Here is a 115,343-nt window from a genome sequence, read left to right as displayed (position 1 = left end):
TCCCTATTGGACAAGGCAAAGTATAAGGTTTTTGATGCAAATTTAAGATCGCCTTACTATACAGCAGAGGTGTTAAATGAGCTGATGCAAAAAGCTGATTTTATTAAGTTGAATGATGAAGAGTTACGTGAAATAAGTAGAGAGTTGGGTTCTCCATATAACTCATTTGAACAAAACATAAAATTCATTGCTGAGAAAACAAATTCAAAACAAGTTTGTGTAACTAAGGGGGAATTTGGAGCGGTTTTATATTATAATGATAAATTTTATTATAATAGCGGTTATTTTGTAAAAGTAGTAGATACCGTTGGTGCGGGGGATTCTTTTTTAGCGTCTCTTCTTATACGATTACTTAGAGGGAAATCGCCACAAAAAGCATTAAATTATGCCTGCGCAGTGGGAGCATTAGTGGCAGGACAAGAGGGCGCTAATCCTAAGATTAGTGAAAAGGATATTAAAAAATTCATGATGATTTAATACAATACTACTCATGAAAGTTAAATAAAAAAGTCCCAATTAAGGGACTTTTTTGATTTTATAGAGTGGTCAATTTCTTTAAATCGGCAATAGTTGCTGTTGGGTTTTCTGCTTTAAAAACATAGCTTCCTGCAACAAGAACATCAGCTCCTGCTTCGACTAGTTGTTTAGCATTTTTATTGGTAACTCCACCGTCAATTTCAATAATGGTGTTGGCTCCTTTTCTCGTGATTAATTCTTTTAATTTTTTAACTTTAGTGTAGGTGTTTTCTATAAAAGATTGTCCGCCAAAACCTGGGTTTACACTCATGATGCAAACTAAATCAATATCATTGATTACGTCTTCCAATAAATCAACGTTAGTATGAGGATTTATGGCAACACCAGCTTTCATTCCTTCTGCTTTGATTGCCTGAAGCGTTCTGTGCAGGTGAGTACAAGCCTCGTAATGTACACTAAGGATATTTGCTCCTAAGTCTGCAAAGGTTTTAATGTAGCGATCAGGATCAACAATCATCAAGTGTACGTCGATTGTTTTCTTAGCATGTTTGTTGATTGCTTCTAAAACGGGCATTCCGTAAGAGATGTTGGGTACAAAAACTCCATCCATAATATCAATATGAAACCAATCTGCTTCACTGTTGTTAATCATTTCAATGTCACGTTGCAGGTTAGCAAAGTCGGCAGCTAATACTGATGGAGCAATAAGTGTATTTTTCATTGTTTTGTTGTTTAATCTGAATTTATTTCAGATTCTTAAGTTGTTGTTTGTGCAAAATTAGTTTATTTAAAACAAACGGGAAAGTTTTTTTATAAAAGGTACAACTCGCGAGTTACCCATGTTTTGCGTAAGGGATTGAAGTGGAAATCCTTTTTATTTTTTTTTAATAAAAAGATTGAAACATAAAGCCCGACCCGAAGTTTTTACGAAGGGTTACGCCAGAAAAGAGAAAAAAGAGGAAAGAAAAAAGAGGAACGAGGATCTGGAATTAAGATAGAAGAGAATCTGAAATGAATTCAGATTAAAAAAATAAAACTCCGGTAATCAGCCGGAGTTTCAATCATCAATCAAAAAACGAACAGTCAATCAAACTGTTGTTCATTTTGAATTAAAAAATTTAAGTTTTAAAGATTTTAATTGGGGAATATTGTGAATTAACCTAAGTAGGTTTTTAATATTTTACTTCTTGAAGTGTGTTTCAATCTTCGGATTGCTTTTTCCTTGATTTGACGAACACGCTCACGAGTTAGGTCAAAAGTTTCACCTATTTCCTCAAGAGTCATTGGGTGTTGATCACCAAGACCAAAGTACAAACGAACCACATCAGCCTCTCTAGGAGTCAATGTTTCTAATGAACGCTCGATTTCGGTACGCAATGATTCGTGGATTAATTCTCTGTCTGGATTAGGAGATTCACCAGAACGTAAAACGTCATAAAGGTTAGAATCTTCTCCTTCTACAAGCGGCGCATCCATTGATAAGTGACGTCCAGAGTTTTTCATTGACTCTTTTACGTCATTTACGGTCATGTCCAATTCTTTTGCAATTTCCTCAGCAGATGGTGGACGCTCGTTAGATTGCTCTAATAAAGCGTACATTTTGTTGATTTTATTGATAGAACCAATTTTATTTAATGGTAAACGAACGATACGGGATTGTTCAGCCAATGCTTGAAGTATCGATTGACGAATCCACCATACGGCATACGAAATGAATTTGAAACCACGTGTTTCATCAAAACGTTGTGCTGCTTTTATAAGACCAAGATTTCCTTCGTTAATTAAATCGGGAAGCGTTAATCCTTGGTTTTGATATTGTTTTGCTACCGAAACTACGAAACGTAAGTTGGCTTTTGTTAATTTCTCTAGTGCTTTTTGATCACCAGCTTTAATCTTTTGAGCTAATTCTACTTCTTCGTCAGCGGTAATAAGATCAACTTTTCCAATTTCTTGTAAATATTTGTCTAATGATGCAGTTTCACGATTCGTTACCTGCTTGGTAATTTTTAGTTGTCTCATGTTTTTGTCTCCTCAAGTTTTAAGTGTACAAGTTATTATACGTACGAAGTTGTGAAAAAGTTACAAAAGGGATGAAATAAATATTTATTTTATTTTTTAAACCATTTAATTTGGGCATTCCCTTCGGTCGGGCTGTCCGCACTCGCTTTTTTATTCCATTTCATTGCATAAAAAGAGCTCAAACAAACGCTGCCATCCCTAATGCAAAACAAAAATCCCGTTTCAAATTCATGAAACGGGATTTCCTATAAATAAACCTTTAGTAAACTAAGATCTGATTACTCTTTTCTTTCCTCACGTGGAGGTCTTGGTAAAAGTGCTTTTCTTGACACTTTTTCTTTTCTAGTTTTTGGATCCATACCTAAGTATTTCACTTCAAAAACATCACCCATGTTCACTACATCAGAAACATTTTCTGTGCGTTCCCAAGCCAACTCAGATACATGTAATAAAACTTCGTTTCCTGGAGCTGATGTATACTCTACAACTGCACCAAAATCTAGCATTTTGATTACTTTTACCTCGTAAGACTCATTCATTTGAGGCTTGAAAGTGATTGATTTAATTTTAGCCAATACTGCTTCAATTCCAGCAGGATCAGTTCCTAAAATTTCAATAACTCCTTCTTCAGTAGTTGGATCTTCATTGATAACAATTGTAGTTCCTGTAGTTTTTTGTAATTCTTGAATCACTTTTCCACCAGGTCCGATCAATGCTCCAATGAAAGCATTAGGGATTCTTCTTGTAATGATTTTTGGAGCATATGCTTTAACATCTGCTTTTGGCTCAGCTAAAGTTTCAATTAATTTACCAAGAATATGTAAACGTCCATCACGAGCTTGAGCTAGTGCTGCTTCCATAATCTCGTATTTCAATCCGTCAATCTTGATGTCCATTTGACAAGCAGTAATACCTACAGAAGTTCCTGTTACTTTAAAGTCCATATCTCCTAAGTGATCTTCATCACCAAGAATATCAGACAATACAGCATAACGATCTCCGTCAGTAATCAATCCCATTGCAATTCCAGAAACGGGACGAATCATTTGAATACCAGCATCCATTAATGATAATGTTCCAGCACAAACAGTTGCCATAGAAGAAGAACCATTCGATTCTAATACTTCAGATACAACACGGATTGTATAAGGACAATCAGCAGGAATCATGTTTTTTAATGCTCTTTGAGCCAAGTTTCCGTGACCTACTTCTCTTCTTGAAGTTCCTCTTAAAGGACGAGCTTCACCAGTTGAGAAAGGAGGGAAGTTATAATGTAGGTAGAATTTCTCTTCACCTTGTTCTGATGGAGAATCAATTTGGTTTGCTTCTCTAGATGTTCCTAAAGTTGCTGTTGCCAAAGCTTGCGTTTCTCCACGAGTAAACAATGCAGATCCGTGTACAGATGGTAAGTAATCTACTTCACACCAGATTGGTCTGATTTCTGTAGTTTTTCTTCCGTCTAAACGGGTTCCTAAATCTAAAGTTACGTTACGAACTGCTTCTTTGTTTGTTTTCTTGAAGTATTTAGAAACTAAATCTCCATCAGCCGCCAATTCTTCTTCAGTAAATAATGCTTTAACTTCTTCTTTTACTTCGTCAAATGCAGCTGTACGTTCTTGTTTAGAAGAACCTTTGCTTGCAATAGCGTAAATTTTATCGTAAGATGCCGCTTTTACTTTAGCGTAAATTGCTTCATCTTCTCTTTCTCCTTCATACGTTCTAGTCTCTTTTTTTCCAAAAGCAGCTTGTAAACGCAATTGAGCAGAGATTTGATTTTTAATATGTTCGTGAGCAAATTTAATTGCTTCAAGCATTTCTGCTTCTGAAATTTCTTTCATTTCACCTTCTACCATTGCGATAGAATCCATAGAAGCTCCAATCATCATGTCAATATCTGATAATGCTAATTGTGCGCGAGATGGGTTGATGATGAATTTTCCGTCGATACGACCAACTCTAGCTTCAGAAATTAATGTTTCAAAAGGAATATCAGACAAAGCTAATGCTGCTGATGCTGCTAAACCTGCTAGTGCATCTGGCATTACATCTTCGTCATAAGACATTAATTGAATCATTACTTGCACTTCTGCATGATAGTCATCTGGGAAAAGTGGACGTAAAACACGGTCTACTAAACGCATGGTTAACACTTCGCTATCACTTGGTCTTGCTTCTCTTTTGAAGAAACCTCCAGGGAAACGTCCTGCTGCAGCAAATTTTTCACGATAATCTACCGTAAGTGGTAAAAAGTCGATGCCTGGACTTGCTTTTCTTGAAGATACTACTGTTCCTAAAATAACAGTTTTACCTATTCTTACTACTACAGATCCGTCAGCTTGTTTAGCTAAACGACCTGTCTCGATTGTGATGTTTCTGCCATCACCTAAATCGATACTTTCTACAAATAATTGTGGAATCATAAATTTAATTTATTAGTTAAACATGGGTTCTAGTTGTGTTGTAGTTGTTGTTTGCGTAGTTAATGCCTAAAACCCAATGAAAAACCAAACTTTTTTATTCTTGTGTAAAAACAAAAAGAGGCACTTACGCACCTCTTTTTTATATTGATTATTTTCTGATACCCAATACTTTGATAATCTCACGATATCTGTTGATTTCTTTCTTTTTCAAGTAATCTAACAATGATCTTCTTTTACCTACTAGCAATACTAATGAACGCTCTGTGTTATAATCATGACGATTTTTTTTCAAGTGCTCAGTTAAGTGGCTAATTCTGAAAGTGAATAAAGCGATTTGTGCTTCAGCTTTTCCAGTGTTTGTTTTTTCTCCGTGTTGTGCGAAGATTTCTTCTTTAATCTCTTTAGTTAAATACATTCCAATATTTGTTTAATGATTTTTATGTATGTCATACAGCTATTGTAAGACGGGTGCAAAAGTAATTAATAATTATCAATTAATAATTATGAATTGTAAATTATTTTAAATCTTAATACAATTTTGCAACCTCCTCATTTACAAACTCCAAAAATCGTTCGTCCGCTTCTGTAAAAGGGTCAATCACATGACTGTCAATGTCTATTTGCCCAATGTTTTGCCCATTTGCAAATAAAGGAACAACAATTTCTGATTTTACAGTAAAGCTACAAGCAATATAGTTGTCTTGAGCGGCAACATCTGGCACAACAAAATTATCGTTTGAAACTGCTACTTGCCCACAAATTCCTTTTCCAAATGGGATAACGGTATGATCCGTTTCTGCTCCTACATAAGGACCTAGATGTAATGTTTTTGTATCGTGGTTTGCAAAATAAAAGCCTACCCAATTATAGTATTCTATGCTGGAATTTAAAAGTTGGCAAATGGTCAATAATTTTTCGTCTCTTGTAAGTGAATTGTTTGATGTTATTGCTGTTACTTTTGGTTTCAATTCTTGAAATGTCATTTTGTTCAATTTTTATACAAAAGTATTTAAAGTCCTTAATCTTATTTATATTAAATTTGTTAAAAATTGCATTTTGAGAAAATATATTGTTTTGTATAAGCCTTTTTTGCTTTTTTTGGCAAAGTTTTTTTTAACCTACATAATATTAGCTTTTGTTTATCAAATGTTCTTAAATGGTTTTGAGAGCAATCAAACAGATTCAATTACAAAATTAGTCGCCCAAAACACAGAACAATTATTGAAACTGTTTCATGCGGATGTGGTACTTGAAGAAAATAAAACAGATGATTACATTAAATTGATTTACAATCAAAAATATGTTGCCAGATTGATTGAGGGGTGCAATGCGATTAGTGTTATTATTTTATTTATTTCGTTTGTAGTTTCTTTTTCAGGAAAATTAAAACCTACAGTTTTATATATTATCGGAGGAAGTTTAGGTATTTATTTTTTAAATGTGATGCGAATTGCATTGTTGTGTATTCTGATTTATTTTTTTCCTACACAAGAATCTATTTTACACGGTGTGTTTTTTCCGTTGTTTATTTATGGAGTCGTTTTTATTTTATGGGTAATTTGGGTTAATAAATTTTCATTATATGCTAAAAATTATACTAACACATAAACTTAGATTTGTTGCGGCAGCACTGTTAGTGCTATTACTTATTTTAGTTCGCGCCTTTGAAGACCGTTTATTCTATGATCCTTTCTTAAATTATTTTAAAAGTGATTTTAATAATTTACCGCTACCTATTTATAGTCCATATCGTTTGTTTATAGGTTATTTATTTCGATATGGACTTAATACTATCATTTCGTTAGGGTTGCTTTATGTATTATTTAAAGATGTTGAGATAATTAAATTCGCTGCTATTTTGTATCTGCTTTTTTTTATGATTTTAATCGCTTCTTTTTATATGGTGATTAATTTTTATGGAGTGAATAATAATCTTTTTCTTTTTTATATTAGGAGGTTTTTAATTCAGCCTATTTTTGTCCTATTGTTTATTCCTGCTTTTTATTTCCAAAAGGTTAATAAATGATTTATTTTCATTATCTTTAATTGAATATTAAATCATTAATAATCAATAATTTAGAGTCATGAAAATAGTAAAACACTCTGGAGATATTGTTGATTTTGAGCCAGAAAAACTAAAGGTTTCATTGTTGAAATCTGGTGCTAGTCCTGTTATTGTTGAAGATATTTTGAATAAAATTAAAAATGAACTTTACGAAGGAATTTCAACCAAACATATTTATAAAAGAGCTTTTCTTTTATTAAAAAAAGAGGCTAATTCACATGCAGCCAGATACAATCTAAGAGCAGCACTTCAGTTGTTAGGTCCTGCTGGTTTTTTCTTCGAGAAATATATAGCTCGACTTTTTGATGCCGAAAAATATACAACTACCACAAATCTGGTTTTGCAAGGAAAGTGTGTTTCACATGAAATAGATGTTTTAGTAAAGAAAGATAATGCTATTGCAATGATAGAATGTAAGTTTCATTCTAGTAGAGAAGCTGCCTCAGATGTTAAAGTACCATTATATGTGCTTTCAAGATTTAATGATTTGAAAGATAGAAACCATATGATTTTTTCCAAAAAAGATACGGTATCAAAATGTTGGATTTCAACGAACAACCGATTCACCTCAGATGCAATAGCTTTTGCTAAATGTTCTGGAATGAATTTATTGAGTTGGGATTATCCTAAAAATAATAGTTTGAAAACAAAAAACGATAATGACTGTCTTTATCCAGTCACTTGTTTAACCACTTTGTCACTTGCTGAAAAAGATAAATTATTATTTCTGGATGTGATTTTAGCCAAGGAATTGATAAATAATTCAGATGCTTTAGAAAAAATTAGTTTGAGTTCCAATAGGATTAAAAATGTTTTGAAAGAAGTTAGGGAATTGTGTAAATGTGTATAAAATAACTATTTGATTAATTGTTCATTATAAACACGGAATCATGAAAATAAAATTTATTGGAGGAGCTGGAACAGTTACAGGTTCAAAAACATTAGTAGAAAGTAATGGTGTGCGGATTTTGATAGATTGCGGCCTTTTTCAAGGTATAAAGCCTTTGAGAGAACTCAATTGGAATCCCTTGCCTGTTTTGGCTTCAACTATTGATTTTGTTCTATTGACCCATGGACACTTAGATCATTGTGGTTGGTTGCCAGTTTTAGTTGAACAGGGATTTAAAGGAAAAATTTATTGTTCAAGTCCAACTAAAGAAATTGCTAAATTAATTCTTTTGGATAGTGGTAAAATTCAAGAAGAAGAAGCGTACAAAGCAAATAAGGAAAAATATTCTAAACATGAAGTCGCTAAACCTTTATATACTGCTGCGCAAGCCGAGAAAGTATTTCCTTTTTTTAGAGTTGTTAATGTAAAGGAAACAGTTCCACTGGATGCTGAAATTTCAGCAGTTTTTACAAATGCAGGACATATCATTGGGGCTTGTAGTGTAGAATTGAGTTTAGAAGGTAAAGTTTTGGTTTTTTCTGGAGATGTAGGTAGGGATAATGATGTTTTAATGTTTCCATCCACAAGGCCAACAAAAGGGGATTATATATTTCTGGAAAGCACTTATGGTAATCGTCTTCATCCTGAAACGGATGCGAAATTAGAATTGGAAACGTATATCAATTCTACTTTTAAAAATGGTGGGACAGTAATAATTCCCTCTTTTGCTGTAGAGCGGGCACAGAGTATAATGTATTTGTTATGGAAGTTAAAAACGGAGAAAAAAATCCCAGACATTGAATATATTATTGATTCCCCGATGGGAGTAAGTGCATTTGATGTTTTTTTTAACAATTTAAAATGGCATAAGCTTTCCATAGACGATTGCGTGGCTATGAGTAAAATGTTCACGATGATTACGGATTATAAAGATACAATAGAGGCTATTTATAATAAAAAACCAAAAGTAGTAATTGCTGCTAGTGGAATGGTGACTGGAGGACGTGTTTTAAGTTATTTAACAAATTACATTGGATTACCAGAGACTACTATTATTATTGTGGGGTACCAAGCGGAAGGAACTAGAGGACGCAAATTACTTGAAGGTGCCAAAGAAGTTAAAATTTACGGAAAATATTATCCTGTTTTAGCTAAAATTCTTGACATTGAAGGGCTGTCAGCACATGGTGATCAAAAGGATTTACTTAATTGGCTTTCGGCCTTAGAAAATAAACCTAAAAAAGTATTTTTAGTCCATGGGGAAAATATTCCTGCTGATGAGTTGCGTATAAAAATTAATGAACATTATGGATTTGATTGTGTCATTCCACTAATGGGACAAGAATTTGACCTTTAATCCTTCATATTGTAATTCAGTTGAATATACTATTAGGCGTAAAAAAACTAGATTGTTAAATCTGTACTAGAAGCATGTAGGGTTGTCATGGTATTTTAATTTTAGATTAATCGTTAATTAATCTTTAAAAAGATTCAATAAATTGTGGTTCATGTAAATTATACTTACTTTCACGCACAAAACATTTTTGAATAAAACCCCACAGAATGAATAGCTTTGATTGGAAGAATTTGATAGACCCACTTTTTTATATTCATTTTGATGTGAATGGAATAAAATTAGGGATATACATCGTATTGTTTATTGTTTTTGCCGAGACAGGATTGTTTGCTGGTTTCTTTTTACCTGGAGATAGTTTGCTATTTCTTGCTGGAATTTACAATCGTGAATTGATTGAAAATATATTGTTTATAGATAGTGATTTTATAAATGTTGTTCTCTTGTCGACAATGGTTGGGTTTGCAGGTATTTTAGGTAATATTGTCGGCTATTGGTTTGGATCAAAAAGCGGATACTATCTCTATAATAAAAAAGATACTTTTTGGTTTAAGAAAAAATACCTTGTTCAATCTAAAGATTTTTTTGAAAGGCATGGAGGTAGAGCGATTATTTTCGCTAGGTTTTTGCCAATATTTAGAACTTTCGCTCCTATTGTTGCTGGAATTGTGACTATGGATAAAAAGAAATTTATGTTTTATAATGTGGTTAGTTCTTTTCTATGGTCATTTATATTGATTTTCGCAGGACATTATTTATATGGATTTTTACTAGATAATTATCAAATAAATTTGAAAGAACATATTGAGTTAATCGTTATTGGTTTGGTAGTAATTACTTTATCGCCAGTACTAATCAAGTTAGCTAGAAAGCATCCAGTTTCAGAGGAATAAAACTAAAAAAGTAGTGCTTATTTGACGAAATATTATTTTCAAAAAAAAGTATAAATAAAAAATCCGTTCAACATTGTTGAACGGATTTTTTTATATCTAGAAGGGTTTGATATTACATCATTCCTGGCATTCCGCCTCCCATTGGCATTCCGCCTCCGTTATCTTCTTTAATGTCAATTAATGCACACTCAGTAGTAAGAATCATTCCAGCAACTGATGCTGCATTTTCTAATGCTACACGTGTTACTTTTTTAGGGTCGATAATTCCTGCTTTTAGCATATCTACATATTCATCAGTTTTGGCGTTATAACCAAAATCACCTTTTCCTTCAGCTACTTTTGCTACAACTACAGAACCTTCAAGACCTGCATTTTCAACAATAGTTCTTAATGGAGATTCTACTGCACGAGATACAATTTGAATTCCTGTTGCTTCGTCAGCATTGTCTGCTTTTACAGTAGTTAATGCATTTTTAGCTCTTAATAGTGCAACACCACCACCAGCAACAATACCTTCTTCAACAGCAGCACGAGTTGCATGTAATGCATCATCTACTCTGTCTTTTTTCTCTTTCATTTCTACTTCAGAAGCAGCTCCAACATAAAGAACCGCAACACCGCCAGCTAATTTAGCTAAACGCTCTTGCAATTTTTCTTTGTCATAATCAGAAGTTGTAGCCTCCATTTGACCTTTAATTTGGTTCACACGATTTTTGATCATGTCAGCTTCACCAGCTCCGCTTACAACAGTAGTATTGTCTTTATCGATAGTCACTTTTTTAGCAGTTCCTAACATTTCAATTGTTGTGTTTTCTAAAGTATAACCTCTTTCTTCAGAAATTACAGTTCCACCAGTTAAAATTGCAATATCTTCAAGCATTGCTTTTCTTCTGTCTCCAAAACCGGGTGCTTTTACAGCCGCAATTTTTAATGCTCCTCTTAATTTATTTACTACCAATGTAGATAACGCTTCACCATCAACATCTTCAGCAATAATTAATAAAGGTTTTCCAGATTGTGCTACTGGCTCTAATACAGGAAGTAATTCTTTTAGTGAAGAAACTTTTTTATCATATAATAAAATGTAAGGGTTTTCTAATTCCACTTCCATTTTTTCAGGATTTGTAACAAAATATGGAGAAAGATATCCTCGGTCAAATTGCATTCCTTCAACAACGTCAACATAAGTATCAGTTCCTTTAGCTTCTTCAACTGTGATAACACCTTCTTTTCCTACTTTTGCAAAAGCAGTAGCAATCAATTCACCAATTACTTCGTCATTATTAGCAGAAATAGAAGCGATTTGTTTGATTTTTTCAGAATCAGTACCTACTACTTTTGATTGTTTTGCTAAGTCAGCAACAATGGCCTCAACAGCTTTGTCAATACCGCGTTTCAAATCCATTGGATTTGCACCTGCAGCAACGTTTTTTAAGCCTTCTTTTACAATAGCTTGTGCTAAAACTGTTGCAGTTGTAGTACCGTCTCCAGCTAAATCATTAGTTTTAGAAGCGACTTCTTTAACCATTTGAGCTCCCATGTTTTCTAATGGGTCTTTCAATTCAATTTCTTTTGCTACAGTAACACCATCTTTAGTTACATTTGGTCCACCAAAAGATTTTCCGATGATTACATTACGACCTTTTGGTCCTAGAGTCACTTTTACTGCATTAGCCAATGCATCTACACCACGTTTTAGTCCGTCACGTGCTTCAATATCAAATTTTATATCTTTTGCCATCTTAATTTTTTTTGTTTAATGTTTGAAATTTTTTTGTTTAAAGTTTCATTTTAGGATTCGAAAATTGAAACCTGACCCGAACGATAGTGAACAGGCGAAGCAAACTTGAAACAAAATTTAAATTATTGCAAGAATATCATCTTCTCTCATTATCAAGTAATCTTTACCTTCCAATTTTAATTCAGTACCTGCATATTTACCGTAAAGAACAGAATCACCAATTTTAACAGTCATGGAGTGATCTTTTGTTCCGCTTCCTACAGCAACAACAGTTCCTTTTTGTGGTTTCTCTTTTGCAGTATCTGGAATGAAAATTCCTGAAGCAGTTTTTGTTTCAGCAGCAACTGGTTCAATAAGAACACGGTCTGAAAGTGGTTTAATGTTTAAAGCCATAATTATATGTTTTTATTGTTTTATATAGATTGTTAATACGATTTCAGAAATTGTGCCATCTTGCTATAACTGACACATTTTCTTATAAAAAATGCCAGCTTTGACAGGCTGGCACTTAGTAATATTTATATAATGTAAATTATTTTGCAGGTGTTGTTGGTGCAGGTGTGTTTTGTACTGGCGAAGCAGGAGCTGCAGTTTGTGTATTGTCAATGATTTTAGAATCAGTATCGCTTAATGTTCCAGTAAAACTCAAACTAGAAAGTAATATTAATGCAATTAAAATTGTAGCTAATGTCCAAGTACTCTTGTCCAAAAAGTCTGTTGTTTTTTGTACACCACCCATTTGAGTCGATCCTCCTAATGTAGAAGAAAGTCCACCACCTTTAGGGTTTTGAACCATTATTACTACGATCAATAGAAAACAAACTATTGTGATTAAAACTAAAAAAATTGAAAATGTGCTCATTGTTTAATTATTATTGTTTTGTTGTAAAATCTTAATATCCGATATACGGTCTGCAAAGAAACTACTTTTTTCTGGATATTTCAAAATTAATATATCATAAGCTTGAATCGCTTTTTGATATTTTTTTTGTTCCAAATAGACTCTTGCCAAAGTTTCGGTCATTAATGACGAATTATCGTCTTTATTAATGTCAATATGAATAGTGGAAGGTACTCCATGTTTTACAGGTGAAATCTTAGGACTTGATTCGATAAAGCGGTCAATTAGTTTTGCTTTTTTCTTTTTTGTCTCATCCAGAACAGTGTTTTCTGGAGTTTTATTGACTTCGGGTTCTCTTATTATAGGTTGTGTTCTAGAAAGCTGAAGCCATTCCTGAAAAGAGTGTGTCTCATTTTTAGAAAAATCCAAAGGCTTGCCTATGGCCAATTTTTCTTCAACTATTTTTGTGCTGTCAATAGTTTCATTTGAAGCTTCCTTAATAGAAGTGAGAATAGATTGTTCTATAGGTGTTTTCTCTATCTTTAAATTTTCTTTTGAAATAACGACTTCACTATCGATTACAGTTATGTCAAGGAGTTCAAGTGATTTCTTGTCATAAAATTCTTTTTGAATCGCAATAAAACTATCCGAAGTGATAAAATCAAATAAAACGGTTCTGTCTGTTGTATGGGCTGCCGTAACTTTTAATGCAAAATTATACTTAAAACTATTTTGATTATACAGTCCTTTTAATCGCAAAGCTCTTGCACTTTGAAAAAAAGGAAACTCATCCAGCACTTTTGTTAAAGCTTCTGTTTGATTTTCTGTAATCGTATTTGGTTTATTAATTAAGTAAGTATAATCGGTTACGTTCATAAATAGTTATTCAGTTGTATGTATTGTTTTGTAAATTATTTGAAATTATAATTTCATCTACCACTTAGCTAGTGACTCGTTAAAGATATCTTGTGTTATTCTGTCAAAAATTTCTTTTAAAGCATTACTCAAGGTTGCTCCGCCTAATTGTTGTGTTGCAGGATAATCGTAATAGAATTCAAATGTTTTTTCAAAATTATCTACTTCTTTATTTTTGTTTGTAAATCGAACATTTACTCTAATCTTTAAACGGTTTTGAGACGCTTTTTGATCCGCTGTTGCAGTCATTGGGCTTATTCTGTAATCTACAATTTCTCCTTCGTATGTCAAATCACCTCCTGTTTTTACTAAATTTAGGTTGGTTTGATTCTGTATAATATCTTGAAGCGCCAGTGTGAATGTACGGTCAATTCCTGGTTCAATCAGGTCAGCATTATTTTGAAAAAAGTTGACTTGAAATGTTTTGGCGTCAATTTTTCCAGTTCCTGTAAAGTTATATACGGAGCAACTGTTAAGTGCAAATAACAAAGCGATTAAGAGGGTATAGTGTAGTTTTTTCATTTTCATTTAAAAATTGCTACGTTAGTTGGCTAACGCTCGGTTCAAAGGTATTCAAAAAATAGTTTGTAAATATCTATTACTATTTGCTAATTTTTTAAAGGTCGAATTGCTTAATTTTTCGGTATAATGTCCTTTCAGAAATCCCAAGTTCATCTGCAGCTGCTTTACGTTTTCCTTTGTTTTTTTCTAATGATTTCTTAATCATTTCGATTTCTTTTTGTTCCAATCTTAAAACTTCTTCTTCTTCAATAGTCTCCGCAAACAAATAATTCTCGTCATTTTCTTCGTAACGTTCTTCTTTATTTGGTGTAGAAATTAAAGCAGTTCTTGGTTCTTCTTCAAAGTCTATTTCACTGTCATTTTCTTTCGAACCATATATTTTCTGAATTAAAGAAGGATTGATGTCCTGTGCTTTTGATGCACCACTTTTCATTAATTCTAGAGTTAGTTTTTTCAAATCATGTAAATCACTTTTCATGTCAAAAAGCACTTTGTATAAAATATCTCTTTCGGTACTAAAGTCGCTTTCTGCTTTTTTATCTTTAATAACCGATGGTAAGTTACTCCCTTCTGAAGGTAAGTAAGATAGTAAAGTCTGAGCTGAAATATCTCTATTTGTTTCTAATACTGAAATTTGTTCGGCTACATTTCGTAATTGACGGATGTTTCCACTCCAACGAAATTTTTGCAATACTTGAACTGCATTTTCATCTAGTTTTAATGGAGGCATTTTATATTTATGAGCAAAATCTGCTGCGAATTTTCTAAATAACAAATGAATATCATCTTTTCGGTCTCTTAAAGGAGGAAGAAGAATGTCTACTGTACTTAAACGGTAATACAAATCTTCACGAAATTTTCCTTTTTCGATGGCATCAAATAAGTTGACGTTGGTTGCAGCTACAATACGAACATCTGTTTTTTGAACTTGAGAAGAACCTACTTTAATAAATTCGCCATTTTCTAAAACACGAAGTAATCTCACTTGGGTAGTTAATGGTAATTCACCTACTTCATCTAGGAAAATAGTTCCCCCATCAGCCACTTCAAAATACCCTTCACGGGTACTTGTTGCTCCCGTAAAAGCTCCTTTTTCATGACCAAAAAGTTCACTATCAATTGTTCCTTCAGGAATGGCACCACAGTTAACGGCAATATATTTACCGTGTTTTCTATGGGATAGCGAATGTATTATTTTAGGTATACTTTCTTTACCTACACCACTTTCACCTACAACCAGTACTGAAATATCGGTTGGGGCAACTTGAATGGCTTTTTCTATGGCACGATTTAATTTTGGATCATTTCCAATAATTTCAAATCGTTGTTTTATGGCTTGAACTGTATCCATTATTTTGTATTTAAAGTTTTGAGGTTTAAGTTTTTAAGTTCATAAACGAACTTTATTTAATTAAACGATTCACTTTTGTAATTTATTTTTTTGTCAGAGTATCTTTAATAGTACTTGTTTTTTCGACTTTGTGTTTAGGGAAATACGTTCTAATGATATAAAACGTTCCCCCAAATCCTATGATGAAAGTAAGTATTGCTATGATTATTTGTTTTTTTGTCATGTTTTTATTTGTCTTTTTTACTACAAATTACACAAATTTTCACAAATTTATTTATATAACTAATCGTTTGTTTGTTAGTGATTTATTCTGAAAATTCACGATAATTCCAATTTGTGAATCTGCAAGTTTAATGTAATTTAATGTTTGGGCTATGTGTTCGTTATTAATTTCTTTAACTGTTTTTACTTCTAGGATAATTTCATCATAAACAATAAAATCAGCATAAAATTTGTGAGCAAGAATATTTCCTTTGTATTGAATTGAAAATTTTTTTTCTCTTTCAAATGGAATATTATTGTTTTTAAATTCAATTTCCAAGGCATCTTTATATACTATTTCTAGTAGACCTGGACCTAAAATTCTATGAACTTCCATACAAATACCAACTATCTTATAATTCTCTTCTTGTTTGTAATATTCCATTTATAAATAATCAGGTTAGGGGATTAATAAACAACATTGAAAATTATAATTTGTGAAAATTTGTGTAATTTGTGGTGTAATTTTTTAAACTTCCTTAATTCATCTCACTTAGACCCACTGCCTCTCCTTTCAAAGTTCCGCTAGTACAGGAGTTGATTTTTACATTTACAAAATCACCAATTTTATAATTCTCTTTCGGAAAAACTACAGTAATACTCTGTGAATTTCTACCTGAAAACTCTTCAGTCGATTTTTTCGAAACTTTTTCAACTAAGACTTCTACCGTTTGTCCAATAAATTCTTCTGATCGCAACCAAGCGTGTTTTTGTTGTAAGTCTACAATTTCCTGCAATCTTCGGGCTTTAGTTTCTTCGGTTACATCGTCATCCATTTTTCTTCCAGCCAAAGTTCCAGGGCGTTCAGAATACGAATACATATAACCAAAATTATATTTCACATATTCCATTAAACTCAATGTGTCTTGATGATCTTCTTCAGTCTCAGTTGGGAAACCAGCAATCATATCTTGTGAAATAGAACTGTTTGGAATTATGGTTCTTATTTTATCAATCAAAGTCATGTATTCTTCACGAGTGTGCAAGCGGTTCATTTCTTTTAGAATTCTATTGCTTCCTGATTGAACAGGCAGGTGAATGTGTTTACATATATTATTGTGTTTTGCAATCACATGTAAAACACTCTCATGCATATCCTGAGGATTGGATGTTGAAAATCGAATTCTCATTTTAGGAAAACCTTCAGCGACCATTTCTAGTAATTGATCAAAATCTACTGCTGTTGCTTTTTGCATTTCAGAGGCATTTTCAAAATCTTTTTTCAAACCACCACCGTACCAAAGGTAACTGTCAACATTTTGTCCTAAAAGAGTAATTTCTTTAAACCCTTTATCCCATAAATCCTGAATTTCTTTCATGATACTTTGTGGCTCACGACTCCTTTCACGACCGCGGGTAAATGGAACTACGCAAAAAGTACACATGTTATCACAGCCACGAGTTATAGAAACTAATGCGGTTATTCCATTACTCATCAATCGAACAGGAGAAATATCACCATACGTTTCATCTTTCGATAAAATTACATTTATGGCATCACGACCTTCTTCAACTTCTGCTAATAGATTAGGTAAATCTTTATAGGCATCAGGACCTACTACAAGATCTACAATTTTTTCCTCTTCTAAAAATTGACTTTTAAGGCGTTCCGCCATACAGCCTAAAACACCCACTTTCATTTTAGGGTTAATGCGTTTTACTGCATTGTATTTTTCTAAACGTTTACGAACAGTTTGTTCTGCTTTATCTCTAATGGAACAAGTATTTACTAAAACCAAATCGGCTTCTTCCAGAACTTGCGTTGTATTGTATCCATTTACGGATAATATGGAAGCAACGATCTCACTGTCCGAAAAGTTCATCGCACAACCATAGCTTTCTATAAATAATTTTTTTGTATTCTCAGGTTTGTTTTCCAGAACAAGACTTTCGCCTTGTTTACTTTCTTCAATAATCTTTTCCATTGTATATTTTAAAAACGCAAAGATAAGGCAATTTCAATCAATATGACAAGATGTCAGACGAAGAATTAACATTGTTTTAAGTCATTTTGGGAATACTATTTTAACAGCTGTTTCTTACTTTTTGTTTCGAGGTTTTATAAAAAAATAAGGATTACAAGTATTATAAAGCGCTACTTTCGGTCGCTTTTAAGGCACCAAAATCGGAAGTTTTTTTGTAGGTTTTTCCCAGCTATCTAGACTGAGGATAGGGCGTTATTTTATTGTAAGGATTCCACATTGATCTTGTGGAAATAATTAGTTTGTAATTGAAAAATTAAATATTTTTATGTCTTTTATACCCATATATACGAAATCAAAATTACTTTCAATTTTTTGACAAATAGATGTTTATCTCATTAATAGGAAAAGCAGTACTGTCTGTGTATTTAAATTTATTTTTCAATCCTTAAAAGCGGGTAAAGGCGATAACTCAATTCTAAAAAGATGGAGTTTCTACTACTATGATCATTGCAGTTGTTATTTGTGATTATTTAAGCCGCTTTAAAGTAGTGTGTAAAGTTAAATTCGTTTAAGGGAATTTTATCAGAAACGATAGTGTGTTTTTTTACAAGTCAAGTTGCCTCTGTAAGTGAAATTACAGAGGTTATTATTATTATTTAAGTTAGGGTTATATGAGCAATAAATATAATAATGCAGCCAAGCTTGAACCTACGATTGGGCCTATAATAGGAACCCAGGCATAACTCCAGTCGCTGTTTCCTTTTAGAAGTATTGAATGTACAATTCTAGGGCCTAGGTCTCGAGCTGGGTTAATAGCGTATCCCGTTGTGCCACCTAGGCTTAATCCAATTGCCCATACAAGAATTGCTACAGGTAGAGCACCTATTGAACCTAATCCAATTTTAGCATCAGCGGCTACTGCAATACTTACATTAGGACCTGCGAGATAAAAAATCACAAAAATAAGTACAAAGGTTCCTATGATTTCGCTTATTAAGTTAGATGAATAGTTTCGTATAGCTGGACCTGTACTAAAACAAGCTAATTTTGCGGCTTCATCTTCAGTAGCGGCGAAATGATCTTTATGTGATAGCCAAACTAAGAAAGCGCCTAGCATAGCTCCAATCATTTGAGCGATAATATAGGTCGCTACTTGACTCCAGGCAAATTTACCAATAATTGCTAGTCCAAGTGTTACAACAGGATTTAGATGCGCTCCACTTACTGGGCCAGCCACAGCGACACCTACAAAAACAGCAAAAGCCCATGCTGTAGTAATTACAATCCAACCTGAATTGTTTCCTTTTGTTCCTTTAAGAACTACGTTTGCAACTACTCCGTTGCCTAATAAAATCATTAGCATAGTGCCAATAATTTCTGCTATAAATGGTGTCATCTTTTGGTGTTTTTTTTTGGTTACAATTAATCTTCGATCCAGTTTGAAGCTCGTCCAACAGCTCTGTCCCACTTATGTACTAATATCTCGACTTCATTTCTTGGCATTTCCGGGGTAAATTCACGGTCAATTGACCATTGTTGTTGTAAATCGTCCACACTTTTCCAATATCCAATTGCTAGTCCAGCTAAGTATGCTGCTCCTAAAGCAGTTGTTTCTAGTGTTTTTGGTCTAATTACTTTAAAATTAAATAAATCAGATTGGAATTGCATCATTAAATTATTTGCTGCAGCTCCTCCGTCCACCCTTAATTCGGTTCCTTTTTTACCAAAATCAGCTTCCATAGCTTTGACTAAATCGTATACTTGGTAGGCGATTCCTTCAAGAGTAGCGCGGGCAATATGTGCATTTGTTGTTCCTCTTGTTATTCCTACAATTGCGCCTCTTGCATACTGATCCCAATATGGAGCGCCAAGACCTGTTAATGCTGGCACGAAATAAACGCCACCATTATCTGGAACTTGTGATGCTAAAGCTTCGATTTCTTCTGCTGATTCAATTATTTTAGCTCCATCTCGCAGCCATTGTACGGCTGCACCTCCTACAAAAACACTTCCTTCTAATGCGTACGTTGTTTTTCCGTTGATTTTCCAAGCGATGGTAGTTAGTAAATTATTTTTGGAATAAACAGGTTTTTCTCCAGTATTCATTAACATGAAACAACCCGTTCCGTATGTGTTTTTAACCATACCAGGCTTTGTGCATAATTGACCAAAAAGTGCTGCTTGTTGGTCTCCAGCAACCCCTGCAATAGGGATTTTTGTTGCGAATAATGTGGTGCAAGTTTCTCCGTATATTTCGCTACTTTCTTTTACTTCGGGAAGCATTGCTCTTGGAATGTCAAATAACTCAAGTAGTTCAGTGTCCCATTCTAGTGTGTGGATGTTTAATAATAAAGTTCGACTGGCATTAGAAACATCTGTCATGAACATGGCTCCACGAGTAAGTTTCCAGATTAGCCATGTGTCTACAGTTCCAAAACATAGTTTTCCTTGTTCCGCTTTTTCACGCGCTCCAGGAACATTGTCTAAAATCCATTTTACCTTTGTCCCAGAAAAATAAGCATCTAAAACTAAACCGGTCTTTTTCTGGATCATTTCTGCGTGTCCTTTTGCTTTTAACTCATCACAATACTTTGCGGTTCTTCGATCTTGCCAAACAATTGCGTTGTAAATAGGCTCGCTAGTTTCTCTGTCCCAGACAATTGTAGTTTCTCTTTGATTTGTAATGCCAATTGCAGCAATTTGTTTTCCGTTTATTCCTGTTTTTGCAATGACTTCGGCAGCAACACTAATTTGGGAAGACCAAATTTCGTTTGGATCGTGTTCAACCCATCCTGGTTTAGGGAATATTTGCTCAAATGACTTTTGAGATATGTTTACTATTTCTCCACTATGGTTAAAGATGATTGCTCTTGATGATGTTGTCCCTTGGTCGAGGGCAAGGATTAATTTATTTTGCATGGTTGGCATTTATAGTTAAAGATTAATTTATTTTAAATTCCGATAAAAGGAATCCGTTGGCTAAAGTCTTAAATTCGGTTATTTGTTTTTCTGTCCAATCTTCATCGTGTCCAAGTTCTTTAGCGATCAATTGAGCTACTTTTTTTGAAACGGCAATAGCTGCACGAGCATCTAAAAATAAGAGGCGTACTCTTCTTGAAAGCACATCGTCAACTGTTCTTGCCATTTCATAGCGAATTGCCCATGCAACTTCTGCCATGGTATAATCATAATTTGGATGGAGTTTTTGTTTTAATTCGGGTTCTTCATTTTGTAATTCTAGTATTTTAGGAGCATCAGTTCCGTATATGTATAGGTGGTTTTCGCGATCAACAGTGTTTGTTTTAATATTTCCATGAATGGATATGTGTTCTGTTTGACATTCTTTTTTAGGTAGATGTCTTACAGTTATCGCTTTGTCAATAATATCCTCAGCAATTTTTCTATAAGTGGTCCATTTTCCGCCTGTGATAGTGATTAATCCAGTTTCAGAAACAATTATTTTGTGACTTCGTGAAACTTCTTTCGTGCTTTTTCCTTCTTTTTCTGGAGCTGCAAGTGGTCTTAATCCAGCAAAAACGGACAGTACATCTGCGCGTGTGGGCTTTTTTGCTAAGAATCGCTGTGCTGTCTCTAATACGAATTCAATTTCTTTTTCTAATGCTATAGGTTCTAAACTGTGACTCTTGATTAGTGTATCAGTTGTTCCAACTACAATTTTATCATGCCAGGGCACTGCAAATAAAACACGTCCATCACTTGTTTTAGGAATCATCAATGCGTAGTCACTAGGTAGGAACGATATGTCAAAGACAAGATGGATGCCTTGACTTGGAACAATGTATTTTCTATAAACAGTATCGTTTAGTTTCATTATTGCATTAGTAAAAACTCCAGTTGCGTTTATGATCGCTTTTCCTTTTAACTCAAATACCTCTCCAGTTTCTTGGTTTTTTACTTGCACACCAGTAACTTGGTTTTTACTGTCCTTTAATAAGTTAACTACTTTGGTGTAGTTTAAAAGGCAGGCTCCTTTTTCCACGGCGGTCTGACCAATATTGATGGCTAAACGTGAATCGTCAAATTGACCGTCTTGATAGATAACACCACTAACTAATCCTTTTTGTTCAACTGTGGGAAGTAACTCAATTGTTCTTTTCTTTGAAATATATTTAGATTTGCCTAAGCTTAATTTACCAGCTAACATGTCGTAAATGGTAAGTCCTATAGTGTAAAAATAACCGCCCCACCAATTATAGTTGGGTATAACGAAAGATTGGTTTTTAACAAGATGACCAGCATTTTGGGCCATTAAACCTCTTTCTTTAAGAGCTTCTCTTACAAGAGAGATATCACCTTGCTCAAGATAACGTACACCACCGTGAACTAGTTTAGTACTTCTACTTGAGGTGCCTTTTGCGAAATCTACTGCTTCAACTAAAATCGTTTTGTACCCTCTGCTAGCAGCATCAAGTGCAGTTCCTAGTCCGCTGGCCCCTCCACCAATGATGATTACATCCCATTCTGGTGTTTGTTTTAGTTTTGTTAATTGTTCGGATAGTTTCATTGTGTGTTATATTTGTTGTTTTGTAGCTTCGATTACTTTCGAATAACAAACATAATGAAATTAAATGAAGGTAAAATTATTTAAATGAAATTTATTTATATATTTTATTTTTGTACCTTTAAAAATAACCAAAATTAAGCAACAGGAGAGATATTATGACTATAATCAATAGAAGGCAAGAAGATATACTTAAAGAATTAGATCAAAAAGGATATGTGAATGTGGTTGATTTATGTGAAACACATAATGTTTCAACCGTAACCATACGAAAGGATTTAAATTTTTTGGAAAACGAAAAACTTTTGCATCGTACGCATGGAGGAGCTAGTAAACAGCCTATTTATGCTTTTGAAAGGGATGTAAGTGATAAGGAAACGTTGCAGGTAGAGCAAAAAAAACAAATTGCAGAAGAAGCCTTGAAGTATATTAGTAATAATGATTATATTATATTAGGGTCGGGTTCCAATATTCATTATTTATCACGTATTATTAAAGGTTTTCATAAATTAACAGTCCTTACGCCATCGTTAAAGGTTTCGTTAGAGCTTTGTAAAGATACAAGTATTGATACAATTCAATTAGGTGGAGATATTCGAAATAGTTCGACTTCGGCAGTTGGGCCTATTGCAGAAGCCACTTTAGGTCAGTTTTCTTGTAATAAGTTGTTTCTAGGAACGGATGGTCTTCATTTAGAATTTGGTTTGAGTACGTCAAATGCTCTTGAGGCACATCTTAATAAAGCGATGATTGACGTGGCTGAGAAGGTTATCGTGTTAGCAGATTCTACAAAAATGAATATTAGGGGGTTTGGTAAAATTTGTAATTTAAATAAAATTGACGTTTTGATTACGGATAGTGGTATTGATAACGAAACAAAAGTAAAACTAGAAGAATTTGGTATTGATGTTGTCGTTGCTGGAAAAGGATGATTCTTATTCATTAATGTATACGTATTAGTTGTAAAAGAATTGATTTTATTGGTTTTAATGATTGTTATTAGTTACCGTTTTAGGGATTAGTTTTTGGATGAAAAATATTTTAAAAATTTTCAAAAGCCCAATATTTAAAAAAAACTTCTACTTTTGTCCTAGAAAAATAGAGCAATGGCAAAGAATTTAGTAATAGTTGAGTCACCTGCAAAGGCAAAAACAATCGAGAAATTTTTAGGAAGTGATTTCCAAGTAGAGTCAAGTTATGGGCATATTGCCGACTTGCCTTCAAAGGAAATTGGTGTAGATGTAGAGAATGGTTTTAAACCTAAATATGAAGTTTCGGCTGATAAAAAAGCATTAGTAACCAAGCTAAAAGGATTGGCTAAAAAAGCCGAAATGGTTTGGTTAGCAAGTGATGAGGATCGAGAGGGGGAAGCTATTTCTTGGCATTTATCGGAAGAATTAAAATTAGATGCAAAAAAAACAAAGCGTATTGTTTTTCATGAGATTACTAAAAATGCCATTTTAAAAGCAATTGATAATCCTCGCGAGATTGATTATAATTTAGTGAATGCGCAGCAAGCACGTCGCGTTTTAGATCGATTGGTAGGTTATGAATTATCTCCTGTTCTTTGGAGAAAAATAAAAGGCGGACTTTCAGCAGGTCGTGTACAATCAGTATCCGTTCGTTTAATTGTGGAGCGTGAAAGAGAAATTCAAAATTACAATTCAATTGCAACTTATTCTGTTGTTGCAGAATTTACTAACGAAGCAGGAAAGTCATTCAAAGCAAAGCTGCCTAAGAATTTCAATACTAAAAAAGAAGCCGAAGATTTTTTAAATAAAAATGTAGGTTCTACTTATAAGGTTTCAGATTTAGAAACGAAACCGACAAAAAAATCACCAACAGGTCCGTTTACAACTTCAACTTTACAACAAGAAGCGGCGCGCAAGTTGTACTTGCCAGTTGGAATTACTATGCAATTAGCACAACGTTTATACGAAGCTGGACTTATCACTTATATGAGAACCGATAGTGTTAACTTGTCAAAGGATGCTATGGATGCGGCTCAAGCTGAAATTATTAAATCTTATGGTAAGGAGTTTTCTAAGCCTCGTACTTTTGTCAATAAAAGTAAAGGAGCTCAAGAAGCGCATGAGGCGATTCGTCCTACGGATATGTCAAGACACACTGTAAATATTGACAGAGACCAAGCTCGATTGTATGACTTAATTTGGAAAAGAACATTGGCTTCCCAAATGAGTGATGCGCAACTGGAAAGAACAAACGTAAAAATTGAAGCTAATAATCACGGAGAGTTGTTTACAGCTTCTGGTGAAGTATTGCTATTTGAAGGGTTTTTAAAAGTATATCTTGAAGGTCATGATGACGATGAAGAGGAGCAAGAAGGAATGCTTCCTGCAATGAAAGTCAATGAAAAGTTATTAAATAACTACATCACTGCTACAGAAAGATATTCAAGACCACCAGCTCGTTATACTGAAGCTTCTTTAGTAAAAAAATTAGAAGAACTAGGGATTGGGCGCCCATCTACTTATGCTCCAACTATTTCTACAATTATAAATAGAAACTATGTAGAGAAAGGAAATCTTGACGGTCAGGAGCGTAATTATACTCAACTTACTTTGCAATCAAATAAAGTAGGAGAGAAGTTACTTAAAGAAAATACCGGTTCAGATAAGGGAAAATTAGTGCCAACAGATATTGGAACTATTGTTACTGATTTCTTGGTTAAGAATTTTGGAAACATATTAGATTACAACTTTACCGCCAAAGTAGAGCAAGATTTTGATGAAATTGCGGAGGGAAATGTGGATTGGGCGGTAATGATGAAAGAATTCTACGATCAATTTCATCCAATAGTTAAAGATGTAGAGGCAAATGCTGAAAGAGAAAGTGGAGAGCGAATTTTAGGAACAGATCCAAAAAGTGGAAAACCAGTTTCTGTTCGTTTAGGAAAGTTTGGACCTATGGCTCAAATTGGAGCTGCAGATGATGAAGAGAAAAAGTTTGCTAGTTTGATGGCAGACCAAAATATAGGAAATATAAATTTGGAAGAAGCACTGAATTTATTTTTGCTTCCTAAAAATTTAGGAGAATACAAAGGAGAAGAGGTCGAAGTGAGTAATGGTCGTTTTGGTCCCTATATTCGTCATGGTGCTGCATTTGTATCTTTGCCAAAAGGAGAGAATCCACTTGACGTTGATTTTAAAAGAGCGCAAGAGTTAATTGACGAAAAAGCAATTGCTGACGCTCCAATAGCTGTTTATAAAGGAGAAGGAGTTCAAAAAGGAACTGGCCGTTTTGGTCCTTTTATAAAATGGAATGGCTTATTTATTAATGTAAGTAAAAAATATAATTTTGATAATTTATCGCAATCGGACATAGAAGCATTGATTGAAGATAAATTACAGAAAAATATCGACAAGGTATTGCACAACTGGGTTGAAGAAGGGATTTTAGTTGAAAAAGCACGTTGGGGTCGTTCCGTTATTACTAAAGGAAAAATTAAAATTGAACTGAGTAAGGACGTAGATGCTACTAAATTAACTTTGGAAGAAGTTCAAGAGATGATTGCTAAGAAAACACCAGCGAAAAAGGTAGCAGCTAAAAAAGCTCCAGCTAAAAAGGCAGTAGCGAAAAAAGTTACCGTTAAGAAACCTGTAGTAAAAAAGAAATAAAATGGAATTTGATTTTTTAAAACCCATTGATAGTGATTTTTTGGAAAAGTTATCTTCTCAGCAATTGGGAAGTAAAATTGTTTTTCATACTAAAGATCAATTTCCAGATTTAAATAAAATTAATATCGCCGTGATTGGAGTTTTGGAAAATCGCGGAAGCGATACTGCATTTTCGGAAGTGGATATAATGGCTATTCGAAAAGAATTGTACAGTATGTTTCCGGGAAATTGGGACGCTTCAATTGCGGATTTAGGAGATATTCTTGCCGGAGATACGATTACCGATACTTATTTTGCTTTACGTAAAGTAGTTTCTAATTTGATTAAAAATAAAATTATTCCAATCATTATCGGAGGTTCTCAAGATTTGACCTATGCCTTATATAGAGCATATGACGAATTAGAACAAATGGTTAACCTAGTTTCTATAGATAGTAAATTTGATTTTGGAAAAGAAAATGAAGAAACATCTTCAAATTCTTATTTGACCAAGATAATAATTGACGAACCTAATAATCTCTTTAATTATTGTAATATAGGATATCAAACCTATTATAATTCTCAAGAAGAGATAGATTTAGTTGAAAAGCTATTTTTTGATGGATATCGCTTGGGTGAAATTTCTAATAATATAGCTTTGGCTGAACCCGTTTTTAGGGATGCTGACATCGTTAGTCTTGATTTGAATTCTGTAAAGTCCTCAGATTCAGGAAATTTCAGTATATTTACGCCTAATGGTTTTAATGGAAAAGAGATTTGTTCCTTGTCAAGGTATGCTGGTATAAGTGATAAAGTATCCATGTTTGGGATATTTAATCATAATAATTCTGTACAGGAATCAGTATTAGTTGCACAAATTATTTGGTATTTTATTGAAGGGTTTCATTATCGTTCTAATGAATATCCTTTTGGAAGTAGAGAAAATTATATAAAATATATAGTTCCATCTGAAGAAGAAGTTTTAGTTTTTTATAAAAGTGATAAGACGGATAGATGGTGGATTGAAATTCCATTTATTTCAAATGGGAATAATAAATTGAAAAGAAATACGTTATTACCATGTTCTTATGATGAATATATAGGGGCATGTAATCAGGAATTACCTGAAAGATGGTGGAAGGCACAGCGTAAAAACAGTATTTAAAAATTGTTTTTAAGCTTACTGAATTTTTATTGTAAAAAATAATGTTGTTTAGTGTAAAATAATTGTTTTTTAAAAAAATAATAAATAGGTTTACACACTTAAATAATAATGAATAATTAACCCGAATTTATATGAAGAAGTTCATTGCATTTATGGCAATTTTGGCGCTATTAATAAGCTGTGGTAAATCAGGCGACAAAGGTGAATTGGTAGGGATTAATGGAGGGAAATGGCATCCAGAAAAACCTTATGGAATGACTTTGGTTCCTGGAGGTGCATTTATAATGGGTAAATCTGATGATGATGTAGCTGCAATTCAAGATGCTCCAACAAAAACGGTTACTGTTCGTTCCTTTTATATGGATGAAACTGAAATTACCAATAGCGAATACCGTCAGTTTGTAGAATGGGTAAAAGATTCTACAATGAGAGTAAGATTAGCTATTCTTGCAGATGAAAGTGGTATTAAAGCAGGTGATGGAAAAGGAAAAGGTAAAAATGCTGGAAGTATAGGTGATTTTGCTTTTAATGATTCTGATCCGGAAAAAATGACTGCGTATGATAAGTATATGTACGATAACTATTACAGTATAGGTACGGACGACGATCCTTATGCTGGTAGAAGATTAAATAGAAAAGTAAAATTAATTAAAGATACTAAGTTATATCCTGACGAATATTACGTTGAAGTAATGGACTCGATGTATTTGCCCTTAGCGGCTTCTTATAATGGTTTAAGGACTATTGATGTAGATAAGCTTAAATTCCGTTACTCTTGGATGGATATTCAGGCCGCAGCTAAAGCTAAAGTTGGAAAAAGAAAAGATTTTATTAAAACAGAAGAAGTAAAAGTATATCCAGATACAACAGTTTGGATTAAAGATTTTTCGTATTCTTACAATGAACCAATGCATAATGATTATTTCTGGCATAAAGCATATGGAGATTATCCTGTTGTAGGTGTGAAATGGACACAAGCAAAAGCTTTTTGTGCTTGGAGAACACTTAATAAAAATACATATATCAAATCAAAGAAAAAAGGACACGACTTAATCAATTCATTCAGATTGCCTACGGAAGCAGAATGGGAATATTCAGCTAGAGGTGGTTTAGAGTCAGGTACTTACCCTTGGGGAGGTCCTTACACTAAAAATGATAGAGGTTGTTTTCTTGCTAATTTTAAACCAAATAGAGGGGATTATGCAGCTGACCAGGCATTGTATACTGTAGAAGCTAAATCTTACGAGCCAAATGGTTATAATTTGTATAACATGGCTGGAAACGTTTCGGAATGGACTGATTCATCATATGACCCAAATGCTTATGAATATGTTTCTTCAATGAACCCAAATGTTCAGGATGGCTCAAACAAACGTAAAGTAGTTCGTGGAGGATCATGGAAAGACGTTGCTTATTTCCTACAAGTAAGTACTAGAGATTTTGAATATGCTGATTCTGCAAGAAGTTTTATTGGATTCAGAACTGTTCAAGATTACATGGGATTAGAAACAACCGGAAACGGTAAGAAAATTAAAAGATAAATAAAAACAAAAACCAAATCTACTAACTACCTAAAAAAAAATTAAATTATGGCAATATTAAGCAAAAAAGCAATGAATTTCTGTTATGGAATGGGTGCTGCAGTTGTAATCGTAGGAGCATTATTCAAAATAACACACATAGAATTTGGTCCTATAACTGGTAATTTAATGTTAACGATTGGATTGTTGGTTGAAGCTGGGATTTTTGCTCTTTCGGCTTTTGAACCTGTTGATAATGAATTAGACTGGACTTTAGTATATCCAGAATTGGCAAATGGTGAGGCAAAAAAGAAAGCACCTAAAGTAGAGGCTCCAGTTGCTGAAGCTCAAGGTTTACTTTCTCAAAAATTAGATGCCATGTTGAAAGATGCAAAAATTGACGGGGAATTGATGTCAAGTTTAGGAAATAGCATTAAAAATTTCGAATCAGCTGCAAAAAGTATTGCTCCAACTGCTGAATCAATGGCATCAACTAAGAAATACAGTGAAGAATTGACTCTTGCTGCTGCTCAAATGGAATCTTTAAATAGTTTATATAAAATACAATTGCAAAGTGCGTCAAGAAATGCCCAAATTAATGAAGAAGTTGTCGAAAATAACTTGAAATTAAAAGAGCAAATGCAGTCATTGACTACAAATTTGTCGTCATTGAACAATGTTTATGGTGGAATGCTTTCTGCAATGAATAACAAGGGATAATTAGTTTCGAACTATAAAAAAACAACTAACTAATTAGTAGAAAATATGGCAGGAGGAAAACTTACCCCTAGACAGAAGATGATAAATCTGATGTACTTAATTTTTATTGCAATGCTGGCTTTAAATATGTCAAAAGAAGTTTTATCTGCTTTTGGGATTTTAAATGTTAAAATTGTAGAATCAAATGCAATTACAGATCAAAGAAATGAAGGCTCATTTGCACAATTGGCGCAAAAAGCGGTTGATCAGCCGGGTCAATTTGGAGATAAAAAGATCAAAGTTGAAAAAATAAGAGCTTTGTCTAAAGAATTTAATGATTATTTAGAAAACATAAAGGCATCTGTTACTAAAAATTTTGAAAGAGACGCTAAAGGTAATTTGCCTTATGAGCAAATGGATAAAGGAGATTTAATAGATCGCATGTTTTTTACTGGAGATAAAGTCTCTAAACAAGGTAAAGAATTTTTAGATAAAATTAATAATTATCCAGCTCAGATTAAGCAAATTGGAGGTAGTTCTATTGCAGAGTCTGAAATGACAAAAATAGAAGCTAGATTTGCTACAAAACCAGTGTATTCAGAAAAAGCTGGTGCTAATTTAGATTGGATTGATTATAACTACAAAGGTTTTCCTTTGATTGCTACAATTACTAAAATATCTCAATTGCAAGCTGACATTAAGGCTACAGAAAGTGATATTATGAGTGGAATGTTTCAATCTGATTTGGTTGCTGCTGCATCACTTACAGCTTATCAACCAATTGTAGTTCTTGATAAATCAGTATTCTTTCAAGGTGAAGCAGTTTCAGGTAAAATTATATTAGGAAAATTTGATCCATCATTACAGGCCAAATCAGTGATATTGAATGGTTCAAATATTCAAGCGATGGCTGGTCAAGCTAAATTTTCTTTTGGAGCAGGTAATATTGGTGAACATCCTATAAATGGTTCGTTTAATTTTGATGAGGGAGGGAAGACAGTAAGTTTAGCAATTAAAGACAAATATGTGGTTGTTGCAAGACCTAAATCGGCTACCATTTCAGCGGATAAAATGAATGTAGTGTACAGAGGTGTTGTTAATCCAATGACTATTTCATTTGCTGGAATCTCTGCTGATAAAATTTCAGCTTCAGCTCCAGGATTAAGCTCTGCAGGTGGTGGTAAATTTAGCATGAGTCCTACATCTGGGAATGAAGTAGTGATTAATGTTACAGGTACGTTACCTGATGGTTCTAAAGTTTCAGATAAAAAGACATTTAGAATTAAAGGAATTCCAGGACCAACAGGAACAATTAGAGGAGAAACGGGTGTTGTAAAAGGGCCTAAATCTAATCTTGAGATTGCAACGATAGGTGCTAAATTAGAAGATTTTGATTTTGAAGTGGGATTAAATGTTGTAGGGTTCAATTTAAAAGTTACTGGACAGCCAACAGTAGTTGTACAAGGAGATAAGTTAAATTCTCAATGTAAAGCTGTACTTTCTAAAGCGGGAAGAGGAGATCAAGTTACCATTTCTGAAATTAAAACAAAATTAGTAGGTGCTGGTAGTTATTTATTACCTAGAACTGCTCCGGTTATTTTTGAAATACAATAATAAGTAGGTTGCCTTATTGGCATCTTCAATATCTTATAATGAAAACATGATGAATGTGAGAAAATTTTTATTAGTTATTATTTCCGTTACTGGAAGTGTTTCATCTTTTGCGCAATCTAATTTGCTAAATGCAAAAACACCTTCTGAAATAGGTCTTAAAACTGCTGCACAACTTATTTCTGATAATGATAAGCCTTTAGCTTATGGTTATGTTCATGATAGAGATGTGTTGATGGGTAAGACTACTTGGGAAATTATTGATTTAAGTGAAAAAATTAATTTCGCTTTATACTTTCCTATTGATACTGCTAACATTGGTTCTGATAGACGTTCTTTATATGATGTTTTGACAAAAGCAATTAGAAGCGGTGCAATTAGTGACGTCTATTCTGATAGTTATTTTAATACTAAGAAATCTTTTAAAGACATTCAATCTTCTTTAACAAGAGTTGATACTACGGATGCTGGTAGGGAGCAAATAAATGCTGGATCACAGGTTTCTCCTGAGTATATTTTGAGATCTGATTTAACAGCTCAAGATGTAACACAATACAAGATTAAAGGATATTGGTATTTTGATAAACGTCAAAGTGAATTAAAATATCGTCTTTTAGGTATTTGTCCTGTGACTCCTGATGTTTACACTATGAATAATGATGAAAAAGATTATATTGAATTATTTTGGATCTTTTTTCCGTCGGCTAGAGAGGTTTTGCATGAAGCAAAAGCATTTAACGACGTGAATTCTGCCATGCCTATTTCTTTTGATCAAATTTTAAATTCAAGGCGTTTTAATAGTGTTATCTATAAAGAAGAAAATGTATATGGTGATAGATCTATTGCTGAATACATGAAAGATAACGCTCAAAATCAATTGTTGGAATCGGAAAGAGTTAAAGAAAAGATACGTGATTTCGAATCTGATATGTGGAATTACTAATTTCATTTATTAGTTAATATTAGAACTCTTGCTGTAAAGCAAGAGTTTTTTATTTATAGCTGACTTAGTTTTATTTTTTAATACACGTACTTTGTATTTTATTCTAAAATTCATTTTTTAATATGATTGATTATTTAATTGTTGGTTCTGGATTAGCAGGAATATCATTTTCCGAAATGGCTCTAAAGCATCATAAGTCAATTTTGGTTCTGGATAATTATTCTCAAAATTCATCTAGAATTGCTGGGGGATTATACAATCCTGTTATTTTAAAACGATTTAGTGAAGTTTGGTGTGCTCAGGAACAATTAGTATTGATGGAAAGCTTTTATTCTGTTATTGAAAAGAAACTTAAAATACAATTCGATTTTAAAAAGCCAATTCTAAGAAAGTTTTTTTCTATAGAAGAACAAAATAATTGGTTTACAGCTTCGGATAAAGAAGCTTTATCTCCTTTCTTGTCTCCAAATATAATTACAACCCAATTTTCTGGAATTCACTCACCTTATAATTATGGCGAAGTACTTCATACTGGATATATTGATACAGCTTTGTTATTAGAAAAATATAGAGCTTATCTAATGGAGCATAATTTATTTTTGTGCGAATCCTTTGATTATGATTCTTTAGTCATCCATAATGAAGGTGTTAGTTATAAAGATATCCAAGCTAAGAATATAATCTTTGCTGAGGGATTTGGTATGCATGCAAATCCTTTCTTTAACCACTTGCCGTTAGATGGTACAAAAGGGGAGTTGTTTATCATCAAAGCGCCACAATTAAACTTAGATGTAATAATTAATACTAGTGTTTTTATTTTACCACTAGGCGGAGACTTGTTTAAAGTAGGTGCCACTTATAATTGGAAAGACAAAACAGATTTGCCTACAGAAGAAGGCAAGCAGGAGTTAATAGACAGAATAAAAGAAATTATTACCTGTGATTTTGAAATTGTGGAACACTTTGCTGGTGTACGACCTACAGTAAAAGATAGAAGACCTTTGGTAGGAACACATTCAGAGCACAATTCAATGCATATTCTTAATGGACTAGGGACTCGTGGCGTAATGCTAGGACCTGCAATGGCAAAAGCTTTATTTGAAAATATTGAAGAAGGAATACCTTTAGATACAGTTATTAATATAAATCGGTTTAAACCTAAAAAACAATAAGTATTAAGCTTTAAAATTTGGATCGTAAGAAACAAACATATTAATATAGATATTTCTTGACCATCTTAATATAAATGGAAATAATATAATAATAGATGCTATTATAGCTATAAAAGCCACTTTTAAAGAGGAGCCAAAAATTAAATAGGAAACTATAAAGGCAGCAATTCCTGTAGCTACATTTAGTCCATAACTAACGTACATAGCTCCATAAAAGAAGGAGGGTTCAATTTGATATTTTAGACCACAATGACTGCATTTTTCATTCATTTTTAAAATATTGCCCAAATGCAGCACGTTTTGATCTAAATACATGCTCTCTTTCTGACATTTAGGACAAGTTCCTGTTAAAATGCTATATAATTTGGATCCTTTTTTTAACATTTGCAAAAAATTTAATTTTTCCTTTTCTGGAAGTTGTAAATTTACAAATTCAAAAAGGAATAAACTCATAATACATGCTTAATATACACAATTTATCCGTTTCATTCGGAGGTACTTATTTATTTGAAGAAGTAACATTTCGTCTTGGAGCTGGAGATCGAGTAGGTCTTGTTGGAAAGAATGGTGCAGGTAAATCGACCATGCTAAAAATGTTAGCAGGAGATTTTCTTCCTGACACAGGTGTGATTTCTCAAGAAAAAGATGTTAGAATGGGTTTTTTGCGTCAAGACATTGATTTTGAGCAAGGACGTACAGTTCTAGAAGAAGCATATGAAGCTTTTATAGATATTAAAATTGTAGAAAAAAAATTAGAAGAAATTAATCACTTATTGGTCACTCGTACTGATTATGAAAGTGAAGAATATTCAAAAATAATTGAAGATTTATCGGATTATACGCATCGCTTTGAATTGTTGGGTGGTTATAATTACGTGGGAGATACGGAGAAAATTCTTCTTGGTCTTGGTTTTAAAAGAGAAGTTTTTAATAATCAAACAGAAACTTTTTCTGGAGGTTGGAGAATGCGTATCGAATTAGCCAAATTATTATTACAAGCTAATGATGTATTGTTACTCGATGAGCCTACCAATCACTTGGATATCGAAAGTATCATTTGGTTAGAGAGTTTCTTACGTAATTACCCTGGAGTTGTTGTTATTGTTTCGCACGATAAAATGTTTTTGGATAATGTAACCAACAGAACGATCGAAATTTCGTTAGGAAAAGCGTATGATTTTAACAAGCCTTATTCTCAATATTTAGAATTGCGTCATGAAATTCGCGAGAAACAATTGGCCACACAAAAGAATCAAGCGAAAAAAATTGAAGAAACAGAAAAATTAATTGAGAAATTCCGTGCCAAAGCTTCTAAAGCTTCTATGGCGCAGTCTATGATCAAGAAATTAGATAAGATTGAACGTATTGAAGTAGATGAAGATGATAATTCGGTGATGAACATCACTTTTCCAGTTTCCAAAGAGCCAGGTAGAGTAGTAGTTGAAGCTGAAAACGTAACCAAAAGTTATGGTGATAAAACCATCTTAAAAGATATTAATTTATTAGTTGAAAGAGGAAGTAAAATTGCTTTTGTTGGTCAAAACGGACAAGGAAAATCAACTTTTATCAAAGCGATAGTTGACGAATTTGAGTACGATGGTACTATTAAATTAGGACACAATGTACAATTGGGTTATTTTGCCCAAAACCAAGCAGAATACTTAGACGGAGAAATTACGTTACTTCAAACTATGGAAGATGCCGCTGCCGATACGAACCGAATGAAGGTCCGTGACATGTTAGGCTCGTTCTTATTTCGTGGTGATGATGTAGAGAAAAAGGTAAAGGTGCTTTCAGGAGGGGAAAGAAACCGTTTGGCACTATGTAAATTGTTATTACAGCCCATCAATGTTTTGCTGATGGATGAGCCTACGAATCACCTGGATATTAAATCTAAGAATGTGCTAAAGGCTGCCTTACAAAAATTTGGAGGGACCTTACTTTTGGTTTCTCACGATAGAGATTTCTTACAGGGAATGTCAAATCTTGTTTATGAGTTCAAAGATCAAAAGATAAAGGAATATTTGGGTGATATAAACTATTTCTTGGAGCAACGCAATTTAGAGAATATGCGTGAAGTCGAGAAAAAAGATGCTCAAAAAGCTGCAGCACCTAAAGAAAGTAATAAAGCATCATACGAAGATCAAAAGAAAGGGAAATCGTTACAGAATCGCTTGAGTAAAGTCGAAAGCCAAATCAAGCAATTGGAAAAAGACATTCAAAATGATGATAAAATGCTTGCTTCTAATTATGACAAACACATAGAAGATGCTAAGTTTTTTACAGCCTACAATAAAAAGAAAGCCGAGTTAGATAAATTATTAGCTGACTGGGAAAACGTACAAGAAGAAATAGATAATTTGTAGCCAATCCAGCTATTCATTACAATCTTTCCACAAAAAATCTTTTTTTACAAAGCTGTAGCAGGAGCTTCCTTTGGTCGCTCTGCCTCAGTTGTAAAAAAGGATTTTTTTTATGGAAAGGATTTTCATTCCTATCTGGGCTATAAGTGTATGAATTTGAATACTATTTTTTAATCAATTAACCCTATTTTTTTTGAATGAGCAATTGCTTCAGTACTAGTTTTAAAATAGCAAACGGAAATATTTAAGGTTTCTAGATTAGTTAAGGCTTTAATCACCTTAGTTTTCTTATGTTTGCCCGTTTGCCGAATGTAAATAACCTTAACGGTTAAAGGGAAAATTTTACTAATAGCTTCGTAAAGAAATGGATCATGTTGAGAATCATCACCAATTAAGACATATTTTAGATTTGGATAGAATTCTAAAACATGTTTTATTTTGTCAAATTTATGATTATGACCTCCACGTCCAGTCCAAAAAAAGTTAGTCAAACTTGTTTTAATGTCTTTTAATAATAAAACAGCTTTTGGTAATTTGTGGATGTCTGTAAATTTCACTAGGAAACGATATAAGTTCCATTCACTACTAGAAACATAAAAAAAAGCATTTAGTTCTTCATTGTTTTTTCTTCCAGCAGTGCTTAAGGCTTGATAATGCTGGGCTACATCTGCGAAAATTTTTCTGGTATTTACATTTCTAAATAAAAGGTGATATAGTTTTTTGAGTGGATTAATCGTGTAAGAAACTAAAAAAGTATCATCAATATCTGAAATAATTCCAAGATTTCCTTTGAATGGTCGAATGAAGCTCTCCTTACTTGTAATGGTATGCGTTTCGTGAATAATACTCACTTCATAATCAATCCAACCATAATGAATGTTTTGATCTAATGGAATACAAAATTTAAAATAGCCGTCTATTAATGTTTTTGTGTGAATTTTGGTATTGTTATGGGTCAAATAAACATCGGCATTTGCCATTGTTTTTATTCTGAACATACTGATTACCGAGCTTGCGTTTTTGAAGTTTTTTGAAAGAAAGTCATAATCTTTCTTTTTTGTAGGCTTGAAAACATGCCCCATCACAATTAACTCTTGCTCATTTGCATAACCACGATATAATTTTAAAACAGGTCTCATTTTGTAGTACTTTTGAAGTAAGTTGAAAATTAATTATTTTTAAGCAATAAAAGCAATAAAACTTTGAAAAAGAATATCGTAATGATTACTAATCCTGTGTCAGGAGGAATTGACAAATCAGAATTTATAGAGGCAACTGCACTTTATGCCGCTAAGGAAAACCTTAACTTTGTATTATATGAAACAACAGGGGATGCTGATAGCAAAAAGATTAAAGAAATTTATAATATATTCAAACCAGAAAGAATAATTGTAGCTGGAGGAGATGGTACTATAAAGTTAGCAGTGGAAGCATTAGAAAATGCTGAAGTTATTTTTGGAATTTTACCTGCAGGATCAGCAAATGGATTAGCAACCGATTTAAATTTACCAAAGACTCTTGAGGAGAATTTAACGATATGTTTTCATAATGATTATGTAGAAATAGATATAGTTGTAATAAACGGTAAAAAAAGTTTGCATTTAAGTGACTTAGGGTTGAATGCTTCACTTATTAAAAACTATGAAAATAATGCGCTGCATGGTAAATGGGGCTATGCTTTGCAAGCATTTAATACTTTGATTGATAGAGAAGATCCTTTTAATGCAACAATAGAGGCAAATGGAAAAAAGTTTGACTGTTTAGCACAAATGATTGTTGTTGCTAATTCTCAAAAATATGGAACAGGAGTGACTATAAATCCAAACGGACTGATGAATGATGGTAAATTTGAATTGGTAATTATAAAAAATTTAGATTTGCTTGTTTTTGGCAAAATTATTACAGGGAATTTACCATTAGATACCGAAGACATTGAGATTATTTCAACGGACAAAGCCATAATCAAAACGGATAGGCCAGTAAGTTTTCAAATTGACGGAGAATATTATGGGTTAGAAACGGAACTTAATATTTCAATTTCTGCTCAAAAAATGAGGGTAGCTATTCCATAATATTTCTATTATTTAAATGGGTTTCTTTCTTTCCATTCCATTACAGGTTCAAAATAACTAAACGTTTTTGAAACAAATAAATTAATAAAAGGATTGCTATGTTTCATTAAACCATACATTTTAATTGGTTTTGCGCCTACCGAACTTTTTATTTCTAAAGCTGTTCTTGCAAAAATGATTCGTTTGTATCCTTTATTGATTGAATAACCAATCATATCATACAACATATTGAGATATAACATTTTTTCACGTTGGTGCTTCTCATCATATCCCAAGAAATAGGTGTCAATGTCTTTGCCATTTTTTATTAAGGTATTAAATCCGATTAATTCATTATCAATAAAATAACCGTAAAAAAGAAACTGGTCTTTTAGTGCTTTTTTAAATTCTTCAAAATGATTTTCAGGCAAATAAAAAGTATTAAAAGGTGCGTTCTTTGCTACATTCATATATAACTCATGTATTCTTATATTGTATTCTTTTATTTCTTCTAGAGATAATTTTTTCTTAGTAATAGTTGTTGCTTTTTTTCTTGCTCTCTTGTATTGATCTCTATATTTTTTGGATAAATCATTGATATAATCATCAAATATATTCCATGATTCTTGAATAGAAAAAACCATATTTGGTTGTGTGGAAAAGTTGAAAAAAGAATTGTACTCAGGAATTTTAAAATTTTGAATTTCTTGATTTGCAAAATCTTTAAAAATGGTGAGATGTATTTTTAATCCCTTTTTTTTGAAGATTTTCTTTAATTCCTCGGATGCTTTTTCTAATAAAATTAAGCCTTCAGTTACAGGTAATTTTTCATTAAAGCAGTAACTGTTTTGACCAGTAAGCATATTGTTTCCAATCACCAATACTTTCGAACTAAGATTTTTAAAAACTAAATTCCGAATCACCGTTTTTAAACAATGATCTCTTTCTCCAAAAGAACTTACCTCACTTAAATTAATAAATTGTGACAAAGCCGCGCCAACTAATTCTTGGTCTTGAAACAAACCAATAAAATGGCAATCCATATTTGTAGGGGCGGATGATTCTAGAACAGATAAATAATCACTTGAAAGAAAGATGTTGTCAACAACTAATGAATCCCAGCCAACAGGTAGATTTTTTGAGGAAGAATAGATTTGAAATGAAAAGTTAGAGCCCAATAGATAGTTAATTAGTATTTGTCTAAATTAATATATAAAGTTAAATGAGAAAGAGATTATATAAATTTTAACTAATTTTAATAAAAACATATTGTTATGGAAAAGTACAATGAAGAAACAGCTCAACCTAAATTGAGAGAAATAAAAGGTTGGTTTTTTAAAAATGAAGCAATTGAGAAAAATTTTATTTTTAAAAATTTTAGTGAAGCGCTAGGGTTTATTGTTCAAGTTGGATTGCTGGCTGAGAAACAAAATCATCATCCAGAGTGGTTTAATGTGTATAATAAAGTAGATATTAGATTATCAACACATAGTGCCAACGGACTTACTGATAAAGATTTTGAATTAGCTAATTCAATCGAACAGCTTTTTTAAAAAAAAATCTCATTTCATTTTTTTATGAAATGAGATTTTAATAGAGAGTAGAATATTTAGTTTTTATTTCCAAGCACAAATAATTCCGCCCATTAGCATAAAACATACTATCCAAAAACCACCACTTACTAACGTGTACTTGTAGCTTTTTCTTTCAAAAAGTGCATTTGTTCCAATAATGGGTAACGCAAGAAAAAGTCCCGAAATGAAACCATGTAACGCTCCATGTTTAAAAGTTCTAAATGCTGTTCCGTAATCTGCCATAAATGCTGTGTAAGATGGTTTTGCAATTGTAGCGTCACCGCCAACCATACTTAAGGCTCCAAATTGATGAATGGTTAGGGTTTGAAGGACCATAGCAATTAAAAAAGCATAAAAAACGGCCATGCCAAAAATCAAGGCCATATTGCCGCCTTTCATTTTGTCTTCGGTCATTCCTGACTCTTTCATCCATATTGTTCCAAAAACTTTTGGATGATACCATACAAAACCGGCTAGTAATGTTGAAATTGCAGCAACAACAAGTGCTAAAAAGTTAATTTCCATAAAGTTATATTTAAAGTTGATATTTCAAATGTAATATTTTTTTTATTAATAATAATTCATTTTTTTTGTAGGAATATTATACCATTATAATTACAATTGATGTATTTCATCGATTTTATTTGTTGATAAACTCCTTTGTATGTACTTTTATTCTATCAAATAAGTAATACCCCAATTATTATGAAAAATATTTTAACTCTACTTTTAACTGTTTTAACATCATTTTCGATGATGGCAGATGTTTCTTTTTCTGATAAGGCAGTGCTGTTGAAATTGTATAAAGCAACTAATGGAGACAATTGGACTACAAAATGGGATTTAAATACCCCAATTTCTACTTGGTATGGTGTCAAATTGGATGGAGACAAAGTAATTGCAATCAATTTATCTGATAATAACTTAGTTGGTGAAATTCCTAGTGAAATTTCAAGCTTAGTCAATTTGCAAGAATTAAATTTACATAAAAATAATATTTCTGGAAGTATACCTTATGCTTTGGAAAATTTAAAAGAACTTAAAGTACTTGATCTTTCGTTTAATAAATTGACTGGAATTATACCAGCTACTATTTGTGAAATGAATAATTTAAAAGATCTTGAACTTTACATGAATAGAATTTCTGGTGAATTGCCTTCTCAAATTGGGAATTTAAAATCTTTAGAAACTTTAGCCGTTTTTAATAATGAAATTGAAGGTCAAATACCTAACTCTCTTTATGAAGTAAAAACATTAAAAGTTTTGCTTTTAAATAGTAATAAAATAGTTGGGAAATTAAGTGTTAATGTTGCGAATTTAGAAAATTTAGAAAACCTTAGCTTATTTGAAAATAATATGGATGGACAAGTTCCTTTCGATTTAGAGAAATTAAATAATCTAAAAGAAATGAATATTTCATACAATATGTTTAGTGGTTTAACATCAAGAAAATTGGCAGTATTAGATACTTTAAATATGACAATGGTTAATGATAAAGGTGTTGCAGTACTATTAGATGTAAAAATGGATGTTGAAAGACCATTAGTATCTGAAGATTAAAAATATATTATAAAATTTGGTTGTTTTAAAATAAGTTTTTGTGATAAATTTAGTTAGTTTAACCTGTGATGTAAAACATCACAGGTTTTTTTTTTGAAAGAAACTTTTTCTAATCAACATATTTGTGTTCTTTTAGCCAATTTTGACAGTCAGTCGTCCAATATTTACTGCTGTGTTCTTTACCCAATCCAAAACCATGGCCACCTTTCTCATATAAATGGAGCTCCGCTGGAACTTTATGTTTAATTAAAGCTTCATAATAAACAATGCTATTTTTTGCTGATACCACTGTGTCATCCGATGCGTGGACAAGAAAAGCCTCTGGAGTTTCGGACGTTACTTGTAACTCATTGGAGAACTTCTCTATTGATGATGCTGAAGCTTGATTTCCTAATAAATTAGTTTGTGAGCCTAGATGAGTAATCTCACTATTCATAGAAATTACTGGGTAAATTAAGAGGGAAAAGTTTGGACGAGCATTTGTAGTGTCTGTTGATTGATAAACCTTTTCATTATAATGTGTAGCTAGTGTTGAGGCTAAATGTCCTCCAGCAGAAAATCCAATAATTCCAATTTTATTTTTATTTATATTCTATTTAGCAGCATTTCGTCTCACGTACCGTATTGCTTCTTGTGCATCTTGCAATGGTCCAGTAGTTTTATCTTTCATTATTTGATCAGTTGGTAACCTATATTTTAATACATAGGCTGTTATCCCCATTGTATTTAACCATTCTGCAACTTTATTCCCTTCTTTATTTATTGCTAAATGTGAATAACCTCCTCCTGGGAATACTATTACAGCAGTTCCAATTTTGTTTTCATCAATTGCAAGGAGGAATTTTAATGAGAATGGGGTTTTAGTTGGGACGTATGGTGATTATCCATTAGAAACTCGTCTGGTAGCACAAGAATATAAAGTACCTTTTGTAGATTTAGAATATTATTCCGAATTATTAGAAGCTTCATATGGTTCCGAAAAATCAAAAGGGTTGCATTTACATTTCAAACCAGGAGAGATTCCATATTACCCAGAAGGAAAATCAGATGATACCCATTTAAGTAAAAAAGGCGCTTTGGCAATTGCGGGTTTAGCAATAGATCAAATCAAGTTATGGAATGATGATTCTTTAGATAAGCTTAAAAAAGCGATTAAATAATAAAAGTTACTGAGGGGATTGACTAGGATGTTCAGGCTATTGTCGTCTTAAATAGAAAAAAGCCTCCTATTTCTAGGAAGCTTTCTTAGTAGCGGGAACTGGACTCGAACCAGTGACCTTCGGGTTATGAGCCCGACGAGCTGCCTACTGCTCTATCCCGCGATGTGCGTTTGTAATCTCAATAAAATTAACTTAGTAGCGGGAACAGGACTCGAACCTGTGACCTTCGGGTTATGAGCCCGACGAGCTGCCTACTGCTCTATCCCGCGTTGTTTCGGGTGCAAAGGTACAACGAAATTTGGTATTTGCAAGATAAATTTAAAAAAATGTTTTATTTCATCTATTGACTTGATATAACTACCTTTGCAAAATAAATACATATTAAATGTCACATAAAGCAGGTTTTGTAAATATCATTGGAAATCCAAATGTTGGTAAATCAACTTTGATGAATGCCTTTGTTGGAGAAAGGTTATCAATCATTACTTCCAAAGCACAAACAACACGTCACAGAATTTTAGGGATTGTAAACGGAGAAGATTTTCAAATGATTTTATCGGATACTCCTGGAATCATTAAGCCAGCATACGAAATGCAGGAATCGATGATGAACTTCGTAAAGTCAGCATTTGAAGATGCTGATATTTTGATTTACATGGTCGAAATAGGAGAGCAAGATTTGAAAGATGAAGCTTTTTTCAATAAAATCATCCACGCCAAAATTCCAGTACTATTATTATTGAATAAAATAGATACTTCTAATCAAGAAAAATTAGAAGAACAAGTAGCTTTCTGGGCTGAAAAAGTACCTAATGCCGAAATTTTTCCAATATCAGCATTGCAAAACTTTAATGTTCCTGAAGTTTTCCAAAGAATAATTACTCTTTTACCAGAATCACCAGCTTATTATCCAAAAGATCAATTAACGGATAAACCGGAACGTTTTTTCGTTAACGAGACTATTCGTGAAAAAATCTTATTGAATTACAGCAAAGAAATTCCTTATGCGGTAGAAATTGTAACCGAAGAGTTTTTTGAGGATGAGAACATCATTAGAATCCGTTCTTTGATTATGGTGGAGCGCGAAACTCAAAAAGGAATTGTAATAGGTCACAAAGGAGCCGCTTTAAAGAAAGTGGGGATGGATTCTCGTGCTGATTTAGAGAAGTTTTTTGGAAAACAAATACATATTGAACTATATGTGAAGGTAAATAAAAACTGGAGAAGCAATGCCAATATGTTAAAACGTTTTGGTTACAATCAATAGTTTTATTGAAGTTATATTAAAAGCCCCGATACGATCTTTAGTGATTGTATCGGGGCTTTTTTATTTTTATTACGATTCTAAAATGGTATTAAAATAATTTTCCAATTCGTTCATTTGCGGATGTCCTTTTTTCCGAATGGATTTAGCTAGATAATATAGGAAAAACCAAAAGAAAGTCATCAACGTAATGATAATCAAATCTAAAGTAATGGAATTTTTTAAAATATAGTCCGAATAAGCAATCGCACAAAAAATTAGAAATATACCTGCAATTATAAAATGGAGAAACATGAAGAAGGTCCAAAGTGTAGGGTCTGGTCCATATAATCCTCTAATATGAGTTTCGGAATCACTTTTAGGTTCTAATTCCAAATGCAAATGTGGAGTCCAATATTTTCTTTTTGCTGGGACTATGGCTAACCAAATGTGATTATCACTTGTCTTTATGGTGAAATCCTCCGATTTTATTTTAGAATAGTTTTCGAATTTTAAAAGTAGAGAAGCGCTGTTTTCTTTAATATCTTTATGAAAACGCAAACGAAGTGTAATCTCATTTTCAGTATCCATCTAATCGATTTTAAAGGGTTAAAATGTTGATTATAGCTAATATAGTAAAATAATTGATATTCACGCTTTTTACACTACCTTTGCAAAATATTTGAATTTATATTATGAACAATATTGTTGCGATAGTAGGAAGACCTAATGTAGGGAAATCAACCCTTTTTAATAGGCTGATACAAAGAAGAGAAGCTATAGTAGATTCAGTTTCGGGAGTTACCCGTGACAGAAACTATGGTAAAAGTGAATGGAATGGAAAGGAATTTTCTGTAATTGATACAGGAGGTTATGTACGTGGTTCTGATGATGTTTTTGAAGGCGAAATCCGTAAACAAGTAGAATTGGCTATCGATGAGGCTGATGTTATCATATTTGTAGTTGATGTTGAAGAAGGGATCACACCAATGGATGATGCCGTTGCGAGATTATTGCGTAAAGTGACTAAGCCTGTTTTGCTAGCTGTAAATAAGGTAGATAACGCAATGCGTGAAAAAGATGCTATTGAGTTTTACAACCTAGGATTAGGGGAATATTACACTTTTGCAAGTATTTCAGGAAGTGGAACTGGGGATTTATTAGATGCTTTAATTGAAGCATTCCCAATAAAACCAGAACCAACACAAGAGGAAATTGCATTACCTCGTTTTGCAGTTGTAGGTCGTCCAAATGCTGGAAAGTCAAGTTTTATCAATGCATTGATTGGAAAAGATCGTTATATAGTTACTGATATTGCGGGGACAACTCGTGATTCTATTGATACAAAATTTGACCGTTTTGGTTTCGAATTCAATTTAGTGGATACAGCGGGAATCCGTCGTAAGGCTAAAGTAAAGGAAGATTTAGAATTTTATTCTGTAATGCGTTCTGTTCGTGCCATTGAACATGCTGATATTTGTATTTTAATTATTGACGCTACTCGTGGATTTGAAGGTCAAGACCAAAGTATTTTTTGGTTGGCTGAAAAAAATAGAAAAGGGGTTGTGATCTTAGTAAACAAATGGGATTTAGTTGAAAAAGAAACCATGTCTACTAGAGATTATGAAGATAAAATTAGAGAAGAATTAATGCCATTTACGGATGTGCCTATTCTTTTTGTATCTGCATTAACAAAACAACGTTTATTGAAAGCACTAGAAGCTACGGTAAAAGTGTACGAAAGCAGACAACAACGTATTGCTACTTCAAAATTCAACGAATACATGTTGAAAGTGATTGAAGCGTACCCGCCACCAGCAACAAAAGGGAAATATGTAAAAATTAAATATTGTATGCAATTACCAACACCAACGCCTCAGTTTGTGTTTTTTGCCAATATGCCACAATACGTAAAAGAACCGTACAAACGTTATCTTGAAAATAAAATTCGTGACAACTGGGACTTTTCAGGAGTGCCAATAGATATCTATATTAGAGAGAAATAGTTTGTTAAAATTTTCTTAACAAAAATTGTCACTGTGTTACAAAAGACTTAATTAGCTATTGTTGTTAAATCAATAATAGCTAATTTTTTTTTATGCAAAAATACTTTCTACGAATATTACTGTTCATTTGTTGCGCTTCATTTGCTCAAAGCAGCATTAAATTATCTGGTAAAATTATAGATGCTGATACGCGTATTCCTTTAGAATCAGTTACTGTGTATTTATCGTCCGCCAAAGATTCAACCGTTATTGATTATACAATTACAGATAAAAACGGTTTGTTTATGATCTCTACTAAGCCAATCATAAAACCATTTTTCTTAAAAGTTTCCTACATTGGATACAAAGTGTACAAACAAGAATTTAAAGAAATTCTTAAAGAAAAGGATTTTGGTACTTTGCATTTGATTGAAAACGCATATACTTTAGGGGAAGTTGTAATAAAAAGTGAAGCCCCACCAATTAGAATAAAGAAAGACACTCTAGAATTTAATGCCTCTTCTTTTAAAGTCCGTCCAGATTCTAATGTTGAAACATTATTGAAACAATTACCAGGAGTGGTAATTGATACCGATGGAAAAATTACGGTTAACGGAAAAGAAGTGAACCAAATTTTAGTAAACGGAAAACCCTTTTTCGATAAAGACGGTAAGATTGCACTACAGAGCTTACCTTCTGATATCATTAATAAAGTCCAAATATCTGACACAAAAACCAAAAAAGAAGAATTAACAGGGCAAGCATCTAGTTCAAATAATGCAAGTATCAATTTAACAATTGATGAAGATAAAAATAAAGGCTTCTTTGGTAAATTCATGGGAGGCTTTGGGTCAGATGACCGCTATGAAAGTAGTGCATTAATCAATTATTTTAAGAATAAAAGAAAAATTAGTGTATTAGCTTCTTCAAATAACATTAATTCAACGGGGTTTTCCATGGATGAAGTTTTTGATAATATGGGAGGAGGAAGGAGTACTAGGTATTTTTATAGTGATGGCTCTTATGGTATTGGTGGTTTGCGATTTGGTGGAGGATCAAATGGGATAACACAGTCTGATATGGTTGGAATTAATTATGCTGATCAGTGGGTTAAAGATTTAGAATCTAGTGGAAGTTATTTTTTCACTAAAGCTAATGCTAACAATGTAAACAGAACCAAACAAGTTAATTTCTTACCGTCTGGTAATTTTACTACTGAATCAAATGCAAAAACAAGTGAAGATCGCATGGGGCATAATTTCAATGCTAGTTTTGAATACAAAATTGACTCAACGGCTACTTTGATTGTTTCTCCAAAATTTAATTCTTCAACCAAGAAAAATAGCAATGATTCTTTTGAATCTTCTAGAGATGAATCGAATCAATTGCTTAATGAGAGTAGTTCTAAAACTTTTGATGACAGTGATAAAACAACGTTTAGTAATTCAATTAATTTCAGCAAAAAATTAAATAAAAAAGGCAGATTTTTAAATTTAGTTTTTGACAATGAAAATTCAAAAGAACTTTTGAATGCGTTGAATCAATCAAAAACGATTTTTTATCAAAGTGAAGATCCAGATGATATTAGAGATCAAATTAAGAAGAATAAAAATTTAAAAGATAGCTATACTGCCGAAATTGAATATACGGAACCAATAGGAGATTCTTTGAAAGTTAGAATAGGATTCGATTATAAATGGGTCAAAACATCTGAAGATAGAAAAGCATTTGATTTTAATGAGACTTCACAAACCTATTCAGAAGAAAATGAGCTTCTGACTAATTTTAGTTCCTCCATTATTAAAACGATTAGACCAAAAGCTGGGTTTAGTATCGAAAAGAAAAAATACAGTTTCAACGTGAATGCAGGACCTTCAATAAGTGTATTTCAAAATAATTCTTTTTATCTGGATGCAAAAACAAATTTGGATAGAAACTATGTGCTCCCTTTTTTAAATGCTAGGCTTAGTTATAAAATTAATAAGTCTAAATCGATTTGGACGAGTTATAGTTATAATGTTGACTTCCCGACTGCAAGCCAAATTTTACCAATTGAAAATTTAGCTGACCCTTTAAATTCGATTATAGGTAATCCAAACTTAAACCCCAATAAGTATCATATGGGTTATTTTAGTTTTAGAAACTATGACTTTGCGACACGTTCCGGTTATAATCTTTATGTGGGAGGAAATGTTTATGATAGCCAAATAGTTTCTTCGACTAATTATGACTCTAATCGAAAAAGAAGCTTGACATACGAAAATGTTTCAGGGACTTATTCGTCATTTTTTGGAGCGAATTGGAATAAATCTATAAAAAATGAGAAGCACAATTTTAAATATAGTGTAGGTCTAAATGCCAATTATTCATTAATAAAAGGGTTTGCTAATAACGAATTATTTGAAGCCAAATCACTTCAACTTAAACCGCGTGTTAGTTTTTCTTATGACTATGGTGAGTTGTGGTCTATCAATCCATCTTATAACTTATCATACAATGAAAATCAATACTCTAATTATATAGTGCAATCTGCTTCAAATGTAGTGCATCAATTTAATATTCAAACTACTAATTATTGGCCAAAGAATTGGGTATTTGGAAATGATTTTGGCTACACATATAATTCTAATATTACTGATGGTTTTAAAAAAGATTTCTATTTATGGAATACGAGTTTGGCTTATAGTTTTTTTGAAAAAAAGATGACAGCAAAAGTGAAGGTCTATGATCTTTTAAATCAAAATCAAAGTACTAGCAGGACTATAACTCCAACAACACTAGTTGATGAAGAAAATATTGTTTTAAAACGATACGTAATGTTTTCATTGACATATAAAATAGAAAAATTTGCAGCCAAAGAAAAACCATCTCGTGGTGGTGGATTTATGTATCGCTAAATGAAAAAATAACTGGGACTTTTCAGGAGTGCCAATAGATATCTATATTAGAGAGAAATAGTTTTTATTTCTACAATGTTTTCAGAAAGTTTATTGAGTTAGTAATAACTCGATAAACTTTTTTACTTTTATAAGAAAAATGGATTCCATAAATAACAAGGTAGTTTGGATAACAGGAGCTTCAAGTGGTATAGGAAAGGCTTTGGCCTATGAGTTATCAGGCCGCAATTGTAAACTCATTCTATCGGCGCGTAATATTGAAAACTTAGAACGGGTAAAATCCAAATGTGCAAATTCAGAAGTTGCGGTTTTACCATTTGATTTGTCGGATTTTGATAATGCCAAAAAACAGGTAGCTGATGCAATTTCTTTTTTTGGAAAAATTGACATTCTTATAAATAATGGGGGAGTAAGTCAACGTTCTCTTTTGGTAGAAACAGACTTTGAAGTGGATAAAAAACTGATTGAAGTGGATTATCTTGGCACTGTAGCATTATCAAAGGCGTTATTGCCTCATTTTATTCAAAATCAAAAAGGATATTTTGTAACTATTACCAGTTTGATGGGGAAATTTGGCTCTCCATATCGTTCCGGTTATTGTGGTGCAAAACATGCTTTACACGGTTTTTTTGATGTGTTACGTATGGAGCATGAAAAAGATAATATCAATGTAACATTAATTTGCCCTGGTTTTATTCAAACTAATGTGGCTATAAATGCACTCACAGGAGATGGTACAAAACAAAATAAGGATGATATTGCAACCTTAAACGGAATGGAAGTTAGCGTCTTTGCTAAAAAACTAGTTAAGGTTGTAGAGGCTAATAAATTTGAGGCTTATATTGGTGGAAAAGAAGTTTTAGGCATTTATTTAAAACGCTTTTTTCCGAAGTTGCTGCATCGTTTTGTATTAAAAAGTAAAGTACGTTAGTTTTTGATCTTTACAATAAAAAAAGGAAGAAGGCATGTAGTGAAACTTTAATGCCTTCTTCCCATAGCAGAAATAACAGCAGCTGAGCCGCATTCTTACATCAATACCTTTAATGAAACTAATGGTGTTTCTACTCATCCAAAGTGTCCATGGGATGATCTTCATACCAGTCTTTAAAGGTTTTTGTAGTGGTGTATTTATCTTTGAGAACCGTATAAACCATAAAGAGTATTAGTAAATGTCCAAAAATGAGCAAACTGATTAATACCGCTAATGGGATGTTGAATTGACATAAACCGGCAAAAATAAATACATACAAAGTGGTAAACCACACGAGTTGAATTGCAAAATTTTTCATGGCTTTGTTTTCTATTAAAGTTACGATAAACGCACTTTTTTATAAGTTAAATAACTTATAATCAATATGTTAATTTTAAATACAAAACTGTGGATTTTAACGCTACAATCTAACTCAAAAAACCTTTTACATAGTCCTTAGTCAATTTTTCTTTCGGGTTTAATAATATTTCCTCGGTAGGACCAAATTCAATAATTTCACCCATATACACAAAACCAATATAGTCAGAAACCCTGCGTGCTTGTCGAAGGATATGTGTTACCAATACAATGGTATATTTGTCCTTAAGCTGCAAAAACAATTCTTCTATATGTTGTGTAGAAATGGGATCCAATGCTGAGGTTGGCTCGTCACCCAAAATGATTTCGGGTTCAATAGCAAGTCCTCTTGCTAAACACAATCGTTGTTGTTGCCCTATGGATAAACGTGTCGCAGGCGATTTTAATCGGTCTTTGACTTCATCCCAAAGATTTACAGCCCGAAGTTGTTTTTCTACAATTTCATCTAATTCTTTTTTGTTATTATTTCCATGAATTCGTTGCCCATAGGCAATATTGTCATAGATATTCATTGGTAATGGAAAAGGTCTTTGAGAGAGTAATCCCATTTTTTTTCTAATGTGTGTAACTTCAATTTTTGGATCATAGATGTTTTCGCCATCAACTAAAACTTTTCCTTCTACACGTACATCGGTTTGTCGGTCTAGCAATCGGTTCATGGTTTTTAAAAGCGTTGTTTTTCCACATCCAGAAGGGCCAATTAATGACGTTACTTTTTTATCAGGAATATCCAGATTGATGTTTTTAAGGATGTGGTTTTCTCCAATGTGTACGTTTAAGTTTTGTATACTAATATGTGGTTGAATGATCATATTTTATTTTTTGAAAGATTTTTGCTTATTATTTTTGCTGAGATACTTATAACCAGAACTATTATAGTTAATATAACTGCTGATGCATAGGCTCTGTTTTGGACTTCTTGTATTGGACTGCTTAATTGAAAAAATATGGATAGTGGCAGTGTTGCTGCAGGTTGATCAAGTGAAGTTGGAATACTATCTGTAAAACCAGCAGTGAAAAGTACACAAGCTGCATCACCAATTGCTCTACCAAATGATAATAAAATAGCGGTTATGATTCCAGGAATAGATTGTCGCAATAAAATTTTGGCTGTTTCATAACGTGTTCCTCCAAGGGAATAAACCGCACTGCTCATTTCTTCAGGAATAACCCGTACCGCTTCATCTATGGCTCGTACAAGTATGGGGATTATTAATAAGGTTACTGTTATAATACCCGCTATTAATGAGGTTTTTAATCCCATATATACCATGATGGCAAATCCAAAGGCTCCATAAACAATCGATGGAATTCCAAATAAAATATCATAACTCAATCTCGTAATGTTAGCTAAGAGCGAGTTTTTATTTGCATAAACATTGATGTAAATTACAACAGGAATGCTGATTAATAGACCTAGAAATGTAGCGCCAATAGTGATGTATATGGACCCAATTATAGCATTCAGAATTCCTCCTCCTTTACCAATGTAAAATCCTCCTTCTGGAATTTTTAAAATCATGTCCCAACTCAAGGATCCGATACCTTTTGAAAAAATGGTATACAATATCAGGAACAAAGTACTACTGATGATGAATGTACTGAGTACCATCAAAAATTTAACTATATTTTCTTCTAATTTTCTCATCTTGATGGATTTAATTGGTTCTTTTTTCAATTCGGAATAAAATAATTCTAGACAGGGCATTAAACAAAAAGATAATGACAAATAGGAGCAAAGCAGCAAACATTAGTGCCGAGTCATACATAGGAATCGACATCATTTCTCCATAATTATTAGCAATAAGTGCGGGCAAAGGATATCCTGAATCAAAAACCGTATTTGGGACTTGTGCTAAGTTTCCACAAACCATTAATACGGCGATAGTTTCTCCAAATGCTCTGGAAATGGCCAGAACTACTCCCGCTATTATCCCATCAGATGTTTTTCTAAGAAGTACTTTTTTTGTGGTTTGCCATTTTGTTGCACCCAGAGCTAATGAAGCATCTCTTAGTTCTTGTGGAACATTATCAAACACTTCTATCAGAATACTGATAATAAGCGGAAAAATCATAATGGCCAATACAATCCCTCCTGCCAGTATAGAATATCCTGTTGTGAATGTTATAAAATGAGGCGCTATCTTATCTTGTATTAATGGAACGATAACCAGCACGCCCCAAACTCCAAAAAGAACAGGTGGTATTCCTGATAATAATTCAATAAGCGGCAAAATCAATTTCCGGATTTTTATTGGAGCATATTCTGAAAGAAAGATTGCCGTAAGTATTGATAGTGGCAATGCGATACATATTGCTATTGCCGTTACCCATAGTGTTCCAATAATAAAAGGATAAAATCCGAAGGCTTCTTTGAAAGGTTTCCATTCTGATGAAAATAGTAAATTAGTCAAAGAATGTGTTTTTAATAGAGGGAAAGATTTGTAAAACAAACCCAAACCTATAAATAGTACTGTAGAAATTGATAATAGTGTCAGTACTAAAAATAGTTTGCTCAATGCACTGTCTTTCAGGAGTCGTATGTTTTTCATTTTTTATTATTTAAACTCCAATTAGTTCGATTGTAGAAGGAATTATAAGTTCTTTCCATTATTGCTAAAGGGAATATGAAACGATTTATTTATTTTACTTTCTCTAACTCTTTAGCGATTTTTTCTTTTGAAAACTTAATATATCCTGCTTCTTGAACAAATTTCTGTCCATCAGTAAGAATGTATTTTATAAATTCTTTTACGATTGGATTAGTAGGTTTATTTACAGTCACAAAATATAAATCTCTAGCGGGAGGCGATTGATATTTTCCACTAACAATAGCCGCAATTAATTGATCGATATCATCATAAAAATTCTCATCTGGATCTAATTTTCCATTGTTATTCAAATCTATTGGTACTGGAACAACTCCATTTGTTGGTTTATTTGTTTTGGTATCATAGATATACACGATATTATTGAACCCTAATCCAGAAGGATCTCTTTTTACTGCCTGTGCTAAACCTGGATCACCAAAAACAGCCACACCTTGTAAATCTTCCTGTTTTTTATTGAAATATTTAGCCCAAGTTTCAGCTGCTCCTGATGCATCAGATCTAGTATAAACATGTATTGGAGCTTCGCTTTTAAAACCTAAGTTATTCCATGTTTTGTATTTTCCAGTAATAAAGATGTGGTTAAATGCCTCTTTTTTAACTCCTTTTTCATACAGTACTTTTTTGTATGGACTCGTCGCACTTATTGTAGGTATCACAGCATCTTTAGTTACAGCAATGGCAAAAGCTCCTTTTTTAAACTCTGCCGCATTTAGATCACGAGATACTAAACCAATATCTGTTACTTTAGAAAGTACATCAGTTATTCCTTTTCCAGCTCCTCCTGCTTGAATGTCAATTTTTACATTTGGATTGATTTTTTTGAATTCTTCTGCCCATTTTACTGTAATGGGATACAAAGCAAATGCTCCAGAGATACTGATATTTCCTTTTAAATCTTGTGCCGCTACTTTTGAAGCGGTCGCATTTGCCAATACTAAAATTATTACGGCTACTAATGTGATTTTATTTTTTTTCATTTTATTTATTTTGGGGATTTTATTAATTAGAATTTTAATTGTAGTTGTGCGATGACTTCATCTTTGTTGATTGAATATCCTTGTTCACTTTTGTGCTTGTAGTTGACTTGAAATTTCACAAATGAATTTGGATATAAATTGGCACCAAGTGTATAGAATGAAGTTATGTCGTTTTTAGGATTGTTTTTTGTAGGGTCAAACGTGTCGTATTTTGCTACAAATTGTAGTTTTTTTGGTAGTGCAAAATAGCCTAGCTGCGCATACCAGCCGTCCTTAAGTAGATCTCTATTTACTCCATTTACAATATAAGTGCCTTGTTGTGCTTGTAAATATTCGGCTCTAAATGAAAAGTCATTATAATTTACTGCGACATCAGCTCCAGTACGTACTTGGTCTTGGTTTCTAGCTGGCGTAGTCCATGAGTCATGACCGTTTGAATATGAGATACCAAAATCCAAAAAGGAATAAGGATGACCTACAATTCTAGCTGTAATGTCTTTGGATTCGTTTTTATCGGCAGCGATATTGATTCCTTGTCCATCAAAATAAGCTACATAATAATCTAGTAAAAAACGATTTGAAGCTGTTTTGAATAAACTACCACTCGCTTGTATTCCTATATCGCGGCCATTTTGATCTCCTATTGCATCTTTATTTCGTCCTGTTAAGCCACTTATTTGAGCGCGGTCAATGGTTTCTAATAAATTGTCCGAAGTGGTACTTTCTAATGAATTGGGAATTAAAAATTGTCCTCCTGTTATTTTTAAGAACTCAAATGGTTTGTAGACAAAATAGGCATCTATTATTTTGGTACTGATTGCAAAATCGGTTTGTAATCGGTATTCCCATTCTGGCGAAAAATTACCTTTTAGATCAAAGCGAGCTCTTCTTATGTCAAAGCCGTCTGGCTTTCCTGGCTCTTGTAAAGATTGATAGCGAACCTGGGTGTAACCACCAATAGTAATATTGCGGCTGGAAAGAACATTAAATAGTTTTTGTTTTTCTTTTACTTCTTGTTGTTTGAAAGCATATTCAGCACGAAGCGAATCAGCATCAGTTTGTTTTACAATGCCTTTTTGAATTAGTAAATTGATTAAGTCATCTGATGATTGTGCCGAAACTATTTCGACTGAAAAAAAAGTGATGATCAGTAGGAGTATGTATTTTGTTTTCATTTTTATTTTTAAATCTTTATTGGATACTTTTTTATTTTCTTTTTTTATTTCTAATGAAACAGTGCTTAGTATGCCCGAAGGCACATATAACAAAAAGAATCCATTGCTCTAAATCTTAAAAATGCTATAGTATTTAAAACTTCAGTTTTTGATTGAATTGGTCTCATAATATAATTAATTATATAGGATTAGTCGAGTTTAAAAAATGCACTATTTTAAAAATTACTTTAACTAGTTAGTGTTATATAATTTTCAGCAAATATACAATTAATTCTATGTAATTAGTAGAGTTTAAAATAAAATTTTTATTTTTTTACTAATGAAGCAATTGTGATTTCTTCCATTGCCTTTAAAGTTTCATCTCTAACAGTGATTAATCCGCTTCGCAACAGGCAGTTGTGTTCGCTGGTGCAATCAGCACATCGCTCATAAAAATTTAAAGAAGCGCAAGGTAAAAGGGCAATAGCGCCATCAAATAACCGATAAATATCGGCTAAAGTGATGTCGTTTTTAGATTTTAAAAGATAATAACCTCCAAATTTACCCTGCTTACTACCCACATAATGTCCTCGTTTTAGATCCAATAAGATTTGTTCCAAAAACTTTTTTGGAATATTGGCCTCTTCTGCAATTTCAATTGTTCTTGAAATATGATTTTCATCTTGCTGAGCTAAAAAGAGTAGCGCTTTTAGTGCGTATTTGGCTTTGTGTGAAAGCATTTACTAGTATGGATTTAAAATTATTGCATGCATTTTTGCCTGGGTGCTACTTTATAGTACCGTTGATCATTGTATTGGTTTATAAAAAGGTTCTAATAAATAATTACCAGCCTCCACTAGAGCCTCCACCAGAGAATCCTCCTCCACCAAAGCCACCACCGAAGCCACCGCCTCCGCCGCCAAATCCACCTCCTGATGAACCGCCACCGAAACCACCGCCTCCGCCACGTCCAAGGCTACTTAAGATAATGACATCTAGTAAACTAGGGCCACGACCACCGCGATTTCCAGAGTTTCCGCCACCGCCACCTTTATTTTTAGAAATAAGAACAAGGATGATGATGATAATAACAATAAATGGTAAAATTGGAAAGTCTTTTTGCTGCGTTTGTTTTCTTTTTCCTTTGTACTTCCCTTTGAAAACATCAAAAAGAGCATCAGTTCCTTTGTCTAAACCATTGTAATAACTTCCGGCTTTGAATTCAGGTGTAATTATATTTCGAATTATTTCTCCTCCAATTCCCGCTGTTAATCGATCTTCCAATCCGTAACCGGGGTTGATTGCAATTTTTCTTTCGGCTTTAGCCACCAAAATTATAACTCCATTATCGTCTTTTGCAGTTCCTCCAATTCCCCAAGTTTGAGCCCATTTAGTTGCTAGTTGACTTACATCTTCGTTTTGTAAACTTTCAATAGTAATAACAACGATTTGCGTAGTTGTGGTATCTGAATAATGGATTAATTTTTCTTCAAGTTGTGCTTTTTCTGACGCACTTAAAAGATTAGCATAATCATAAACAGAGGTTTGTTCACTAGGGACTTTGGGTATTGTATATTGTGCAAAACCTATTTGAGTAATAAAAAAACAAATAAGTAGTTTGAAAAAAAGTGGGGTATTCGATTTAGATATAATCATATTATCCTTTAGATATTTCGTTTGATAATTCATTCGTATCATCTTCGGACCATGGAAAATGTTTTTTTAATTCTTCACCCGCTTTTAAAATACCATCAATCAAACCTTGTTTGAAATTGCCATTTTTAAAGTGAGTAACCATTATGTCTTTGGTACTGTCCCAAAAATCATTAGCTACAATTTCATTAATTCCTTGGTCACCACAAATCACAAAGGTTTTGTCTTTTACCGCTAGATAGATTAAAACTCCATTTTTCAGTTGGGTTTCATCCATTTTTAATTCATTAAAAACTTCTAAAGCACGATCAAAAGGATCTAATTCTGTCGTTTTTTCAAGATGTACTCTTATTTCGCCAGAGGTGTTTTTTTCGGCCACGCGAATCGCTTCTACAATTTCTTGTTCTTCTTCTTGTGTTAAAAAATCTTCTACTTTTGACATGGAAATTATTTTTTAATGAAGAGTAACGATTTCTGATTGGACAAGTTTTTATTCTGCTATCAAAAATCGGTACTCAAAAATTTAAATTCGGTTTTTAGAATTTTACTTCTACGGGTTTATCAGCACCTTCAACAGCGTTAAAGTATGCTTTTTCTTTGAATCCAAACATTCCAGCAAAAAGGCTGTTTGGGAACGTTTTGATGTGTGTGTTGTATGGTTTTACTGCTTCGTTAAAACGAGTTCTAGCCGTTAAGATTTGATTTTCAGTACTCGCCAATTCATCTTGTAATTTCAAGAAGTTTTGATTCGCTTTTAAATCAGGGTATTGCTCTACCGTTACCAATAAACGAGATAATGAACTACTAACACCACTTTGTGCTTTGTTGAATTCAGCTAATTGTTCTGGAGTAATGTTTGCTGGGTCCACTGTAACTTGAGTTGCTTTTGCTCTAGCTTCAATTACTGCAGTCAAAGTGCTTTTTTCAAAATCAGCTGCTCCTTTTACAGTATTAACTAAATTTCCAATCAAGTCATTACGTCTTTGATAAGCCGTTTGTACATCTCCCCACGATTGCTCTACTGTTTGGTTTAATGTTACAGCAGTATTGTTTATTCCTTTAACCCAGCTGTATATTCCTAAAATAACAACGGCTCCAATAATCCAAGGCAAAAATCTTTTCATGTTTATTTAATTTTAAAGTTGGTTTTTAATATTTGTTAATTGTGTTCGTATCGTTTCTAATTTTCTAATAATTTCAAACTTATCTAAGGTTTTCTTTTGTCCTTCTTTCAAATGCGTTTTTGCTCCTTCCAGTGTAAAACCTCTTTCTTTTACTAAATGATAAATGAGCTGTAAATTGGTCACATCCTCTGGAGTAAACATTCGATTTCCTTTGGCATTTTTCTTAGGCTTTAGAATATCAAATTCACTATCCCAAAAACGAATTAAGGATGCATTAACATTAAAAGCTTTGGAGATTTCCCCAATGCTGTAATATCTTTTATCTTTTGAAAGTTCTATATGCATTTTCTTGTTTAAAAGTTTAATGTTATAATTTTAAAGCCAAACGCTCCATTTTATAACGTCGATTTTATAAATTAATCCAGTGACTGGTTCTCTTGGTTGGCTAATTTTGATATGGCTACATATTCCACTGCCGATATATTTCCGTAATAGAAATTAAGTGGGTTGACCACTTTTCCATCTTTATGTACTTCGTAATGGCAATGTGGCGCTTCAGATCGCCCTGTGCTTCCTACATACCCTATAATATCTCCACGCTTCACTCTTTGTCCCGCTTTGCAATTGTATTTGCTTAAATGCGCATACAACGTTTCGTATCCATAACCATGCCTAATGACCACATGATTACCAAAACCTGAAGCATTACTATTGGCTTCAGCTATAACACCATCTCCAGTGGCGTAGATTGGAGAGCCTGTTTTGGCTGTAAAGTCCATTCCCTCATGCATTTTACGCGCTTTGGTAAATGGATCTGTTCGATATCCAAAACCAGAAGCCATACGTTTCAAGTTTTCATTTCGGACTGGCTGAATGGCAGGAATAGATGACAATAGCTTGTTTTTTTCTTTGGCTAATTTTAAAATATAGTCCAAAGATTTAGATTGAATTGCCAATTCTTTACTCAAAACATCTATTCTTTTTGTGGTATTTAAAACCAGTTGTGTATTGTTATATCCTTCAAGTGCTACATACCGGTTTACATCTCCAAAACCTGATTTTCTTTCCTCTTCGGGAATCGGAGCAGTATTAAAGTACGTGCGGTATAAATTGTTATCTCGATCTTCAATAGCTACAATGACATCATCCACCTCGTCCATTTTTTTATTTAAAACAGCATAATTCAGTTTTAAATTTTCAATTTCACGCAATAACAATCGATCCTTTGGAGTGTCGAAATAAGGGGTGTTCAATAAAACGACAAAACTTAAAACGCCAAACAATGCAGAAGCCACTAAAAACAAGATGGCAAAACCGAATTTCCATCTTTTTTTTGTTTTTATTTTTCGATATGCTAGATTTTCGGAATCGTAATAATATTTTACTTTCGCCATGTTTTAAAATACCCTATTTTTGCACATTGTAAAATGTTAGTCGAACAAATTTAATAAATGTTTCATTTGTTCAACCCTTTTTTCAGGAATAAATAAAATAATGTGCCTATTCCAGCTATTCGTTTCAAGTTCTCGTCTTGAAATCTTTTTTTCTACTGCGCTGGCAGGAGCTTCCTGCGGTCGCTCTACCACCACAAGAAAAAATAAATTTCAAAACTTCGAAGCTTTTCACTACTATCTGGGGCAAGAAAAAAAATAATAAAAAGAGATAGTTTCTGGTCTAATCAACTTTAAACCTTAAACTTTAAACTAAAATAAATAATGAAATCACAAGACGTACGTAAACAATTTCTAGATTTTTTTCAAAGCAAAGGGCATTTAATCGTTCCTTCTGCACCAATTGTTCTTAAAGATGATCCTACTTTGATGTTCAACAACTCAGGGATGGCTCAGTTCAAAGAGTATTTTTTAGGAAATGCCACACCCAAAAGCAATAGAATTGCCGATACGCAAAAATGTCTTCGTGTTTCAGGAAAACACAATGATTTAGAGGATGTAGGTTTTGATACTTACCACCATACTATGTTTGAAATGTTAGGAAACTGGTCTTTTGGCGATTATTTCAAAAAAGAGGCTTTGCCTTTCGCTTGGGAATTTTTGACTGAAGTTTTAAAATTAGACAAAGACCGTTTATACGTTTCTGTTTTTGAAGGGAACGAAGCAGAAAATGTCCCTTTTGATCAGGAAGCATTTGATATTTGGAAACAATTTGTTCCTGAAGACCGAATTATTCTTGGAAATAAAAAAGACAATTTTTGGGAAATGGGAGATCAAGGACCTTGCGGACCTTGTTCAGAAATTCATATCGATTTACGTTCGGATGAAGAAAGAGCTGCTGTTTCAGGTAGAAGTTTAGTAAATGCAGATCATCCTCAAGTAGTAGAGATTTGGAATAATGTATTTATGGAATTCAACCGCAAAGCGGATGGTTCTCTTGAAAAATTGCCTTCCCAACATGTGGATACCGGTATGGGATTTGAGCGTTTGTGTATGGCGATGCAAAACACAACTTCAAATTATGATACGGATGTATTTACGCCACTTATTGAGAAAGTGGAACAGATTACAGGATTAAAATATACTTCAAACGAAGTTAAAGACATAAGCGAGGAACAAAACAAAACGAATATAGCAATTCGCGTTATTGTGGATCACGTTCGTGCGGTTGCTTTTGCCATTGCTGATGGTCAGTTGCCTTCAAACACTGGTGCGGGTTATGTAATTCGTCGTATTTTGCGTCGTGCGATCCGTTACGGATTTACTTTTTTGAATACTAAAGAGCCTTTTATATTTGAATTGGTTGCTGTTTTGGCCAATCAAATGGGTGAATTTTTCCCAGAAATCAAATCGCAACAAAACTTGGTAACGAATGTAATTAGAGAAGAGGAAGCTTCTTTCTTAAGAACATTAGACCAAGGATTGCAATTGCTTGAAAATGTTTTTACTGAAACAAAAGGAAAAGAAGTTTCAGGTGCTAAAGCATTCGAATTGTATGATACTTTTGGTTTTCCAAAGGATTTAACGGCTTTGATTTTAAGAGAAAGAGGATTAGAGTTGGACGAAGCGGGTTTTGATATTGCAATGCAAGAACAAAAAGCGCGTTCTCGAGCAGCATCGGAAGTTTCAACAGAAGACTGGTCTGTTTTAATACCTGGAAATGTAGAAACATTTGTAGGCTACGACGACACAGAAGCAGACGTGAAAATCACCCGTATCCGAAAAGTCGATTCTAAAAAAGATGGCGTTTTATACCAAATTGTATTAGATAATAGTCCGTTTTATCCAGAAGGAGGAGGACAAGTAGGAGACAAAGGAACATTGGTTTCAGCAAATGAGACCATTCAAATTATAGATACTAAAAAAGAAAACAACCTTATTTTACTTTTTGCTAAGCAATTGCCAGAAAATGTAAATGCTAGTTTTGTTGCTAAAGTAAATACTAATTTAAGAACAGCAAGTGCCAAGAATCACTCGGCTACCCATTTAATGCACTTGGCATTGCGTACTGTTTTAGGTACACACGTAGAGCAAAAAGGATCATTGGTAAATCCGAACTATTTGCGTTTTGACTTTTCACATTTTGCAAAAGTAACGGATGAAGAATTGCAGCAGGTAGAGGATTTTGTAAATGCTAGAATTCAAGAACAATTGCCATTGATTGAACGTAGGAATATTCCTTTTGCGCAAGCGGTAGAAGAAGGAGCGATGGCACTTTTTGGAGAAAAATATGGAGATCATGTACGTGCTATAAAATTTGGTGACAGTATGGAATTATGCGGAGGAATCCATGTGAAAAACACGGCGGAAATCTGGCATTTTAAAATCACAAGTGAAGGAGCAGTTGCGGCAGGAATTCGCCGTATTGAAGCAATAACTAGCGATGCTGTAAAAGCTTTTTTTGCATCTCAGGAAAACATGTTGAGCGAAATTAAAGTAGCTTTAAAAAACCCACAAGATTCGCTGAAAGCAGTAGTTTCTCTTCAAGAGGATAATGCCAAATTGAAAAAACAATTGGAAACCTTATTGAAAGAGAAGGCTAAAAATATGAAAGGGGATTTGGCTAAAGAGTTGCAAGAAATCAATGGTATTCAATTTTTAGCAAAACAAGTGGATTTAAATCCAGAGGGTGCTAAAGATTTGGCATATGAATTAGGAAATCTAGGAAGCAATATGTTCCTAGTTTTGGCTACAGCCGAAGAAGGAAAGCCAATGTTAAGTTGTTATATCTCTAAAGAATTAGTAGCTGATAAAGGCTTAAATGCAGGACTGGTGGTTCGTGAATTAGGGAAGTATATCCAAGGTGGAGGTGGAGGCCAACCCTTCTTTGCCACTGCAGGAGGAAAAAAAGTAGAAGGAATTCAAGAAGCTTTAGATAAAGCAGTTGAGTTTGTGAAGTAAAATAGTTTTAATCATTATATAAAATAACCCTTTTAGAGCATGCGCTTTAAAAGGGTTTATTATTTGTAGAATCTATTGTAAAATGAACCACATAGGTTGTATTTGTTAGTTTTTTAAAATAGTAGTTTAACCGAAATATAAGGATTGTAGCGATGAATTTTGTAGCTTTTATTTTATTTTTTTAGGTTTGCCCCATCAATTTAAAAAACAGAAACATTTAATAAATGTGGATAAATTAAGTAACATGCAAACACCAACTAAAATAGTTTTACTAGTTTCAATCTTATTAATAACTCTGTGTTCTTGTACTAACGATAACGGGAATGACAATCAAGCTCTTTTATTAAAAAAGATTGTTGAAGTTGCTGTTGATGGATCTTCGAAAGCAACATTTATTGCTTATGAAGCTAATAAAATTGTGAGTATTGATAAAGTTGGTGAATTTTCAACGTTTTATTATACAGGAGATTTAATTACTAAAATTACTGTGTTAAATAAATCAACCCAAAATCAAAATACGTTAGAATATGTATACTCTGATAATAAATTAGTAAAAATTATTTCTTCAGATAATTATACGTTGAATTATACTCACAACACAGATGGTACAGTTTCTTATGAAAAACTAACAAAGGATTCAAATGCTAATGAGGTTAGAAGTAATCACGGAACTTTATATTTTCAAAATGGAAACCTTATCAAAGATGAAAAAGTTTTAGATAATGTGGGGACAGGAGTTTTGGCAGTTAATAAAATGGAGGTTACTTATGATTATAAAAATAACGCATTGCTTAATATTTTAGGATTTAGTAAACTGTTAGATTATTCTAAATTTATTTCTTCAAATAATGATATTAGTAGTATGGAAACATCATCAGTTAAATATGTAAATGAAGATCAAGCTATTTCAGCTGTCAAAATGAACACCAATAAATATAAATATAATTCGAATGACTATCCTACGGAAATAGTTTCTGAAAACGAAATGTTTGGAGGACATAATGCGAATCATTTAAAGTCGCAATTATTTTATAATTAATGAACATTATAAAAAACAACAAATAAAATTCATCTTCCAAGAAGCAGGTTGTTTTAATTCTAGAATTTGTAGTAGCGAACTGATGATTTTTTAAATAAAATAGGATTGTTTTTAACTCGTAAATTCCCAAATTCATTACTTATATACTGTTTTTTCAAGGCTATTAATAAGTAGTTAATCCGAAAAATAAGGATTGTAACGATGAATTTTGTAGCTTTTATTTTATTTTTTTAGGTTTGATATTGGTAAAGCCCTATGCGTCGACCCTATTAGATTTATTATAATGAGAAAAGGAAAAATTTTATTTGGGGTAGTGTCAATTTTTTTATTGATTCTTTTTTCATGTTCAAAAGATAATAGTGACAACATAAAGTTACTTAAAAAATTAGTTGAAACTTCATCTGATGGTACATCAAATACGACTTTGTTTACTTATAAAGGAAATGAAATTGTAAATACAGACAATGAAAAACAACATGTTGATTATACATATACGAATGGCTTAATCACTAAGATAATTACGAAGACGAAGGTAAATCAAAGTAGTACTTCCTTAGAATTCACTTATGATAAGGACAAATTAGTGGGTATAAAATCATCAGACAATTACTCGATTAAATTCACGCATAAGTCCGATGAAACGGTTTCTTATCAAAAAACAACTTTGAGTTCTCAGAATGAAGAGGTTAAGGTTTATCATGGTGTTTTATCTTTCAAAAATAAAAACTTGATTAAAGACAAAAGAACGCTTGATGATACTGAACCAGGGATCACTTCAAATTACGACCTGAGTTATGAATATGACTTAAAAAACAATCCCTTTTATAACATATTGGGCTTTGATAAGTTGCTGAATCAAAACGATTTAATTTCTATAAATAATAGCCAGATAGGTATTGTGGAAGCAACAATTACAAATGCAGAAGATCAAATCACATCATCGGCTAATTTTTACAAGAGCTCTTTTAAATATGATAAAGAAGGATATCCTACTGAAAAAGTTGCTGAATCAGTGATGCCATCTGATGGGAAATCAGGGTATTTAAAAACTGAATATTTCTACAAATAAAACAGAATAAAAAAGATTGAATTATAATAAAAAACTCAATGGTCTTGATTAAAAGACAATTGAGTTTTTTTGTGCAAAAAATAGTGTTAAATGTTTTTTATTTACTTTATTTATATAAAAAATAAACATGAATAAATTAGCTTTAGGATTAGTCGGTTTAATGCTGATGTTGTTTTCCTGTTCAAGTGATTCTTCTGGGAGTGATTCGCCAGTTGTAGTTGCGCCTTCTGCATTAGTAAAGAAAATTACTACATCTGATTCAGCAGGAAAACTTTTAGTCACAACAACCTTTTCTTATGATGGGAATAAAATTGTAAGTGAGTCTTGGAAGCAAAATAGTTTTAGTATGGGGACTGATATAGGCTATAGTTATAGAATGGATTATAGCTATACAGGAAATTTGATTACCAATAAAAGAATTTATGTGACTCCTTTAGGGTATACAGAGAGGCAAATTATCAAAATTGATTATGTTTACGACAGTAATGGTGATTTAATTTCATCAGTTGAAGAGCATTATCTTGAAAATTACAAAACAATTTTAAAAATTTTATATATTAAAATTGATAATAATACACAAGATTTTAAAATATTTTTGACTGATAGTCGAGATAATATTGAGACTCCTTATCAAAATGGTAAAATCTTTTTTGATGCAAATAGAAATATTATCAAAATGGCTTATTCTGAAGAGGAAGGTTATTTCTCGACTCTCGTTTATGATTTGAAATCCAATCCTAAAAAAAATATTTTAGGATATAATAAAATTATATATTTTGGTCTTCCAACAAATTTCAATCTACACCCTTTGATTCCTCACCTGGATCGATCAAACAATATTTTAAAAATGAATATTCCGGGTTATTATCCAACAAAAAATCAATATACATATAACACAAATGGATATCCTATTGAAAGAAAAGAATATTATGAATATAATGGTGATAAACTCAATGCTATTTTTCAATATTTCTATGAGTAAACAATTTAGTTTGTAAAACCATATAAAACTACCCTTTCAACTATAAAACGTTAAAAGGGTTTTTTGATGCTATTTTTTGATGAAGGAAAAAAACAACTAAACCGTGTTTAAGTCACTAAAATTATTCAAATTTGTAGTAAATTAGAATGATGCAATTCAGAACCCAAATACCTATTCCTAAAAGTAATTCCCTCCTTGATTATAATTCAAAGGTGATTTCTTTAGGTTCTTGTTTTGCAGTCAATATGGCGGAGAAACTAGATTATTATCAGTTTCAAAACAGTTGTAATCCTTTTGGGATTATTTTCAATCCTGTTTCTATTGAAAAATTAGTTCGGTTTGTGGTTTCAGAAAAACAATTTACGGAGGAGGAGGTTTTCTTTCATAACGAACGTTGGCATTGTTTCGATGTTCATTCGGATTTAAGTTCCAATAGTAAAGAAGAGCTATTAATGACTTTAAACTCTATTCTAAAAATTACAAAACAGCAATTACTCGAAGCTTCTCATATTATTATTACCTATGGAACTGCATGGATATATCGTGCTACAGAAAGCGATGAAATAGTAGCGAATTGCCATAAAGTACCGCAAAAACAATTCGCCAAAGAATTGCTTTCGATAGCTACAATTACAGAAAGTATTTCTAACACTATTCAGTTAATTCAATCCATTAATCCAGAAGCAAAATTTATTTTTACCGTTTCGCCAGTGCGTCACATTAAGGATGGTTTTGTAGATAATCAACTAAGTAAAGCGCATTTAATAAGTGCGCTACATGCAACTTTTGACTTTCGACTTTCGGCTGTTACTTATTTCCCGAGTTACGAAATCATGATGGATGAACTGCGTGATTATCGCTTTTACACAGAGGATATGTTACATCCAAGCGCATTGGCGGTTGATTATATTTGGGAGCGTTTTAAAGAAACAAATATTGCCGAAACAGCTTACGAAACAATGGATGCCGTTGCGACCATTCAAAAATCATTACAACATCGAGCTTTTAATCCAGCATCTGAAAGTCATCAAAAATTTGAATCCAATTTGCAAGCTAAAATCAGCAAAATGGTTTCCCAATATTCATTCATGAAATTTTAATTATGTTAAAAAGACTATTCGTTTTTATAGGTTTAATAGTAACAGTGGTGCTGTTATTCAAGTTTTGTGAATTTAAAAAAGCTGATGATGCTACAACTATAGATGGCGCTGGTTTAATTCAGCAGCAAATTGTAAACGTAGGAAAACTGGTTGTTACCGAAGGGCATTATTCGGAAGTAATAACCTATAAAAACCAAGAGAAATACTTGATGGGAATGTTTTCTTTTGATAAAAAAGCATTGATTGTCGTAAATGCAGATGTGACAGTGGCATACGATTTACACAAAATGAAATACGATATTGATGAGAAAAACAAAACAATCTCGATTGTTTATATCCCTAAAGAAGAAATAAAAATTAGTCCTGATATCAAGTTTTATGATGTAGAACAAAGCAAGCTGAACCCTTTTACGGGTGATGATTATAACAAAATCAACAAGTCAGTAAAAGCTAATTTAGCTAAGAAAATGGAAACTTCCACATTAAAATCTAATGCTCAAAATCGCTTAATAAGTGAATTGTCTAAGATCCTTATTACAACCAGTAATTTAGGTTGGACTTTAAAATACGAAGGCAAAGTAATTGAAAGCGATAAAGATTTAAGTCAGCAAATAAAGTTGTAAAAGAAAAAGCCACGAATTTAATTATAAAGTGAAAGCCACGAATTCACTAATTTCTATTATAATTATCTCAAAGTAGATAACCGCAAGTCCACTAAAATAATTTGCGAATTTGTGTTCGTTTTTTTTTAATCTGCCTCTACAATAGTCAGTTTTAATTATAAAGTGAAATCTACGAATTCACTAATTTCTATTATAATTATCTCAAAATAGATTACCGCAAGTCCGCTAAAATAATTTGCGAATTTGCGGTTATCTATTTACAATACGAATCAACTTTAATCAGTGCATTCGTGGCTAAAATTTTATGCTTTTGCCTTCTCAAAAATCAAGTCCAATCCACCAGTAATTAAATGCGCCACTTCGGGTCTGGCAAGTTTTAATTGTTCGAGATGTGCCAATACTTCATCCAATAGTGGAGCATCATTGCGGTCTTTTAAAAGCTCCACAATCTCAACCGAAAGTAACCAATCTTTTGGGTGATTTACTTTTAATTTATTAAAAATAGGACTAAGCGAAGCGTAGATGTCATGCGTCTCCCTAATAATTCTAACAGTTTGGTATAAAATTTCTAAATCATCGCGCTCTGCAGTATGTGTCGCTTTAATAGTGGTGCTAGATGGTAAATGGGTAATCAAATCAAAACTATTCACATCGGCAGGACCAGAGAAAGCCGAAACTACTTTTTTACCCACCGCCATATCATAAACACCCCAATCGGGTTGGAACAAAATCGTTTCACCATGCGTCACCGTACAGTTTTTAAAACGTATCAAGATAATCTCACCTTGTAGGTTTCTAGAACCCGTTACAATTTCGCCTTCCACAGTGATACCGCCTTCAAACTCTAGTTTAACGGCTTTGGATTCTATAATGTCATAGGCATGCAAGTCCTTCGGACTCATATCTTCTATCGCTAAGTTAATTCCTTGCAGTTTTCCTATTGGACTACCAAAACCTTCGGCATGAGTCAAAGTACCATGGCCTACTAATTCTTTTTCGCGGGAAGCCAAAGCTGTTTTTCCAATTGTTTGTATGTAAATCGGTTTCCCTTCATCAGCAATTACTTTGGTAAAAACACCCGAAATTTGCAATCCCGTGCTCAATTCAATCGTTCCCAAAGCGCCCGAGTGAATCAATTTCTCAATTCCAGACAAGCCGCCTGTGCGCAATGCCATTTTATTCGCAAATTCTTCCAAAACCAAATTCAAATACGCAAAAGTTGGCGTAACATACAATTGGGGTTGTAGTTTTGTAATGTCAAAACTTTGGTAGGCTGCTGAGATATCGTAAGGGATTTTCTTCACTTGATCCGTCATGCAGTACGCACTTTCACCAATAGACGACAACAATCCTGCACCGTAAATCTTTGGATTTTCTACCGTTCCTATCAAGCCATATTCCACAGTCCACCAGTGTAGGTTGCGTATTTGAGCCATTTCAGACAGTTCGCCCATGTTGTTTTGCAAGTCTTCGACTGCTTTTTCGGCAGCGTCAATCGTAGCTTGTGGCGTACCTTCGGCTTCTTTGACGATGGATAAAAGTCGGATTGCCTCATACATTTGATAATCCTTGTCCGATGAAATCGCTTTGCATCCTATTTCTCCAAAACGGCGCAAATATTCCGCATATTCTGGATTGGCAATAATAGGCGCGTGACCGGCACCTTCATGAATAATATCGGGAGCAGGCGTGTATTCAATATGTTCCAGTTGGCGAATATCCGAGGCTATTACCAAAACGTTATATGCTTGAAATTCCATAAAAGCATTCGGCGGAATAAATCCGTCCACGGCAACAGCAGCCCAACCTATTTCGGTCAAAATGCGGTTCATACCGTACATACTCGGGATATTGTCAATCTCAATTCCTGTTTTCTTCAACCCTTCCAGATACGAGCTATGCGCCACTTGAGCAAGATAATCCACGTTTTTACGCATCACATAGCGCCAAACCGCTTGATTGATAGGCGTATAATCGCTATAATCCTGAGGTTTAATAAATTGCTTTAAATGTTTGGGTAATCGGTCTAATAACGGATTACTTTCTATAATTGAGTTCATTTCGAAATCGTTGTAGTTATCATGCAAAAGTACGAATTCTTGAAGCCATTTCCCGCTTTTCATTGCAAGTTTTTGTCTAGCCGTTTGTTTTTCCATAGTTTATAAAAGAGCTTCCTCTGGTCGCTTTTTATAAACAGGAAAACCTAAAAAAACGGCTTGTACAAAAAGCTTTCCATTTCAGTCGGGGCTAGGGGAGTTGTGGTAAAATGTTTGTTTATTGATTCCTGTCCTGCAAGGTTTTTTTGAACCTTGTAGGTTTGTTTTCATTCCAATCAATGAAGAATTCCAATAATAAGTAAACTTGAAGCAAGTCATTGCGAGGAACGACGCAATCACACTAATACACGTCTACAAACCAATTCTACATTCTTTTTCATTCCGACGAAGGAGACTCGAGCGTTAGCGAACAGACGAAGTAAATCACATCAAGTACCAATGTGTATTTATATGAAGTTTATCTTTTATTAAGACGAGCCACACGAAAGGATTCGTGCGGCAGCGGGGGGGAGGATAGAACTGTTCGCTGCGGCGAATGTCATCACATGAACCAATTAAATTTAATATATTCTCTTTAGGATTGTAGTTGTAATAATAATGAACCATACGAAAGGATTAACTTCGGTGAATTTCATTTTGTGCAGTAGCGGTGGAATATTCTAATTTAATTTCAGCAAATCCCATATGTAAAATGAAGGCATTATTATCGCTAATTTACCTCCTGTATTGTCAGAATGTGTTCCACTAACAATTCCTACTAATATTGTTCTATCTAAAGCACCAATTTCTACCATTTTACTTATTGATAGATATAATCCTGAACCACTTGCTCCTTGAATACTAGATTTGTCTAAGTAAAATACCGAACACTTTTTATTTTTTCCATAATAAGAAAAAGTTTGGGTTATTAATCCACTAGCATAATTACTTTTAAAGGATAATGCTGAAAAGTGTTCCAATATTAAATCAGTTACTGGATAACCCAGAAAAGTCAGTTCAAATTCTTTCCATAATAGTGTTTTTTCATCACTGATTAATGTTGAAGGAAATGAGGAATTGATAAATCTATTTTTTATATCTAAATTGTAAGGTATTAGTTCCATGATTGCAATATCAGCAATTTGATGAAATTGCCAATTCATTTTTTGATTTAGAGATACTAAATCGATTACCGCTGGCTGATCGTTATTTATTCTAAAAATAATTTTTGAAGTATTTTTTAATTCTTTAGCAACATGGGCAGCAGTCAATAAGAAATATTTGTTTTTGTATTCGATAATAGTTCCTGTACCGTTAGTTCCAGTCGAATCATTAATTTGTTGGTATAACATTACAGTCATATCAGAAACCTCATCTAATGAAAATTTTATTTTAGATTGTGCAAAACTGTGATTTATTATCAGAAATATTATGATGATGTATAATCGCTTCATTTTAATCGTTGTAAGTTAAAAAGTAAAGTTAGTCTTCTAAACCAATTAAATCAATGTTTAGTTATATAATTTATTTCTGAAAAATCTTATTAATTAAAAGTATTTTTTAATTGCTTATAATTTGGTATACAGTTTTGTAATTATAAAACTATTTTAATTTACTTCTAAAATAAACTATCTTTACTCTATTAAATAATTATGGTTATGAATATTGAAGCGCATAAAAACCAGTTGATTAAGAAATTAATTGATGTTCAAGATGAAACACTTTTGGATAAAATTGATGCTATTTTAAATAGCGATTCTATTGTCGCTCTAACATTAGATGGAGAATCTTTAACCAAATCAGAATACATTGCGCATATTGAATCAATAAGTCAATCCGTTGCTGATGGTGCTGAAACTTATACTTCTGAGCAAGTTCGTACTTCTATTTTATCTAAAAAGGAATGACTGTAGTTTGGTCAAAAGAAGCAAAAGACTCCCTTTCTAAAATCTATTATTATATTTTGGAAGACAGTCCTCAAAATGCTGAAATGGTTTTGGATAAAATAATAGCATTAGCAGAATCTCTTCATGATTCTCGTTATGAATTTGCCATAGAGCCAATTATCAATAAAGAAAGATTTCGGCATATTAGCATTTGGTCTTACAAAATCATTTATGAGCGCAAATTAGATTTTGTCTTGATTATTGATATCTTCAACGGAAAACAAAATCCCAATCGGTTGAATAAGTATTAAAAAAAAATCCGCAACATTACTGTTACGGATTTCGATATTTATAAAAAACTACTATTTTTTAATTTACTTCAAAAAGTAGCACTTGCGTTTTCTGTTTGTCCGAGAAATTATTATCGGATACAAAAAGTAAGGATTGCTTGCCATTGGCTAGTTTTGGTCCAAAAGTAATTCCTTCGATATTATCCGTAAAAATTTCTAAATCGTCCATGTTCAAGAGCAGTTTTTTGGAGGCCAATTGAATGCCTTGATTTTGTAAGGAAGCAATATCTTTTACATTGGTCGCTTTGGTAAAATCACATAAATACACTTTTATCGTGCAGGCTTGTTTTCCAGTAGAGTAGGAGCGCTCCACAATCAAGAGTTGGTTTTTACTGTAATACTGTATCGAGGAAATTCCGTTTACGGCAAAGCCAGTATGTGGGTTGGGTTCATGTGCAATCGGATCGAGAAGGTAACCGTATTGCGCCGTGTTTTTTCTCGATTTTGTATCAAATTCAAACAGACGAATCATTCCGCCTTTGGTAGTTGTAGCTTCGGTGTCGTCTTCGTACAGCGGTTCTTCCACGTTCGTGTACACTTTGCTGTAGTCTTTGTTGAAGGTTATTCCTTCGAGAACACCATTGCTACGTGGTCCTTTTTCCTCTTTTTGCATGTTGAGGTTGGTGGGTAAACTAAAGTCGTTGACGAAATTTCCGTTTAAGTCGGCTGTTTGCAACGAAGGATTTTGCAAGACCACAAAATCTTTGGCAATCACTCGAGCCCCTTCGCTACTCCAAACCACTGACTTCGTTTTGGGGTTGTAACGCATTTCTTCAGGATCGATAGATTGAGACGGTTTTGTCTCCCAATTACTGTATTTGGCTCCAGCTTCATTTTTTAAAGTAACCACATTCTCAAAAGCAATATTTTTGATGGTATCTGAATCCAAATGAATTTTGGCAGTATAAAAACGGGCATCATTATAAATGGATCTATCGTCAGAAATGAAATAATACAAATCATTTTTGGCATCATAATCAATACTGGATAAGCCGCCTATAACGGTGTTTTTAAATTCTTGATTGAAAGGCACTTCAGTGGAGTTGATGAAGTGTAAGGTTGGGCTGCCGTTTGCTGTTTCTGTAGGTTTTACACTCGAACAGGATATAAAAGCAAGTTGTAAAAAAGCTAAAAATAATAATTTGCGCATGAAGTGTTATTTAGAATTTAAAAGATCTCCTTTTTGTCCAGCATCTCTGAAATAGTTAATCTTATAATTGAACATCTCAGCCATGTTTTTGGCGCGTAGTTTAGCTTCCTCAGCAATAGTTCCTGTAAATAAGGAGTCTACTGTGGCAATGAAAATTTCCATCCAGCGGTCAAAATGGACTTTGTCTACTGGTAAATGTTTGTGCGGAGGAAAAGGACTTCCGGAATAGGTGTGTACTTCTAGTAAAATAGTTTGCCAAAAGCGGTACATTTTTTCCAAATGTTCAGGCCAGCGGTTGCCTATTTTTTGATTGAAAATAGGACCTATGAAATCGTCTTTTTGCACTTTAGCGTAAAAGGTATCTACCAGTAATTTAATATCGTCTAGGGTAGTTATGTCTGTTTGTATGGTCATAATTGGGTATAAAAAAAGCCTACACAAAGGTAGGCCATTTCTAGTATATACGGTTTAAGCTATTGTTATTTTGGTGGGAATTGTGATAAAATTTTAGCAACAAACTCATTGATTTGACTTTCTTTTTTGTCTCTATTTTCAGTTAAATAACCCACGCCTTCACCTTCCCAAACCAATTCTTTTTTCTTGGCATCAATTAAGTCGATGTATAATGTTCCTTCAGTAGAAGAGGTAACATAGGTACGTCCTCCCCATAAGTAAGGATTCCAACCGTAACCCCAGCCATAACCCCAACCTGCATTGTACTGGTTAACGTCTAGTTTTTCTCTTTCTTTAGTCAAAATGTTGATTAGCAAATCTGGATTTTCACTTTTAGTCATTCCTTTTTTGCTGAGTTCCGCATCAATGGCACGAAGTATTCTTTTTTTATCCAGTTCAGAAACCTGTACTCTATCAATTCCGCTTTTTTGAAAAGCATAAGTTTTAAATTGACTAAAATCTACATTTTTATCATAATCAGAATTGACTCTGATAGAGCTACAAGCGCCCAAAACGAAAAGAAAAAGTACGGGAAGAAGTTTTATTGCTTTCATGGTATGATTATTTGATTAATATGGGTTTACTAAAGTTACGACCAAATTTTTAAAAATCCAATAAACTATCGTCAACTATATTAGGGATGGTCACTTTTAATAAAGGTTGCGTTTCCATAGCCCTTTTTATTGCAAAAATAGCCCCTTCATTACGCGCCCAACTTCTTCTTGATATTCCGTTATTGACATCCCAGAAAAGCATTGAGGCTAAGCGTCTTGAAGCTTCTTTAGAACCATCAAGAACCATACCAAAACCACCGTTAATTACCTCTCCCCAGCCTACGCCACCACCATTGTGAATAGATACCCAAGTTGCACCACGAAAACTGTCTCCAATTACGTTTTGGATAGCCATATCAGCAGTAAAACGAGATCCGTCATAAATATTGGAGGTTTCTCTATACGGTGAATCTGTTCCCGAAACATCATGATGATCTCTTCCTAGCACTACAGTTCCTATTGAACCTTTGGCTATAGCCTGATTAAAAGCTTCGGCGATTTTCACACGACCTTCGGCATCGGCATAAAGAATTCTAGCTTGTGAACCCACCACGAGTTTATTGGCTTGAGCCCCTTTGATCCATTTGATATTATCTTGCATTTGTTGCTGAATTTCAATAGGAGCCTTTTTTGCCATTTCTTCCAGCACAGCGCAAGCAATGTCATCAGTTTTTTGTAAATCTTCTGGTTTTCCTGAAGCACAAACCCAACGGAAAGGTCCAAAACCATAATCAAAACACATAGGTCCCATGATGTCTTGTACATAACTAGGATACCTAAAATCAATGTGATTCTCAGCCATAATATCCGCACCTGCGCGGGACGCTTCTAGTAAAAAAGCATTTCCATAATCAAAGAAATAAGTTCCTTTGGCGGTATGTTTATTAATAGCAGTCGTATGTCGACGTAACGTTTCTTGTACTTTTTCCTTAAATAAATCAGGATTATTAGCCATCATATCATTCGCTTCTTCAAACGTGATTCCAATAGGATAATAACCACCTGCCCAAGGATTGTGCAATGATGTTTGATCACTTCCTAAATCAATATGGATGTTTTCTTGGTCAAATTTTTCCCATACATCCACCACATTTCCTAGGTAGGCAATAGAGACTACTTCTTTATTGGCTTTCGCCAAAGCGACTCTGCTTACCAATTCATCCAAATCTTCGATGACTTCGTTAATCCAACCTTGACTGTGACGGATGTGCGTGATTTTTGGGTTGACCTCGGCACATACGGTGATGCAACCCGCAATATTTCCTGCCTTGGGTTGGGCGCCACTCATTCCGCCTAATCCAGAGGTTACAAATAATCCCCCTTCTGGCGTTTTTTTTATTTTTCTAAAACCATTCAAAACTGTAATCGTCGTTCCATGTACAATTCCTTGCGGACCGATGTACATATAACTTCCAGCGGTCATTTGGCCGTATTGCGATACACCTAAAGCATTCATCTTTTCCCAATCATCCGGTTGAGAATAATTAGGGATTACCATACCATTTGTCACCACCACTCTTGGAGCTGCTGCATGTGAAGGGAATAAACCCATAGGATGACCAGAATACATGGTTAAAGTCTGGTCTTCTGTCATTTCCGACAGGTATTTCATGGTCAAAAGGTACTGTGCCCAGTTTTGAAAAACGGCTCCGTTACCACCATAAGTAATTAATTCATGGGGATGCTGCGCTACGGCATAATCCAGATTGTTCTGAATCATTAACATTATAGCTTTTGCTTGTTCGCATTGTCCAGGATATTCATTGATGGGACGCGCACGCATTTCATAATCAGGGCGCAAACGGTACATGTATATGCGTCCGTAAGTTTCTAATTCTGCTTTGAATTCAGTGATTAGTTCCGCATGATGTTTGGCATCAAAATAACGTAGGGCATTACGAAGCGCTAATTTTTTTTCTTCGGCTGACAGTATTTCTTTTCGCTTTGGAGCATGATTTATATTCGCCTCATAGGGTTTAGGTTGTGGCAATAGCGTAGGTATTCCTTGTTGGATTTGTTCTTGAAAAGTCATTTTTTTAATTTAAAGATTGAAAAATTTAAAGATTGAAAAAGTGATAATTGCTAAAATTAGAATACTCTAATTTTAAATTAGCACATTTTCTATTTAAAAAAAGTGACTATGGATAACGAATATCCGACCTGTGATAGGATTTGTAGATGGTAATCCTAAATTTTTGAAAGCAAATATCCATTTATTTTGTTGAGTTGAATTTGTGATTGAGCATTGAACACTGCTTACTTTTTAATAGTTCCCGTTTTTTTATCAAATCCGTAGGGACAATGACGACAACCACTCTTACAGCAATAGCCTCTTTTTAAGTGGTGTTTTTCAGTGAAGCATTTATAACCTTCTGTGGTATAATAAAAATCTTCCCCTTCAATTAATTCAGTATTCTTATTTGGGTTAATCATTTTAGTCGTATTCTGTTGAAATGTATTTTAAATTTCTAAGTTCAAAGAGAACTCAAACGATTGAGTTTTTCTTTAAAAGAAACTATTTTACCAATACAAATTTATACATTTTATAATGATTGTATTCTCTTAGTGCTAAATAATTAATAATGATGAGCGATCATTTTAGTTGATTTTTTGTTTTTTAGTTAACCACTTCTACTTTTTTGTATTGATTATAAATTTTAGGGCTATAAAAAAAGCCACTCAATTAAGTGGCTTTTTAAAAATTAATAAATTATTTTCTTTGAAATGACTTCATCATTATCTAATGTTATCTTGAGTATCAATCCCGAATTTGTTTTGTTTAGCTGATTTAAGAGTTGAGTTGAAGCATTCACTTTTTTGTAGCTATCAATTTTTCTTCCTAATAAATCATATACCAAGATGGTTTTTATAAGTGCTGTGTCTGATTGTACAGTTACTTCATTATTGACGATTACTTTTATACTATTTTTTAAATTAAAGTCTTCTGTTCCTAATGTTTTGGATGTCATAGAACTAAAATGGAGAACAAAGCGGTCATTAAAGGTGCCTTCGGGAAGTTCAACTTCATACATTGTATTCTTTATAGAATTGTAAGTATTAGTTTCCTTATCAAAAATATATACATTTTGACTTTCGTCAAAATTTTCTAAAGAGTCTATATTAAAAGAAATTTTCCCGGCAACTTCGTTTCGTATACCAATTGGATATGATGCATTAGTATCAAAATAGCCTTCACCCTCAATTGCTAATTCGTTTTCTTGATTTAATAAATACATATCACTAGGAGAGTCGTCAATGTTCAGAGCATCGTACCCATCGTTAATTTCACTATTTGCTTTTTCATCCATAAATGCTAACAATACTTGTCTATGGAAATTTTGGTTATAATAATTATACCCTAATCGTACTCTTTTGTAATTGTCTTTTTCAAGCGTAGCATTACTGTTATCAGTCCAATGGGCTTCATATCCTTTTTGGTTTTCAGGAATTTTATAAGTGGTTTGTGAAACTCCTATTTCATCCTCTTTATGAAAATCTCTTTGGGTGTTGTTGTATATTACGTTACCACCAGACCCTATTTTACCATTAATAAAGAAAGCTTGGCCCACAGGGATAAATTGATTTGGAGCAGCTTTGCTTGTTGCTCCAGAACCACTAATAAAATTAACGCCTACTGAACTTGGTGCAACACCGCCCGATAAATTTCGGATTCCATAACCGCCTTGGTAACTTCCTAAATTATGACTAACATTGGTTGCATAATGCTCCCAGAAATAGAGTGCACCATCAATAGCGGGATTGGATGTTGAGGTTTCAATAGATCCTATATTATCATTTATAAACTTATTTGCATCTAATGCTGATGGGTAGGGATTCCCTGTAAGTAATAATTGATCGGCTCCAACTGTATTTGTAATGGTTCCATTATTTGGTTTTCCCACGAAGGTAAGGTTTTGCGTAGCTGTTGCAGCTCCACTTCCTTTTAGCGTAAATCCTTTACCAGCTTGTAAAGTACCTGTTTCAAAAAGTTGATTCCAATTATAATAGTCATTGGCTAAGTTATCAAATTTGTAAATCCAATAACGCGCTAAACTAATTGGCGTTGTTGGAGCTCCATCATACCCTCCAATCCAATTGATAGCTACGAGTGAAGCTGGATTAGTTCCATCTTTTAGTACTGTACCTACAGTAAAAGGGGTATTATTAGCTGAATTGTTTATGGTTCCTACAGGGGAACTCCAATAATTATAATTGTATTTATTAGCCTGTCCTTGTTGGTCTCTTTCAATTGAACCAGAACTTGTAACATCTAAATCACTTCCTAATTTTTGTACGAGTTGTGAGCGACCTACTAAATCAATTTTACCGTCTAATTTTAAATAATGAGAAACTTCTATTTTAGTTCCGTCTGTTTGTAATCCACCAGTTGTTGTTGCAGTTAAAGTACTTCCTGTTCCTACACCTACATATAACCCTAATACAGTTTTGTTTCCTTGAGAAGTGATATTGTGAGTCATTTTTACAATATTCCAGTCTATAGTTTTAGTAGGGTCTTCAATAGAAGTGCTATTGGGTAAATCTTGCACAAGATTGTTTAACCATGTCCCAGGAGTTTGCCATAAACCATTGGCTTGAGATTCGTAAGGTAAAGGAGCTGTTTGTCGGTCTACCGTTTTTAAATTTCTTAAAGCTGCTGTTAAATTATAACTTGATTTGTCTTTTGCATTGGTGTACGTATAAGTTGACATTGGATAATAAGCATTTAGATTAGTCCATGGAATGCTACTTATATCATTTAACGTAATGGTGTTTGGTATAATTGCACCATTTGTTAAAGTGCTATTGCTTAAAATTTCTTGATTCATAACATAGCGGAATTGGGCATCAGTTAATGCTACTTTCCAAATACGGACTTCATCAATTGAGCCATTAAAATAGGAAGTAGTATTTACTCCATCAGCGGCGGCAATTAAAAAAGATTGTGTATTAGTGGGTACATTTGGAATTGTAGCACTATTTTTTGTTATTCCATCCACATATATTTTAGCAACTGTACCATTATAAATAACACCTATGTGATGCCAAACACCAGCAGGTATAACTGAGCTTGATGTGATAGTATATTTTGTTGCACCAACGATCCAACTCATTTCTGCTTTTCCAGCTGTATTTATGCCTAAGTCATAACCAGTTGTAAAACCATTATCTCTTTTAGAAAGAATTGTTTTGTTTACCGAATTTCTATTTACCCAAGCAGAAACTGTAAAAGAGGTGTTTAAGTTTAAAACTTTTCCTGCATCCATATAATCGGTTGTTCCGTTGAATTTCACACATCGCTCAAAAGTTTTTTCGGGAGCAAACCCAAAAGTGATGTATTTAGTACCGTCAAAATCATAAGTTGTTTCTAGATTAGAACCGTTTTCAGTCATTACTCTATATTCAGCAGTGGGGTCAAAATTAGGGGTATTTGAAATGAACATAAGGTAATCACCAGGAGGTGTTAAAGTAGCTGAAAGCATGATTGTGGGTATCGATACTTTTACAGTAGGAACATTTCCACCAGTTTCGACTACTTTCCAAGTTCTCCCAACTGATATAAAACTTACATTAGTTGTTAGAGTTGATGGTGTTGTTATTCCAGAACTAATATTTATAGTAACTTCTGGCTGTGCTGCCAATGTACCATGGTTATTACCCCAAACCAAAAACTTCTTATCAGAGTCAAAAGTATTTGTGTTATTTGTATTTATATCTAATAAATCACCCAATCCCATACTAATATCTTGCGTAGGGTTTTCGGTTTTTGATTGTTTTTGATTTAAAATGGATTGGTCATCTCTACCAATTCCAGCAATATCGTAATTGTATCCACTGTTACTTGTAAAGTTCCAAATGATATTCCCTGCAGTATCTATATAATTTACATCACAAAGATCATCAGTGGTTGTACTTCCAGTTGCGTGCAAAGTAACCCCATTTTTAATGGCTAAATAAGATTGTATTTTTTGTTGGTCTAAAGCTATTCTTGGGGTAGAGTAACTTATTACTTCGGTCATTCTACCATCTAAATAAGTATTGAAAAGACTTCCACCTACTAAAAATCCATTCAATGTAAATCGACCTACTCCTAATTGAAATACGGAATTATTATATTCTGAGAAGTTTAATGGAGTTCCTGTTCCAGAGGTTCCATTTGTAGCTGTATGATTGTCTATTTTTTTTCCGTTCAAATAGATTTCAGTAGTATTTGAGTTCGATTTTACATTCAAAATCATTACGTTGCCACTAGTTGCGTTACTTGGAGAAGGAGGAGCATAAGATCTTCCGTACGAATCAGTTGAGGCAGGTGTCCCGTTTGGCGAATAAACACCTATCATATGTGATATTAGATTATCACTATTAAATCTTGACGAGATTCTTCCCAAACCTAATCCCGTTCCGTCTTGACCAAAATTATCTGGAGTAATTCTTCCAGATATTAATTCTTGGGAGTTGTTTGTTGTCTTATCAGAAGGAGCATTGGTTTTTACAACAATAAAGTAATCCTGTGACCAGTAACCGCCTTTTCCTTTTAGAACATTACTAGCACTTCTTGAGAAATCGATAACAGGATTAAAGTTGATATTTCGAGTGGCATCATTTCTATATTTTGGTGCAAAAGAGCTGTAACCATTGGCATTGTTATTGAAAGCTTGATCACTCCATTGTGTTATAGCAGTATTATTAACGGTAGTACTTGTTCCTGTATTTGCTTTTAGCCAAAGTTTTAAATTCGAGTTGATATTTCCAGGTCCGTTAATAGGGTTTTTAGGTGATGTTATAAATTCTCCTTTTAGGATTAAATTATCTATGGCTACGCCTTCATCTTTAGTTGAATTATTTGTGCCAAAGTTGATTCTAAAGCGTAGTGATGTTTGGTTGTTTAAAGCAACAACATCTGATGCAGATATAGATGCTTCAATAAATTTTGATGGACTCGCAGCTGTTTCTGTATTTTGTCCAGACCATCCGTGGACATTGTTCGCTATACCATTAACATCATTATCATTGTACCAGTTGTTACCTTGGCCTTGATTACCTAATCTAGTCCATCCTGTAAGTCCTGTCGCATCAGTGGTGTATTCAATGTTCATACCGTCATTTCCTGATTCCGTTTTATATCGAATATCAATATAAAGCTTTACGGTATTAAATCCAGTTGTAGAGTAAACGGGACTTGTTAATCTAGTAAAAGAATTATCTGAATAAGTGCTGTATGGTGTTATACTCCAATAGCTACCTTCACCAACAATAGGATTAGCATTATAGACCCATGATCCATTTTTACCTGTATTTGTAGTGGAGCTCCAGTTTCCGTTGTTACTATCAAAATTTTCATATACAATAGTATGTGATTGTGCATTAGTAAATAGAGAAAATAAAATAAAACCAAATACGTAAAAGGCCTTATTCATAGAAAGTAATTTTTTTGTCATATTTCTTCGTGGCAAAGTAATTTGTGACTTGTTTTTGTTTTTTGGAAATTAACGGTCCTACTTAATCAGGTCATTAATTATTTGTTATTTAGCCTCTTATGTAGGAGAAATAATTTGCAAATGTAAAATATTTTTTTTGTTTATTGATTTATTTTATAACATGGTTTGTTTTTTTTAAAATTGATAATTTGTAATTGAATTCTAATTTAATTTACGTTTTTTTTTAAAGTTTAGTTTTATAAAATTTTGATTATTTTGCAATCAGTATAACTCTTATTTTTTAATTGAAAGCGAATGTATCTAGTAGTTACCAAATATTTAATACCCAAAGGATTTTCTGGATTAACCGCATTTCCTTTTATTTTTATAAAATACCATGTTGATAAAGAAAATCTTGTTTTTATCAATCACGAAAAAATACATTTGAGACAACAAAAAGAATTATTAATACTTCCTTTTTTTATATGTTATTTTTTGGAATATTTGGTTCGTTTGATTCAATTTAAGAATCGAAATTTGGCCTACAGGAATATTAGTTTTGAAAGAGAAGCTTATGCTAATGAATCGGATTTGAATTATTTAAAAAACAGATCCTTTTATGAATTCACAAAATATTTATTCATCAACTGAGTTTGATACTTCTATTTTAAAGATATAACTAAACATCTTTTTTGTTTTGTTTTCACATTTTTATAAATGTAAGATAATACTTCTTTTTATATTTAAAAGATGTATTTAAACGATGTATTTTACTTATTATCGTCATTTTATCCTATTTCACAATTATTTTTTAGTAACTTTAATAAAGTCTTCTAAAGTTAATCAGTTTGTAGAGAAATCTTTTGATTTTATTTTTACATTTTCAATAATTAGAATTCTTTTTTAACAAGAAATTAGTGTAATATATTAAAATACAATTATTTATGAGCTCAAAAATACTTAGGAATACAACAGTGATTATTATTGGGTTTTTATTTTTGCATGATTCTAATGCCCAAATGTTTGTTAGCCCAAATAGTTCTGTTTTTGTAAATAACGAAGTTGTTTTTATAAAAAATGAATTGGAATTAAAAGGGGCTACTAGTAATTTTTATTTAAGGAAAGATGCTCAATTGCTACAAGGGACTACAGCAGCAAGTGCTAATAAAGGATTAGGAACTTTATCTGTTTTTCAAGAAGGAACAACTAATAATTTTCAATATAATTACTGGTGTTCACCAGTAGGAGGAAGTAGTGCAACAGTTGGAAATACAGCTTTTGGAATTACACAACTAATGGATGTAGTAGATTTGACAAATAGTAATTCATCGACTATATTACCATCAAATAATTATAATGGTGCCTCTTCCCCTTTAGCAATTGCTCCATATTGGATATGGAAACTGCCTGCCAATTCCACTTCAAACTGGGTTTATGTAGGTTCAGGTTCCACTTTAAATACGGGTGAAGGTTTTACAATGAAGGGAACATCAGGGATTAATTCCATTACTGTAAATGGTGTGCAAAATAATTCAGGTAGTAAACAACGTTATGATTTTAGGGGTAAACCTAATGATGGTACTATCTCTATACCTGTTGTTCATGAAGAATTAACATTAACAGGGAATCCATATCCATCTGCAATAGATTTAGCTGCTTTTTTAACGAATGCAACAAATTCTACTGGTATTGCTTATTTTTGGGAACAAGATAAAACAGTAAATTCTCATTATATAGCTGATTATAAGGGGGGGTACGGTGCTTATTCTCCGCTAGGTGGATCTGGAAATGGAGTGTATACTCCAGCTACTTTTTATTCGTATGATGGTTCTGGAAATGAAGTAATATCAACTGGTTCTGGAGTAGTTTATGGGAGACGTTTTTCACCAGTAGGCCAGGGTTTTATGATTGAAGGTAAGGTTAATGGAATTGTCGAAATGAAAAATAGTTACAGAGTTTATGTAAAAGAAGGTGCTTCAAATTCATCTGAGTTCGAAAAGAATGCCAATATCCCTAAAACAGTAAAAAGCAATTCGTTTTTATCTACCATACAATCAGTTTCAGGATTTGATTATACGACAATTAATACAACTCCTCCGTCACAAATTAGATTAAATACATTGTTGAATGGACAGGGTGTTCGTCAAATGGTTCTTGCATTTGTCCCTGAAGCTACTGATGGTGTAGATCATGCCATGGATGCTTTATCAACGAGTGATAATGATCAAGCAGATATTTATTTTGTATTAAATGAGAATGAATATATTATAGATGCGGTACAATTTGGTATAGATAAAAAAATCCCTTTAGGATTTAAAAATCAAGCACAAGCCAATTATAAAATTTCAGTCAAAGAAATTATAAACTTCACAGAAATAGAAAATGTTTATTTGCATGATAAAACTTCCGATTCTTATTTTGATATCAAAAATAGTTTTTATGAGGTAGACTTGCCTGCGGGTGTTAATAATACCCAATTTGAAATCACCTTCAAAAATGGATCAACTTTAGGGGTAGAGGATGTAAACAAAGAAAGTTTTTTGATGTATCAAAATAATAATACTAAAAGCTTAACACTTAGTAACCCTTTGCAAAAGGAATTAGTGTCTTGTAGTTTATATGATGTTTTAGGAAAACTCATTTTTAATAAAAAAGACCTAGGGACTAATACTACTTATAGTTTTACAACAGCAAACCTAAGTGATGGAATTTATTTTGCGAAGTTAGCTACAAATGAAAACGCGATTTTCAATCAGAAAATTATAATTAAAAATTAGTTTGTTTTTTATGATTCTAAAAAATGCAATCAGTAACTGATTGCATTTTTTTGTTGTATATAAATTTTACCTTTGTAAAAAAAAAGATTGAATCAACACCTGACCATATCGTTTCCAAATTCGATTACCGTTTCTATAAAACGGGAAGATCTTATTCATCCTTTTGTATCAGGAAATAAATTCAGGAAGTTAAAATACAATTTGCTTCAAGCAAAAAAAGAGCATAAAGATACATTGCTCACGTTTGGAGGAGCTTATTCGAATCATATTGCTGCAGTTGCTTATGCAGGTCAAGAAAATGGATTTCGGACAATAGGAATTATTCGTGGCGATGAATTAGAAAGTAAAATTGCAGAAAATCCAACATTGCAATTTGCTAAAAACTGTGGTATGGAATTTAAATTTGTTTCTAGAGAAGAATACCGAAACAAGCAAGAAACATTGTTTTTAGAAACTTTAAAAAGTATTTACGGAAACTTTTACCTTATTCCTGAAGGAGGTACTAATGAATTGGCAATAAAAGGATGTCAGGAAATTTTAACTCCTGTGGATAGTCAATTTGATTACATTTGTTGTTCAGTGGGAACTGGTGGTACTATTTCAGGTATTATAAATAGCGCACTTCCTCATCAAAAAGTTTTAGGATTTCCCGCTTTAAAAGGAGACTTTTTAAAAGATGAAATTCGTATTTTTGCGCAGAATAAAAATTGGGAACTAATTGCGGACTATCATTTTGGTGGTTACGGTAAAATTAATGAAGAACTGATTGCTTTTATAAACCAGTTTTATCAAGAAAATAAAATTCCATTAGATCCTATTTATACTGGAAAGATGGTTTTTGGCGTTATGGATAGGATTGCTACAAATCATTTTCCTTCGCACTCCAAAATTTTATTGATTCACACTGGTGGAATTCAAGGAATACAGGGAATGAATTTGAAATTAAAAAAGAAAAAATTACCAACACTAGATATCCATGTTTAAAAAAATCGTACTCCTTTTTATAATTATAACGTTAATAAGTTGTAACGCTACAAAATCTCCAATTGTAACCACCAAAGCAGTTTCTCAAAGTAATAAAAAGCCAGTTGTTCGTACTTCTAAAAAGAAAATTATTGCAAAACCCATAGCTGAAAAGAAAGTACTTCAAGAAAAGAGAGAAAACGAAAAGAGAGCACAAGAAGATGAAATAATCGAATCCACTTCAAGAACGGTTGTTTCTAATGATGTTATAGGAAATTATATTTCTCAATATAAAGATATTGCCATGAATAATATGAAAGTTTATGGAATTCCAGCGAGTATTATTCTGGCTCAGGGAATTTTGGAATCTGGTGCAGGAAGAGGAGATTTAGCAGTAACAGCAAATAATCATTTTGGAATTAAATGCCATGTAGATTGGACGGGAGAAAGTGTTAGGCATGATGATGATTCCAGTCAAGAATGTTTTAGAAAATACAAAGAACCAGCTGAATCATTTAAAGATCACGCCTTGTTTTTGACAGGGAGAAGTAGGTATTCCAGTTTGTTTGCCTTGTCAAAATCAGATTATCAAGCTTGGGCGAAAGGACTTAGAAGAGCAGGTTATGCTACAGATCCTAGATACCCTGAAAAGCTAATATCTTATATTGAACGCTATAATTTAGGGCAATATGATTCCCAAGTTTTAGGAATCAACTATACACGAACAGAAAATCAACCTATAAAAATAGCTAGTGTAAATACACAGTCTGGTGATTATTATGAGGTGCAAAAAGGAGATACTTTGTACTCTATTTCTAGGAAATACAACTTACTAGTTACCGACTTAAAACTAAAAAATAATCTGTCAGAAAATACAATCTCCATTGGACAAAAACTGAGAGTAAATTAAATTATCATAATTTCACATTTAGAATTTATACAAAAAAATGATATATAAAAGAAGTAGTCAGCTTTTTGCTGAAGCAGAAAAAGTAATACCTGGTGGTGTAAACTCACCAGTAAGAGCATTTAAAGCGGTAGGAGGAACTCCAATTTTTGTAAAAAGTGCCAAAGGAGCTTATTTATACGATGAAGACGGAAATCGTTTAATTGATTACATTAATTCATGGGGGCCAATGATTTTGGGACATGCTTTTGAACCAGTTGTACAAGCAGTAATTGAGAAAGCTAAACTAGGAACCTCTTTTGGAATGCCTACCGAATTAGAAACTCAAATTGCAGCCTTAGCTGTTGCAATGGTGCCCAATATTGATAAAATACGTTTTGTAAATTCAGGAACCGAAGCTTGTATGAGCGCCGTAAGACTAGCTCGTGGATTTACAAAAAGAGATAAAATAGTAAAATTTGCTGGTTGTTATCACGGCCATTCTGATTCATTTTTGATTCAGGCAGGAAGTGGTGCAATTACTTTCGGTAGTCCTAATAGTCCCGGAGTTACGGAAGGAACTGCCAAGGATACTTTATTGGCTAATTACAATGATTTAGAAAACGTAAAGACTTTAATTGAAGCCAATGAAAATGAAATTGCAGCAATTATTGTAGAACCTGTTGCAGGAAACATGGGTTGTATTCCTCCAAATAAAGGGTTTCTTGAAGGATTAAGAACGTTTTGTACTGAGAATGGGATTCTACTTATTTTTGATGAGGTAATGACCGGATTCCGATTAGCTAGAGGTGGAGTTCAAGAACTTTTTAATGTGGATGCTGATATTGTTTGTTTCGGAAAAGTAATCGGTGGAGGTTTACCAGTGGGTGCTTTTGCAGCTCGTGAAGAAATAATGAATTACTTAGCGCCTTTAGGACCTGTTTATCAAGCAGGAACCTTATCAGGAAATCCACTTGCTATGGCCGCTGGATTAGCCATGTTGCAAACATTAGATAATGATCGTGCTATTTTTCAAAGATTAGCTGATAAAACAGCCTACTTACATGAAGGTATAGAAAAGGTTTTGAAAGCTAATAATGTTGTTTTTACAATCAATAGAATTGGTTCGATGATTTCGGTACATTTTGATGCGAGACCAGTTGTTGATCTTAAAACGGCAGGGAACGGTGACAATGAAAATTTTAAGAAATTCTTCCACGGATTATTAAATGAAGGGGTTTATATTGCGCCTTCAGCGTATGAAACTTGGTTTATTACGGATGCACTTTCATATGAAGATTTGGATTTTACGATTCAAGCCGTTGACAAAGTTGCTAAAACTTTTTAATACAAAAAAAAACTCTCGGCATTAACCGAGAGTTTTTTTTAAAATTATTTTTTCATTTCTTCTTTTGTGTTTCTTTCATGCATCCCTCTTCTTTGATGCATTCCTTTTCTATGATGATGGTTCTTTTTCATAGCATCCCATTTTTCAAATTGCTCCGGAGATAATATGTTTTTCATTTTTGCTTTCATAGCAATTTGTTCGTCTAACATTTTGTTTTTCATGGCAAAACGTTCGTCACTAGTCATCTCTTTCTTATCTGCCTTATGAGCCTCTCTCATAGCTTCTCTTTTTTTGCTTTGTTCCATAATGACTTGTTTCATTTGATCTTGCTGTTTTGCATTTAAATCCAGTTCTAATGTCATTTTTTTCAACATTAGCTGATTTCGTTGTTCAGGAGTTAATTTTTCCATCTCAGCTCTATGTTGTTTTTTTTCCATTCCTTTAGAGTCTTGTGCAAAGCTTGTCATACTAACAACCAATAATGCAGCAATAAGTAATTTTTTCATTTTTATTATTTTTAAGTTATAGTAATAAGACAGGGATACCTTTCAAAGGTTTAATCCTTAACAAAAGTTTAATAAAAGCTAAAATTTATTTGATATTTTTAAAAATGGTAAGCTATCTTTGCACAGTGAAAAAAATCGCACTCATAATCATTATAGTTCTTTTTCTAAAACCAGTGTTTCCGGTTATAGACTATATTGTTAATTATGATTATATCTCTACAGTACTTTGTGTAAATAAAGACAAACCGGAGTTGCATTGTAATGGAAAATGTCAGTTGATGAAAGAACTGGCAAATGCAGCTGATGATGAAAAACCCCTTTCTACCAATAAAAAAACAAATACCAATACGTTAAACGATCTTTTTGTCCAGGAAGTAAGTGAGTATGTATTTATGATTGGTAATAAACCAGTTCAATATATTTTAAATTCTAAATACACTAATTTATATTCCCATTTAGAAGTATACTCTATTTTTCATCCCCCCATTTTTATTTCTTAAATTTTAGTAAAAGCAGTGCCAGCTGTACTTTTCATTTGAACATCTTCATTTGAAATAGACTTGTGCGCAAAATTATTTTAAAAAAAGAATGAAAATTTAAAAAAAGAATGAAAAATATATTGAATAAAGCAATTGTAATTATTGCTATTAGTGTAGCATTTGCTTCATGCTCAAGTGATGAAATCGCAATTACAGGAACAGGAAATCTAGGAGTTGAATTTGATAATGCTTTTGGAGCCAATGATTTAATATTAGGAACTCAAGCAAATACCACTTCGAATAGTGAAATGCTTAAAATTAGTACCGTAAAATATATCATTAGTAATATCGTCTTGACAAAGGAAGATGGAACTACTTTTACCTATCCTAAAAGTCAAAGTTATTTTATTATTGATGAATCAGATTCTAATAAAAGAGTAGCGGAACTGGAAGGAATTCCTGCTGGAAATTACACCAAAATAAAATTCGGAATCGGAGTAGATAAAGCACAATGGGAACTTGGAGCAACAGGGCAAGGCGATTTTTTAGCTCAAGCTCAAGCAGCAGGAATGATGTGGAGTTGGTCAGCAGGTTATAAATTTGTGGCTTTCGAAGGAACATTTACCTCACCAACAGTAACAACTGCAAAAGATTTTAAAGTACACACAGGACAAACGGGAACCGATTATAATTATACCGAAGTAACACTTGATTTACCAACAAATGCGATGGTGAGAACAACAATTACTCCTGAAATCCACGTTGTTTCTGATGTATCTAAAATCATCGACGGAACAAATAAATTCAAATTATCTGACAATGCAACTATTATGGGAGGTTCCAGCTTAGCACTTATCACGGCTAACCTATCTAATATGTTTACCGTTGCTCATGTTCATAATGATTAAATAATTAAGGAGGAGCACAACTATTCTTTTTCATAAGGAATAGTTGTCCCGCCTTACCCTTTATCCACGCCAAAAAAGGCGCGGGATATCGGTTCAGTCGGGGCTATTTAGGACTTCTTCGTTTCTAAAACATTTGAGATGAGAAAAATATATTATTGCTTGTTGCTATTTCCATTTTTATTCAGCTGTACGGATAATGACGATGCTTATATCAATAAACCATTGGCTGTTGTAGTTCCGTCCAATTTTCCAGAATTAGCCTATAACATTGCTCTTAATCCACCAACGGAAAAAGGATTTGAGCTAGGGAAAAAGTTGTTCTATGACGGCCGTTTGTCCTCAGATGGATTAGTTTCATGTGGATTTTGTCACATTCAGGAAAATGCATTTACACATCATGGGCACACCTTCAGTCATGGAGTAGGTGAAGGTATTGGAACTAGGAACACACCGGCTATCCAAAACATGGCCTACCAAACTACTTTCATGTACGATGGAGCAGCGAATCATCTCGATTTGCAACCCATTATTCCTCTAACTAGTGCGGTCGAAATGAATGCCGATTTAAATGCTATTCTGGTAATGATGAAAGCTGATCCAGTCTATAAAACCTTGTTTAAACAGGCTTTTACAAATGTAGATATTACTATTGAGAACATGCTGAAAGCACTTTCCCAGTTTATGGTGATGCTCACTTCATCTGACTCTAAGTTTGATAAATACAGAAGGGTTGAAACTGGAGGAAGCTTGACCACTGAGGAACTAGCAGGATATGCATTGTTTAATACAAAATGTGCTTCGTGCCACGCCACTGATTTGATGACGGATAACTCGTTCCGTAATAATGGATTGGTAATAAACCCTGCAATAAATGATGTAGGAAGGTATCGTGTTACGGAACTCGCCACCGATTATTATAAGTTTAAAGTGCCTAGTTTACGCAACGTAGCGATGACTGCTCCTTACATGCATGATGGTCGCTTTGGAACTTTAGAATCAGTATTGGATTATTACAGTTCAGGAGTTACTGATTCGCCAACATTGGATCCTATTTTAAAACAAAATGGTATTGTAGGGATTCCTCTTACTGCCACACAGAAAGTACAATTAATTACATTCTTAAATACATTAACCGACAATCAATATCTTACTGATAAACGATTTTCAGAATATTAATTACAATGAAAAATAAAATAATAATAACTCTTTTTTCGCTTTTTACTTTTCAGTTTATGTCTGCCAAAATTGAAAACGACAGCATTTCCAGATTCACCTTTGTAAAAATGCAATTGCTGGATGATTGTGATGCTTGCGGATGTTCGGCAAGTGGTGGAAGTATGGGATTTAGCTCTATGCTTAATAGTAATTTTATTGGTGTTCGTTATTTTAATCAAAGTTATACGAGTCGTGATGGGATTTTTGCCAATTCCCCATGGATTGATGAAAACTTCAATACCGTACAAGTTTGGGCTAGAATTCCAGTAACACCAAAAATTCAACTAGCCGCCTTAATTCCGTATCAGTTTCATGAAAGAGCACTAACCACGGGAACGGAAAATATTCAAGGTCTTGGAGATATTTCAGTAATTGCAACCTATTCCGTTTATCAAACGGAAAAAGACAGCACGCTGTTTACGCATAATCTACAAGTTGGTGGAGGAGTAAAAATACCAACAGGTAAGTTTAATGAGGCAAATAATTCAGGAAGTGTAAACCAGAGTTTTCAGGTAGGAACCGGAAGTTTTGACTATCTGTTTGTGACTGAATATGTAATAAAAAAGCAAAATTTGGGTCTGAATGCTATGTTGAATTATACTGTTAAAACAGAAAATAAAAAGAATTATCAGTATGGGAATCAGCTTAATTATGGAAGTACTTTATTCTATCTTTTAGACTTTGATGCTATAAAACTGATGCCGCAAGTTGGTCTTGCTGGTGAGGTTTATGAGTCCAATAAGCAATATGGGACTAAATTGCCTGATACTTCTGGAGCTATTCTGTTTAGTAAATTTGGTTTAGAAGCGGGGAAAGATAAGTTTTCTATTGGTGTCAATGCCATGTTTCCTATCAGTCAAAATTTATCTAGTGGACGAATTGAATCCAATTATCGTTGGAGTGTGAATTTGAATTATACTTTGTAAAAAACACTTTTTTTGTAACAATTTAAATTTTTATAAAAGCTTGAATTTTGGAGATGCGTCTTCAAAATTCAAGTTTTTTTGTTTTATCTAAAATTAGAGCATGATAAATATCAGCTTTTTTATGGGCAATTATAACAATATTTGTGGATTATTTATTTAAAATTATAATCCATGACAACTACAAAACCATTACATACATTTCATATTCCTGTTATGGGATTGGCATACACGATTGATAGTCCGATTCGAGTTGCAAAATTTGGAATTTCCTCAGTGATTTCAATTATTGATGATGATCTTATTGAAAAAATGAGTGCTTTTTACAGCTCTAAATTCAATCTTCCTTATCAAGAAATCACACAAAAAATGCATGATTATCGTGCAAAAAGAATTACAACTTATTTGAATCTGGTTGACAAAATTGTAAAAGATAAGTTTGAAAATTTTAAAAATGAATTGTCTGAAAGCAAAATAGCATTAGACAATTATATTGCAATGTTGCCTAACAAATCAGCCATTAAAATCGGGTTGCAAAACATGATGGAAGACGGCAAGGAAGCAATTATGAATTATCTGGAAAGTAATCTAAGCCCTGGTGATATTGATGTAAATATTATGACTAAAATTGACAAGGATAATTTTATAAAGGACGAACAATTGCCTACTGAGTTTAATGACGCGCATGCTTCACTTCGTGGTTTTGCAAATAGTAATTTGTCGTCATCGGTTGTGCTTTCTGCAGGGATGAACCCCAGATTGTACAGTTATTTCGAAAATTTCGATGTTTTTTTCCCAGATGAAAATAATCATCTGAATAAAAAAATTATTTTAAAAGTTAGTGATTTTCGTTCGGCCATAATACAAGGAAATTTTTTAGCTAAGAAAGGACTTTGGGTTTCTGAGTACCGCGTAGAATCAGGATTGAATTGTGGAGGACATGCTTTCGCAACTGACGGTTATTTATTAGGACCTATTTTAGAAGAATTCAAAGAAAAGAAAGAACAATTAATTCAATCAGCTCATGAATTGATGGTAAAAGCTTTAGCTATTAAAGGGAAATACATTCCAGAAAATCCATTAGAATTAAAAATAACGGTTCAAGGTGGAGTAGGAACCGCAACAGAACATGACTTTTTATTGGATCACTATCAAGTGGATTCTGTGGGTTGGGGAAGTCCTTTTTTATTGGTTCCCGAGGCAACTTCTGTAGATGTCCATACCCGTGAATTATTGGCGAAAGCCAAAGAAGAAGATTTGTATCTAAGTCCAATTTCGCCATTAGGAATTCCATTTAACACTTTGAGAGGAACGACAAATGAAACCCTCAAGCAAAAACGAATTCAAGATAATAAAGCAGGAAGTTCGTGTCCTAAAAGGTTTTTAGCATTGAGTAAGGAATTTGGAGCCGAAGGAATTTGTACCGCTTCTAAGAAATACCAAGATGTAAAATTGCAAGAATTAGAGGTGGAAAAAGAAACTTTGACAGCAACAATGTACGCGAATGCTAAAAATAAAATCACTGACAAATCCTGTCTTTGCGTTGGATTAGCCAATGCGTCTTATCTTGAAAACGACCTAAAAATTAAAGGGCAAGCACAAGGAGTGGTCATTTGTCCAGGACCCAATATGGCGTATTTTGATCATGAAGTTTCATTAATAAAAATGGTACAACATATTTATGGAAATGATACTGTATTAGATGGGGAAGGCCGTCCAAACATGTTTGTCAAAGAGTTGAAGATGTATATCGATTATTTAAAAAATGAAATTGCTACTGTTTCTGCATCCATAACAGCGGGACAAATTAAAAAATGGAACTTGTTTAAAAATAATCTTTTAGAGGGTATCGGATATTATGAGGATTTATTTGCAACTCCGTTTTTTGTAAAGGATTTTGTGAATAGTAAAATTGATTTATTAGATCAGTATAAAACCGAAATTGCAAATATCAAAATTCCAGAATTGGAATTAGCTTAAAAAAAAGCGGCTTGAATTTTCAAGCCGCTTTTTTTATTTACTTTCTGAAATTGAGATTCTCAAAAACTAGTTTAATGAATTGGTTGTTCAAAAAAATAATTAGGCTTTTAGTTCTGCCATATCCGCCAGCATAGTATCTAGCTTTTTTAATATTCTTCCGTATACGAGATTCAAATCCCATTTCCCGATTCTCCCTCCGAAATAGGCTAATAAACTAATAATAGTAATCGCTATGATGATTAGAATTAGGGGAAAGCCTAAGATTAAATAGGTGTTGGGGTATTCCAAAAGCAAATAGTTTAAAAGTCTGTCACCCGGAACGTCTCCTCCAATGCTTCCAAACCAAAAACCGGAAGCCATGATTATGAATACGTAAGGATATAAAAAAGTTGACAACTTAGTGTTTACTGAAACCATTTCTTTTGCCCATTTGTCAAACGAAAGGAGGTATTGGTAACTGCTAACGGTTTTATCTATTTTGTCTAAACTTTTACCAAATTTATCAGCAATAGCAGCTAATACATTAAATAAAATAAATATTCCGATACCCATATAGGGTATTTTGACTAAAAAAGAAATAGGTAAAATGATAAAGGCAAATGCAAGAACTGCAATCCGATTTATTTTATACATTCTTTTAAATTGTTCTACTATATCTATCGACTTTCGATTGTAGAGGTCATTCAATTTTGGTGCTATTAAAGCATCATTTTTCAAAAAACCTTCGTTCCAAATTGTTTCAATTGACTTTTCCATCTAATAATTTTTTTAAGCGTTCTTTAATTCTTTTAATGCGCACCCCAATGTTGTTTTGGTTTGTTCCAATAATTTCAGCAATTTCTTGGTACGACTTTTCTTCTAAATAAAGCATAATGACTGCTCTGTCAATTTCAGATAATTGTCTGATGGCTTGAAAGAGTTGGTTAAGAGATTCATCTACAAAAGAACGGCTGTCCTCTATTGCCTCGTCAGGCATAGCATCAGAAACGAAATGATGTTTCTTTTTTTTCTTCAGGAAAGTCAAACACACATTCAATGATATCCTGTAAATCCAAGTAGACCATTCTGATTGTTCACGGAAATTAGCATGACTTTTCCAAATCTGTAAACAAACTTCTTGGTAGTAATCTTCAAAATCCTCTTGGGTGTTAGTATACGCCCTGCAAATCTTGATAATGATTCCTGAATACGGTAAAATGAATGTGGTGTAAAAATCGCTACTCACTATGTTTTTTCTTAATTAGTGGCTAAAGTTTAGAATTATTACAGGTAAAAGATTTTTTTTTTTTTAAATTATCAAAAAAGCTAAATTTTAAGCTCGCTTTTTTAGTAGAGGAGTAATTTGATTTAGCATTTGTTTTTATACGCTACCACAATTTTTTGTATGGCATTTAGTGAAAGTTTATGAATTAAAAAATGAGTTTGAAAAGGTTCTCAAACTCATTTTTTAATCTGAATAAGTACTGAATTGTTAATTCCAGAATTGATCTTCTTCATTTTCTATAAAGGCCATTTTTGAATGTGCTTCTTCGATTTCAGTTAGTTGCTCTACCGATGCAAATTTTTGAATTTCAGCATAAAGAGTGTGTTCTTCAAAGCGGATGTGTGATTCTATTTCTTCTTCAATTTGGACTAACGTTTTTTCAATTTGTTCTGATTTTTTGAATAAACGCCTTAATCGGCGGTGGTCTGTCAAAGCTCTTTTAATCAATTCATTTTGATTGCCTAAAATAGGAAAAAGAAGTTCTTCTTCTAGTTGTAAATGTGGGACTATTTGATTTTCATAATACCAATCTACATATTTCTTAATTCGTTTTGGTTCTATTTTTTTGTTAAATCCAATTCTGATTTTCCTGCTTAAAAGTAATCCGTTATGATGATGAACAGTAATGGATTGTAATTCTTTAGCTCGTTTAATAGGTAATGATTCTGACATAATGACTTTGTTTATAATTCTTTAAAATATAGAACTAGTATATTTATCAAGAAGTAATATTGATCTTTCCTTAAAATAAAAAAGGAGTTCCAATTGGAACTCCTTTTTGTATCTCTATTATCCTTTCAATCGGCACGCTTTAACATCACCTTCAACAACCACTTCGGTCATTCCAAGTGAAGAAAGGTTTTTCATGGCTTTATCCCATTTTTTACCGCTTAATTCTGATTTTATTTTTAGTAAACCAAATTCCATTTGGTTATCATTTGCTTCTAAAATAGCAACAATTGTTTTTTCATCTGCTTCAAGCTCCACCACAATTTGTTTTTTCTCTGGACGCATTTGTGGAAACAACAATACTTCTTGAATAGAGGCATTATTAGTCAAGAACATAATTAAACGGTCCATTCCAATTCCCATTCCAGATGTAGGAGGCATTCCGTATTCTAATGCTCTAAGGAAATCTTCGTCGATAAATTCAGTCGCTTCATCATCTCCTTTTGCAGCTAGTTTTAATTGCTCTTCAAAACGTTCTCTTTGGTCAATTGGGTCGTTTAATTCTGAATACGCATTGGCTACTTCTTTACCACAAACCATTAATTCAAAACGTTCCGTCAAATCTGGATTGTCACGGTGCTCTTTACAAAGGGGTGACATTTCCTTTGGGTAATCAGTGATGAATGTTGGCTGAATATAATTCCCTTCACATTTAGCACCAAAAATCTCATCAATCAATTTTCCTTTACCCATGGTAGCGTCAACCTCAATTCCCATTCCGCGAGCCGCTTCAAAAAGTTCCGTTTCACTTTTTCCTGAAATATCAAAACCAGTAAAATGTTTGATAGAATCAGTCATAGTAACGCGAGCATAAGGTGCTTTAAAGTTGATAGTGTGTTCTCCAAAAGTAGCTTCACTAGTTCCATTAACAGCAATGGCGCAATGCTCTAGAAGATCTTCGGCAAATTCCATCATCCAGTTGTAGTCTTTATAGGCTACATATATTTCCATAGCGGTAAATTCTGGGTTATGGGTTCTATCCATTCCTTCATTTCTGAAGTTTTTAGAAAACTCATAAACTCCTTCAAAACCACCAACAATTAATCTTTTTAAATACAATTCGTTTGCAATACGCATGTAAAGCGGAATATCAAGCGAGTTGTGATGTGTGATAAACGGACGTGCTGCTGCTCCACCAGGAATAGGTTGTAAAACTGGAGTCTCCACCTCAAGATATCCTCTATCATTAAAGAAATTACGCATCGCATTGAACATTTTTGTTCTTTTGATAAACGTTTCTTTCACATTTTGATTCACAGTTAAATCCACATAACGCATTCTATAACGCAATTCAGCGTCATTAAAAGCATCGTGTACTTTTCCGTCCTCATCTACTTTTGGTAAAGGCAACGGACGTAATGTTTTGCTCAAAAAAGTAAAACCATCCACACGAATACATTGCGCGCCTACTTTAGTAGTAAACAATTCTCCTTCAATACCAATAAAATCACCTAAATCAGTTAATTTTTTAAATACCTGATTGTATAATGTTTTATCATCACCTTCACACAATACATCGCGATTCACATACAATTGTATGCGCCCTTCGCTATCTTGTAGTTCAGCAAAACAAGCTTTTCCTTGATCTCTCACACTCATCAAACGCCCAGCAACAATGACCTTTTTACCTTCTTCAAAGCTTTCCTTTATTTGCTTCGAAGTATGATTTACTGGAAAAAGATTAGCTGGATAAGGGTTTATTCCCAAATTGCGTAAGTTTTGTAGTTTTTCTCTACGGATAATTTCTTGTTCTGATAATGCCATTTTATGCTGATTTTAAGAGCGCAAAGATACTTTATAAGTCGCAAAATCGCAAAGTTTTATGGGAGCAAAGTTTTTTTTGGAGCATTTTCCAGCTTTCCGTTACAATCTTTAGTTTTTTAAAGAAAAAAACTAAAGGATTTCCACTTTAATCTGGGCTAGGGATTCGAGTAATTATACTATATTCGATACTAATTTATAATCCAAATTTAAAAACTTGAAAACTAAAATATATCTACTTCTCATTTTAATGGTATCCTTAACTAGTTGCCAAATAACAGAAACTATTTATTTAAACCAAGATGGCTCTGGTAAAATAGAAACGGAATCGCTACGGGACGAAAATAGTTATATGCAATTGTCTGGTGAAAATTATTCAAAAGAGGAGAAATTTGAAGACACCACTTATATTTTTAAGGATTACATAAATAAATATTCGGAGAATTTTTTAAAACTTCCATCATTCGAAAAAGCTATTTTTCAAAAATATGCAGCAGTTCAGGTTCATATTAAGAATAGTTCTTATGAGAAAGAATTTCGAACAAAGATGAATCTAGATTTCAATAATATGCAAGAAGTACCTGATTTATATAAAACTCAAGAATATGCAGATGATTTAGAACATAATTATGCTTTATCTGCCGAAGAACATTATTATAATGTCAGTTATACTTTTGACGGAAGTCATTTTAAAAGAATGGTAAAAATTACTGATGAAGCTGAATTAAAAAAACAGCAGGATAAAATAGCCGAATTAAAAACTCGGTTTTCTAATTTAAAAATAAGTCAGCCATATGTTTTACGCTACCATTTTCCTAAAAAAATAAAATCTGTTTCGAACACAAAGGCAAAATTAAGCGCAGACAAAAAATCATTGGAATTACATTTTCTATTGACAGATTGTCTTCAAAATCCTGAGATTACTAATTTGGAAGTAGTTTTAGAGTAACGATGTTGAACTTAAAAAATCGTTTTTCTTGTCAAGTCGAGCGCAGTCGAGACTCATCTAGTTGGTCTCGACTGCGCTCGACTTGACAAATGTGTAATAGAAAACAACTTATTCATTCTTAAAAACTTTGTACCTTTGTCCCTCTGAAAATTTGAGACTTCAAAAAATGAATAAAACAATCCAACTTCAAGATTTAGGAAATAAAGACTACAAAGCAACTTGGGAATACCAAGAAGAATTGTTTAAAGGCGTTGTAGATTTAAAAATTAAGAATAGGAGAGAAGAACTGGAATTAGAAACGCCCAATTATTTTCTATTTGTAGAGCATCCGCATGTGTATACATTAGGGAAAAGTGGGGATTTGAGTAATTTATTGTTATCCGAAAAACAATTGGAAGACAAAGGAGCTACTTTCTACAAAATCAATCGTGGTGGTGATATTACCTATCATGGGCCAGGACAAATTGTAGGTTATCCTATTTTAGACTTAGAAAATTTCTTTACTGACATTCATAAATACTTGCGTTTTCTCGAAGAATCTATTATTCTTACACTTCAAGAATACGGTTTAGAATGTGGACGAAGCGAAGGAGAAACTGGAGTTTGGCTAGGTGTTGGAACTCCTTTTGCACGAAAAATATGTGCTATGGGTGTTCGTGCTTCGCGCTGGGTAACCATGCATGGATTTGCTTTAAACGTCAATGCCGATTTGGGATATTTTGACAACATCATTCCTTGCGGAATTCGAGGCAAAGCAGTCACTTCTTTACAAGTAGAATTGGGAGTTGAAAGAGTAGATGAAGAGGAAGTTAAAGGAAAAATTTTGAAACACTTCTCACAATTATTTGATGCAACTTTCGTGAAATCTGAAATCATCAATCGTTAATCATAGATCAAATTTATACTGTTCCGGCAATAATCGAAAACTCATTCGGTGGTATTTAGTTACCCCATATTTTCTAATTGCTTCTCGATGTTCTTTAGTTGGGTAGCCTTTGTTTTTTTTCCAATTGTACATGGGGAATTCCTCATGAATGCCATTCATATACTCGTCCCGATACGTTTTGGCCAAAACGGAAGCCGCAGCAATACTCATGAATTTAGCATCTCCTTTTACAATGCTTTGATTCGGAATTGATTTTAATAATTCAATTTCAGTTTTTGAAAATTGCTTTCCAAAAGTACTTTTTAAACCCAGTTTTGCATTCAATAACCGGTTGCCATCAACAATAATAAATTCAGGGACTGGATTTAATTTTAAAACAGATTCTTGCATTCCTTTCATCGAAGCATTCAAGATATTTATTTCATCAATTTCATTGGGATACAAATGAGTTACAGCAAATGAAACAGCTTGATTTTCGATAATAGGCCTTAGTTTTTCTCTCGTTTTTTCGGTTAACTGCTTGCTGTCATTTAAGGTTGTATTTTCGAAATCTATTGGTAGAATCACTGCAGCCGCAGTTACAGGACCAGCGAGACAGCCACGACCTGCTTCATCGGTTCCAGTTTCAAGAATTAGATTTGAAAAGTTAAGTGCAAGCATGATCTATTTTTGGTTTAACAAAGGTTATGAAATTTTATTAATAATGTTTCGTTATTTTAAATATTTGCAATATTAAGTCTGTAAATTATGGTGTTTTTTTATATGATTTTATCATTTACCTTTGCTCGTATTACTAGTGTGAAAATAATAGCCCTAATTATATATCCGTTTCAATGAGAATCCTCTTTTTTTTATATTTCATAATATTTCCAACTCTTTTGTTTTCTCAAGTAAATTCAGGAAATGGCGGCAATAATAACAACAATAATAAATATCAAAGAGAATCAGATACCATAAAAGCGCAAAAAGTAGCTACGATGGATATGTACCGTTTTATAAACATAGAACGTGATACCACTTATCTTGATACTGCTCTTACTATTAAAAGAGAATATTCGTTTAATTATTTACGAAAAGACATTTTTGGATTGTTGCCTTTTTCTAATGAAGGGCAAACCTATAACACACTTCAATATAGTTTAACAGAGTTTTCTCCATATCCAGAATTTGGTTTCAAGGCAAAACATTTTAATTTTTTGGAAGCCAATCAAATTAAATACAGCTCTGTAGCAACTCCAGTAACTGAATTGTACTTCAAATCGGTTATGCAAAAAGGACAATCTCTGGATGCTTTTTTTGCTATAAATACGTCACCTAGACTCAATTTTTCTATCGCTTATAAAGGATTGCGTTCTGAGGGAAAATATATTAATCAGTTGGCTAGTACAGGAAATTTTAGATTCACAACAAGTTACAACACGCTAAATAACCGCTATGTTGCCAATGCTCATTTTACATATCAAGATATTTTAAATGAAGAAAATGGGGGTATAACAACCATTTCTGATTTTGAAAGCGAAGATCCTAAATACGATAATAGACAACGATTGGAGGTTTATTTCAATGATGCCAAATCCTTCTTAAAAGGGAAACGTTTTTTTGTGGATCATTTTTTCAGAGTGAATCCAACCAAGGGAGAAAATAATTTATATGTTGCCCATCAATTCAATTACGAAAATAAGTTTTTCGAATACAATCAAGCTACAGTTCCTTCTACAGTAGGTTCTTCAATTGTTTATAGATTTGGGGATTCTTTTGTAAGTTCTGGAATCAATGATCAAACGCATTACAATAAAATGTATAATAAAGTGGGGTTGGTTTATGAGAATACGACTTTAGGTAAATTTCAGTTTTTTGCCGATGATTTTAGATCGAATTATTACTACAATCAAATATTGATTTTTGATACTAAAACCGTTCCTGCTTCTTTGTCTAGAAATATTAATAGTGCAGGTGGGCAATACGAATATCAAAAAAACAAATGGAACGGAAAATTCTTGTATTCAAGATCGGTTACAAATCAATCGTTGTCGAATTTAGATGCTAAGTTGCATTATGAAATGAATGATGATTATCAATTTTCATTTGGATACCAAAACTTAAATAAACTACCAAACGATAATTACAACTTATATCAAAGTAGTTACATAAATTACAACTGGTCGAATGATTTCAAAAACGAAAAAATAAATTCGATAACAGCCAATGCGTCGACGCCATGGATTGAAGCTTCTCTTCAATTAATGACATTAAATGATCACTTGTATTTTGAAAACACAGCAACTGATGACAGCCAGCAAATTGTAACGCCAAAACAATATGGTAATACGATAAATTACATTTCTGTTAAAGCGAGTAAGGAATTTAAATTCGGGAGATTTGCTTTAGATAATACCGTTTTATACCAAAAAGCAGATCAACAAGATGCTATTTTAAATGTTCCCGAAATAGTGACTAGAAACACCATTTATTATACTAATTACCTGTTCAAAAAAGCGTTGTTTTTGCAAACTGGTTTCACATTGAATTATTTTACAAGCTACTTGGCGAATGATTATAATCCGGTTATTGGAGAATTTTTTGTTCAAAATAAAAAAGAAATTGGTAATTATCCTAATGTTGATTTTTTCGTTAATGCTCGCATTCAACGAACAAGAATCTACTTCAAAGCAGAGCATTTTAATTCTTCTTTCACAGGAAATAACTTCTATTCAGCACCCAATAGTCCGTATCGTGATTTCACAGTTCGCTTTGGTTTAATCTGGAACTTCTTTAACTAATTCCCATTCGATTTTAAGTTTTTCTTGGGCGTTTCATCCTGCTATCCGCTATAGCTGGCACTTGCTTAAAGGGAGCAAGTAGAGGATGTCGCTTTTATCACGAACGCAAAACAGACTAATTGATGCTATTTTATAACAAAATGCTATCTTTGCGACTACATTTATAACATTTTGCAATTATTAAAATAAAATCAAATGCATTACGCTGAAAATATATTAGGTACAATAGGAAATACTCCTTTGGTTAAATTGAACAAAGTAACCGAAGGAATAGACGCTTTAGTACTTGCCAAAGTGGAAACCTTCAACCCAGGAAATTCTGTAAAAGATAGAATGGCAGTAAAAATGATTGAAGATGCCGAAGCGGACGGCCGTCTAAAACCAGGCGGAACTATTATTGAAGGTACTTCTGGAAATACAGGAATGGGATTAGCCTTAGTAGCAATTATAAAAGGCTACAAATTAATCTGTGTGATTTCTGATAAACAATCCAAAGAAAAAATGGATATTCTACGCGCTGTGGGAGCAAAAGTAGTGGTTTGTCCTACTGATGTAGAGCCTACAGATCCAAGATCATATTATTCTGTTTCTAAAAGATTAGCGGAGGAAACTCCTAATTCTTGGTACGTAAACCAATACGATAATCCATCAAATGCCATAGCACATTACGAACAAACGGGACCGGAAATTTGGGGACAAACAGAAGGTAAGATTACTCATTTTGTTTCGGGTGTAGGAACAGGAGGAACGATTTCAGGAGTAGGAAAATATTTAAAAGAGAAAAATCCAAATATTAAGATTTGGGGAATCGATACTTATGGTTCTGTTTTTAAAAAATACCATGAAACTGGAATTTTTGACGAAAACGAAATCTATTCTTATATCACGGAAGGAATTGGCGAAGATATACTTCCTAAAAATGTTGATTTCTCTTTAATTGACGGGTTTACAAAAGTAACCGATAAGGATGCAGCTGTTTATACGCGTAAAATTGCATTAGAGGAAGGAATATTTGTTGGAAATTCGGCTGGTGCAGCCGTAAAAGGATTATTGCAACTCAAAGAACATTTTAAGAAAGACGATGTAGTAGTCGTGTTGTTTCATGATTCAGGAAGTCGTTATGTAGGTAAAATGTTTAATGATGACTGGATGCGCGAACGCGGATTCCTAGAAGAGACAGTTACTAAAGCAGAAGATGTTATCAAAGATCATATTGATAAACCATTAATTGTTGCACGAACTGAAGAATTAGTTTCTCATGCTATTGAAAGAATGCGTCAATATAAAATTTCTCAAATTCCTGTAATGGATATTACTGGATTTGTAGGTTCTCTTGATGAATCTGATTTGTTTCAAAGTTATGTAAGCGATAAAAATACCGCTGATAGACCCATTCGTGAGATCATGGGGAAACCCTATCCAATTGTGGAGTTAGGGACTACTATTGAAGCAGTATCTAAATTATTCTCTAGAGAAAACGCAGCTGTTTTGATTGATTTAGGAAACGGGAAACACCATATAATTACCAAATATGATATTATTGGATCAATAAAATAATTTCAAACCAATTTTTTTTTTGCCACGAATTACATAGATAAGCATAAATTAATTTTGTGTTCTATTTTAAATTCGTGGCTTTTTTAATTTCTAAAACGAGTTTTTTTAATTAATTTATATAAATTCGTTGTTGATAATTGCTTACTTATAATTATAATTTACAAATGACTTTTACTGCCATAGATTTTGAAACCGCAACTGCATTCCATCCTTGCTCTGTAGGTATTGTTACCGTAGAAAACGGAATAATTGTTGACGAGTTTGTTACTTTGATCAAGCCTCCCAATAATTTATATTCTCCATTTACCATTCAAGTTCATGGAATATATCCACGTGATACAGTGAATGCAAAAACATTTGCTCAAGTCTATCCCGAAATTCAAAAACGATTACAAAATAGAGTAGTGGTTGCTCATAATGAAAGTTTTGACAGGAATGTATTGGCTAAATCGATGGCACTTTACAATTTAAATTATGAAGATTTAAATATTGCCTCTCGTTGGGAATGTACCGTAAAAATCTATAAAGCCAAAGGGTTAAAACCGACAAAATTAAGTGATTGTTGCCGAGCAATGAATATTGCTTTAAATCATCACGAAGCATTGTCAGATGCTCGAGCTTGTGCTAAACTATATATGATGAGATAAGATGCTCAATTTCATCCTTTAAGTGAAACGGAACTATTTTTTCATTACTTTAGTCTCTTAACAACAAGGCTTTAAGATGAAAGAAGATTTTCTGCACTACCTCTGGAAATTCAAGAAGTTTGATACTTTAAATTTAAAAACTTCAAATAAAGAAGAGGTTACAATTACTCATGTTGGCCAATATTTAGAATTAGCAGGACCGGATTTTTTTAATGCTCAAATTACCATCGGCAATCAAAAATGGGCTGGTAATGTGGAGATCCATCTTAAATCTTCTGATTGGTATGTGCATCATCATGAAAGAGATGCGGGTTATGAAAACGTGATTCTTCATGTCGTTTGGGAACACGATACCGAAATCTTTAGGAAAGACAATACCGAAATTCCTGTTTTAGAACTCTGTCAATATGTAGATAAGAACACGGTTGCTAATTATCAATCTTTAATGGCTCCTAAATCTTGGATTTATTGCGAAAAACAGTTAAAAGAGGTAAGCGAGTTTACATTGAAAAATTGGCAAGAGCGTTTGTTTTTTGAACGATTAGAAAGAAAATCCAAGCCTATTTATGAATTATTGGAACAAACCAATAATGATTGGGAAGCCGTTTTATTTAGCCTGTTGGCTAAGAATTTTGGGTTGAATACGAATGGCGATGTTTTTTACCAAAATGCCAAATCAATTCCATTTACTATCATTAGAAAAGAAAGTGCGGAGGTCGAAAATTTAGAAGCCTTACTCTTTGGAAATGCTGGACTACTCAATTCCGAAAAGGAAGATAATTATTTTAAAGATTTAAAAATCAGGTATTTTTATTTGCTGCACAAGTATCAAATTGATAAAATGAATCTGGCGCCAGTTCAGTTTTTTAAACACCGACCCGATAATTTTCCAACGATACGACTTTCTCAATTAGCTAATTTATATCACTCTAGACATAATTTATTTTCTAAAATTACTGATCTAAATTCAGTTAAAAGTTGTTATGATTTATTTCAAATTTCTTCTTCAAAGTATTGGGAGAATCATTATCAATTTGACAAGGAAAGTCCAAAGAAAAAGAAAAAATTATCTAAAGCCTTTGTCGATTTATTGATTATAAACACAATCATTCCTATTCAATTTGCGTATGCAAAAAGTATTGGTAAAGAAATTTCAGAAAATCTAATCCAGTTAGTTATGGATGTTCATCCAGAGAAAAATGCGATTATAGATAAGTTTACTTCTTTTGGATTAAAAACTTCAAATGCTTTTGAAACTCAGTCATTATTGCAACTTAAAAATGAATATTGTTCAAAAAGTAAGTGTTTAGATTGCGCAGTGGGAATGGAGTTGATGAAACAAGATTAATTCTTTGGTTTAGAAGATCAGAAATAATATCGTATTTTTGCTAAATTCAATTTTATAAAATAGATAATGGCTCAAAAAATTGCTAGAGTAATTAAACTTAAATATTTTTTCGAAAAATATGGTTTCCATGTATCTTCAAGATTAGCTGATAAATTAGGAATGCGAGTAACAAGTGTTCGCCTTTTTTTTATTTACATCTCTTTTGTTACAGCTGGTCTTTGGTTTGGTGTCTATTTAACTTTGGCCTTTTGGATTAGGCTTAAAGATTTAATTCGCGCAAAAAGAACCTCTGTATTTGATTTGTAAAAAAAATAAAAATAAAAAAAAGGGATTATAAAGCTTTGACACTTTATAATCCCTTTTTCTATTTATGACTACCAGATATTATTTATCTGGATTATTTAATTTACTATTTTTCTTACCGTAGGCAAAGTAAAGCCCAATACCAATTGCCATCCATATTACTAATCGCAACCAGCTTTCATAAGGAAGTGAGTACATTAAATACACACAAACAAGAATACCAGCGATAGGTACATATGGTACAAATGGAGTTTTGAAAGATCTTGGAGCATCTGGCATTTTTTTACGCATTACTAGTACACCAATACAAACTAATACAAATGCTAATAATGTTCCAATACTTACCATATGTCCTAAGTCACTTACTGGAACAAAACCAGCAAATAAACTTACAAAGATCATAAAGAAGATGTTTGTTTTCCATGGAGTACGGAATTTTTTATGAATATCTCCGAAAAAAGAAGGCAATAGGCCATCTTTACTCATGGTATAGAAAACACGACTTTGTCCCATTAACATCACAAGCATTACAGAAGTGTATCCAGCCAAAATAGCTACGATTAATCCAGTTTGAAGGAATGAATATCCAGTAACAGCAAACGCTGTAGCTGCAGGTTTTGCATCTCCAACAAATTTATAATAAGGAACAAGTCCTGTCATTACGTGAGCAAATAACACATATAAGATAGTACAAATAACTAATGATCCTAAAATTCCAATTGGCATTCCTTTTTGTGGATTTTTAGCTTCTTGTGCTGCGGTAGAAACAGCGTCAAAACCAATAAAAGCAAAGAAAACGGTTCCAGCTCCTGCAGCAATTCCTGACCAACCAAACTGTCCTTTAACACCTGTGTTCTCCGGAATGTATGGAGAGTAATTAGCAGGGTCAATATATTGCCATCCTAAGACAATAAATAAAATAACTACTATAACTTTTAGAACTACTAAAAAGTTATTAATATTAGCAGATTCTTTTGTACCTCTAATTAATAACAAGGAAAGAGCAGAAACGATTAATATAGCAGGAAGATTTATGTATCCTCCGTCTACAATCGTACCATCACCTAGTGTTAATGTTTCCCATGGGGAGCATATGAATTTAGGGTTCAGATGAACACCGTATTTATTTAATAACTCAAGTAAGTATCGTGACCAACTTACCCCGACAGTGGCGGCCCCTAAAGCATATTCAAGAACTAAATCCCATCCTATAATCCATGCCATAAATTCTCCCATTGTTGCATAGGAATACGTATAAGCACTACCTGCAACTGGTATCATAGAAGCAAATTCAGCATAACAAAGTCCTGCAAAAGCACATCCTACTGCGGCAAGGATAAATGATAAAGTTACTGCTGGTCCAGCGTGTTCTGCTGCGGCAATTCCTGTTAGGGAAAATAATCCAGCACCAATTATTGCTCCAACTCCAAGTGCTACTAAGGATCGCGAAGACAATGTTCTTTTTAACCCTTTTTCGTCTTCTGAAGCTTCATTTAGTAAAACCGACAGAGGTTTTGTTTTCCAAATTGACATATATTTATTGGTTTAATTGTTATTAGTGCTCAAATGTATTATTTTTTACAAAATATAAAAATAATTTTTTCAATTTTACTTAAAAATAAAAAGACTTTGATGTTTGTTTAATTTCGAATTTCGAAATAATATTATTATTTACTAATAATAAAATTGCTTTTTTAGCAATTTGACACTAATAATTGTCAAATTATTTTTCTAGTACGAACCATCTTGACGTTTAATTGTATAAATTTAGAGCTCAGTAATTAAAGGGAAATATTGACCGATTTTTATCTAAAAAAATATAATTTTTAATCAATTTCTTGTCAATGGATTTTAAAAATATAAAGTCTTATTTTGAGTTTTCAAAGGATCAACGAGCTGGTATATTTTCTTTAGTTGTAATAATACTGTTTTTACAATTGGGTTTTTTCTTTTTTAACGAGAATGTAATTCTAGAGACTGACTTGGGTAAGCAAAAATGGCTTTCCATACAGTCTAAATTTGATGCTTTAAAAAAGGACAAGTCTAAAACACTATTTAAGGTCTATCTTTTTAACCCCAATTTCATTACAGATTATAAAGGCTACAAACTGGGTATGTCAATTCAGGAAATTGATAGATTACTCGCTTATAGAAAAGAGAATAAATATGTAAACTCTGCAAAAGAATTTCAAGCTGTTACTCAAGTATCGGATTCGTTATTGAATAATATAGCCCCACTTTTTAAATTTCCAGATTGGGTAAATAATAAAAAGGAACGTAAAGAATATGTAGATTATAAAAACAAGTCGATTGTAAATTTTCCTAAGAAGGAAAAATTAGTTTTAATTGATATCAATAAGGCAACGCAAGAAGATTTGATTAAAATTTATGGTATAGGCGAGGTGATTTCTAAAAGGATATTGATTTTAAAAGAAAGTCTTGGAGGCTTTGTTTCGATGGATCAAATGAAAGACGTTTGGGGTTTATCTCCTGAAGTGATCGCTAATCTTGATTCCCATTTTAAAATTGTTGCTGTTAGTAATTTGAAAAAAGTGAATATAAATAATGCGTCTTTGAAAGAAATGGCTCAATTTCCTTATTTTAAATATCCTTTGGCTAAAGAGATTATTATCTATCGAAGTATGAATGGAAATTTTAATAATATTGAGGATTTAATAAATATTAAGGGTTTTCCTGTTGAAAAAGCAAAAATAATTGCCTTATATTTGGACTTTAATTAGAAGTGTATAATTGAAATGGTTTAAATTTTTTTAATTTACTGCAAAATAGTTGTTTTTGTTGCGTATTTTTCTTTCATTAAATCAGATCTTAGTTATGTAGTTCAAAAAAAAACTTAAGTCTGAAATATAAAGCCTTTGCTTTTCTTTTCAATCACTTCAATTTATAAAAGTAAAAAAAAATATTAAAATACATGGATTCAAATTATTTCACAGAAGAACACCAATTATTTAGAGAGAGTTTAAAAGATTTTTTACAGAAAGAAGTTGTTCCGCATATTGAAAAATGGGAAAAAACGGGGACAATTGAGCGTTTTATATGGAAAAAATTTGGAGAAATGGGTTTTTTCGGAATACGCTATCCTGAGGTTTATGGTGGATTAAACTTAGATTTATTTTACACTGTTATTTTTTTAGAAGAACTTCAAAAAATTAAATCAGCAGGTTTTGCGGCTGCAATGTGGGCACATTCTTATTTAGCGATGACCCATTTGAATGCAGAAGGGGATGAGCGAATTAAACGTGATTATTTAGCGCCAAGTATATCTGGTGATAAAATTGGCGCTTTGTGTATTACAGAGCCCTTTGGAGGTAGCGATGTTGCTGGTATGCGCACGACAGCTGTTAAAAAAGGAGATAAATATATTATTAATGGTTCTAAGACATTCATCACTAATGGTGTTTATGGAGATTATTATGTTGTTGCAGCCAAAACTAGTCCTGAGCTAGGTAATAAAGGGATCAGTATGTTCTTGATGGATAGTAATTTAAAAGGAGTTTCCGCTGTAAAACTGGATAAATTAGGATGGAGAGCTTCAGATACTGCGGAAATTGCATTTGATAATGTTGAAATTCCTGTAGAAAATTTGATGGGAGAAGAAGGAAAGGGGTTTCCTTATATTATGCAGCATTTTGCTTTAGAGCGTTTGATTATGGCAATAAATGGTCATGCTAGAGCGGAGTATGCAATTGATTATACGATCGAATATATGGGGCAACGTGAGGCTTTTGGTAGGACAATCGATAAGTTTCAAGCTTTAAGACATACTTTGGTAGAACATGCTACTGATGTTGAGCATTGCAAAGTGTTTAATTATGCTGCTGTAGCTCGATTGGATAAAGGAGAATATGTGGTTAAGGAGGCTACTATGGCTAAATTAAAATCTACAAAGGTGGCTGACGAAACAATATATAGTTGTTTACAAATGTTAGGTGGTTATGGTTATATGGAAGAATATCCTTTAGCACGTATGTTTAGAGACAGCCGTTTAGGGCCAATTGGGGGTGGAACTTCGGAAATTCTTAAAGAGATTTTAGCAAAAATGATAATTGACAAACAAAATTATAAGCCAGCGGTGAAATAAAAGCGAACGAACTAGAGTGATTTAGAAGAGCCAGTTTAGTTGTTGGCTCTTTTTTTATGTGTGAAGGATAGAAGTGAAAATCCTTTTATGAAGTGTAACGGAATAAAAGATTGTAGCGGATAGCCTGACGGCAAAAACGGAATGTTGTCTTGGAATGGAATTGTGTTTTGCCGGCACACCAAAAAATAATTGAAATTCATGGTCTGTAATTCAAATTAATGATTACTTTTGCACACTTAACGAAAGGGGGTGTCAATATTATGTTAATTATACCAATTAAAGACGGAGAAAATATAGATAGAGCATTAAAGCGCTATAAGAGAAAATTTGATAAAACAGGAACTGTTCGTCAATTAAGAGCTCGTACTGCTTTTATTAAGCCTTCTGTAAAAAATAGAATTAAAGTTCAAAAAGCAGCTTATATTCAAAACATGAAAGACAACTTAGAAAACTAAGTAGTTCTTTTTACATGATAATTACCGTTAGTCATTAAAGTTTTATAACTTTGATGCTAACGGTTTTTTTATTTTTATATATGGTTACTATTATTGCGGCATTTCGGGATTATTTATTGAAGGAGAAAAAGTATTCTTCACATACTGTAAATGCGTATTTAAATGATGTTTTGAGCTTTCAAACATTTAATACAATAAACTTTGACGAAGAAAATATTGTGCATCTGGGTTATGGTCAAATTAGAAGCTGGATCGTTTCACTTGTCAATGGTGGTTTGTCTAATGTAACTGTCAATAGGAAAATAGCTTCTTTAAAAGCTTTTTATAAATTTCTATTAAAGACGAAGCAAATTGAAGTTAGTCCTCTGTTGAAACACAAGGCATTGAAAATCCCAAAAACACTACAGATTCCTTTTTCGGAAAAAGAAGTGGTGGCGGTGTTGAGTGGTGTTGAGAACCCTGTTGGTTTTGAAGAGGTTAGAAATAAGTTAATTATTGATTTGTTTTATACTACCGGAATGCGAAGGGCTGAATTGATTCATCTAAATATTAACAATATTAATGTGGAAAACAGTACGGTTAAGGTGCTTGGTAAAAGAAATAAAGAAAGGATTTTGCCGGTTTTACCAATTATCAAGTCTCAATTTTCTCACTATATTAAAGAGCGGTCTGATTTGGAATATATTAAAGATCAAGACTTTTTTTTTCTAACAAAAAAAGGGTTAAAATTGAATGAATCTTTTGTGTATCGATTAATAAATTCTTACTTTAGTACTGTCTCGGAAAAAGTAAAGAAAAGCCCGCATATTTTAAGACATACATTTGCGACTCACTTATTGAATAACGGGGCCGATTTGAATTCAGTGAAGGAATTGTTAGGACATTCTAGTTTGGCTTCGACGCAAATTTACACGCACAGTAGTTTGTCAGAATTGCAAAAAGTGTATAAGGACGCTCATCCAAGGAATAAATAATAATTCGAAATAGTTTAACCATTAAAAAAAAATGATTATGAAGGTAAATGTTCATGCAGTTAACTTTGCAGTTGACGGAAAACTAGTAAATTATGTTCAAGAACGAATGGATAAATTAGAGAAGTATTACGATAAGGTAGTTTCTTCTGATGTTTATTTAAAAGTTGAAAAGACGAGTGATAAAGAAAATAAAATTGTTGAGGTTAAAATTAATGTTCCGGGAGATGATTTTTTAGTAAAAAAACAGTGTAAGACTTTCGAAGAGGCAATAGAACTTTCGGCTGAATCCTTAGAGCGATTGTTGGTAAAAAGGAAAGAAAAGATAAGAGCACATATATAATATTAAAATTTTTTTAAAAAATGTTTTGATTGAGAGATAAAATCTCTACATTTGCAGTCCGTTAGAAATAGCGGACTTTTTTTATTGAAACTGCCAGCGTAGCTCAGTTGGCTAGAGCAGCTGATTTGTAATCAGCAGGTCGTGGGTTCGAGTCCCTCCGCCGGCTCAAAATAAGCAGTAGTATTGCATTTGGCTAAATGTAATATTAAGATAAAAAAAGAGGGGAGATACTCAAGCGGCCAACGAGGGCAGACTGTAAATCTGCTGTGTAAACTTCGCAGGTTCGAATCCTGCTCTCCCCACAAATTTAGATTAGATAAATCTAAATGAAAGTCTCTGCCGGTGTAGCTCAGGGGTAGAGTGCTTCCTTGGTAAGGAAGAGGTCTCGGGTTCAATTCCCGACATTGGCTCAAGTAAGTAGGAAATTGAAATGAATATATAACTAGATTAAAAATTAAGTAAAATGGCAAAAGAAACCTTTAACCGTAACAAACCCCACTTAAACATTGGAACAATTGGGCACGTGGATCACGGAAAAACTACATTAACTGCGGCAATAACTAAAGTGTTATCTGATGCAGGTTACTGTCAAGCAAAATCATTTGATCAAATTGACAATGCTCCTGAAGAAAAAGAAAGAGGTATTACAATTAATACATCTCACGTTGAGTATGAAACTGCTAATCGTCATTACGCTCACGTTGACTGTCCTGGTCACGCGGATTACGTAAAAAACATGGTTACTGGAGCTGCTCAAATGGATGGTGCTATTCTTGTAGTTGCTGCTACTGATGGACCAATGCCACAAACACGTGAGCATATCCTTTTAGGTCGTCAAGTTGGTATTCCTAGAATGGTTGTATTCATGAATAAAGTGGATATGGTTGATGATGAGGAATTATTAGAATTAGTTGAAATGGAAATCAGAGACTTATTGTCTTTCTATGAATATGATGGAGATAATGGTCCTGTTGTTCAAGGTTCTGCTTTAGGTGGATTGAATAATGATCCAGCATGGGTTCCTAAAATTCTTGAATTGATGGAAGCTGTTGACTCTTGGATTGAAGAGCCAGTAAGAGATGTTGCAAAACCTTTCTTAATGCCTGTTGAAGATGTATTCTCAATCACTGGTCGTGGAACTGTTGCTACAGGTCGTATCGAAACAGGAGTTGCTAATACAGGAGATCCAGTTGAAATCATTGGTATGGGAGCTGAAAAATTGACTTCTACTATTACAGGAGTTGAGATGTTCCGTAAAATCCTTGATAGAGGTGAAGCTGGAGATAACGTGGGTATCCTTTTAAGAGGTATTCAAAAAGAAGATATCAAAAGAGGAATGGTAATCTGTAAGCCAGGTTCTGTTAAACCACATGATACTTTCAAGGCTGAGGTTTATATCTTGAAAAAAGAAGAAGGTGGACGTCATACTCCATTCCATAATAACTATCGTCCACAGTTTTACGTACGTACAACGGATGTAACTGGAATCATTACTTTGCCTACAGGTGTAGAAATGGTTATGCCTGGAGATAACTTAACAATTGATGTTAAATTATTAAGTCCAATTGCATTAAACGTAGGTTTACGTTTTGCGATTCGTGAAGGTGGTAGAACAGTTGGTGCAGGTCAGGTAACTGAAATTGCATAATTCTATAAAATAAATTTAAACCAGTAACGGCTTAGGTTGTTACTGGTTTTTAATACGGGCGTAGTTCAAGGGTAGAATAGCGGTCTCCAAAACCGTTGATGGGGGTTCGAATCCCTCCGCCCGTGCAAAATAAAATATATCATAATGGCAAAAGTAGTTAATTACATATCAGAAGCATTTGAGGAATTAAAGTCAAATATGACTTGGCCAACATGGGCTGAGGTGCAACGTCTAACGATTGTTGTTGCTATTTTTTCTGTTCTATTCGCTTTGGCAACATGGGGAGTAGATGAGTTTTTTGCAAAAGCATTAGCTGGATTTTTTAACTGGATAAAAGCGTAGTTTTTGTGATGGCAGATAATAATGTAAAAAAGTGGTATGTTGTTCGTGCAGTAAGTGGACAGGAGAATAAAGTGAAAGCTTACATAGAAACTGAAATCTCTAGATTAGAGATGGGTGATTATGTTTCTCAAGTTCTAGTTCCTACTGAAAAAGTAGTTACTGTAAAAGAAGGAAAAAAAATAATCAAGGATAAAGTTTATTTTCCTGGTTATGTTATGATTGAAGCAAATCTTGTTGGAGAGATACCTCATATTATTAAGTCTATAACTAGTGTTATTGGTTTTTTGGGTGAGACTAAAGGTGGTGAGCCTGTTCCTTTAAGACTTTCTGAAGTTAATAGAATGCTAGGTAAAGTAGATGAGTTGGCAGTTAATACTGATACTCGTGCTATTCCTTTCAATTTGGGAGAAACTATTAAGGTTATTGATGGCCCTTTTAATGGTTTTAACGGAACGGTTGAAAAAATCAATGAAGAAAAGCGTAAACTAGAAGTAATGGTGAAAATTTTCGGAAGAAAAACACCTTTAGAATTGAGTTTTATGCAAGTTGAAAAAGTATAATTTTTGTTACATTACATATAATATCCATTACAATCGCTTCCAAAGATTGTAGTGTTAAATTTTTTAAAAAATGGCTAAAGAAATTAGTAAGGTAGTTAAACTACAAGTTAAGGGAGGTGCTGCGAATCCGTCGCCACCGGTTGGACCTGCTTTAGGAGCTGCTGGGGTAAACATCATGGAGTTTTGTAAGCAATTTAATGCTAGAACTCAAGATAAGCCCGGCAAAATATGCCCAGTACAAATTACTGTGTATAAAGACAAATCATTTGATTTTGTTGTTAAAACTCCTCCAGCAGCGGTTCAGTTATTGGAAGCTGCAAAGCTAAAATCTGGTTCAGGTGAACCTAATCGTAAAAAAGTAGCTAGTGTTACTTGGGAACAAATTAGAGCTATTGCTGAAGACAAAATGCCAGACTTAAACGCGTTCACTATGGAAGCTGCGATGAGTATGGTTGCTGGAACAGCTAGATCTATGGGTATAACTGTATCAGGAGATTCTCCTTTTTAATTAAGAGAAAAACATGGCAAAATTGACAAAAAAGCAAAAAGAGGCTGCTTCAAAAATTGAAAAGAACAAACTATATACTTTAAAAGATGCTGCGGCATTAATTAAAGTTGTTTCTTCTGCAAAATTTGATGAGTCTGTTGATATCGCAGTTCGATTGGGTGTAGATCCAAGAAAAGCGAATCAAATGGTTAGAGGTGTGGTAACATTGCCTCATGGAACTGGTAAAGATGTTAAAGTATTGGCATTAGTTACTCCAGACAAAGAAGCGGAAGCTAAAGAAGCTGGAGCAGACTATGTAGGTCTTGACGAGTATTTACAAAAAATTAAAGATGGTTGGACAGATGTTGATGTTATCATCACTATGCCAAGTGTTATGGGTAAATTAGGTCCATTAGGTCGTATTTTAGGACCACGTGGTTTAATGCCAAACCCTAAAACAGGTACTGTAACTATGGATGTTGCAAAAGCTGTTCAAGAGGTGAAAGCTGGTAAAATCGATTTCAAAGTTGATAAAACTGGTATAGTGCATGCAGGAATTGGTAAAGTTTCTTTTGGGGCTGAACAAATTTTTGACAATGCTCACGAAATTATTCAAACATTAATCAAACTTAAACCAACTGCGGCTAAAGGAGTTTACATCAAAAGTATCTACCTTACAAGCACTATGAGTCCAGCTATTGCGCTTGACCCTAAAGCAGTATAATTGGTAGTTAAAAATTTTTAGTATGACTAGAGAAGAAAAATCAATCGCGATTGAAGATTTAACTGCACAGTTAGCTGGTACAAATATTGTTTATATAGCAGATATTTCTGGACTAAATGCAGATACAACTTCAAAGTTGAGAAGAGCTTGCTTTAAAGCAGGTATAAAATTAGAGGTGGTAAAAAACACTTTGCTTGTAAAAGCAATGGAGGTTTCTGAAAATGAATATGGTGACTTGCCTACAGTTTTAACTGGGAATAGTGCTATTTTTATCTCAGATGTTGCAAATGCACCTGGTAAGATAATTAAAGACTTCCGTAAAAAATCGGCTAAGCCAGTTTTAAAAGGAGCTTATATTAATGCTGAAGTTTATATTGGAGATGATCAATTAGATGCGTTAGCAACTATCAAATCTAAAGAAGAGCTTCTTGGTGAACTTATTGGATTACTTCAATCACCAGCACAAAGAATTATCTCTGCACTTCAAAACAAATTTGCTGGAGAAGAGCAAACAGAAGAAGCATAATAAAAAAAGGAGGTTTCCTTCAGTTTTATTATTTACAATGCGCACAATAAACAAAATATAATTTTACAAATCATTTTAAAACGATAGAAAAAATGGCAGATTTGAAACAATTCGCAGAACAATTAGTTAATTTAACTGTAAAAGAAGTTAACGAATTAGCAACAATATTAAAAGATGAGTACGGAATCGAACCAGCTGCTGCAGCTGTAGTAGTTTCTGCAGGTGGTGGAGAAGCTGCTGAAGAAGCTCAAACTGAATTCACAGTTGTATTGAAAGAAGCTGGTGCTTCTAAATTAGCTGTTGTGAAAATGGTAAAAGAACTTACAGGTTTAGGTTTGAAAGAAGCTAAAGATGTAGTTGATTCTGCTCCATCAAACGTTAAAGAAGGTGTTTCTAAAGAAGAGGCTGAAGGTCTTAAAAAATCGTTAGAAGAAGCTGGAGCTGTAGTTGAATTGAAATAATTCATTCTTAGTTTAGAATTAGGTTTAGGTCTTGGGTTTAGTCGCCCAAAGACCTAAACCATTTTTCGTATAATAAAAGTCTATCTTGTTTTACTGCAAAATAGATTTTCAGATTAAATTCCTTTTACCCATTACGAGGAAAAAAAATTAACAGATAATAAGAAAGTAGTTATCTTAAATTGGTTTTTAAAGATGTGATGGTCGTAAAAGAAAAGTATAAATAAATTCTTGTTTATACACAAAAAATTACTTTTTAATCAAAATTTTGTCCATTGATGATAACAAATCAGACTGAAAGATTGAATTTTGCCTCTACAAAAAATATCCCGAACTATCCAGATTTTCTAGATGTTCAGGTAAAATCTTTTCAAGATTTTTTTCAATTAGAAACTAAATCTGATGAAAGAGGCAATGAAGGACTTTATAATACCTTCATGGAAAATTTTCCAATTACAGATACAAGAAACAACTTTGTATTGGAATTCCTTGACTACTTTGTGGATCCACCACGTTATACAATTCAAGAATGTATAGAAAGAGGTTTGACACATAGTGTACCTTTAAAAGCAAGGTTAAAACTGTATTGTACAGATCCAGAGCACGAAGACTTTGAAACAATTGTTCAAGATGTATATCTAGGAACAATTCCTTATATGACGCCAAGTGGTACCTTTGTAATCAATGGTGCTGAACGTGTTGTTGTTTCTCAGTTACATAGATCTCCAGGGGTTTTCTTTGGACAGTCTTTTCATGCGAATGGAACAAAATTATATTCTGCCAGAGTAATTCCTTTTAAAGGATCTTGGATAGAATTTTCTACAGATATCAATAGCGTAATGTATGCTTATATCGACAGAAAGAAAAAATTACCTGTAACTACTTT

At 33.1% G+C, this 115,343-nt stretch carries 111 protein-coding genes and 6 tRNA genes (2 of these 117 running past the window's edge); 65 read left to right on the top strand and 52 right to left on the bottom strand.

Going from position 1 to position 115,343, the window contains the following annotated elements:
* Positions 1 to 477 carry the 3' portion of a carbohydrate kinase family protein gene (locus AB3G34_RS11405; protein WP_369752505.1) on the top strand. The gene continues 420 nt to the left of window position 1, outside the view, so the window shows 477 of its 897 coding nt (coding positions 421–897); its start codon lies off the left edge, out of view; its stop codon occupies positions 475 to 477.
* A 58-nt stretch (positions 478 to 535) separates the two neighbouring features.
* Here the strand turns inward: AB3G34_RS11405 and rpe are convergent, their stop codons facing one another.
* The 5 genes from rpe to AB3G34_RS11380 all read right to left on the bottom strand — a co-directional run bounded on the left by rpe (position 536) and on the right by AB3G34_RS11380 (position 5,899).
* The gene (gene rpe / locus AB3G34_RS11400) at positions 536 to 1,198 is read right to left on the bottom strand and encodes a ribulose-phosphate 3-epimerase (RefSeq protein WP_367771911.1); all 663 of its coding nucleotides are present in this window, start codon (positions 1,196 to 1,198) and stop codon (positions 536 to 538) included.
* Positions 1,199 to 1,632: 434 nt separating this feature from the next.
* Positions 1,633 to 2,496 carry an RNA polymerase sigma factor RpoD/SigA gene (locus AB3G34_RS11395; RefSeq protein WP_007137700.1) on the bottom strand — a complete coding sequence of 288 codons (864 nt, stop codon included), beginning with the start codon at positions 2,494 to 2,496 and terminating at the stop codon, positions 1,633 to 1,635.
* Between the two features lie 278 nt (positions 2,497 to 2,774).
* Positions 2,775 to 4,916 carry a polyribonucleotide nucleotidyltransferase gene (locus AB3G34_RS11390; RefSeq protein WP_369752504.1) on the bottom strand — a complete coding sequence of 714 codons (2,142 nt, stop codon included), beginning with the start codon at positions 4,914 to 4,916 and terminating at the stop codon, positions 2,775 to 2,777.
* 148 nt (positions 4,917 to 5,064) lie between these two features.
* Entirely contained in the window at positions 5,065 to 5,331 is a 267-nt protein-coding gene (gene rpsO, locus AB3G34_RS11385) for a 30S ribosomal protein S15 (protein WP_367755033.1), read from the bottom strand.
* Between the two features lie 112 nt (positions 5,332 to 5,443).
* Positions 5,444 to 5,899: a GAF domain-containing protein gene (locus tag AB3G34_RS11380; RefSeq protein WP_367755031.1), complete on the bottom strand. Its 456-nt coding sequence runs from the start codon at positions 5,897 to 5,899 to the stop codon at positions 5,444 to 5,446.
* A gap of 73 nt (positions 5,900 to 5,972) precedes the next feature.
* On the opposite strand from AB3G34_RS11380, the gene xrtF reads away from it, so the two are divergent.
* From xrtF to AB3G34_RS11355, 5 genes are all read left to right on the top strand, one after another.
* Positions 5,973 to 6,524, top strand: a complete 552-nt coding sequence (gene xrtF / locus AB3G34_RS11375; RefSeq protein WP_369752503.1) for an exosortase family protein XrtF — start codon at positions 5,973 to 5,975, stop codon at positions 6,522 to 6,524.
* Positions 6,499 to 6,942, top strand: coding sequence for an exosortase F system-associated protein (locus tag AB3G34_RS11370; protein WP_369752502.1), 444 nt, complete (start codon positions 6,499 to 6,501; stop codon positions 6,940 to 6,942). Before xrtF ends, AB3G34_RS11370 begins: the two co-directional genes overlap by 26 nt.
* Before the next feature lie 58 nt (positions 6,943 to 7,000).
* Positions 7,001 to 7,831: a restriction endonuclease gene (locus AB3G34_RS11365; RefSeq protein WP_369752501.1), complete on the top strand. Its 831-nt coding sequence runs from the start codon at positions 7,001 to 7,003 to the stop codon at positions 7,829 to 7,831.
* Positions 7,832 to 7,871: 40 nt separating this feature from the next.
* Complete coding sequence (locus AB3G34_RS11360) at positions 7,872 to 9,227, top strand: MBL fold metallo-hydrolase (protein ID WP_369752500.1); 1,356 nt, start codon at positions 7,872 to 7,874, stop codon at positions 9,225 to 9,227.
* 206 nt (positions 9,228 to 9,433) lie between these two features.
* A complete protein-coding gene (locus tag AB3G34_RS11355) occupies positions 9,434 to 10,117 on the top strand; it encodes a DedA family protein (protein ID WP_367755021.1) in 684 nt (227 codons plus the stop codon).
* Positions 10,118 to 10,229: 112 nt separating this feature from the next.
* Here the strand turns inward: AB3G34_RS11355 and groL are convergent, their stop codons facing one another.
* The 11 genes from groL to AB3G34_RS11300 form a co-directional block, all read right to left on the bottom strand.
* Positions 10,230 to 11,858: a chaperonin GroEL gene (groL, locus tag AB3G34_RS11350; protein ID WP_367771902.1), complete on the bottom strand. Its 1,629-nt coding sequence runs from the start codon at positions 11,856 to 11,858 to the stop codon at positions 10,230 to 10,232.
* A gap of 117 nt (positions 11,859 to 11,975) precedes the next feature.
* Positions 11,976 to 12,251, bottom strand: coding sequence for a co-chaperone GroES (groES, locus tag AB3G34_RS11345; protein ID WP_367755018.1), 276 nt, complete (start codon positions 12,249 to 12,251; stop codon positions 11,976 to 11,978).
* A 139-nt stretch (positions 12,252 to 12,390) separates the two neighbouring features.
* Positions 12,391 to 12,720 (bottom strand): preprotein translocase subunit SecG, encoded by a 330-nt coding sequence (secG, locus tag AB3G34_RS11340; RefSeq protein WP_367755016.1) that lies wholly within the window; start codon positions 12,718 to 12,720, stop codon positions 12,391 to 12,393.
* 3 nt (positions 12,721 to 12,723) lie between these two features.
* Entirely contained in the window at positions 12,724 to 13,575 is an 852-nt protein-coding gene (locus AB3G34_RS11335; protein ID WP_367755014.1) for a tetratricopeptide repeat protein, read from the bottom strand.
* A gap of 57 nt (positions 13,576 to 13,632) precedes the next feature.
* Complete coding sequence (locus AB3G34_RS11330; protein ID WP_369752499.1) at positions 13,633 to 14,142, bottom strand: LptE family protein; 510 nt, start codon at positions 14,140 to 14,142, stop codon at positions 13,633 to 13,635.
* Positions 14,143 to 14,230: 88 nt separating this feature from the next.
* Positions 14,231 to 15,487: a sigma-54 interaction domain-containing protein gene (locus tag AB3G34_RS11325; RefSeq protein ID WP_369752498.1), complete on the bottom strand. Its 1,257-nt coding sequence runs from the start codon at positions 15,485 to 15,487 to the stop codon at positions 14,231 to 14,233.
* Between the two features lie 274 nt (positions 15,488 to 15,761).
* Positions 15,762 to 16,133, bottom strand: coding sequence for a GxxExxY protein (locus tag AB3G34_RS11320; protein WP_369752497.1), 372 nt, complete (start codon positions 16,131 to 16,133; stop codon positions 15,762 to 15,764).
* A gap of 94 nt (positions 16,134 to 16,227) precedes the next feature.
* Positions 16,228 to 17,673, bottom strand: coding sequence for a tRNA (N6-isopentenyl adenosine(37)-C2)-methylthiotransferase MiaB (gene miaB, locus AB3G34_RS11315; protein ID WP_367771892.1), 1,446 nt, complete (start codon positions 17,671 to 17,673; stop codon positions 16,228 to 16,230).
* A 667-nt stretch (positions 17,674 to 18,340) separates the two neighbouring features.
* Entirely contained in the window at positions 18,341 to 19,069 is a 729-nt protein-coding gene (locus tag AB3G34_RS11310) for an MIP/aquaporin family protein (protein ID WP_367771890.1), read from the bottom strand.
* 26 nt (positions 19,070 to 19,095) lie between these two features.
* Positions 19,096 to 20,592, bottom strand: coding sequence for a glycerol kinase GlpK (gene glpK, locus AB3G34_RS11305; protein WP_367771888.1), 1,497 nt, complete (start codon positions 20,590 to 20,592; stop codon positions 19,096 to 19,098).
* Positions 20,593 to 20,614: 22 nt separating this feature from the next.
* Entirely contained in the window at positions 20,615 to 22,198 is a 1,584-nt protein-coding gene (locus AB3G34_RS11300; RefSeq protein WP_367771886.1) for an FAD-dependent oxidoreductase, read from the bottom strand.
* 155 nt (positions 22,199 to 22,353) lie between these two features.
* Here AB3G34_RS11300 and AB3G34_RS11295 point away from each other — a divergent pair, with 155 nt between their 5' ends.
* The 8 genes from AB3G34_RS11295 to AB3G34_RS11260 all read left to right on the top strand — a co-directional run bounded on the left by AB3G34_RS11295 (position 22,354) and on the right by AB3G34_RS11260 (position 32,922).
* Positions 22,354 to 23,127, top strand: coding sequence for a DeoR/GlpR family DNA-binding transcription regulator (locus tag AB3G34_RS11295; protein WP_367771884.1), 774 nt, complete (start codon positions 22,354 to 22,356; stop codon positions 23,125 to 23,127).
* Positions 23,128 to 23,301: 174 nt separating this feature from the next.
* Positions 23,302 to 25,833: a type I DNA topoisomerase gene (topA, locus tag AB3G34_RS11290; RefSeq protein WP_369752496.1), complete on the top strand. Its 2,532-nt coding sequence runs from the start codon at positions 23,302 to 23,304 to the stop codon at positions 25,831 to 25,833.
* 1 nt (position 25,834) lies between these two features.
* Positions 25,835 to 26,977 carry a formimidoylglutamase gene (locus AB3G34_RS11285; protein ID WP_369752495.1) on the top strand — a complete coding sequence of 381 codons (1,143 nt, stop codon included), beginning with the start codon at positions 25,835 to 25,837 and terminating at the stop codon, positions 26,975 to 26,977.
* A gap of 131 nt (positions 26,978 to 27,108) precedes the next feature.
* Entirely contained in the window at positions 27,109 to 28,518 is a 1,410-nt protein-coding gene (gene gldK / locus AB3G34_RS11280; RefSeq protein ID WP_367755001.1) for a gliding motility lipoprotein GldK, read from the top strand.
* Positions 28,519 to 28,566: 48 nt separating this feature from the next.
* Positions 28,567 to 29,217, top strand: coding sequence for a gliding motility protein GldL (gene gldL / locus AB3G34_RS11275; protein ID WP_367754999.1), 651 nt, complete (start codon positions 28,567 to 28,569; stop codon positions 29,215 to 29,217).
* Between the two features lie 45 nt (positions 29,218 to 29,262).
* A complete protein-coding gene (gene gldM / locus AB3G34_RS11270) occupies positions 29,263 to 30,810 on the top strand; it encodes a gliding motility protein GldM (protein ID WP_369752494.1) in 1,548 nt (515 codons plus the stop codon).
* Positions 30,811 to 30,859: 49 nt separating this feature from the next.
* Positions 30,860 to 31,750 carry a gliding motility protein GldN gene (gldN, locus tag AB3G34_RS11265; RefSeq protein ID WP_367774182.1) on the top strand — a complete coding sequence of 297 codons (891 nt, stop codon included), beginning with the start codon at positions 30,860 to 30,862 and terminating at the stop codon, positions 31,748 to 31,750.
* 122 nt (positions 31,751 to 31,872) lie between these two features.
* The gene (locus tag AB3G34_RS11260; protein ID WP_367771876.1) at positions 31,873 to 32,922 is read left to right on the top strand and encodes an NAD(P)/FAD-dependent oxidoreductase; all 1,050 of its coding nucleotides are present in this window, start codon (positions 31,873 to 31,875) and stop codon (positions 32,920 to 32,922) included.
* A 3-nt stretch (positions 32,923 to 32,925) separates the two neighbouring features.
* Here the strand turns inward: AB3G34_RS11260 and AB3G34_RS11255 are convergent, their stop codons facing one another.
* A complete protein-coding gene (locus AB3G34_RS11255; RefSeq protein WP_367754993.1) occupies positions 32,926 to 33,306 on the bottom strand; it encodes a DUF983 domain-containing protein in 381 nt (126 codons plus the stop codon).
* A 74-nt stretch (positions 33,307 to 33,380) separates the two neighbouring features.
* On the opposite strand from AB3G34_RS11255, the gene AB3G34_RS11250 reads away from it, so the two are divergent.
* Positions 33,381 to 35,288: an ABC-F family ATP-binding cassette domain-containing protein gene (locus tag AB3G34_RS11250; protein ID WP_367754991.1), complete on the top strand. Its 1,908-nt coding sequence runs from the start codon at positions 33,381 to 33,383 to the stop codon at positions 35,286 to 35,288.
* 167 nt (positions 35,289 to 35,455) lie between these two features.
* Here the strand turns inward: AB3G34_RS11250 and AB3G34_RS11245 are convergent, their stop codons facing one another.
* Positions 35,456 to 36,424, bottom strand: coding sequence for an App1 family protein (locus AB3G34_RS11245; protein ID WP_367771874.1), 969 nt, complete (start codon positions 36,422 to 36,424; stop codon positions 35,456 to 35,458).
* A gap of 63 nt (positions 36,425 to 36,487) precedes the next feature.
* On the opposite strand from AB3G34_RS11245, the gene AB3G34_RS11240 reads away from it, so the two are divergent.
* On the top strand, positions 36,488 to 37,357 hold the full coding sequence (locus AB3G34_RS11240) for a diacylglycerol kinase family protein (RefSeq protein ID WP_369752493.1): 870 nt from the start codon (positions 36,488 to 36,490) through the stop codon (positions 37,355 to 37,357).
* 8 nt (positions 37,358 to 37,365) lie between these two features.
* On the opposite strand, the gene AB3G34_RS11235 is transcribed toward AB3G34_RS11240, so the two are convergent.
* Positions 37,366 to 38,514 carry a GNAT family N-acetyltransferase gene (locus tag AB3G34_RS11235; protein WP_369752492.1) on the bottom strand — a complete coding sequence of 383 codons (1,149 nt, stop codon included), beginning with the start codon at positions 38,512 to 38,514 and terminating at the stop codon, positions 37,366 to 37,368.
* Between the two features lie 96 nt (positions 38,515 to 38,610).
* Between AB3G34_RS11235 and AB3G34_RS11230 the strand changes: the two genes are divergently transcribed.
* A complete protein-coding gene (locus AB3G34_RS11230; RefSeq protein ID WP_367771869.1) occupies positions 38,611 to 38,889 on the top strand; it encodes a 4a-hydroxytetrahydrobiopterin dehydratase in 279 nt (92 codons plus the stop codon).
* 63 nt (positions 38,890 to 38,952) lie between these two features.
* On the opposite strand, the gene AB3G34_RS11225 is transcribed toward AB3G34_RS11230, so the two are convergent.
* Positions 38,953 to 39,435 (bottom strand): DUF1761 domain-containing protein, encoded by a 483-nt coding sequence (locus AB3G34_RS11225; protein WP_369752491.1) that lies wholly within the window; start codon positions 39,433 to 39,435, stop codon positions 38,953 to 38,955.
* A gap of 180 nt (positions 39,436 to 39,615) precedes the next feature.
* On the opposite strand from AB3G34_RS11225, the gene AB3G34_RS11220 reads away from it, so the two are divergent.
* Complete coding sequence (locus AB3G34_RS11220) at positions 39,616 to 40,470, top strand: leucine-rich repeat domain-containing protein (protein ID WP_367771865.1); 855 nt, start codon at positions 39,616 to 39,618, stop codon at positions 40,468 to 40,470.
* 109 nt (positions 40,471 to 40,579) lie between these two features.
* On the opposite strand, the gene AB3G34_RS11215 is transcribed toward AB3G34_RS11220, so the two are convergent.
* Together AB3G34_RS11215 and AB3G34_RS11210 are read right to left on the bottom strand one after the other, a co-directional pair.
* Entirely contained in the window at positions 40,580 to 41,059 is a 480-nt protein-coding gene (locus tag AB3G34_RS11215; protein ID WP_369754098.1) for an alpha/beta hydrolase, read from the bottom strand.
* A 3-nt stretch (positions 41,060 to 41,062) separates the two neighbouring features.
* Complete coding sequence (locus tag AB3G34_RS11210; RefSeq protein ID WP_367771863.1) at positions 41,063 to 41,191, bottom strand: hypothetical protein; 129 nt, start codon at positions 41,189 to 41,191, stop codon at positions 41,063 to 41,065.
* 94 nt (positions 41,192 to 41,285) lie between these two features.
* Here AB3G34_RS11210 and AB3G34_RS11205 point away from each other — a divergent pair, with 94 nt between their 5' ends.
* Complete coding sequence (locus AB3G34_RS11205; protein WP_369752490.1) at positions 41,286 to 41,630, top strand: hypothetical protein; 345 nt, start codon at positions 41,286 to 41,288, stop codon at positions 41,628 to 41,630.
* Between the two features lie 89 nt (positions 41,631 to 41,719).
* Here the strand turns inward: AB3G34_RS11205 and AB3G34_RS11200 are convergent.
* Both AB3G34_RS11200 and AB3G34_RS11195 read right to left on the bottom strand, forming a co-directional pair.
* Positions 41,720 to 41,792, bottom strand: a tRNA-Met gene (locus tag AB3G34_RS11200).
* A 34-nt stretch (positions 41,793 to 41,826) separates the two neighbouring features.
* Positions 41,827 to 41,899 (bottom strand) — tRNA-Met (locus AB3G34_RS11195).
* 116 nt (positions 41,900 to 42,015) lie between these two features.
* Between AB3G34_RS11195 and era the strand changes: the two genes are divergently transcribed.
* Complete coding sequence (gene era / locus AB3G34_RS11190; RefSeq protein ID WP_367771859.1) at positions 42,016 to 42,897, top strand: GTPase Era; 882 nt, start codon at positions 42,016 to 42,018, stop codon at positions 42,895 to 42,897.
* A gap of 69 nt (positions 42,898 to 42,966) precedes the next feature.
* Here era and AB3G34_RS11185 read toward each other — a convergent pair whose 3' ends face one another.
* A complete protein-coding gene (locus AB3G34_RS11185) occupies positions 42,967 to 43,464 on the bottom strand; it encodes a hypothetical protein (protein ID WP_369752489.1) in 498 nt (165 codons plus the stop codon).
* Positions 43,465 to 43,568: 104 nt separating this feature from the next.
* Here AB3G34_RS11185 and der point away from each other — a divergent pair, with 104 nt between their 5' ends.
* The 3 genes from der to AB3G34_RS11170 all read left to right on the top strand — a co-directional run bounded on the left by der (position 43,569) and on the right by AB3G34_RS11170 (position 48,686).
* Positions 43,569 to 44,879 carry a ribosome biogenesis GTPase Der gene (gene der, locus AB3G34_RS11180; protein WP_367754970.1) on the top strand — a complete coding sequence of 437 codons (1,311 nt, stop codon included), beginning with the start codon at positions 43,569 to 43,571 and terminating at the stop codon, positions 44,877 to 44,879.
* Positions 44,880 to 44,971: 92 nt separating this feature from the next.
* The gene (locus AB3G34_RS11175) at positions 44,972 to 47,755 is read left to right on the top strand and encodes an outer membrane beta-barrel protein (RefSeq protein ID WP_369752488.1); all 2,784 of its coding nucleotides are present in this window, start codon (positions 44,972 to 44,974) and stop codon (positions 47,753 to 47,755) included.
* Positions 47,756 to 47,894: 139 nt separating this feature from the next.
* Positions 47,895 to 48,686, top strand: coding sequence for an SDR family oxidoreductase (locus AB3G34_RS11170; protein WP_369752487.1), 792 nt, complete (start codon positions 47,895 to 47,897; stop codon positions 48,684 to 48,686).
* Positions 48,687 to 48,816: 130 nt separating this feature from the next.
* On the opposite strand, the gene AB3G34_RS11165 is transcribed toward AB3G34_RS11170, so the two are convergent.
* From AB3G34_RS11165 to AB3G34_RS11110, 12 genes are all read right to left on the bottom strand, one after another.
* Positions 48,817 to 49,044: a hypothetical protein gene (locus tag AB3G34_RS11165; RefSeq protein ID WP_367771854.1), complete on the bottom strand. Its 228-nt coding sequence runs from the start codon at positions 49,042 to 49,044 to the stop codon at positions 48,817 to 48,819.
* Between the two features lie 109 nt (positions 49,045 to 49,153).
* Entirely contained in the window at positions 49,154 to 49,915 is a 762-nt protein-coding gene (gene pstB / locus AB3G34_RS11160) for a phosphate ABC transporter ATP-binding protein PstB (protein WP_367771853.1), read from the bottom strand.
* Positions 49,912 to 50,751 carry a phosphate ABC transporter permease PstA gene (gene pstA / locus AB3G34_RS11155; RefSeq protein ID WP_369752486.1) on the bottom strand — a complete coding sequence of 280 codons (840 nt, stop codon included), beginning with the start codon at positions 50,749 to 50,751 and terminating at the stop codon, positions 49,912 to 49,914. The genes pstB and pstA overlap by 4 nt, the downstream gene beginning before the upstream one ends.
* Before the next feature lie 10 nt (positions 50,752 to 50,761).
* Entirely contained in the window at positions 50,762 to 51,655 is an 894-nt protein-coding gene (gene pstC / locus AB3G34_RS11150; protein ID WP_367771851.1) for a phosphate ABC transporter permease subunit PstC, read from the bottom strand.
* Between the two features lie 89 nt (positions 51,656 to 51,744).
* Positions 51,745 to 52,692 carry a PstS family phosphate ABC transporter substrate-binding protein gene (locus AB3G34_RS11145; RefSeq protein ID WP_369752485.1) on the bottom strand — a complete coding sequence of 316 codons (948 nt, stop codon included), beginning with the start codon at positions 52,690 to 52,692 and terminating at the stop codon, positions 51,745 to 51,747.
* Positions 52,693 to 52,718: 26 nt separating this feature from the next.
* Positions 52,719 to 53,867, bottom strand: coding sequence for a porin (locus AB3G34_RS11140; protein WP_367771847.1), 1,149 nt, complete (start codon positions 53,865 to 53,867; stop codon positions 52,719 to 52,721).
* A gap of 305 nt (positions 53,868 to 54,172) precedes the next feature.
* Positions 54,173 to 54,586, bottom strand: coding sequence for an Rrf2 family transcriptional regulator (locus AB3G34_RS11135; RefSeq protein ID WP_367771845.1), 414 nt, complete (start codon positions 54,584 to 54,586; stop codon positions 54,173 to 54,175).
* 103 nt (positions 54,587 to 54,689) lie between these two features.
* Entirely contained in the window at positions 54,690 to 55,502 is an 813-nt protein-coding gene (locus tag AB3G34_RS11130) for a YgcG family protein (protein ID WP_367771843.1), read from the bottom strand.
* A 1-nt stretch (position 55,503) separates the two neighbouring features.
* Positions 55,504 to 55,941: a TPM domain-containing protein gene (locus tag AB3G34_RS11125; protein ID WP_367754949.1), complete on the bottom strand. Its 438-nt coding sequence runs from the start codon at positions 55,939 to 55,941 to the stop codon at positions 55,504 to 55,506.
* Positions 55,942 to 56,035: 94 nt separating this feature from the next.
* The gene (locus tag AB3G34_RS11120) at positions 56,036 to 56,623 is read right to left on the bottom strand and encodes a LemA family protein (RefSeq protein ID WP_367771841.1); all 588 of its coding nucleotides are present in this window, start codon (positions 56,621 to 56,623) and stop codon (positions 56,036 to 56,038) included.
* A 12-nt stretch (positions 56,624 to 56,635) separates the two neighbouring features.
* On the bottom strand, positions 56,636 to 56,968 hold the full coding sequence (locus AB3G34_RS11115) for a MerR family transcriptional regulator (RefSeq protein ID WP_367754945.1): 333 nt from the start codon (positions 56,966 to 56,968) through the stop codon (positions 56,636 to 56,638).
* A gap of 71 nt (positions 56,969 to 57,039) precedes the next feature.
* Positions 57,040 to 58,017: a M23 family metallopeptidase gene (locus AB3G34_RS11110; protein ID WP_367754943.1), complete on the bottom strand. Its 978-nt coding sequence runs from the start codon at positions 58,015 to 58,017 to the stop codon at positions 57,040 to 57,042.
* 321 nt (positions 58,018 to 58,338) lie between these two features.
* On the opposite strand from AB3G34_RS11110, the gene alaS reads away from it, so the two are divergent.
* The 6 genes from alaS to AB3G34_RS11080 all read left to right on the top strand — a co-directional run bounded on the left by alaS (position 58,339) and on the right by AB3G34_RS11080 (position 65,788).
* Positions 58,339 to 60,975 carry an alanine--tRNA ligase gene (alaS, locus tag AB3G34_RS11105; RefSeq protein WP_369752484.1) on the top strand — a complete coding sequence of 879 codons (2,637 nt, stop codon included), beginning with the start codon at positions 58,339 to 58,341 and terminating at the stop codon, positions 60,973 to 60,975.
* A gap of 244 nt (positions 60,976 to 61,219) precedes the next feature.
* Positions 61,220 to 62,014 (top strand): hypothetical protein, encoded by a 795-nt coding sequence (locus tag AB3G34_RS11100; protein WP_369752483.1) that lies wholly within the window; start codon positions 61,220 to 61,222, stop codon positions 62,012 to 62,014.
* 283 nt (positions 62,015 to 62,297) lie between these two features.
* Positions 62,298 to 63,083: a hypothetical protein gene (locus tag AB3G34_RS11095; protein WP_367771837.1), complete on the top strand. Its 786-nt coding sequence runs from the start codon at positions 62,298 to 62,300 to the stop codon at positions 63,081 to 63,083.
* 127 nt (positions 63,084 to 63,210) lie between these two features.
* Positions 63,211 to 64,065, top strand: a complete 855-nt coding sequence (locus tag AB3G34_RS11090; protein WP_367771835.1) for a hypothetical protein — start codon at positions 63,211 to 63,213, stop codon at positions 64,063 to 64,065.
* A gap of 149 nt (positions 64,066 to 64,214) precedes the next feature.
* Positions 64,215 to 65,165, top strand: a complete 951-nt coding sequence (locus tag AB3G34_RS11085; RefSeq protein WP_369754097.1) for a GSCFA domain-containing protein — start codon at positions 64,215 to 64,217, stop codon at positions 65,163 to 65,165.
* Between the two features lie 2 nt (positions 65,166 to 65,167).
* Positions 65,168 to 65,788: a DUF4230 domain-containing protein gene (locus AB3G34_RS11080; protein WP_367771832.1), complete on the top strand. Its 621-nt coding sequence runs from the start codon at positions 65,168 to 65,170 to the stop codon at positions 65,786 to 65,788.
* Between the two features lie 302 nt (positions 65,789 to 66,090).
* Here the strand turns inward: AB3G34_RS11080 and AB3G34_RS11075 are convergent, their stop codons facing one another.
* Together AB3G34_RS11075 and AB3G34_RS11070 are read right to left on the bottom strand one after the other, a co-directional pair.
* A complete protein-coding gene (locus AB3G34_RS11075) occupies positions 66,091 to 67,848 on the bottom strand; it encodes an aromatic amino acid hydroxylase (RefSeq protein WP_369754096.1) in 1,758 nt (585 codons plus the stop codon).
* A gap of 656 nt (positions 67,849 to 68,504) precedes the next feature.
* Positions 68,505 to 69,278, bottom strand: coding sequence for a hypothetical protein (locus AB3G34_RS11070; RefSeq protein ID WP_367771829.1), 774 nt, complete (start codon positions 69,276 to 69,278; stop codon positions 68,505 to 68,507).
* A gap of 204 nt (positions 69,279 to 69,482) precedes the next feature.
* Here AB3G34_RS11070 and AB3G34_RS11065 point away from each other — a divergent pair, with 204 nt between their 5' ends.
* Positions 69,483 to 69,731, top strand: coding sequence for a hypothetical protein (locus tag AB3G34_RS11065; protein ID WP_367771826.1), 249 nt, complete (start codon positions 69,483 to 69,485; stop codon positions 69,729 to 69,731).
* Entirely contained in the window at positions 69,728 to 70,021 is a 294-nt protein-coding gene (locus AB3G34_RS11060; protein WP_367771824.1) for a type II toxin-antitoxin system RelE/ParE family toxin, read from the top strand. Before AB3G34_RS11065 ends, AB3G34_RS11060 begins: the two co-directional genes overlap by 4 nt.
* A gap of 58 nt (positions 70,022 to 70,079) precedes the next feature.
* Here the strand turns inward: AB3G34_RS11060 and AB3G34_RS11055 are convergent, their stop codons facing one another.
* From AB3G34_RS11055 to AB3G34_RS11030, 6 genes are all read right to left on the bottom strand, one after another.
* Positions 70,080 to 71,210: an esterase-like activity of phytase family protein gene (locus AB3G34_RS11055; RefSeq protein ID WP_369752482.1), complete on the bottom strand. Its 1,131-nt coding sequence runs from the start codon at positions 71,208 to 71,210 to the stop codon at positions 70,080 to 70,082.
* Between the two features lie 6 nt (positions 71,211 to 71,216).
* On the bottom strand, positions 71,217 to 71,624 hold the full coding sequence (locus AB3G34_RS11050) for a group III truncated hemoglobin (RefSeq protein ID WP_367771818.1): 408 nt from the start codon (positions 71,622 to 71,624) through the stop codon (positions 71,217 to 71,219).
* Between the two features lie 65 nt (positions 71,625 to 71,689).
* Positions 71,690 to 72,217 (bottom strand): DUF4136 domain-containing protein, encoded by a 528-nt coding sequence (locus AB3G34_RS11045; RefSeq protein WP_367771816.1) that lies wholly within the window; start codon positions 72,215 to 72,217, stop codon positions 71,690 to 71,692.
* A gap of 49 nt (positions 72,218 to 72,266) precedes the next feature.
* Positions 72,267 to 74,249 carry a urocanate hydratase gene (locus AB3G34_RS11040; protein ID WP_369752481.1) on the bottom strand — a complete coding sequence of 661 codons (1,983 nt, stop codon included), beginning with the start codon at positions 74,247 to 74,249 and terminating at the stop codon, positions 72,267 to 72,269.
* Between the two features lie 224 nt (positions 74,250 to 74,473).
* Positions 74,474 to 74,650, bottom strand: coding sequence for a DUF5522 domain-containing protein (locus AB3G34_RS11035; RefSeq protein WP_367771810.1), 177 nt, complete (start codon positions 74,648 to 74,650; stop codon positions 74,474 to 74,476).
* Positions 74,651 to 74,919: 269 nt separating this feature from the next.
* Positions 74,920 to 79,632 carry a LamG-like jellyroll fold domain-containing protein gene (locus AB3G34_RS11030; protein ID WP_369752480.1) on the bottom strand — a complete coding sequence of 1,571 codons (4,713 nt, stop codon included), beginning with the start codon at positions 79,630 to 79,632 and terminating at the stop codon, positions 74,920 to 74,922.
* A gap of 315 nt (positions 79,633 to 79,947) precedes the next feature.
* Here AB3G34_RS11030 and AB3G34_RS11025 point away from each other — a divergent pair, with 315 nt between their 5' ends.
* From AB3G34_RS11025 to hemL, 5 genes are all read left to right on the top strand, one after another.
* Positions 79,948 to 80,283 carry a hypothetical protein gene (locus tag AB3G34_RS11025; RefSeq protein ID WP_367771803.1) on the top strand — a complete coding sequence of 112 codons (336 nt, stop codon included), beginning with the start codon at positions 79,948 to 79,950 and terminating at the stop codon, positions 80,281 to 80,283.
* Positions 80,284 to 80,576: 293 nt separating this feature from the next.
* Positions 80,577 to 82,409: a T9SS type A sorting domain-containing protein gene (locus AB3G34_RS11020; protein WP_369752479.1), complete on the top strand. Its 1,833-nt coding sequence runs from the start codon at positions 80,577 to 80,579 to the stop codon at positions 82,407 to 82,409.
* Positions 82,410 to 82,496: 87 nt separating this feature from the next.
* Positions 82,497 to 83,393, top strand: coding sequence for a 1-aminocyclopropane-1-carboxylate deaminase/D-cysteine desulfhydrase (locus AB3G34_RS11015; RefSeq protein ID WP_367771797.1), 897 nt, complete (start codon positions 82,497 to 82,499; stop codon positions 83,391 to 83,393).
* Positions 83,386 to 84,282, top strand: a complete 897-nt coding sequence (locus AB3G34_RS11010; protein WP_367771794.1) for a glucosaminidase domain-containing protein — start codon at positions 83,386 to 83,388, stop codon at positions 84,280 to 84,282. The genes AB3G34_RS11015 and AB3G34_RS11010 overlap by 8 nt, the downstream gene beginning before the upstream one ends.
* A 37-nt stretch (positions 84,283 to 84,319) precedes the next feature.
* Positions 84,320 to 85,606: a glutamate-1-semialdehyde 2,1-aminomutase gene (hemL, locus tag AB3G34_RS11005; RefSeq protein ID WP_369752478.1), complete on the top strand. Its 1,287-nt coding sequence runs from the start codon at positions 84,320 to 84,322 to the stop codon at positions 85,604 to 85,606.
* A gap of 44 nt (positions 85,607 to 85,650) precedes the next feature.
* On the opposite strand, the gene AB3G34_RS11000 is transcribed toward hemL, so the two are convergent.
* Entirely contained in the window at positions 85,651 to 86,112 is a 462-nt protein-coding gene (locus tag AB3G34_RS11000; protein ID WP_369752477.1) for a hypothetical protein, read from the bottom strand.
* Between the two features lie 104 nt (positions 86,113 to 86,216).
* On the opposite strand from AB3G34_RS11000, the gene AB3G34_RS10995 reads away from it, so the two are divergent.
* The 5 genes from AB3G34_RS10995 to AB3G34_RS10975 all read left to right on the top strand — a co-directional run bounded on the left by AB3G34_RS10995 (position 86,217) and on the right by AB3G34_RS10975 (position 91,617).
* Entirely contained in the window at positions 86,217 to 86,612 is a 396-nt protein-coding gene (locus AB3G34_RS10995) for a hypothetical protein (RefSeq protein ID WP_367771787.1), read from the top strand.
* Between the two features lie 107 nt (positions 86,613 to 86,719).
* Positions 86,720 to 87,499, top strand: a complete 780-nt coding sequence (locus AB3G34_RS10990; RefSeq protein ID WP_369752476.1) for an MbnP family protein — start codon at positions 86,720 to 86,722, stop codon at positions 87,497 to 87,499.
* A gap of 138 nt (positions 87,500 to 87,637) precedes the next feature.
* Entirely contained in the window at positions 87,638 to 88,675 is a 1,038-nt protein-coding gene (locus AB3G34_RS10985) for a cytochrome-c peroxidase (protein ID WP_369752475.1), read from the top strand.
* Positions 88,676 to 88,680: 5 nt separating this feature from the next.
* Positions 88,681 to 89,640, top strand: coding sequence for a transporter (locus tag AB3G34_RS10980; RefSeq protein WP_369752474.1), 960 nt, complete (start codon positions 88,681 to 88,683; stop codon positions 89,638 to 89,640).
* Positions 89,641 to 89,811: 171 nt separating this feature from the next.
* Positions 89,812 to 91,617, top strand: coding sequence for a hypothetical protein (locus AB3G34_RS10975; protein ID WP_369752473.1), 1,806 nt, complete (start codon positions 89,812 to 89,814; stop codon positions 91,615 to 91,617).
* 99 nt (positions 91,618 to 91,716) lie between these two features.
* On the opposite strand, the gene AB3G34_RS10970 is transcribed toward AB3G34_RS10975, so the two are convergent.
* The 4 genes from AB3G34_RS10970 to lysS form a co-directional block, all read right to left on the bottom strand.
* A complete protein-coding gene (locus AB3G34_RS10970; RefSeq protein ID WP_369752472.1) occupies positions 91,717 to 92,373 on the bottom strand; it encodes a hypothetical protein in 657 nt (218 codons plus the stop codon).
* Entirely contained in the window at positions 92,357 to 92,842 is a 486-nt protein-coding gene (locus tag AB3G34_RS10965; protein ID WP_369752471.1) for an RNA polymerase sigma factor, read from the bottom strand. Before AB3G34_RS10965 ends, AB3G34_RS10970 begins: the two co-directional genes overlap by 17 nt.
* A 246-nt stretch (positions 92,843 to 93,088) precedes the next feature.
* Positions 93,089 to 93,553, bottom strand: a complete 465-nt coding sequence (locus AB3G34_RS10960; protein ID WP_367754891.1) for a hemerythrin domain-containing protein — start codon at positions 93,551 to 93,553, stop codon at positions 93,089 to 93,091.
* A 117-nt stretch (positions 93,554 to 93,670) separates the two neighbouring features.
* A complete protein-coding gene (lysS, locus tag AB3G34_RS10955; RefSeq protein WP_367754889.1) occupies positions 93,671 to 95,374 on the bottom strand; it encodes a lysine--tRNA ligase in 1,704 nt (567 codons plus the stop codon).
* A gap of 214 nt (positions 95,375 to 95,588) precedes the next feature.
* On the opposite strand from lysS, the gene AB3G34_RS10950 reads away from it, so the two are divergent.
* Positions 95,589 to 96,320: a hypothetical protein gene (locus AB3G34_RS10950; protein ID WP_369752470.1), complete on the top strand. Its 732-nt coding sequence runs from the start codon at positions 95,589 to 95,591 to the stop codon at positions 96,318 to 96,320.
* A gap of 166 nt (positions 96,321 to 96,486) precedes the next feature.
* Positions 96,487 to 97,206: a lipoyl(octanoyl) transferase LipB gene (lipB, locus tag AB3G34_RS10945; protein WP_369752469.1), complete on the top strand. Its 720-nt coding sequence runs from the start codon at positions 96,487 to 96,489 to the stop codon at positions 97,204 to 97,206.
* On the opposite strand, the gene AB3G34_RS10940 is transcribed toward lipB, so the two are convergent.
* Positions 97,207 to 97,866, bottom strand: a complete 660-nt coding sequence (locus tag AB3G34_RS10940; protein WP_369752468.1) for a ribonuclease HII — start codon at positions 97,864 to 97,866, stop codon at positions 97,207 to 97,209. It lies immediately after the preceding gene.
* Positions 97,867 to 98,039: 173 nt separating this feature from the next.
* Here AB3G34_RS10940 and AB3G34_RS10935 point away from each other — a divergent pair, with 173 nt between their 5' ends.
* The 5 genes from AB3G34_RS10935 (at position 98,040) to AB3G34_RS10915 (ending at position 103,844) form a co-directional block, all read left to right on the top strand.
* Positions 98,040 to 99,986, top strand: a complete 1,947-nt coding sequence (locus tag AB3G34_RS10935; RefSeq protein ID WP_367754881.1) for a putative porin — start codon at positions 98,040 to 98,042, stop codon at positions 99,984 to 99,986.
* A 195-nt stretch (positions 99,987 to 100,181) separates the two neighbouring features.
* Entirely contained in the window at positions 100,182 to 101,543 is a 1,362-nt protein-coding gene (locus AB3G34_RS10930) for a pyridoxal-phosphate dependent enzyme (RefSeq protein WP_369752467.1), read from the top strand.
* Positions 101,544 to 101,707: 164 nt separating this feature from the next.
* Positions 101,708 to 102,190, top strand: a complete 483-nt coding sequence (locus AB3G34_RS10925) for a 3'-5' exonuclease (RefSeq protein ID WP_367771763.1) — start codon at positions 101,708 to 101,710, stop codon at positions 102,188 to 102,190.
* Between the two features lie 76 nt (positions 102,191 to 102,266).
* Positions 102,267 to 103,538, top strand: a complete 1,272-nt coding sequence (locus AB3G34_RS10920; protein WP_369752466.1) for a DUF2851 family protein — start codon at positions 102,267 to 102,269, stop codon at positions 103,536 to 103,538.
* A gap of 66 nt (positions 103,539 to 103,604) precedes the next feature.
* Positions 103,605 to 103,844 (top strand): PspC domain-containing protein, encoded by a 240-nt coding sequence (locus AB3G34_RS10915; RefSeq protein WP_369752465.1) that lies wholly within the window; start codon positions 103,605 to 103,607, stop codon positions 103,842 to 103,844.
* Between the two features lie 78 nt (positions 103,845 to 103,922).
* On the opposite strand, the gene AB3G34_RS10910 is transcribed toward AB3G34_RS10915, so the two are convergent.
* The gene (locus tag AB3G34_RS10910) at positions 103,923 to 105,374 is read right to left on the bottom strand and encodes an amino acid permease (protein ID WP_369752464.1); all 1,452 of its coding nucleotides are present in this window, start codon (positions 105,372 to 105,374) and stop codon (positions 103,923 to 103,925) included.
* A gap of 311 nt (positions 105,375 to 105,685) precedes the next feature.
* Between AB3G34_RS10910 and AB3G34_RS10905 the strand changes: the two genes are divergently transcribed.
* The 17 genes from AB3G34_RS10905 to rpoB all read left to right on the top strand — a co-directional run.
* Positions 105,686 to 106,582: a ComEA family DNA-binding protein gene (locus AB3G34_RS10905; protein ID WP_369752463.1), complete on the top strand. Its 897-nt coding sequence runs from the start codon at positions 105,686 to 105,688 to the stop codon at positions 106,580 to 106,582.
* Positions 106,583 to 106,773: 191 nt separating this feature from the next.
* Positions 106,774 to 107,943, top strand: coding sequence for an acyl-CoA dehydrogenase family protein (locus AB3G34_RS10900; RefSeq protein ID WP_369752462.1), 1,170 nt, complete (start codon positions 106,774 to 106,776; stop codon positions 107,941 to 107,943).
* 260 nt (positions 107,944 to 108,203) lie between these two features.
* Positions 108,204 to 108,398, top strand: a complete 195-nt coding sequence (gene rpsU / locus AB3G34_RS10895) for a 30S ribosomal protein S21 (protein ID WP_007137807.1) — start codon at positions 108,204 to 108,206, stop codon at positions 108,396 to 108,398.
* 80 nt (positions 108,399 to 108,478) lie between these two features.
* Entirely contained in the window at positions 108,479 to 109,372 is an 894-nt protein-coding gene (locus AB3G34_RS10890) for a tyrosine-type recombinase/integrase (protein ID WP_369752461.1), read from the top strand.
* 37 nt (positions 109,373 to 109,409) lie between these two features.
* Positions 109,410 to 109,712, top strand: a complete 303-nt coding sequence (hpf, locus tag AB3G34_RS10885; protein WP_367757973.1) for a ribosome hibernation-promoting factor, HPF/YfiA family — start codon at positions 109,410 to 109,412, stop codon at positions 109,710 to 109,712.
* Between the two features lie 92 nt (positions 109,713 to 109,804).
* Positions 109,805 to 109,878: transfer RNA gene (locus AB3G34_RS10880), tRNA-Thr, on the top strand.
* Positions 109,879 to 109,933: 55 nt separating this feature from the next.
* Positions 109,934 to 110,014: transfer RNA gene (locus tag AB3G34_RS10875), tRNA-Tyr, on the top strand.
* Positions 110,015 to 110,050: 36 nt separating this feature from the next.
* Positions 110,051 to 110,122: transfer RNA gene (locus AB3G34_RS10870), tRNA-Thr, on the top strand.
* Positions 110,123 to 110,175: 53 nt separating this feature from the next.
* Positions 110,176 to 111,360, top strand: a complete 1,185-nt coding sequence (tuf, locus tag AB3G34_RS10865; RefSeq protein WP_367771748.1) for an elongation factor Tu — start codon at positions 110,176 to 110,178, stop codon at positions 111,358 to 111,360.
* A 54-nt stretch (positions 111,361 to 111,414) separates the two neighbouring features.
* Positions 111,415 to 111,485, top strand: a tRNA-Trp gene (locus tag AB3G34_RS10860).
* A 19-nt stretch (positions 111,486 to 111,504) separates the two neighbouring features.
* The gene (secE, locus tag AB3G34_RS10855) at positions 111,505 to 111,702 is read left to right on the top strand and encodes a preprotein translocase subunit SecE (protein WP_367754863.1); all 198 of its coding nucleotides are present in this window, start codon (positions 111,505 to 111,507) and stop codon (positions 111,700 to 111,702) included.
* Between the two features lie 8 nt (positions 111,703 to 111,710).
* Entirely contained in the window at positions 111,711 to 112,262 is a 552-nt protein-coding gene (gene nusG / locus AB3G34_RS10850) for a transcription termination/antitermination protein NusG (protein WP_367754861.1), read from the top strand.
* A gap of 70 nt (positions 112,263 to 112,332) precedes the next feature.
* Positions 112,333 to 112,770 carry a 50S ribosomal protein L11 gene (gene rplK, locus AB3G34_RS10845; protein WP_367754859.1) on the top strand — a complete coding sequence of 146 codons (438 nt, stop codon included), beginning with the start codon at positions 112,333 to 112,335 and terminating at the stop codon, positions 112,768 to 112,770.
* Positions 112,771 to 112,783: 13 nt separating this feature from the next.
* Positions 112,784 to 113,473 (top strand): 50S ribosomal protein L1, encoded by a 690-nt coding sequence (rplA, locus tag AB3G34_RS10840; protein WP_367754857.1) that lies wholly within the window; start codon positions 112,784 to 112,786, stop codon positions 113,471 to 113,473.
* A gap of 22 nt (positions 113,474 to 113,495) precedes the next feature.
* The gene (gene rplJ, locus AB3G34_RS10835) at positions 113,496 to 113,999 is read left to right on the top strand and encodes a 50S ribosomal protein L10 (protein WP_367754854.1); all 504 of its coding nucleotides are present in this window, start codon (positions 113,496 to 113,498) and stop codon (positions 113,997 to 113,999) included.
* 92 nt (positions 114,000 to 114,091) lie between these two features.
* Entirely contained in the window at positions 114,092 to 114,460 is a 369-nt protein-coding gene (gene rplL / locus AB3G34_RS10830; RefSeq protein ID WP_026708579.1) for a 50S ribosomal protein L7/L12, read from the top strand.
* Between the two features lie 275 nt (positions 114,461 to 114,735).
* Positions 114,736 to 115,343, top strand: partial view of a DNA-directed RNA polymerase subunit beta gene (rpoB, locus tag AB3G34_RS10825; RefSeq protein ID WP_367771745.1) — the start only. Its footprint extends 3,205 nt past the window's final position; only the first 608 of its 3,813 coding nucleotides appear in the window; the start codon lies at positions 114,736 to 114,738; the stop codon falls past the right edge of the window.

The organism is Flavobacterium sp. WC2409 (assembly GCF_041200085.1).
In the GTDB taxonomy this organism is placed as follows: Bacteria; Bacteroidota; Bacteroidia; order Flavobacteriales; family Flavobacteriaceae; genus Flavobacterium.
The sequence above is the reverse complement of the archived record's forward strand: the minus strand, read 5'-3'. Positions and strand labels throughout refer to the sequence as shown.

What these genes read in the sequence shown, in the direction of transcription:
- rpe (WP_367771911.1), bottom strand. Translation starts at nt 1,198, where the DNA reads ATGAAAAATACACTTATTGCTCCATCAGTATTAGCTGCCGACTTTGCT.
- AB3G34_RS11395 (WP_007137700.1), bottom strand. Translation starts at nt 2,496, where the DNA reads ATGAGACAACTAAAAATTACCAAGCAGGTAACGAATCGTGAAACTGCA.
- AB3G34_RS11390 (WP_369752504.1), bottom strand. Translation starts at nt 4,916, where the DNA reads ATGATTCCACAATTATTTGTAGAAAGTATCGATTTAGGTGATGGCAGA.
- rpsO (WP_367755033.1), bottom strand. Translation starts at nt 5,331, where the DNA reads ATGTATTTAACTAAAGAGATTAAAGAAGAAATCTTCGCACAACACGGA.
- AB3G34_RS11380 (WP_367755031.1), bottom strand. Translation starts at nt 5,899, where the DNA reads ATGACATTTCAAGAATTGAAACCAAAAGTAACAGCAATAACATCAAAC.
- AB3G34_RS11370 (WP_369752502.1), top strand. Translation starts at nt 6,499, where the DNA reads ATGCTAAAAATTATACTAACACATAAACTTAGATTTGTTGCGGCAGCA.
- AB3G34_RS11365 (WP_369752501.1), top strand. Translation starts at nt 7,001, where the DNA reads ATGAAAATAGTAAAACACTCTGGAGATATTGTTGATTTTGAGCCAGAA.
- AB3G34_RS11360 (WP_369752500.1), top strand. Translation starts at nt 7,872, where the DNA reads ATGAAAATAAAATTTATTGGAGGAGCTGGAACAGTTACAGGTTCAAAA.
- AB3G34_RS11355 (WP_367755021.1), top strand. Translation starts at nt 9,434, where the DNA reads ATGAATAGCTTTGATTGGAAGAATTTGATAGACCCACTTTTTTATATT.
- groL (WP_367771902.1), bottom strand. Translation starts at nt 11,858, where the DNA reads ATGGCAAAAGATATAAAATTTGATATTGAAGCACGTGACGGACTAAAA.
- groES (WP_367755018.1), bottom strand. Translation starts at nt 12,251, where the DNA reads ATGGCTTTAAACATTAAACCACTTTCAGACCGTGTTCTTATTGAACCA.
- secG (WP_367755016.1), bottom strand. Translation starts at nt 12,720, where the DNA reads ATGAGCACATTTTCAATTTTTTTAGTTTTAATCACAATAGTTTGTTTT.
- AB3G34_RS11335 (WP_367755014.1), bottom strand. Translation starts at nt 13,575, where the DNA reads ATGAACGTAACCGATTATACTTACTTAATTAATAAACCAAATACGATT.
- AB3G34_RS11330 (WP_369752499.1), bottom strand. Translation starts at nt 14,142, where the DNA reads ATGAAAATGAAAAAACTACACTATACCCTCTTAATCGCTTTGTTATTT.
- AB3G34_RS11325 (WP_369752498.1), bottom strand. Translation starts at nt 15,487, where the DNA reads ATGGATACAGTTCAAGCCATAAAACAACGATTTGAAATTATTGGAAAT.
- AB3G34_RS11320 (WP_369752497.1), bottom strand. Translation starts at nt 16,133, where the DNA reads ATGGAATATTACAAACAAGAAGAGAATTATAAGATAGTTGGTATTTGT.
- miaB (WP_367771892.1), bottom strand. Translation starts at nt 17,673, where the DNA reads ATGGAAAAGATTATTGAAGAAAGTAAACAAGGCGAAAGTCTTGTTCTG.
- AB3G34_RS11310 (WP_367771890.1), bottom strand. Translation starts at nt 19,069, where the DNA reads ATGACACCATTTATAGCAGAAATTATTGGCACTATGCTAATGATTTTA.
- glpK (WP_367771888.1), bottom strand. Translation starts at nt 20,592, where the DNA reads ATGCAAAATAAATTAATCCTTGCCCTCGACCAAGGGACAACATCATCA.
- AB3G34_RS11300 (WP_367771886.1), bottom strand. Translation starts at nt 22,198, where the DNA reads ATGAAACTATCCGAACAATTAACAAAACTAAAACAAACACCAGAATGG.
- AB3G34_RS11295 (WP_367771884.1), top strand. Translation starts at nt 22,354, where the DNA reads ATGACTATAATCAATAGAAGGCAAGAAGATATACTTAAAGAATTAGAT.
- topA (WP_369752496.1), top strand. Translation starts at nt 23,302, where the DNA reads ATGGCAAAGAATTTAGTAATAGTTGAGTCACCTGCAAAGGCAAAAACA.
- AB3G34_RS11285 (WP_369752495.1), top strand. Translation starts at nt 25,835, where the DNA reads ATGGAATTTGATTTTTTAAAACCCATTGATAGTGATTTTTTGGAAAAG.
- gldK (WP_367755001.1), top strand. Translation starts at nt 27,109, where the DNA reads ATGAAGAAGTTCATTGCATTTATGGCAATTTTGGCGCTATTAATAAGC.
- gldL (WP_367754999.1), top strand. Translation starts at nt 28,567, where the DNA reads ATGGCAATATTAAGCAAAAAAGCAATGAATTTCTGTTATGGAATGGGT.
- gldM (WP_369752494.1), top strand. Translation starts at nt 29,263, where the DNA reads ATGGCAGGAGGAAAACTTACCCCTAGACAGAAGATGATAAATCTGATG.
- gldN (WP_367774182.1), top strand. Translation starts at nt 30,860, where the DNA reads ATGAATGTGAGAAAATTTTTATTAGTTATTATTTCCGTTACTGGAAGT.
- AB3G34_RS11260 (WP_367771876.1), top strand. Translation starts at nt 31,873, where the DNA reads ATGATTGATTATTTAATTGTTGGTTCTGGATTAGCAGGAATATCATTT.
- AB3G34_RS11255 (WP_367754993.1), bottom strand. Translation starts at nt 33,306, where the DNA reads ATGTTAAAAAAAGGATCCAAATTATATAGCATTTTAACAGGAACTTGT.
- AB3G34_RS11250 (WP_367754991.1), top strand. Translation starts at nt 33,381, where the DNA reads ATGCTTAATATACACAATTTATCCGTTTCATTCGGAGGTACTTATTTA.
- AB3G34_RS11245 (WP_367771874.1), bottom strand. Translation starts at nt 36,424, where the DNA reads ATGAGACCTGTTTTAAAATTATATCGTGGTTATGCAAATGAGCAAGAG.
- AB3G34_RS11230 (WP_367771869.1), top strand. Translation starts at nt 38,611, where the DNA reads ATGGAAAAGTACAATGAAGAAACAGCTCAACCTAAATTGAGAGAAATA.
- AB3G34_RS11225 (WP_369752491.1), bottom strand. Translation starts at nt 39,435, where the DNA reads ATGGAAATTAACTTTTTAGCACTTGTTGTTGCTGCAATTTCAACATTA.
- AB3G34_RS11220 (WP_367771865.1), top strand. Translation starts at nt 39,616, where the DNA reads ATGAAAAATATTTTAACTCTACTTTTAACTGTTTTAACATCATTTTCG.
- AB3G34_RS11210 (WP_367771863.1), bottom strand. Translation starts at nt 41,191, where the DNA reads ATGGGGATAACAGCCTATGTATTAAAATATAGGTTACCAACTGATCAA.
- era (WP_367771859.1), top strand. Translation starts at nt 42,016, where the DNA reads ATGTCACATAAAGCAGGTTTTGTAAATATCATTGGAAATCCAAATGTT.
- AB3G34_RS11185 (WP_369752489.1), bottom strand. Translation starts at nt 43,464, where the DNA reads ATGGATACTGAAAATGAGATTACACTTCGTTTGCGTTTTCATAAAGAT.
- der (WP_367754970.1), top strand. Translation starts at nt 43,569, where the DNA reads ATGAACAATATTGTTGCGATAGTAGGAAGACCTAATGTAGGGAAATCA.
- AB3G34_RS11175 (WP_369752488.1), top strand. Translation starts at nt 44,972, where the DNA reads ATGCAAAAATACTTTCTACGAATATTACTGTTCATTTGTTGCGCTTCA.
- AB3G34_RS11170 (WP_369752487.1), top strand. Translation starts at nt 47,895, where the DNA reads ATGGATTCCATAAATAACAAGGTAGTTTGGATAACAGGAGCTTCAAGT.
- AB3G34_RS11165 (WP_367771854.1), bottom strand. Translation starts at nt 49,044, where the DNA reads ATGAAAAATTTTGCAATTCAACTCGTGTGGTTTACCACTTTGTATGTA.
- pstB (WP_367771853.1), bottom strand. Translation starts at nt 49,915, where the DNA reads ATGATCATTCAACCACATATTAGTATACAAAACTTAAACGTACACATT.
- pstA (WP_369752486.1), bottom strand. Translation starts at nt 50,751, where the DNA reads ATGAGAAAATTAGAAGAAAATATAGTTAAATTTTTGATGGTACTCAGT.
- pstC (WP_367771851.1), bottom strand. Translation starts at nt 51,655, where the DNA reads ATGAAAAACATACGACTCCTGAAAGACAGTGCATTGAGCAAACTATTT.
- AB3G34_RS11145 (WP_369752485.1), bottom strand. Translation starts at nt 52,692, where the DNA reads ATGAAAAAAAATAAAATCACATTAGTAGCCGTAATAATTTTAGTATTG.
- AB3G34_RS11140 (WP_367771847.1), bottom strand. Translation starts at nt 53,867, where the DNA reads ATGAAAACAAAATACATACTCCTACTGATCATCACTTTTTTTTCAGTC.
- AB3G34_RS11135 (WP_367771845.1), bottom strand. Translation starts at nt 54,586, where the DNA reads ATGCTTTCACACAAAGCCAAATACGCACTAAAAGCGCTACTCTTTTTA.
- AB3G34_RS11130 (WP_367771843.1), bottom strand. Translation starts at nt 55,502, where the DNA reads ATGATTATATCTAAATCGAATACCCCACTTTTTTTCAAACTACTTATT.
- AB3G34_RS11125 (WP_367754949.1), bottom strand. Translation starts at nt 55,941, where the DNA reads ATGTCAAAAGTAGAAGATTTTTTAACACAAGAAGAAGAACAAGAAATT.
- AB3G34_RS11120 (WP_367771841.1), bottom strand. Translation starts at nt 56,623, where the DNA reads ATGAAAAGATTTTTGCCTTGGATTATTGGAGCCGTTGTTATTTTAGGA.
- AB3G34_RS11115 (WP_367754945.1), bottom strand. Translation starts at nt 56,968, where the DNA reads ATGCATATAGAACTTTCAAAAGATAAAAGATATTACAGCATTGGGGAA.
- AB3G34_RS11110 (WP_367754943.1), bottom strand. Translation starts at nt 58,017, where the DNA reads ATGGCGAAAGTAAAATATTATTACGATTCCGAAAATCTAGCATATCGA.
- alaS (WP_369752484.1), top strand. Translation starts at nt 58,339, where the DNA reads ATGAAATCACAAGACGTACGTAAACAATTTCTAGATTTTTTTCAAAGC.
- AB3G34_RS11100 (WP_369752483.1), top strand. Translation starts at nt 61,220, where the DNA reads ATGCAAACACCAACTAAAATAGTTTTACTAGTTTCAATCTTATTAATA.
- AB3G34_RS11095 (WP_367771837.1), top strand. Translation starts at nt 62,298, where the DNA reads ATGAGAAAAGGAAAAATTTTATTTGGGGTAGTGTCAATTTTTTTATTG.
- AB3G34_RS11090 (WP_367771835.1), top strand. Translation starts at nt 63,211, where the DNA reads ATGAATAAATTAGCTTTAGGATTAGTCGGTTTAATGCTGATGTTGTTT.
- AB3G34_RS11085 (WP_369754097.1), top strand. Translation starts at nt 64,215, where the DNA reads ATGCAATTCAGAACCCAAATACCTATTCCTAAAAGTAATTCCCTCCTT.
- AB3G34_RS11080 (WP_367771832.1), top strand. Translation starts at nt 65,168, where the DNA reads ATGTTAAAAAGACTATTCGTTTTTATAGGTTTAATAGTAACAGTGGTG.
- AB3G34_RS11075 (WP_369754096.1), bottom strand. Translation starts at nt 67,848, where the DNA reads ATGAACTCAATTATAGAAAGTAATCCGTTATTAGACCGATTACCCAAA.
- AB3G34_RS11070 (WP_367771829.1), bottom strand. Translation starts at nt 69,278, where the DNA reads ATGAAGCGATTATACATCATCATAATATTTCTGATAATAAATCACAGT.
- AB3G34_RS11065 (WP_367771826.1), top strand. Translation starts at nt 69,483, where the DNA reads ATGAATATTGAAGCGCATAAAAACCAGTTGATTAAGAAATTAATTGAT.
- AB3G34_RS11060 (WP_367771824.1), top strand. Translation starts at nt 69,728, where the DNA reads ATGACTGTAGTTTGGTCAAAAGAAGCAAAAGACTCCCTTTCTAAAATC.
- AB3G34_RS11055 (WP_369752482.1), bottom strand. Translation starts at nt 71,210, where the DNA reads ATGCGCAAATTATTATTTTTAGCTTTTTTACAACTTGCTTTTATATCC.
- AB3G34_RS11050 (WP_367771818.1), bottom strand. Translation starts at nt 71,624, where the DNA reads ATGACCATACAAACAGACATAACTACCCTAGACGATATTAAATTACTG.
- AB3G34_RS11045 (WP_367771816.1), bottom strand. Translation starts at nt 72,217, where the DNA reads ATGAAAGCAATAAAACTTCTTCCCGTACTTTTTCTTTTCGTTTTGGGC.
- AB3G34_RS11040 (WP_369752481.1), bottom strand. Translation starts at nt 74,249, where the DNA reads ATGACTTTTCAAGAACAAATCCAACAAGGAATACCTACGCTATTGCCA.
- AB3G34_RS11035 (WP_367771810.1), bottom strand. Translation starts at nt 74,650, where the DNA reads ATGATTAACCCAAATAAGAATACTGAATTAATTGAAGGGGAAGATTTT.
- AB3G34_RS11030 (WP_369752480.1), bottom strand. Translation starts at nt 79,632, where the DNA reads ATGAATAAGGCCTTTTACGTATTTGGTTTTATTTTATTTTCTCTATTT.
- AB3G34_RS11025 (WP_367771803.1), top strand. Translation starts at nt 79,948, where the DNA reads ATGTATCTAGTAGTTACCAAATATTTAATACCCAAAGGATTTTCTGGA.
- AB3G34_RS11020 (WP_369752479.1), top strand. Translation starts at nt 80,577, where the DNA reads ATGAGCTCAAAAATACTTAGGAATACAACAGTGATTATTATTGGGTTT.
- AB3G34_RS11010 (WP_367771794.1), top strand. Translation starts at nt 83,386, where the DNA reads ATGTTTAAAAAAATCGTACTCCTTTTTATAATTATAACGTTAATAAGT.
- hemL (WP_369752478.1), top strand. Translation starts at nt 84,320, where the DNA reads ATGATATATAAAAGAAGTAGTCAGCTTTTTGCTGAAGCAGAAAAAGTA.
- AB3G34_RS11000 (WP_369752477.1), bottom strand. Translation starts at nt 86,112, where the DNA reads ATGAAAAAATTACTTATTGCTGCATTATTGGTTGTTAGTATGACAAGC.
- AB3G34_RS10995 (WP_367771787.1), top strand. Translation starts at nt 86,217, where the DNA reads ATGGTAAGCTATCTTTGCACAGTGAAAAAAATCGCACTCATAATCATT.
- AB3G34_RS10990 (WP_369752476.1), top strand. Translation starts at nt 86,720, where the DNA reads ATGAAAAATATATTGAATAAAGCAATTGTAATTATTGCTATTAGTGTA.
- AB3G34_RS10985 (WP_369752475.1), top strand. Translation starts at nt 87,638, where the DNA reads ATGAGAAAAATATATTATTGCTTGTTGCTATTTCCATTTTTATTCAGC.
- AB3G34_RS10980 (WP_369752474.1), top strand. Translation starts at nt 88,681, where the DNA reads ATGAAAAATAAAATAATAATAACTCTTTTTTCGCTTTTTACTTTTCAG.
- AB3G34_RS10975 (WP_369752473.1), top strand. Translation starts at nt 89,812, where the DNA reads ATGACAACTACAAAACCATTACATACATTTCATATTCCTGTTATGGGA.
- AB3G34_RS10970 (WP_369752472.1), bottom strand. Translation starts at nt 92,373, where the DNA reads ATGGAAAAGTCAATTGAAACAATTTGGAACGAAGGTTTTTTGAAAAAT.
- AB3G34_RS10960 (WP_367754891.1), bottom strand. Translation starts at nt 93,553, where the DNA reads ATGTCAGAATCATTACCTATTAAACGAGCTAAAGAATTACAATCCATT.
- lysS (WP_367754889.1), bottom strand. Translation starts at nt 95,374, where the DNA reads ATGGCATTATCAGAACAAGAAATTATCCGTAGAGAAAAACTACAAAAC.
- lipB (WP_369752469.1), top strand. Translation starts at nt 96,487, where the DNA reads ATGAATAAAACAATCCAACTTCAAGATTTAGGAAATAAAGACTACAAA.
- AB3G34_RS10940 (WP_369752468.1), bottom strand. Translation starts at nt 97,866, where the DNA reads ATGCTTGCACTTAACTTTTCAAATCTAATTCTTGAAACTGGAACCGAT.
- AB3G34_RS10935 (WP_367754881.1), top strand. Translation starts at nt 98,040, where the DNA reads ATGAGAATCCTCTTTTTTTTATATTTCATAATATTTCCAACTCTTTTG.
- AB3G34_RS10930 (WP_369752467.1), top strand. Translation starts at nt 100,182, where the DNA reads ATGCATTACGCTGAAAATATATTAGGTACAATAGGAAATACTCCTTTG.
- AB3G34_RS10925 (WP_367771763.1), top strand. Translation starts at nt 101,708, where the DNA reads ATGACTTTTACTGCCATAGATTTTGAAACCGCAACTGCATTCCATCCT.
- AB3G34_RS10920 (WP_369752466.1), top strand. Translation starts at nt 102,267, where the DNA reads ATGAAAGAAGATTTTCTGCACTACCTCTGGAAATTCAAGAAGTTTGAT.
- AB3G34_RS10915 (WP_369752465.1), top strand. Translation starts at nt 103,605, where the DNA reads ATGGCTCAAAAAATTGCTAGAGTAATTAAACTTAAATATTTTTTCGAA.
- AB3G34_RS10910 (WP_369752464.1), bottom strand. Translation starts at nt 105,374, where the DNA reads ATGTCAATTTGGAAAACAAAACCTCTGTCGGTTTTACTAAATGAAGCT.
- AB3G34_RS10905 (WP_369752463.1), top strand. Translation starts at nt 105,686, where the DNA reads ATGGATTTTAAAAATATAAAGTCTTATTTTGAGTTTTCAAAGGATCAA.
- AB3G34_RS10900 (WP_369752462.1), top strand. Translation starts at nt 106,774, where the DNA reads ATGGATTCAAATTATTTCACAGAAGAACACCAATTATTTAGAGAGAGT.
- rpsU (WP_007137807.1), top strand. Translation starts at nt 108,204, where the DNA reads ATGTTAATTATACCAATTAAAGACGGAGAAAATATAGATAGAGCATTA.
- AB3G34_RS10890 (WP_369752461.1), top strand. Translation starts at nt 108,479, where the DNA reads ATGGTTACTATTATTGCGGCATTTCGGGATTATTTATTGAAGGAGAAA.
- hpf (WP_367757973.1), top strand. Translation starts at nt 109,410, where the DNA reads ATGAAGGTAAATGTTCATGCAGTTAACTTTGCAGTTGACGGAAAACTA.
- tuf (WP_367771748.1), top strand. Translation starts at nt 110,176, where the DNA reads ATGGCAAAAGAAACCTTTAACCGTAACAAACCCCACTTAAACATTGGA.
- secE (WP_367754863.1), top strand. Translation starts at nt 111,505, where the DNA reads ATGGCAAAAGTAGTTAATTACATATCAGAAGCATTTGAGGAATTAAAG.
- nusG (WP_367754861.1), top strand. Translation starts at nt 111,711, where the DNA reads ATGGCAGATAATAATGTAAAAAAGTGGTATGTTGTTCGTGCAGTAAGT.
- rplK (WP_367754859.1), top strand. Translation starts at nt 112,333, where the DNA reads ATGGCTAAAGAAATTAGTAAGGTAGTTAAACTACAAGTTAAGGGAGGT.
- rplA (WP_367754857.1), top strand. Translation starts at nt 112,784, where the DNA reads ATGGCAAAATTGACAAAAAAGCAAAAAGAGGCTGCTTCAAAAATTGAA.
- rplJ (WP_367754854.1), top strand. Translation starts at nt 113,496, where the DNA reads ATGACTAGAGAAGAAAAATCAATCGCGATTGAAGATTTAACTGCACAG.
- rplL (WP_026708579.1), top strand. Translation starts at nt 114,092, where the DNA reads ATGGCAGATTTGAAACAATTCGCAGAACAATTAGTTAATTTAACTGTA.